Below are 115343 nucleotides of genomic sequence, written 5' to 3'. Positions count from 1 at the left end.
TCCAGTTAAAATATCGTGCGCAAGATCAACAAGAGTATATTTTTAATTTGATTGATACTCCCGGACATGTTGATTTTACTTATGAAGTGTCGCGTAGTTTAGCGGCTTGTGAGGGGGCTATTTTAGTTGTTGATGCGACACAAGGAATTGAAGCGCAAACATTAGCTAATGTTTATTTAGCAATTGATAATAATTTAACAATTATTCCGGTTATTAATAAAATTGATTTACCATCAGCTGATCCAGAACGAGTTAATAAAGAGATTGAAAATTTAATTGGGATTCCAACAACAAATGCTCCTTTAATTAGCGCCAAGACTGGTTTGAATATTGAACAAGTTTTAGAGACAATTGTGAAAGAAATTCCAGCGCCATTAGATGCTGATGATAATAATCCGTTACAAGCTTTAATTTTTGATTCACATTATGATAAATATCGCGGGGTAATGGTTTTAATTTGTGTTAAACAAGGAACTGTTCGCGTTGGTGAAAAAATTAAATTAATGAATACAAGGGCTATTTATGAAGTTATGGAATTAGGCATTAAAACACCGAAAGAAATAAAAAAAGACCAGTTAGTATCCGGCGAAGTTGGTTGATTATCAGCAAGAATTAAAATGGTTAGCGATGTTCGAGTGGGAGATACGATTACAAGTGTTGCAAAACCAGCACAGCATCCATTACCTGGTTATAAAAAAATGAATCCAATGGTTTTTTGTGGTTTATATCCAATTGATTCAGCTAGGTATAAGGACTTAAAAGAAGCGTTAGAAAAAATTCAATTATCCGATGCGTCCCTTGTTTATGAACTCGAAACATCACAAACCTTAGGTTTTGGTTTTCGTTGTGGTTTTTTAGGATTATTACACATGGATGTAATTCAAGAACGATTAGAACGGGAATATAACTTAGAATTAATTGCAACAGCTCCCTCTGTAATTTACCGTGTTTATTTAACAAATAAAGAAATGATTAGTATTGATAATCCAAGTAAATTACCCGCCGTGCAAAAAATTAGCCGGATTGAAGAACCTTTTGTTAAAACAACAATTATGACCCCTGAAAAATATATCGGTGCTTTAATGGAATTATGTCAAAATAAGCGGGGAACATATGTTAACTTAGAATATATTGATGATACCCGTCGAATTTTAACTTATGAAATGCCATTAAATGAAATTGTCTTTGATTTTTTTGATAGGTTAAAATCAATTAGTAAAGGTTATGCATCATTAGATTATGATTTTATTGGTTATCGTCCAAATAAATTAGTTAAAATGGATATTTTATTAAATAATGAAATTATTGATGCTTTATCAATTGTTGTTCACTGTGATTTTGCTTACGGGCGCGGAAAAGCACTATGTGCTAAATTAAAAGAAATTATTCCACACCAAAATTTTGAAGTTCCAATTCAAGCATCAATTAATCATAAGGTGATTGCTCGGGAAAATATTAAAGCAATGCGAAAAAATGTTTTAGCAAAATGTTATGGTGGAGATATTACACGGAAAAAGAAATTATTAGAAAAACAAAAAGAAGGAAAAAAACGAATGAAAGCAATTGGATCGGTTGAAGTGCCACAAGAAGCTTTTGTAGCGGTATTAAAGTTAGATGATTAATTGCTATATGGTTGGCAATTTTTTATTAACCTGAATTGTAAATATATTTGGGACACTTTATTAAATATTTTGTATTAAATTCAATGAATTTTTATAATTTAATGATTTTCTTGGCATTGAATTTGTTTTTAATGCTATTTTATTTATAAGTCATCTTGAAAAAATATTGATAAATCTATTCCTTTTAGTAAACTTCGTATCAAAATTCCATTATTATTTTCGTTTAATCCTCTTTGACCAAGACAACCGTTATCAGCAAAATAAACTTTTATTTTAAAAATATTTTTAAGTTTTTCACTTATTAAATTCTTTACCACGATCAAATGTAATTGTTTTTATTGTACCAAGTAGTTTGTTTAAAATAAATTTTATTATACTTTCTATGACATCTTTGCTTTTGATACTATTAGTTACTAGCTATATTGATTTTTTAGATCATATATCAGCTAAGGTTATAATTGTTGTTTTATGGTTTTTACCAACTATAGTATTTCTTTCTAGATGACCAAAGACATTTATGCATTAATATTTGGAAATTCAATATTACTTTCAATAATTGTTCGACAATTATTAACTTTTCCACGGTTTTCTGTTTTATTATGTGGTTTATGTTTACCTTTTCTTAATAAATTTTTTTATTAAAATTATAACGAGAAAAGGTAAACATAAATAAAGTCTTTGAACAGATAAAATTTTTGTCAATATTTCTTATTATATTTGTAATAATATCTGGTGCGTAGTGTTCATAATTAACTAAATAATTAATAATTTCGAGATAAATTTTATTTAATGTTTTTTGTTTGCAACCAGCTTTTTTGTTTTTATTATTATTTTCATAAATTTCAATTGAGTTTAAATCAGCATTCAACATTTTATAAATTTTATGGACAGTTATTTTACTTTGATTTATTTCATAAAATGTTTTTCTGATTGAATAATTAAAATTTTGATATTGTTGAATTGAAATTAATTTTTCTATTGTGATTTTTTGATACATTGTGTTATTTATCCTTTTTTAAATTTGGATTTTAACACAATATTTTTTATTTGTTTAACTGTCCCATTTAATTTTACAATTCAGGTAATTTAAAAAGCGGTTTAATCATTAAAAGATGATAAGTTGATAGTAAAAGTGCTAACGATACATTCAAAATTTAACAATTTTTATTATAAGTTTCTTAATTCATTTTTACTAGGTTTGTTGTTTTATATTTTCTTTTTTTGAGAAATTGGAATTATTTATCCAGTTAATAATTTTGTCTTTGACAATGTCCTTTTTAATTTAACTTATGTTATTTTAATTTCATTTGTTTGTATAGATTTCAATTAGTTGAAATCTATTTATGTTAATTTTCAAATAAAATATAATTATTAATGCCTAATTGTAAAGTTAAGTGCAACTAAATTATTTTTCTAACCAAATATTCGATTGGTGAAAGATAATTTAGTATTTTTCTTGGTCTATGGTTTAAAGACAATATAAATTTATGAACTGCATTTTTCGTGGTATTTGAAAAATTAAATTTTTTAGGAAATTTTTCTCTAATTAACCCATTAGTATTTTCATTAGTACCTCTTTGTCAGGGTGAATATGCATTAGCAAAATAAATTTTCACATTTAAATTTTTTTCAAGTTGTTGTCAATTAGCAAATTCTTTACCTCTATCAAATGTTATAGTTTTAACAAGATTATTTGGAATAATTGATAAATAATGGCTAATGTTTTCGTTAATAACTTTAGTAGTTCTATTTTCAACTAACATTGCTAAAGTAAATCTTGATGTTCTTTCAACTAAAGTTATTAAACATGATTTACTTTTACCTCGCGATGATACTATAGTATCACCCTCTCAATGGCCAACAGTTATGCGATTATTAACATTAACATTTCGTTCTTTAATTGATTTACCATTAAATTTACCGCGATTTTCTTGAGATTTTCGTTTCTTACCTTTTCTTCTTAAATTTTTATTAGTAACCTTTTCAAGTAATCCAGAATAAATTCAATTGTAAATTGTTTTAAAACTAATAATTCATTCTTTATGAAAATTTTTAATTCTTCCATAAATTTGTTCAGGCGATCAACCTAATAATAATTTTTGTTGTACATATTTTACTAATTCTCTATTTTTAAACTTATGAAAATAAACATGTGATTGTTTTCTATTTTCTGCTTTATTTTGTGCAATTAATGAAAAATAATGATTATTATCTTTATTTCTATTAACTTCTTGAATAATAGTACTAATACTTCGATTAAGATTTTTAGCTATTTCACTAATTTTTAATTTAAATTTCAATTGATTCTCAATATAAATTCTTTCATCTATGCCAAGATGTTTATATCCCATATAAAAAACTCCTTGCTTTAATTTTTCTAAAATAAACTTAGCATCATGAAATTTTTATATGAAATTTTTTGCAATTTTATTTACTTGCACTTACAAGTATAATTTAGCTTATAAAATAATAATATAAAAACGGTAAGAAATTAATATACCGATGAATTTAAAAAACAAATTGTTTTACTTTATCAAAATGGCAAAACTATTCTTGAAATTTTTAAATAATATAAGGTGTCAAAATCAACTATATATCAGTTAATTGAAAAATTTCATAATTCTGGATCTTTTAAAGCAAAAGATAATCGCACTTTTGAAGAAAATTAACTTTGATTGCCTTGCAAAAATAATTAATCTAATTACGAATGGAAAACAACCTTTTAAGGCAAGCGTCGCTGATAATTGGCAAAAAAATAGAAATTATTAACAATAATAAAGAAAAATGTTCCATGCGAAAAATTGGTCAAATAGGATCAAAATTAAAGATAGCAAAATTAACATATTACTATCAAATTAATAAATGTGGCTATAGTTGATATTAATAATTATGAACAAAAAGTTATCAGCGCATTTAAGCTAATCGCAAAATTTATGGATCTTGTAAAATTAAAGCTTTTTAAATCAGAAAGATATTATCTTATCGCGAAGAAAAATTCACCAACTTATGATTAAAGATTAGTTAGTATCTAAATACACCAAATTAAAATATTGTAATCATAAGTTGGTGTTTAATAACAACAAAATTAGCAACGTTTTAAACTGTTAATTTAAAAAATTAATAAACACACAACCCAATGAAGTTGTTGTTAATGATTTAACATATGTTCAATGTGGTACTAAATAACATTATCTTTGTTTGTTAATTGACTTGTTTAATCGTGAAATAATTGGCTATAATGTCGAGACAAATAAAATAGTACAACTAGTGCAAAGAAACTTTTTATTCAATTATAAAATCATTAAAACAAATTACGTTATTTCATACTGACTGAGGCAATGAATTTAAAAATAAAATCATTAACAATACCTTAAATATTTTTAACACCAAACAATCATTAAGCAATAAAGGATATCTTTATGATAATGTTGGGGCTGAAACAATTTACAAAAGTTTTAAAAAATAATTTGTTAAGAGGCAAAAATTTATAAATTTAACCCAATTAAAATACAAATTATTTGACTTTGTGCATTGATATAACAATATTCGAATTAACGGTAAGTTTAAATTATTTAATACCTGTTGTTGAATTTATAAAAAACAGACCATATAAAAAATGTCATAAAAATGGTTGTTAATTCAGATAATTTTTATATTTTATTATTGGTTTTGATAGAAATAAGGTATAATTACGATATATATTTAATAAAATATATGTATGGTTTGTTATGATTAAAAGATAGGTGAAAAAATGAAGAAATTACGAATAATTTCATTAACTTTCTTAACAATTGGAGGAATTTTTAGTACATTACTATTTTGATTATTAATTATTTTAAAAAATAAAATTAGTAGTAAAATGTTTATTTATGATGCCACATACATGTTATTAGAAGATGTTGGGCGTTTAATTTTGCAATTTTCAAATATAAGAGTATATGATAATATGATGAAAAAACCAGGGTTAGTCGGTAGTATTTTAATAACAATTTCTGCTTTTTTAGCGTCAATGTATTTAATTACAAATTATTTAAGAAAAAATAGTGATTATAAAAAATTTGGATCTAGTTTAGCTTTTTTTGTTGGTATAGTAAGTGTTATTTTATTATCAATGGTTGTTTTTCTTGCTGGACAACCAGAGAATTTAAATAAAGTTTTAAATATTTTTAAATTAGGTAGTAACTTTAATACGGGAATTATTTTATTATTTATTGGACCAGTTTTAACTTTCATTGGTGGTGTTTTAGCAATAGTTTGTTATGGCAAATTTCAAAAAACGAAATTATTAACCGAAGATCAACAAAATATTTTGTCAACAATTAATTTAAAAACTGATAAAATTGGAGCACGTAACGTAATACCGCAAAAAAAGAGGTTAAGTTCTGATGAACTTTCTGCCATTGGAAAACGAACACCAGTGGTTAATAAAATAGTTTCATCAACGAATGATTTAAAAGCGAAGATGGCTTTATTGAAAGCGAAGATTGTTCGTAATGTTCTTTTACATGAAGAAGGTGGGACCCATCTTACCTCTACCTCAGAGGAAGAAAATAATGGTAATATTCATAATTCAAATGAGGCAATGCGCGTTGAAGACAAAGAGGGCCAATATTTACGTACAATTAAAGATGGAGAAAAAATTATTGATGAATCACCAGCAGGTTTATTGCTTGAAAAAAAAGGTAATTTTGTACAAAAAGACGATATTATTAAACACCACGATTATTCATTGCTAATTTTTGGTGAAGGGAAATGATCATCAAAAGAAAATTCATCTTTGCATAGTTCAATTATTATTCCAAAATCAGAGCAAAATATGCTATTAAATACAACAGAATTAGCTGAACGAATTAGTTCAGCGCCACAACCAAGCGGAAAACAACGAATTAATCCAAATGCGCGTGTTGATAGTTCATATTATGGGAAAGTTTTTTTAGGTGATATTGATAAAATTTGAACTGCCGGAAAAAAATATCGCGAAGATATTATTAAAAAACCAACAACGAAGCATTCTTTTCAATCATCAAATTTAGATGATAATCTTGATGATTATAATGAAAATAATGACAAAATAGATTATAATCATTAATTAAGGTAAATTATGATAGAGAGAGGAACAGCATGGCATTGCAAAAAGTGCTACCGTATCAGGGCAATTTAGTTAAGTATGATTTAATTATTAAAAAACAAAAAAATATTGTGTTGAATATTAATAATGGCAAAATTAAAATATCAGCCCCTAGCTATGCGCATGATTGAGAAATTGAAGCTTTAATTTATAAAAATATTAAAAAAATTATTACAGTAATTAATGTTCACTATAATTATCGGAAAATTGTTATTAACAACCCTCCTGATGACACAGATTATGTTTATGTTTTTAATGAAAAATATCCATTGCAATTAACCCAAGAAAATGTTAATACAAAAATTATTAATCATCAAGTATTTTTATTAAAAGACGCTGGTAGTTATGATGAAAATGTTAAAAAGTTACATAGTTTTTTAAAACAAAAATTTAGTTGTAAATTTGAACAATTATTAAATAAATGAGCAAAAACGATGAATTTGTCTTATAAAAATTTAACAATTAAAACAATGATTCGCAAATGAGGTGTTTGTTATCCCCAAACTAAAAAAATTGTTTTAAATACCAAATTAATTCATTTTAACCAAACGGTATTAGAATATGTTATTATTCATGAGTTATCCCATTTAGTTCATCATAATCATTCAAAAACATTTTGATATCACGTTGAAAAATATATGCCAAATTATCGCGAAAAGGTTGAAATTTTAAAAAAACCAGGAATTTAAAATGGTTTTCTTTTTAATTTATATTTTAACTAAGTAATGAAATGAAAAATATAATTTATATATGCTTTATATTAGTAATCAACAAGATAGTAAAAATATTAAAGACCTTATATCCTTAATTAATTTGAAATTACGCCAATTAAATTTATTGCAAAAGCTGCCGAGGGGTTATTTCATCGTTGTAATTTACACTGTTAATAGTTTTTTAAATTTAAGCAATATTGGAAATAATGGTAGCATTGGTCTTTGTTTAGCAAAATTAATTAGTGAATATTATGGCACAATTATGGCACAAAAAAGATTTATGTTCATATTTTTATGGATAAAAGAACATTTTAAACAACCAAAACAATAGAAGTGGCATTTTTTAATTATTATTCCTTAATTAAAAAGGTCCATAATATCACAATTTCTTTTTTAGATGATGATATTAAGTAAGTAATTATGTGGACAGACGTTATTATTGATTGTATTTTTGGAATTATTTATCATATAAATGCCTCCCGCAATTGCGGAAATTATTGTAAAAGTTAACCAAAGTCAAAAATATGTTTTAACGTTTGATGTTCCTGATGTAATTGAAAATTATACTGTTTAAATTCCAACTATTGTAATTGAAGCAAATGAAACAATAACCTTTTTTACTTATAAATCATCTTTATTATTGCGATATTATTCCTTATTTAGGACGAATTATTATTTTACAATTAGGTTTTCATCACAATGATATTAATGCTCTTTGTGCGAAATTAATTGATAATAAATTATTTTATAGTGATAGTATTCATTTATATTAATGTTCGCTAATTTCACATAAGGGTATTTATGGTAATTTACTTATTTTTATTTCAAGTTTATAATATTTAAATTATGGAACATTAGTTACAAATATAGCTTTAAATGTCGGGGTTGGCTTAGTAATATTCAAACCCTTTCTCTCTAATTGCTCGGAAAGACAAATAATACTGCTCCAGAAATTACTTTTTATAATGCTTCTGATCAAGTTAGAATTATAGATTTATTAAATAATAAATTTAATGTTATTGCTTGTGAGATGAGAAAGGGAGAGACTGAAAGAACATATAATACTTTAAATTATATTTTATATAATTATAAAATGTTAAATCGTTATTGATACCAACGGAATTAATTTATTAGATCAACCGTTGTTAAGCAAGTTGCGCGGTCTTACTATTTTAACCATACATGTGTTATAATTATCGCCGTTTAATCAATAAAAGTGTTACAGAAAATTTAAGTAATTGGATTAATATTGCGAAATAATTTGCTAATAAATATAAAATTATTATTGTTTTAAAATGATACCGGTCATTTATTACCGATTGAAATATTATTTATGTTAATGGTACTGGTAACCATCTTATATTGCTGTAAGTATAATGAGGAATACTTTAATTTGTTTAATTGCTAGTTTAATCGACCAAGGTTATTGAATTATTTAAAGCAGCAATTGTTGGAACTTATTTATACTGTTTAAATAAGGATGAAATATTTCAGTATAAAAATCAGTTTTATCAATTAATATTATTAACCAAATTGGTTTTTTGTTATCTGAACTAATTGGCAATGATGATAATCTGCAGTTATAAAAAATAGATAATCCATCTATTTTTTATTTTTTTAGATTTGATATAATAGATTAACATAAGGGGTAGAAAAAACGGTGCGTCAAATTTTAAAGAGTTATTTAAAATCATATTTTAAAAATTGGATTGAAGCGGGAGGTTTAATTTTTTTTATTATCATTATTATTGCCACAATTGCCGGGATTTTATCAGGCGCATTACAATATAAAATAAAATATAATGATTTAATTTATACTTCGAAGAAATGAGATTATTATTTAATAGGCGAGGCAAAAGATTATAAAAATAATTTTTTGGAAGATTATTATTTAAATAATAAATTTGTTAACAAAAATCAACAAATAATTAATATTACAGGGACCAACCAAGCAATTTTAGCGAGAAATAGTGGCTGATGAAGATCAGTTCAAGCTGTTTGTACGACTCTCCCAAGTGTTGAAATGCAAATAATTTGTCGAACACGACAAATTATTATTAAATTAGACAAAATAAAAACGAGTCGAGGAATTAATCAACATATCGATGGTATTAATCCAATTATGTTGTGATATTTTAAAGAATATAATTATAATTGGAGTAAGGAACTTACAACGCGCTTATTAAGTCAGCGACCTGCGGCCACTTATAGTCCCGGCGTTTTTGAAACAATCTCGTTTAAACAAGAAACTGGTAAAAATTATACTTTAAATATTACCCCAGCTGTTGTTAAAAATTTAGAAAAGACCGGAAATGTTAATTTTAATCAATTGAAATTATACCAGGGAAGGTTACCACTTGCAGTAGATGAAACAGTTGTTAGTAGTTTATTTGCGGAACAAAATAATTTCAAAATTGGCGATATTTTACCAGTTATTCCCAAACAACCAAAATTTGATTTAAAAATAGTTGGTATTGGGAATAATTTAGATAATTTTGTTAAGCGTACAAATTTAAAAATAACTAACAATAATGATATTCGAAAATATGGTGTTTTATTTACAACTGCAGAGTTTCAAGCTATAATTCAAGATAATAATGTTATAGGGGAATTAGGAACAATTAAATTGAACAACACCCAAAAAAGTTTAATTAAATTAAATCATTCTAATGCAACTTTAATTTTAAAAGAAAACTTGGGGCAAGCATATATTAATCCGACTGCTATATTAGTTCCATATGAAGATAATTATATTGCTTTGCAAACGCAAAATATTAACATTCAAATTATTTTATATAGCGCAATTGGGGTTATTCTCTTATTTTTAGGATTTCTTTTTATTAATTATACGATGAAAAAAGAAATGAACAAAACGCGTCGTCAAATTGGTATTTTTAAAGCCTTTGGTTATCAATCGGTAGAATTATCGTGAATTTTTTCTACCAAGTTTTTTGTTACCATGATTTTTGGGATTGTTATCGGATATTGCTTTAGTATCCCAATTCAGTTATATGTTAGTACCTTATATATAACAGGTTTATTAATTACATTTAAATTAATTTATGTATCATGATGATTTATGTTTATTTTATTTTTCGTTATTCCAATCTTTTTTACAGCGTTATCCTTTTTATTAACCATTAGTTATTTGAAAAAACCAAGTTTAGTTTTAATTAATAGTGGTGGAAAATTTCGTTTTTATGGTTTAATGATTGGAATTAAAAAGATTTTTAGTAAAGCAACGTTCTTGTTTCGAATTCAATTAGCTTTTACCTTAAAAGGTTTTTGAAAATGAGTGATTGTAATGTTTATTTTCTTTGTTTCTTCCTTAATATTTATTATTCAATTTAATGCATCGGATATTTTTAGTGATATTGTGCAAGCATTTAGTAATACTTATCAAAAAGATGTTGACCATCTCTTTCAATTTCCTAATACATTAACAATGGCCACAAGTTATAAAAATCCTAGCGGGGAAGATAAATTACAATTAATCAATACAAATCATTTTCGTGTGTTACCAACTAGTGATATTGAACAAACGCAAGTTGTTTCATTAACTAAATTTAACAAATTAGCAACCGCGATTCATCAAGAACCAGCAAATATTAAATTATGAGAAGAACTTGCTATTTATAAACCAATTTATCAGTCAGTTTATTTAACTGATTTAATTCAAGTTTTCAAAGATTTAACAAATATAAATCATAATAAGATAAAAATCCCTAATTGGGCAAAAAATATTCTTAATTTAAGCAGTTTAATTGACCAAACGAAAGTTAAAGTTGTTGTTAGTTTTAATACCCTATATTATCATCCACAAACAGAATTACCAATTATTAATTTAGCGGTAACCCCTAGCAATCGGGAGACAGCAGTAATTAGTGATCTTAGTTTGCGGGGAATTGAAACACAAACTTGAAGTAAATTTTATCAAATTGAAGGTGTTGATCCTATAGTTATTAATAATTTATTTTCGGCGCCCCTAACAAGAACAAACATCCCGGCGATTATTTCAGAAAAAATAGCAAAGTTAAATAATTTAGGGATTGGTGATTCGTTTGAACTTACGGTTAAAAATACGGTAACGCCTTATAATTTAACAATTATTGTACAAGAAATTAATAAAAATGATACCATAAGAAGTAATATTTTTATTAATGCCGCTAACATTTGGTTCATATTTTGTGACATTGAAGGAAAGCCAGTGGAATATTTATATGATGGTGTAATTTCAAAAGAAAAAATGATTTATGATAAGATTAACCCTAAAGATTTATTAACCGGAAAACAAAATTATAAAATTACCTTACAAAATTTAACAATTAATATTTTTAATCATGATATTATGGATAATTTAGAAAAGATTTTTCTAACTTTAACTAGTACTGGTGGTGATATTGGTGTTTTTACTAGTCCAGATAATGCTGAATTAATTACCTTAAAAAAAATATTAGCAAAAGCCGGACTGGGAATGATAAATGATTCATTATTAATTTTACAAATGTTAAACGGGATTATTATTTTTATCATTTTAGCAGTTATTACTTCGTCAGTGATTTATGAAGCTAGCCAAATTATTTTAACAATGTGAGCATTAGGATATAAACCACACCAAGTAAACTTTATTGTTATTGGTAATTATGTGTTGGGGGTTTTATTTACTTTTGTTCTAGCTTATGTTATCTCCTTTTTAATTTGGCATTTTGCAATTAATATTATTTTACAGCATTTTAAGTTTGTAATTAATTTACCATTAAATTGACAAACACCAGTTAAAGTTGGTGTTATTATTAATCTTATTTTATCATTATCATGATTTTTATCAATGTACTTATTAAAAAAACAGAAAATAAATGAATTAACGGAGTAAAATAGATTATAATAAGGTTATAAAATTTTAAATTAAATCGTTGGTTTAGAAATAGCAATTAATTTGATAGGTTCCAATAAGTTGGACCATATTTATGTGGACTTTCAAATAAAATATAATTATGAAGAAAGTAAGAATATAAAAATAGGAAGAAATTCATCGTTATATTAATTTAAAAAAATTGTTTTACTTTATCAAAATGGCAAAACCATTCTTGAAATTTTTAAGGAATATAAGGTGTCAAAATCATCTGTATATCAGTGAATTGAAAAATTTCATAATTCTGGATCTTTTAAAGCAAAAGATAATCGAAATGTTGAAAAAATTAACTGATTGCCTTGCAAAAATAATTAATCTAATTACGAATGGAAAACAACCTTTTAAAGAGAACGGTGCTGATGGTTGATAAAAAAATAGAAATTATTAACAATAATAAAGAAAAATATTCCATGCGAAAAATTGGTCAAATAGGATCAAAATTAAAGATAGCAAAATCAACATATTACTATCAAATTAATAAATGTGGCTATTGTTGATGTTAATAATTATGAACAAAAAGTTATCAGCGCATTTAATGCCAATCGTCAAAATTTATGGATCTTGTAAAATTAAAGCTTTTTAATTTTTACAAGATATTATCTTATCGCGAAGAAAAATTCACCAAATTATGATTAAAAATTAGTTAGTATCTAAATACACCAAATTAAAATATTGTAATCATAAGTTGGTGGTTAATAACGACGAAATTAGCAACGTTTTAAACCGTGAATTTAATAATTAATAATAACACACAACCCAATGAAGTTGTTGTTAGTGATTGAACATATGTTCAAGGTGGTGGTAAATGACATTTGATATTATCCTTTGTTTGTTGATTGACTTGTTTAATCGTGAAATAATTGGCTATAGTGTGTCGAGACAAACAAAACAGTACAATTAGAGCAAGAAACCTTTTATTCAATTACAAGACCATTAAAACAAATTACGTTATTTCATACTGACTGGAGTAATGAATTTAAAAATAAAATCATTGATAATATCTTAAGTACTTTTAACACCAAACGATCATTAAGCAATAAAGGCTGTCTTTATGATAATGCTGGGGCTGAAACAATTTACAAAAGTTTTAAAAAATAATTTGTCAAGTAACAAAAATTTATAAATTTAACCCAATTAAAATACAAATTATTTAACTTTGTACATTGATATAACAATATTCGAATTAACGGTAAGTTTAAATTATTTAATACTTTGTTGAATTTAGAAAACAACAGTCCATATAAAAAGTGTCTTAAAAGGGTTACCAATCCAGTAATTAAAAATAAAAAAGGATGTTTTGAAATGATAAATAAAACTGCTAATAAAAATGACAAAAAATAATATTATTAATTTTATTGATAAAATTTCTAAATTAATTAATACTTATGATATTAATGAAGATACTAAAATATTAATATTAAGTGATGGTGAAAAACAAATTAAAAAAATTTACAAAGCAATAAAAGGAAAATATAAAAATAACACTACCTCCTATATTTTTGATAAATTTCATTTATTAAAAATATTTAAAGAATTATTCCTATATCGAAATATAAATTAAATTAATATATTAAAATATAAATTAGCAAAAATATATTTCTTTGTTGGAAATTATGAAATATTATTAAATTTATTAATATGTCATTTATTTTATGTTATTGAAAATAAAAAGAAATTTTTATTAGAAACTATTGAATTAATTAAAAACAATAAAGAAGGCGTTAAAAATCAAGCATTATAATATAATATCGGTTGTCACGTTAAAGGAGATATTTCACATTATATTAAATAAATTAAGGGGCGTGGGCAAAAATATATTGTAAAGAAACATTTAATAATATGATAATTTCTTCAATGTTAAGAATTAATGGTATAATTGATGAAAAAAGTTAATAAAACTAATGAAGAAAAAATTGAATTTAATATTTTTAATTTAAATCAATCACAAAATCAATTTTTATCTTTATAAATAAAAAAACCTTTTAAAATTGGTAATAACTTTAAAAAGTGTTTTTTAGTTTGTCAAAATTAATAATTTTAGAAAATATTTTTTAACTAAAAATTATATTTTTAAAAAAGTTGAATTTTTTATAAATTTTGTTATCATTTAAATATAAGCGAATACTAATTTGTTTCTAATTATTTAATTTTATTCAAAACCTAAGAATAATGAATACTACCATAATTTTTATAATTTAATTAAGATTAAACAAGAAAGGATAAACTGATGGAAAAAGAATTAAAATTATTATTTAAACAAGCAATTAAAAAAATTACTGCAGCAAAAACAGTTGCGAAACTTAATGAGCTTCAATTAGAATATTTAGGAAAAAAATCATTGTTAAATTATTTATTAAAAAAATTGAAGAATTTAAGTTATGAAGAACGGTTAATAGTTGGCCAAAAAGCAAATAAAATTAAGGCGGAATTAACTAATTTATGCCAAAATAAAAAATCTGAATTGGAAGATTCGTTATTAATGACATCCATTGAACAAGAGAAAATTGATTTATCATTGCCAGGGTATAATTTAACGTTAGCAACAAAGCATCCATTAAATCAAGTTATTGATGAGATTTCACAATTATTTCAAGAACTAGGATATGATATTTTATTTGGAAAAGAAGTTGATGATGATGAATATAATTTTCAACGTTTAAATTTACCATTAGGGCATCCAGCTCGTGATATGCAAGATACATTTTATTTAACAAAAAATACCTTATTACGAACACATTGTACCAATATGACAGCTCACGCAATTTCCCAAATGAAAAATAACAATGAAATCATTGCAATGATTTCATCAGGAAATACTTATCGTCGCGATGATGATGACTCTACACATTCACATCAATTTATGCAAATTGATGGTTTTTTAATTGCCCCCAACATTACCTTTGCTAATTTAAAATGAACAATTCAATATTTTTGTCAAAGAATGTTTGGTGAAAAAACACAAATTCGGTTACGACCAAGTTTTTTCCCGTTTACCAAACCATCAGTCGAAGTTGATGTAACATGTGTTAATTGTCAAGGCAAATGTTGTTCAATTTGTAAACAAACGGGATGAATTGAAATTATGGGGGCCGGAATGATTAACACACTTGTTTATAAAGCGTGTGGTCAAGATCCAACCTTAACGGGGTTTGCTTTTGGGATTGGGATTGAACGGATTGCAATGTTAAAATATGGAATTGATGATATTCGTCGTTTTTATACTAATGATGTTCGTTTTTTAGAACAATTTAAGAAATTTGATTAGAAGGTGTTAAAGATGATTATTACAAAAAAATGATTAGATAAATATATTGATTTTACCGATATTAGTAATGACGATATTGTGGTTGCTTTAAATAATTTGGGATTTGAAGTTAAGCGTACACATAATTTTGATCATAATCGCGATGTTGTTTTTGGATGGGTACAAATTGTCAATGAAATTCTCGATACGAATTTAAAGTTTTATTTAGTTGCTAAAGGGCAAGAATTAGTTGATTCGATTGTTTGCGAAGCTAGTAATCCTGTGAAAAATGAGTATGTTATTGTTGCTAGTCCAGAAACAATTTTAGCGGGTGACACTAAAATTACAAAACAACAAATTAAAGGATATGTGTCAGAAGAAATGATATGTTATTTAAACGAACTGGGAATTTCCAAGAAATGTTTAACAACAGTCAAAAAAGATAAAATTATTTTAACTTTTAATGATAAAGAAGTTTCTTATGATATGATTGATGCTGAAGATATTTTACCGAAAATTGAGTTAACCGATTATTTATTTGACATTGATTTAACATTGAATCGCAGTGATTGTTTAAGTGCTTATGAATTAGCCCGAGAATTAGCGCGTTATTTTAAACGAGAATTATTTCCATTAGAATTAGAATCAACGGAAAATTTAAAAGGATATCAAAACCCTTTGCAAGTTAGCATTGAGACTATGGTTGTTGAATCAGCAATTAGTGCTAATGCAAAGTTAACACCTGAAAAAAATCCATTAAAATTAGCCGATCGAATTTGATTAAAAATTAATGAATATCAATCAAACAGCGCTGATCCATTTGGCGATCTAGCAATTAAAACAGCGATCGAAACCGGACAACCATTATTATTATATGATTTTAATAAAATTAAGGGTCCTTTAAAAATTACGGATAATTATGAAAATAAGGATTTTAATATTAAAAAAGGGGATTTAGTTGTCATTAACAATAACAAATTTGTGGAATTAATTGGAATTAAGGTAAATCCGGCTTATGCTATTACTTCAACAACAACCGAAATAACTGTGTTAGCTTTACATTTAAATCATATTTTAATGCGTCATCGTCAGCAACAACGGAAAGTTGGAATTAGTAATATTAATTTACAACGTTATATTAATCCTCTTAGTTATGCAACGGTTGGGTTAGGATTATCGCGTTATTTATATTTATTAAAGATTAATGGTTTTTTAGCGGAATTGTCAGTTTTAAATTTTATTAAAAAATATAATAAAACTGTTGAACCAATTCGGATCACATTAAATGAAATTAACCAGACAATTGGGCATCCTTTTAGTTTATTAGAAGTTAAAGCTTTGTTAGAACCGTTAGCATTTCATTTTGAAGAGGCCGCGGAAATTTTACTTGTGACTCCACCAGTCGCGCGCACGGATATTTTTCAAAAGGATGATATAGTTGAAGAAATTGCGCGTTTATTTGGTTATAACAATATTGTTTCAGAACCACCAGTTTTACCTAATTTGGCTAAAGAAAACCGCCCAGCGGAGAAAACAATCAAGAATTTTGAAACTTTCTTGTTAAATAATGGCTTTTATCAAGCAAAAACATATGCTTTAGTTAAACAACAAGAAATTAAGGACTTTAACTTTTTTAATTATCAAAAACCACATCAATTATTATCACCATTATCCAAAAAACATGAAGTAATGCGACTAAGTTTAACAAATAGTTTACTAAATAGTGTGGTGTATAATAATGCACGAAATAATAAAAATATTAAATTATTTACAGTTGAAAAGATTTATGCTAACAAGGGAGAAAGTTATTATCATGGGGCTTTTGTCAGTCAAGCGGAAATTGTTGAAAATAAAGTAACAGGTGATAAACTAGCTAATTCATATTACTATGTCAAAAGTTTGTTGGAAGCTTATTTGCGAAGTGAACAAATTGATATTAATGAATTATCATATCAAGCTAATCCCAAAAATAAAGTTTATCATCCTTATCAAACAAGTCGTGTTCTATTGGGGAAGCAATTATTAGCCGTGATTGGGGTCATTAACCCCGCTTATCAAAATTCTGTTGATTTAAAAGGAGCTACTTATTTTGGTGAAATTAACTTCGAATTAATTTTTAATTATTCGAATAAAAAACAAACATTTTTTACGCCACTTTCAAAATTTAGTGCAAGTAACCGTGATATTTCAATTTGAGTGCCAACAACGGTGAGCTATGAGCAAATTAAAAAGAAAATTTTAGCTGGGGTAAAAAATGTTGTTAAGATGGAAGTTATTGATCAATATTTTGATCCGAAATTTAAAGATGGCTATAGTGCTTTAACAATTAGTTTTACTTTTAATGGTATGACAAAACAATTAACAGAAGCAGAAATTAATAAACAATTTGAACAAATTAAAAATAATTTAACAAAATTAGAATTATCAATTCGTTAAAAATAAAATTTATTGATAATTAAGTTAAACTAGAGCAAGGAGAACTTAATTCTTTTAATTTAACATAATTTATAAATATAGAATGTTTAAGTAAATGTTACTTTTATATTTTTTATGACTTAATAATTATTTTTTTAAGTTTCTTTAATTTTTATTAAATTATAATCTGTAATATGAAGTGAAAAAAATCAAATCAAAAAGAAGTTGAATAGGTTACAATAAGTTGGATCATATTTATGTTAATTTTCAAATAAAATATAATTATGAAGAAAGTAGGAATATAAAAATAGGGAAGAAATTCATCGGTATATTAATTTAAAAAACAAATTGTTTTACTTTATCAAAATGGCAAAACAATTCTTGAAATTTTTAAATAATATAAGGTGTCAAAATCAACTATATATTAGTTAATTGAAAAATTTCATAATTCTGGATTTTTTAAAGCGAAAAATAATCGCACTGTTGAAGAAAATTGACTTGATTGCCTTGCAAAAAGAATTAATCCAATTATAATGAAAAACAACCTTTTAAAGCAAGCGGTGCTGATGGTTGATAAAAAATAGAAATTATTAACAATAATAAAGAAAAATATTCCATGCGAAAAATTGGTCAAATAGGATCAAAATTAAAGATAGCAAAATCAACATATTACTATCAAATTAATAAATGTGGCTATTGTTGATGTTAATAATTATGAACAAAAAGTTATCAGCGCATTTAATGCCAATCGTAAAATTTATGGATCTTGTAAAATTAAAGCTTTTTAAATTAAAAAGATATTATCTTATCGCGAAGAAAAATTCACCAAATTATGATTAAAAATTAGTTAGTATCTAAATGCACCAAATTAAAATATCGTAATCATAAGTTGGTGGTTAATAACGACGAAATTAGCAACGTTTTAAACCGTTAATTTAAAAAATTAATAAACACACAACCCAATGAAGTTGTTGTTAATGATTTAACATATGTTCAATGTGGTGCTAAATAACATTATCTTTGTTTGTTAATTGACTTGTTTAATCGTGAAATAATTGGCTATAATGTCGAGACAAATAAAATAGTACAACTAGTGCAAAGAAACTTTTTATTCAATTATAAAATCATTAAAACAAATTACGTTATTTCATAATAACTGGAGTAATGAATTTAAAAATAAAATCATTGATAATACCTTAAATATTTTTAACACCAAACAATCATTAAGCAATAAAGGTTATCCTTATGATAATGCTGGGGCTGAAACAATTTACAAAAGTTTTAAAAAATAATTTGTCAAGTAACAAAAATTTATAAATTTAACCCAATTAAAATACAAATTATTTGACTTTATGCATTGATGTAACAATATTATAATTCACGGTAGTTTAAATTATTTAACACCTGTTGAATTTAGAAAACAACAATCCATATAAAAAGTGTCATAAAAATGGTTGCTAATCCATTTGCAATCTTATTGACAGTAATTGACAGTATTAATAATAATATCTTTACCATACTTTTTCACTAACGACCGCAAAAATTAAATATTGCTTTGTTTGCATAAATTCCAATCCCCTATTTAAAATATTAATAAAATTTATTTTGTAAAAATGTAAATACCAAAAATATAAAATGTTTGTGGTTTCTAAAAAAGTAATTTTAAAATTACTTAATTTATTATTTACTAAACAGTTAAAACCTTAACCTTATATGGTTCTTGAATTCCTTTGATTTAAACTAAATCACCACCTTTTCCAATAATTGTTTTTGCGATTGGTGATTAATTTGAAATTGTATTTTCAAAATGATTCGCTTAAACCACCCCAACAATTTTAAGTTAATATTGTTTCTGAATTATAAAATTAAATAAGACAGTTAAACAAATAAAAATATTGTGTTAAAATCCAAATTTAAAAAAGGATAAATAACACAATGTATCAAAAAATCACAATAGAAAAATTAATTTCAATTCAACAATATCAAAATTTTAATTATTCAATCAGAAAAACAGTTTATGAAATAAATCAAAGTAAAATAACTGTCCATAAAATTTATAAAATGTTGATTATTGGTTTAAACCCAATTGAAATTTATGAAAATAGTAATAAAGACAAAAAAATCTTGTTGCAAACAAAAACATTAAATAAAATTTACCTCGAAATTATTAATTATTTAGTTAATTATGAACAATATTCACTAGATATTATTACAAATATAATAAGAAATATTGACAAAAATTTTATCTGTTCAAATACCTTATATATAATATGTTTAACTTTTCTCGTTATAATTTTAATAAAGAAAATTTATTACGAAAAGGTAAACATAAACCACATAATAAAATAGAAAAACACAGAAAAGTTAATAATTGTTTGACAATTATTGAATATAATATTGAATTTTCAAATATTAAACTATGAATGTCTCTGGTCATCTAGAGGGAGATACTATGGTTGGTAAAAACCATAAAATAGCAATTATAACTTTGGTTGATATATGATTTAAAACATCAATCCTGTTAGTAACTAAATACTAGCAAAAGCAAAGATGTCATAGAAAGTATAATAAAATTTATTTTAAACAAAAACCACCTAGCACAATAAAAACAATTACATTTGATTGTTGTAAATAATTTAGCAAGTGAAAAAACTTGAAAATATTTATAAAATAAAAGTTTTAAAAAATCAGTTTCTCAATAAAAGATAATTTTTGAATTTTTGAATTTTTTATAAAATAGCTTTTGTTTTTTATCTTTTGTCTGATTTAATAAATCTTTGTGTTTATCAAAAGTTCATAAAACTTTATTTAATAAAAATTATTCAATAATGAAGGATATTGCTTTATGGCAATTATCAATATCGCATATTTTTTGTTGTTTATTAATTTCCATTATCTGCTCCTTTTCTTGATATTAAGTTTTTTATAGCAAATTAATTAACTAAAACAAAGAAAGAACAACACCTTAAATTAGGAGAAAAACAGGTACACTTTGTAAAGATTTTTAAGATATTTAATAAATGTATAATACAACTTAAATATGGTATCAAAAAGTTATTATAGTTTTTATGTAAATATTTAAGATACTGTCCTTTCTCTGAATCAATTAATAATTTTGGTTTTACAAATAAAAAAACAACTATTGTTAAATAAAAATAGTTGTTTTTTGGAGGTTAATAGTACACGATTCCATTGTTAAAATATATGATTCACCTTTTTGATTATAAATTTCAATTGGAATCTGTTGATCAACTAACTCTCATAAAAATTGTTGTCACATTCCACAAGGCGAACTCAATTGTTTACTATCTGTATATAAATAAAATTTTGCAATATCGGTTTTACGATAACATAAGGCATAAACTTGTGATAAAGCTGTTCGTTCAGCACAAATTGTAATAGTATATGTGGCATTTTCAACATTAACACCAGGAACTTTACTCCCATCTTTTAAAAGACAAATGGCACTAAAATGAAAGTTAGAATATGATGCATATGCTCTCTTACTTAGTGCTTTTAACTTTTCAAAATAAGTTATCATCTCACCACTCCTTTTTTAACTAATATGTAAATATAGTTTAATAACATCTACTAATGGTATTAAACTATATTAATAATTCCAATCATAATTGCTAGAATTGAATTAATTAATGTTGCTGCCGTACAGATATCTTTAATTTTTTAGCTCTAATATTATATATCAAACGATAATAAATCAACAAAATTTTCAACCATCGTATTAATTAACTCAATGCCAATTATAACCAAAGACACAATAAAATGAATAATTAAACTTGATTTTTCTTTAATTGCAGTATAAATTCCCTGAAAATCATTTGAAAAATTATTCTGTAATTTTAAAAATGATTTTTCTTGACTGATGATGTTTTTGTTGTTGTTCATCCCTTCTTCTTTCTCTTTTTATTCTATTTGAATTTACAATTTACATTTGTTATAATAAAAAAAGAAGGTTATGGCGAAGAAATGAATGATGATTTTGTAATTTACAATAAGACAAATTTTGATATTAAACCATATCAAGATGATTTTAATAAAATTTTTCATAAAATTAAAACAACATTAGAAATAACTGAACCATTAGAATTATCATTAATTATTGTTGATGATCAAAAGCAACTGAAACTTAATCGGCAATATCGACAAAAAAATTATGTTGCTGATGTTATTACCTTTGCCTTAGAAGAGGAAAGTAAGGTTGATTTATTTAAATTAATAGGATTACGTAGTTTAGGGGATATTTTCATTTGTTATGAAAAAGCACTTGCGCAAGCTGCGGAATATAACCATTCTCCTCAACGTGAATTTGCTTTTTTATTTACCCATGGAATGTTGCATATTTTAGGTTATGATCATCAAACATCACCTGATGAAAAAAAAATGTTTAATTTACAACGAAAAGTATTAAATGATTTACAAATTAAAAGAATTAAAATAGAATAAAAAGAGAAAGAAGAAGGGATGAACAACAACAAAAACATCATCAGTCAAGAAAAATCATTTTTAAAATTACAGAATAATTTTTCAAATGATTTTCAGGGAATTTATACTGCAATTAAAGAAAAATCAAGTTTAATTATTCATTTTATTGTGTCTTTGGTTATAATTGGCATTGAGTTAATTAATACGATGGTTGAAAATTTTGTTGATTTATTATCGTTTGATATATAATATTAGAGCTAAAAAATTAAAGATATCTATACGGCAGCAACATTAATTAATTCAATTCTAGCAATTATGATTGGAATTATTAATATAGTTTAATACCATTAGTAGATGTTATTAAACTATATTAACATATTAGTTAAAAAAGGAGTGGTGAGATGATAACTTATTTTGAAAAGTTAAAAGCACTAAGTAAGAGAGCATATGCATCATATTCTAACTTTCATTTTAGTGCCATTTGTCTTTTAAAAGATGGGAGTAAAGTTCCTGGTGTTAATGTTGAAAATGCCACATATACTATTACAATTTGTGCTGAACGAACAGCTTTATCACAAGTTTATGCCTTATGTTATCGTAAAACCGATATTGCAAAATTTTATTTATATACAGATAGTAAACAATTGAGTTCGCCTTGTGGAATGTGACAACAATTTTTATGAGAGTTAGTTGATCAACAGATTCCAATTGAAATTTATAATCAAAAAGGTGAATCATATATTTTAACAATCAAAAATTTATTGCCATATGCTTTTACAAAAGAGGATTTACAATAATATTGTGGCTAAAAAGTATCATAATGAAGAACATTTTGCATTAACATCAGAACAAGATTTAATTACTGACCGCAGTTATCGAATTGTTGATGATTATAAATTACCAGAGTATATGCGTAATAATGCAATTTATATTAAGATTTTTTATCACTTTCATGATAAGCGATTTTTATTAACGCATCATAGTTGATGGAAGAAAACTAATAATGATTTAGAAGCATATTGTAAAAAATATATTATGGATTTAACAAAACGATTATATATTAAAACAATGTCATTAACACCAGATGAATTAGACCAGAAATGAGATATTGAAGAATATGATATTCATGGTTATGAAAATGTTATGTTAAAAGGAGTTTCAATTCGCTCCTGAGTAAAAAATGATAACAATAAAAAATGAGTTGTTGTTGTCCATGGTTTAAATTCACATAAGTTCCGCGCAATATTTTTTGGTTTAATTTATTTGCGTTTAGGTTATAACATTTTTGTTTTTGACCAACGTAATCATGGCGAGTCAACGACTAAAATGACGACAATGGGTTATTATGAAAAATATGACTTAGCGACCGTTGTTGATTTTTTACAAGATAAAATTGACCCAAAAATAAAAGAACTTAATTTTCATGGTTGATCGATGGGGACTTTTATTATTATGGAATATTTAAAGTTTTCTTTTGAAAAAAATAAATTAATTAACAGTGTTGTGTTAGATTCAACAATTAGTAATTTGAATGTTTTATATCGTTATTATATGTTAAAAACAAAAGTTAATTATTATGAACATTATTATGCCATTCGACACTATGCGATTGAAACCCGGGGTTATGATCCGGAACAAATTAATCCAGGGGAAAATTTAGAACCATTAGCAAAATTACCGGTGTTATATATTTTAAATAAGCGCGACCATACCACGCCATATGTAATGGGCTACGAAGCTTATCAAAATAAACGAAAATATGAAAAACAGAAAATTATTCACCGAATTGTATTTGATTGTGATCATGTGCGGGGCATATATCATAAACCAACTGAATATTTAACGGCGATAATCAATTTTATAACAACCGCAAAACGAAAATAGCGATAAATAAATAACTTTATTTATCGCTATTTTATTGTTTTTTTATTTTTGCTTTGGTAGCCTTTTTCATATAATAGTGTTTTGTCTTGATAACGATTAAAAACTCTATACATTGCATTGTTAAAACTTTGTAAACCAGCGTTAAAAATAGTGAAAACAACAATGAAATAAAAGCAATAAATCACGTTTGCTTGTGCTCGCTATGCGCCTGGAATCATTGGATTATTATCAATATTTAATAATGGATAAGGATAATAAATCCTAATCGATATTTACATCTTGTGTTCAAGCGGCCGCTTGAACAATAACATACATTAAATAAAAAAATGGATAACTTAAAATAACTCATCAGTCTTTTTGCAAAAATTCTTTTGTTAAATTCAAACGATGATCATCAAATGACAAGAAAGTATAACCAAAAAAAGAGAATTGGCATGATAATTGACATAATAAAATGATTAACAATTGTACAACTAATTTTATCTTTACTATAATCAGCAATTGTTACTGCTCCGTTTTTGTAATCAATGATAATTCCAATTCAAAAAATAAAAAACATTAATAAGTTTCAATTTATAATACTCAATTTTGCATTGGTGGAGAAAAATCAACTTTTTTTGTTCACGATGATGATTAAAAACGGCTAATACTAATCAAACAATCGTTATAATATTAACTTTCATAGAATAAAAACTTAATAAGATATTTTAATTTTGTAAACTGGTAGGGTTTCTTCCTTTAAGATATCAAAATTATTTAAAAATATCCATATAAAAACCATAAGTTAAAAAATCAAAAGCTAAGATAGCAATTGTTGCTTTATAACATCAAAGATAATCTTTCTATTAAATTCGATAATTTAAACGTTTCGTAATTCCTTCGTAATATATTTTCATATTATCATAAAAAAATTTTTTAGTTATGTTATCTAACTAATCCGTTGGATCCTTTTTTTGTTTGCCTAATTGTAAAGTTAAGTGCAAGTATAATTTAGCGTTTTAAAATAATTTTATTTAGTAATAAAATTATTTATTTTTATGAAATGCTTTGCTATAATATTAATAAGTTAGAAAAAAGGTGAGACAATGGTAAATAAAATTAAAGTTGAAAGAATGCAATCTTTGATTGCTCGTGATTTAACAATTATTATGCAACGCGAAATTCGCGATGATATTTTAAATACTTTATCAGTGCATGCGGTAAAATTATCAAATGATTTAGGCCATGCCAAGGTTTATTATTCACCATTATTAAATAAACCAGAAGCAGAGCTTAATCCTATTGTACAAAATTACAAAAGTGAAATCCGTAGTAAATTAGCGCATAAATTAGAAATTTATCGTTGTCCTGATTTAGAATTTATTTTTGATCATTCATTAGATAATGCTAATAGTATTGAATCAATTTTACAAAATTTAAAATAACAATAACTCTAATAAAAAAGCGGGTTACCCGCTTTTTTATTTTAACTTTCAGTTTGATTTATATGGTAAAGATATAAGATATTTTCTAATAATGAAGAAATTGTCATTGGCCCAACCCCACCGGGGACGGAGGTAATCATTTTTACTTTTGGTAAACCGTTTTCAAAATCAACATCGCCACATAAATTATTATGTTCATACCGATTAATACCAACATCAATAACAATAGCATTTTCTTTAATCGTTAATGCTATTACAAATTTTGCTTTTCCAACTGCATAAATTAAAAAGACATTATATAAGATGAACCAGCAAAAAATAAATATTATAAATGGAACTAAAACTAATAAAATTAAAGGAGTAGACAAAAATAAAAAAATTATTAAGTCTTTTAGGAAAAATTACTCTAATTGGAACAAGTACAACAAGCACAACAAGTTTAAATGTTTGTGGTAAACCACAACAAGAAAAACATTAATATAAAGTAGAAGATATAAAAAATATAAATGATAATATGCTAAATTATACTTGTAAGTGCAAGTATAATTTAGCAACAAATACTTATTTTATTCCAACCATTAAATTCATTTCAATAATTTATATTGATTTCCTGATTAAAAACAGATAAAATAATTGATATACTATTAAGAAGGATTTGAAAATGAGCAATATAACAAACACAAATGCGATATTACAACAAAATAATAACAAAGATTGGATTTTGAAAAGTAATGTTAAACTTTTAATTAAAAGCTTACAATTTTGATTTAAATTAATTATTGGAATTTTACCAATTATTTCAATTATTATTTTTATTATTGTTAGTTTATCATTAACATTATGATGTAAACATCATGGTGTTTTTCCGAAGAGTTGGGTTTCAAAATATGACACAAGATTGGAAGAATTACAAAGTTGATCAGATGTCAGTATTATTTTCATGGTTATTTTTCGTAATTTAACATTATATACTTCATATTCAACCCTTATTTTTTCTACATTTTTTCTTAATTCTGCTTTTAATACCTTAAGGGAAGGACAAGGACGATATGATAATAGTAAAATAGGATTATTAACAATGGTTGTTATTTGTTTTACTTTATTCTTTTATAATATCTCTTTGCCGATTACTGGTGATTTTAAAAAGTGATTACCAATACAATGAATGAGTATGTTTTTACAACATTCTTTAATTCCGTTGTTAGGGGTTCTTTATTACTTTACTTGTTATAAGAAATATAATTTAACTTATAATAAAACAACAATGTTACGTTGGTGATGATATAGTTTATCAACGATTTTAGGATATTTCTTAGTATTTACCATTCTAGGTTATATTTTAAAAGCAACACATAGTTGAAAGCCAATGCCAGATATGTCATTCTCCGGTTATTTTCCTTATGATTTTATGGAATTTACTAACCCCAAAGCTAGTTATACAAATGGTAAAATTTCAATGATTGTTCAAACAATGGTTGTTTATATAACATTTGCATTAATTGTTTCTTGTTGTTATTTTGGGTTCTATTTTGTCCAAAATAAAAATTGTTGAAAACAAATGCGACAATTAAAACACTTATTAATCTAAAGATAAATTTAAAAAAATAAAAAATAGTTATAAAAAGTGCACACCAAAAATTAAGTAAAATAAAAAAGATTTTGTAAGGGATAGTTATGCCCAATATTTTACAACTAATTGTTTTTTAAAGTTTGTTTCCACTGGAAGAGGTACTAATAAAACATGAAATCATTTAGCAGAAAAGTTATTTTTTGCTTGTAATTTTACTGATGCTTCGTTGATCATTTTACGAAGATACACCAATACCCACGAAGATACGACATTTGGTGATAATTATCCCCCCACAGTCTGTAATTACTTATATGATAAATATGGGGTTGATATCGAACCTGATAATGGAAACGGGGTTAATATTTTTGACCGAAAAATGTTAAAGAGGGTGGTGAAATTGTTTTTCCTAGTGGTATTCGCATTACTTTTGCGGGATATGCGAATGGCAATAAAATTATGGGGAAAGTTGGTAAAGGCAGTGGTATTATCTCAGCTTGAACTGATGAAATGATCCATGCCGAAGAAAAAGAAGAAAGAAATACTTAAGAGTGCACCCAAAAAAGTAAGTAAAATAAAAAAGATTTTGCTAAATTTTTATAGGAGGTGCATTTTTATATAGCAAGAAAAGGACAAAAATTTAAAACATATACTGCATAATTTCGAAAAAATACAATAAAAGAAATTAAACAAAAAAATTGTTGAATAGCAGCAAAACAATATAATCTAAATGCAAATACATTATAATCTTGATGATCAAATCATAAAAAAGGAATTTTAAATACACAAAAGGGTCAAAAAAACCATTTGGAAAAAAAGATTTAAACTATTATAAAACAAGGTATTAATTATTAAAAAACTCCATGACTTTTACAATTAAACAAACTAATAATCGTCTCTTTTATTAAACAAAATTGTCGTGAGTATTCAATAAAATTATTGCTAGAAATAACAGGGTTAAAACTTAGTTATTGAGGTAAATATAAAAATTATGACAGTAGCAAAAAAAATAAAAAAGCAATAAATGATATTGTAAAAGTCTATGAAGAAAATTTAAAACAATTTGGATACCGAAGAATTACTAAATATTTAAATGAAGATTATGATATAAAATATAATTTAAAAAAATTTTTAAGGATTATGTGTAATAATCAAATACAACCTGAATATGTAAGAAAAATGAGAAGAAAAATGAAGTATGAACAGAATAAAGAAAAAAGTTTATTGCAATATCCTAATTTAATTAATTGTAAATTCAATGATATAAAAACAAGGTTTTTAATGTTATATACTGATGTAACATATTTAATTTGAAAAAGAGAAAGATATTATCAATCAACAATTATTGATTAATATACTAAAGAAATAGTTGATGTAAAGTGATCTAAATATAATGACAATAAATTAGTAACGGATAATTTAAATGATGCAATTAAAAAATAAAATTAATAAAAAAAGATCTGAATGACATAATAATTCACCTTAGATCACGGATATCAATACAAATTCGTTATTTATCACGATAAATATTTATCTAACGATATTATAATTTCAATGGGGAAAAATTATCACTATGCAGATAATATTGTTATAAAAAGTTTTTATTCATTACTTAAAAAAGCTACAATAAATAAGAAAATATATAATTCACATTAAGAATATATACAAGATGTTATTAAATTAAATAATTTATATTCAAACCGTAAAGAAAAAGATATACTAAAAAATAGTAAATACTTTTTATTATTATTTACTAAAATTGATGTAGTATTTTTTAAGTCTTTATTTTTAGTAATTTTTAAACAAGTTAGAAAAAAATGGAAAAATTAACATCTTGCTTACAATTACAACACCATCATACCATCAACTTAAAATATAAGTCAATTTTTTTTAAAATAATGTTATAAATAAAACGAGAAGAGTTAATAGCGTGGAAAATTATAGTCATCTAAAATATGATAAAAAAAACAATAGTTGATTTATTAAAATCTGATACTTGTAAAAAGAAAAATGAGAAAGTTAGTATTAGAAAAATTGTTAAGGAAATGGAAATAATTCCAAACACAATTTCAAGAGAACTTAAAAAATTTTAAAATATAGAAGATTGTAATGCCCGTGATACACATAATTATTATTATAAAAAACGAAAAAAGTATATTAAAAGCACCCGAATTTACAGAAAAACAACAATAATTTTTAAATTTACGATTTAATATTATTTACGATTCACCACCAAAAATTATTCAGCGATTTTTAATAAATTTTGATATCAAATTCCCTTCTTGCCTTAAAACATTTTATAAATGAATTTATTTAGGTCTTTTTGGTTTGTTAAAGTAAAATTTAATGAATAGCGGAAGAAGAAATAGAACAAAGAAAAAACCTAATAATCGTGGAAAATTAGATGAAATATTTAGATCAATATAATATATTGAAAATAAAGATAGTGATGTTAGATTTTTTGAAATGAATACGGTGGTTGGAAAAAACCATAAATCTAGTTGTTTATTTTTAGTAAAGAAATCAAGTAAAAAATACTTTGCTATGAAATTAGAAGAACATACTAATAATTAAGTTTAAAAAAACTTGAATAATTTAATTATAATCAATGGGTTAGTTGGAAAAATTAAAGGAGCAATAACAGATAGAGGAAAATAATTTAGTAAATTTTAACTAATAAATTTATTTAATATTTTCCTGAATTGTAAATATATTTGGGGCACTTTATTGAATATTTTGTATTAAATCCAATGAATTTTTACAATTCAGGAAAATAAAAGTAAATCCATTTGCTTTCATACTTTATTTAAAGTTTCGTGTCATAGATGAGTTATTCATCTTTCAGCATCAAAATATTAAGTTTAAGAGTTGAATTATTGATCGGATAATACCTTTATTTGAAGGGATTTATAAAAATAAACTTTATTTTATGTAGAAAAAACAAAACTTAATCTATTTTTGTGATAAAAGTTCTAAATTTAAAGATACCATCCGATCAATAATGCAAATAAATTTATGTTTTTTAATATAAAAATAAAAATAAAAAAACAATCTCACAATAAATTTTTTCAGGTTCATCGTACACGATGCCAATTTAAAAATTAAATTCTTCAAGAAATTCTCTAATATTGTGTAATGCATTATTATGCATCTTCTCTCTTGCGATTCTAATTTCATCCACTTTTTTAGTAATGCTTGTCTCTGCTTCTTTAATTCCCATAAAATTATCTTCAAACATTTTAATTAATTTTGGTAAATTTACTTCTTTTCAAGAAGTAAATGATTTTATTTTTTCATCATAATTCGTTATTTGTCTTTGAGAATCTAATTTATATTCAATTTTAATCATACTTCTAATAATTTGTCCTACAAAAATAAAACTATCTGCATCGCATAGATAAATATTTGGATTTTCATCAGATTTTTTAAATGGAATCCCTGGATATTTTTTATTGAATGATGTTGTAACAAGGATTCCGTATTTTGAACCTTGTTTAGCCATATCTTCTACTAATTTTTTTTCTCATGAATTACTTCATTCTGCATTTTTTACTTCATAAACTATTTTTCCTATTTTTTTATTATCAGTTATAATTTCTTGTAAATAATCTGCTTTTTTATCTTGTGAAGTAATTTTAGTAACTTTATCATCTTCAAATACTTTTAATAACTCACCGTATACTTCGTGTTCAAAGTTTTCTCCTTTTGTTTTATTCTGGATAATTTTATTAGTAGCGTTGGCAATCTTTAATTCTTCAACTTGATAATTAAGAACTCTTAATTCTTTTTCATAATTTAAAATTATTTCTTGTTGTTTGTTCATTAATTGGTTTTCTTTTTCAATCAATAATTTTTCTAAATTAACTTTATTATTACTTAATTCAATAATTTGATTAGTAATAATTTGATTAAGTTTATCAAGTTCTTCTTGCTTTATCTTATTAAATTGATTCTCTTTCTCAGCCAATGTTTTATCTAATTCAATTTTATTATTTTCTATAAGACTACCTAACTTAGCAATATGTTCTTTTAGATCATCAATTTCTTTTTGTTTTGCCAAATTAATTGAATTTTCTTTTTCAATCAATAATTTTTCTAAATTAACTTTATTATTACTTAATTCAATAATTTGATTAGTAATAATTTGATTAAGTTTATCAAGTTCTTCTTGCTTTATCTTATTAAATTGATTCTCTTTCTCAGCTATAATTCTTGATAATTCTTTTTTTTGCTGTTCTTGTAAATCAATAATTAATTTTTCTCTTAAATTTTGAATATAAATATCTTTATGTTTATCAAAAATATATTTTAAATTAGCTAAAATTTTTTCATTTTTACTAAAATCTTCTTCTGTAATAATATATCCACAATTAGGACATGTGAATTCTCATTTCATTTTTTTTTATCTCCTTTTTTCTTATTTATTATTTACTAATGACTTTTAACTAATTGATTATTATTTAATAAAACATTATATTTTTTCGATATTCCTAAGTTATATTTTAACTTTTTAACTATAATATTTAAATAGTAAATTTATAAAACACACTATTTACTATTTACAAAATATTTTTTCAATCATAGCGAACCAAAAAAATATATTTAATTTTTATAGTTATTGTCATTAGCAAGTAGTTCTTGAAATACGCGTAACTTGTTACCCTAATTATCTTTCTTCTAATTATTATAACGATAATTTAACTATACCATAATATTTATTTTTTTTATTAAAAATTATTTTTTTATTTATTTTTCTCTTTTGCTTTCTGGGTGGGTTTCAATAAATTGAAACATATTTATGTGGACTTTCAAATGTAAATTATACTATGAAGTGTAGCGCTTTATTTTATATCATTATAAAATGGATTGGCAACATTTTTTATGACACTTTTTATATGGACTGTTGTTTTTTTCTAAATTCAACAGGTATTAAATAATTTAAACTACTGTGAATTCGAATATTGTTACATCAATACACAAAGTTAAATAATTTGTATTTTAATTGGGTTAAATTTATAAATTTTTGCCTCTTGATAAATTATGTTTTAAAACTTTTGTAAGTTGTTTCAGCCCCAGCATTATCATAAAGACAGAAAACACATCATAAATTTCCATTTTATGTTAAAGTCCCAATTGAAACAAATGATGGATTATATTTTTTTGTATCATTTTTTCAAGGGAGAATTATATCATATAAAGATAAACGCGGAACACCCGCTAAAATTCAATCATTATATATTCAAAGAAAAAAAGTAATTTAGAAGGGAGATGATTTTATGTCAAAAGCAACTATTAAAGATGTAATTATGTTTTTGAAAATCTTTGGAGTTTCATCCTTGTTTTTTATTGCCGGAATTATTATTTGTTTTTTGGGCCCTACTAAATTAGGAGTTGCTTGACCTACATATGTAATTATTGATGCAATGATTAGTGGTTTTGGTAATTGTTTCAATAAATAATTGAAACAATTAGTTTTATCAAAACACATAAAAAATAACAAAATAAAGATAGCATTGAAGATGTTATTAAAAATAAGAAACAAAATAAAGAGGTGTTATAAATGGAATTATTACATGACAAAAAGAAATTAAAAAAGTACACAAGACTGCGCTCTTTTTTAAAATATATTTTTTCTATGAAATCTTGTATTCATTTGCATTAATTAATTGAATTATTTCAATTACAGCACCTAAATTTTTTTCGTATGTTTTCGCGCCATCAATTACACACATCAATGGATCATTTGCAGTCTTTACTTTTAATTGGAAAATTGATTCAAAATATTTCACAATACCACGAATTAAAGCACCCCCCCACAAATTGTAATTCCATTTCTAATAACATCTCCAGCTAATTCTGGTGGTGTTTGTTCTAATACTTCTACTAGTAGGTCTGTAATTCTTGAGAATGGAGTTAATAAAACGTTTTTAACTTCTTCTGGTTTAATTAATACTTCACGTGGTAGGCCGGTAATAATATCACGACCAAAAGCACGAACTGGTTTTTCATTAATTATTTTAACTAATGATCCAATTTCTTTTTTAATTTGTTCAGCAGTTCTAATACCAACCAAGACGTTATATTCAGCACGAATATATTTTTGAATTTCTTGATCTAAGTGTTTTCCAGCAACTTTAACTGATTTTGAAATTACAATATCACCTGCTGAAATAATTGCGATGTCAGTTGTTCCGCCACCAATATCAATTACTAAATTTCCTTGTACTAAACCAATATTAATTCCTGCTCCCAAGGCTGCTAGTTTAACTTCTTCTTCAACTAAAACATGACTTGCGCCCATATCTTTTGCAATAGTTTTTAAAGCACCACGTTCTAATTCGGTAACTCCACTTGGGCACGCTAATATTACTAGTGAATTTTTTCAAATTCCTGATAATTTTAATCTACTAAAAATATGTTTTAATAAATCTTGTGCAGCCTCCATATCTGAGATAACGCCATCAACTAATGGTGTTACCATTCTAATGTGGTCGTGGGTTTTTCCAACCATTTTGTATGCTTCATTTCCTAAAGCAATTAATGAGTTACTTAAAGTATCATACGCCATAATAGAAGGTTCATTGTAAACGATTCCTTGGCCTGTGATACATATGCCACTGTATTAGCTGTACCTAGGTCTAAGGCTAAAAATGAGTAGTCTTTTCCAAATTTATAATTAGTCATTTTTCTTTTGCCTCCTACTCCTATATTTAAAATTTATGATTATTTTAATATAACATTTCAATATAATTATACTATAAAATCATAATTAAGTAAAATCAAAAAAGTGTTTATAGGGGTAAAATGCCAAGGTGGCAGTATTTATTATTGTTGAAGGAAAAACTGATACAACAAAATTAAAAAGTATTTTTCCGGAAATTAAAACAATTGAAACTAGTGGTAATGGAATCACAACTGAAAAATTATCATTTATTAAACAAATTAGTTTAAATAATAAAGTAATTATTTTTACTGACCCGGATTATCCTGGCCAAAAATTACGCCAAACTATTGATGATTATTTTGATAACAATTATATGTATGCTTTTATTAATAAAAATGATGCTAATAAAAGCGATGCAATAAAGGGTAAAAACTTGGCGTTGCTGAAACGTTTCAAACAACAATTAAAAATAGTATTAATAATTTAATTAGTTTTTTTTACCAAGCAATAAAATTGCTACCTTATGCTGAAATGATTATATTAATTTGGTTTATTTAAAAAGAGTAAATGTGATAAAATCATAAATTTATTAAATATTATAACTTAATGCCAACTAAATAATAAAACAACTTTTAAATGATTAAACTATATGAATATTACAATACAATATTTAATTAATATTTTAGAGGAAAAATAATGGAAAAACAAAATTAAGAAATGCAAACAGATGGTATTGTTGTCAAGAAAAGTAAATAGCAAAATTTTTTAACAAATCATTATTTTATTAATTTAACTGTTGACAATGCCTTTAATTTATCAAAAACAAATATTTTAGAAATTGGTCCCAGGATGGGAGCCTTAACAAGTTATATTTTGGCAAAAGCAAATAAACTTGTCTATGTTTAAGTTGATTCGGATTTAATAAAATACTTAACAGTAAAATTTAAAGATTAAAACTTAAAAAGTTATTAAGACTGATATTTTTAATCTTGATTTAGAGACATTATTTATTTATATAAATTATTTTTAATAGAATTTCTTTACAATAATCCAATTAGTATTATTTCTAATATTACTTATTATTATGTATATTATTATATACATTGTAAATTCAAATGCAACACTTTTTATATCTTGAATTGTAAATATATTTGAGACACTTTATTGAATATTTTATATTAAATCCAATGAATTTTTATAATTTAATGATTTTCTTGGTATTAAATTTATTTTCAATGTTATTTTATTTAAATAATCTTGAAGAAAATATTGATAAATCTATTAATTTTGGTAAACTTTTTCTCAAAATTTCATTATTTTTCGTTCTAATTATTTTTGGATAGAAAAACCAACATTAGCAAAATAAACTTTTATTTTATAAATATTTTTAAGTTTTTTCACTTATTAAATTCTTTACCACGATCAAATGTAATTGTTTTTATTGTACCAGGTGGTTTGTTTAAAATAAATTTTATTATACTTTCTATGACATCTTTGCTTTTGCTATTATTTAGTTACTAACGGGATTGATGTTTTAAATCATATATTGGCTAAAGTTATAATTGCTGTTTTATGGTTTTTACCAACTATAGTATTTCTTTCCAGATGACCAAAGACATTTATGCTTTAATATTTGGAAATTCAATATTACTTTCAATAATTGTTCGACAATTATTAACTTTTCCACGGTTTTCTGTTTTATTATGTGGTTTATTTTTATCTTTTCGTAATAAATTTTCTTTATTAAAATTATAACGAGAAAAGTTAAACATATTATATATAAGGTATTTGAACAGATAAAATCTTTGTCAATATTTCTTATTATATTTGTAATAGTATCTAGTGAATAGTGTTCATAATTAACTAAATAATTAATAATTTCGAGGTAAATTTTATTTAATGTTTTTTTACGACCAGCTTTTTTTTGTTTTTATTACTATTTTCATAAATTTCAATTTGGTTTAAACCATCAGCCAACATTTTATAAATTTTATGGACAGTTATTTTACTTTGATTTATTTCATAAAATGTTTTTATGATTGAATAATTAAAATTTTGATATTGTTGAATTGAAATTAATTTTCTATTGTGATTTTTTGATACATTGTGTTATTTATCCTTTTTTAAATTTGGATTTAAACACAATATTTTTATTTATTTGCTAAATTATACTTGTAAGTGCAAGTAAATAAAATTGCAAAAAATTTCATATAAAAATTTCATGATGCTAAGTTTATTTTAGAAAAATTAAAGCAAGGAGTTTTTTATATGGGATATAAACATCTTGGCATAGATGAAAGAATTTATATTGAGAATCAATTGAAATTTAAATTAAAAATTAGTGAAATAGCTAAAAATCTTAATCGAAGTATTAGTACTATTATTCGAGAAGTTAATAGAAATAAAGATAATAATCATTATTTTTCATTAATTGCACAAAATAAAGCAGAAAATAGAAAACAATCACATGTTTATTTTCATAAGTTTAAAAATAGAGAATTAGTAAAATATGTACAACAAAAATTATTATTAGGTTGATCGCCTGAACAAATTTATGGAAGAATTAAAAATTTTCATAAAGAATGAATTATTAGTTTTAAAACAATTTACAATTGAATTTATTCTGGATTACTTGAAAAGGTTACTAATAAAAATTTAAGAAGAAAAGGTAAGAAACGAAAATCTCAAGAAAATCGCGGTAAATTTAATGGTAAATCAATTAAAGAACGAAATGTTAATGTTAATAATCGCATAACTGTTGGCCATTGAGAGGGTGATACTATAGTATCATCGCGAGGTAAAAGTAAATCATGTTTAATAACTTTAGTTGAAAGAACATCAAGATTTACTTTAGCAATGTTAGTTGAAAATAGAACTACTAAAGTTATTAACGAAAACATTAGCCATTATTTATCAATTCTTCCAAATAATCTTGTTAAAACTATAACATTTGATAGAGGTAAAGAATTTGCTAATTGACAACAACTTGAAAAAAATTTAAATGTGAAAATTTATTTTGCTAATGCATATTCACCCTGACAAAGAGGTACTAATGAAAATACTAATGGGTTAATTAGAGAAAAATTTCCTAAAAAATTTAATTTTTCAAATACCACGAAAAATGCAGTTCATAAATTTATATTGTCTTTAAACCATAGACCAAGAAAAATACTAAATTATCTTTCACCAATCGAATATTTGGTTAGAAAAATAATTTAGTTGCACTTAACTTTACAATTAGGCTTTAAATATCCCATTTAATTTTATAATTCAGAAACAATATTAACTTAAAATTGTTGGGGTGGTTTAAGCGAATCATTTTGAAAATACAATTTCAAATGAATCACCAATTGCAAAAACAATTATTGGAAAAAGGTGGTGATTTAGTTTAAATCAAAGGAATTCAAGAACAATATAAGGTTAAGGTTTTAACTGTTTAGTAAATAATAAATTAAGTAATTTTAAAATTACTTTTTTAGAAACTCCAAACATTTTATATTTTTGGTATTTACATTTTTACAAAATAAATTTTATTAATATTTTAAATAGGGGATTGGAATTTATGCAAACAAAGCAATATTTAATTTTTGCGGTCGTTAGTGAAAAAGTATGGTAAAGATATTATTATTAATACTGTCAATTACTGTCAATAAGATTGCAAATGGATTAGCAACCATTTTTATGACACTTTTTATATGGACTGTTGTTTTTCTAAATTCAACAGGTATTAAATAATTTAAACTACCATGAATTCGAATATTGTTATATCAATGCACAAAGTTAAATAATTTGTATTTTAATTGGGTTAAATTTATAAATTTTTGCCTCTTGATAAATTATGTTTTAAAACTTTTGTAAGTTGTTTCAGACATAACATTATCATAAGGACAGCCTTTATTGCTTAATGATCGTTTGATGTTAAAAGTATTTAAGGTATTATCAATGATTTTATTTTTAAATTAATTACCCCAGTTAGTATGAAATAACGTAATTTGTTTTAATGGTCTTGTAATTGAATAAAAGGTTTCTTTCACTAGTTGTATTGTTTTATTTGTTCGAGAACTATAGCCAATTATTTCACAATTAAACAAATCAATTAACAAACAAAGATAATGTTATTTAGCACCACATTGAACATATGTTAAATCACTAACAACAAATTCATTGGGTTGTTTGTTTATTATTTAAATTAACAGTTTAAAACGTTGCTAATTTCGTCGTTATTAACCACCAACTTATGATTACAATATTTTAATTTGGTATATTTAGATACTAACTAATTTTTAATCATAATTTGGTGAATTTTTCTTCGCGATAAGATAATATCTTTCTAATTTAAAAAGCTTTAATTTTATAAGACCCATAAATTTTACGATTGGCATTAAATGCGCTGATAACTTTTTGTTCATAATTATTAATATCAACTATAGCCACATTTATTAATTTGATAGTAATATGTTGATTTTGCTATCTTTAATTTTGATCCTATTTGACCAATTTTTCGCACAGAATATTTTTCTTTATTATTGTTAATAATTTCTATTTTTTGCTAATTATCAGCGCCGCTTGCTTTAAAAGGTTGTTTTTCATTTGTAATTAGATTAATTATTTTCGCAAGGCAATCAGTTAATTTTTTTCAACAGTGTGATTATCTTTTGCTTTAAAAAATCCAGAATTATGAAATTTTTCAATTAACTGATATATAGTTGATTTTGACACCTTATATTATTTAAAAATTTCAAGAATGGTTTTACCATTTTGATAAAGTAAAACAATTTGTTTTTTAAATTCATATACCGATGAATTTATTCCCCATTTTTATATTCCTACTTTCTTCATAATTATATTTTATTTGAAAGTCCACATAAATATGATTAAACTTATTGTAAAATATCCAAATATCGACTAGAAAAGATAAAAAATATCGTTTAGTTTTTAAATTTAACTGATTAAATACTGAGCCTTTAATTTTTATCTCATCATCTTTTTTTAATTTCAAAAACTTAGTTAAAATAAATGGGTTATAGATTGATAATGTTGAATAATTTAATCCGTCTCACTGACATTTCGCCGAACAAGCATCAACTTCAACACCACCGGCAACCAGCGCCTTAATTTTGGTTTTAATTGGATTTTCATGTAATCTAACAATTAGTTCTAATTTATTAATTCTTTTATTTTTTGTTTTTGTCTTTTTAAGAATGTCTGTTGTTTTAGATAAATTACTTTTTGTTTGTGCCATTTTTATCAACTCCTTTTGTTAAAAAATATTGTAAATGTTTTCAAGCATCGTATTCATGTTCTGTTATTTTAATATTTCCTTTATAAAGATAATTTTTCTTAACAACTGGTGATTGTAAAACATACTTTAAATTAAATTGATATTTGCATAAAACTTGTACACCACCAATGAATTTAGGAGTAGATAAGGGGTTTGTTATTTTTAAACCTTTGTGAAGTTGATAATCTTCAATTATTACAAGAACTTTATTTAAATAAAAACAGGTTTGCTTTTTAAATTCATTTAATATTAAATAGATATTATTTATTGCGTCTTCTTCATTTTTAGAAGAAAAAGTAATATTATTATTTATAAATTTTTACAAAAATTTATAAATAATAATACCAGTTTTTCCAATTCCGGCAGGATCAATTGCAATAATATATTTAGTCATTTTTATTAAAAATTGGATCTATATTTTTTGTTTTATTTTTTTATCAATTTGTAATATTTTTCAACCATCTAATGACAAATCTAAAATATCATTAATTTTGTAATGTCGCATATATGAATTAATAACATCTCATTTATTTTTAAATAAATTTAAGTACATTTTTGCAAAGTATAAACACTGTAAATCATAATGATTTTTATGATGTGAAATACAACAATTAACAGGTTGACAATTAATTCAATCAAATGATGTTGTTGTTTTATTTTAAATTTTATTAATATACAAACTTTTATATTCTGTCATTTTTTCCTCCTATTTTTAATTCGCTGGAACTTACTTTAAAGTGAAAGTTCTAAAGCGATAGTTAGTTATATAAGTATTTATCTATTTATTTACTACGCCATCCGTTTCACTGGTGGTAAGCGGTGGCTTTATATTATTTAATAATCAACAGTTATTTTTATAAGGTAAAACCAGATAATTATCTCTCTTATTCCACATCATTTCAGGTCAAAACGTTCAGTTTTTAAAATAAATTCACTTGCACTTTAAAGAGCCTGGTGCTGGCTTTGTGGTTTTTAAAACCGCTGCCACTTTTAAGAAGTAATATCTATTGCCAAATTTATTTATAAAGTTATCATCTCAATATTTATTGTGGTTTGATGTTGATCTTGCACTTATCACCACTATCGCTTATTTTAAATATAACCAGCGCCGATTTACATGTTTCCTCACGCCCTAATAATGCGCTTGCCTCGGCCCCCCCCGGCTGTAGGAATAAGATTAAACTCATGTTATGATAAAATCACTTAATTATTTAAAATAACTGCCCACAATGCATTAAATTGTTTTATAAAATCAAAGTTTTAAAAAACCAGTTTCTCAATCAAAGATAATTTTTGAATTTTCTAGTTTATGATAAAATAGCTTTTGTTTTTTATCTTTTGTCTGATTTAATAAATCTTTATGTTTTTCACAAGTTAATAAAACTTTATTTGATAAAAATTCTTCGGTAATGAATGATATTGCTTTATAGTAATTATCAATATCGCATATTTTTTGTTGTTTATTAATTTCCATTATCTGCTCATTTTCTTGATATTAAGTTTTTTTATTTAACAAGAGTTGTTTTTTGGAGCTTAATCGTAAACGATGCCAAATATTAAATAAATTTATTAGTTAATTTTAATAAATTATTTTTAGTGTGCTTAAATGTACTTAAAATGAAATAAAATAACAAAAAAATATTTTTTAAAAAAATGATTGTAATTTATTAAAAATATTTTATTATTAATTTAACAAAATATAAATTTGTTGTTTGTATCTACAAAGCGCCATTAAAATAACATTAAATGTAATTTAACACATATTTAAATGGAAAAATTAACAGAAAGGTCACAAATATTAAAAAAGGTCAAAAAAGAATTAAAATTATGACATAAAATTATAATTTTGATAATCTTAAATGCTTATACATTATCAATTATTAATTGCTGTTTTTGCATTATCACAAACACCATAGCATTGTCGTTTATTTGCGTTTATTAATATTTTTGTTATATTATTAGTACAAGGCATTTATTATACTCGTGTTTATTTTAAAAATAAAAAGAAATCAACTAAAAACAAACCAATAGAATTAAAATAATTTTAAAAGAAAATAAAAAGAACCGCTTACTAAAACAATATTATTATTTCGGAAAAACGATTACTTTTTTATTTTTTGTGATTAGCAAAAGAAATTAAATGATATTTACGTTTGCCACGACGAATAATTAAATATTTATCAAATAAAAACTTATCTTTTGTTACAGTTCAAGTCTCTGTTTTAATAACTTCACCATTAACAGTAATTGCCCCTTGTTCTAAAAATTCACAACCTTCTCGTTTCGAAGTAACAATTTCTGCTTTCACTAACAAATCAAGAATTGGTAAATCAAGGTCTAATAATTGAAGATTAGGTAAACTATTTTTCAATTGATCTAACTGTTGTTCTGAAAATTCATGTAAACTACCTTTAAATAAAGCCTCACTAATAATTTGGGCTGCTTTTAATCCTGTTGTTTGATGAACAAATAAGGTTACTTCTTTCGCTAATTTTTTTTGAGCAATTCGTTGCGTTGGTGCTTTTTTGTGATCTACTTCAAGCGCGATAATTTCTGTTTCTGATAGCATTGTTAAATAACGTAATAATTTACCTGTTTCTTGATCATCTTGATTAAAAAAGAACTGATAAAATTCATAAGGTGAAGTTTTTGCGGCGTCTAACCAAACTGCTCCTGATTCTGTTTTGCCAAATTTTGAACCATCTGCTTTTGTTAATAAATTCATTGTTAAACCACACGCTAAATTATCTTCGCCAACTTGTTTATAAATACAATTGGTCCCTGAAGTAATATTTCCTCATTGATCACTACCCCCAATTTGAACAGCGCAATCATAATTAAGATATAATTGATAAAAATCATAAGCTTGCAATAGCGTATAAGCAAACTCCATATATGATAAACCAACTTTAATTCTAGTTGCAATATTTTCTTTCGCTAACAAATAACTAATATTAAAATCTTTTCCAACATTTCGCAAAAAATCAATCAGTGTCATTTTTTGTAATCATTCGGCATTATTCACTATTTTAATCTTTGTTCCAATTAATTGCTTCATTTGTTGACTGATGGCTTCAACATTATGCTTAATAGTTTTATTATCTAATAATATTCGTTCTGCTTTTTTATCGCTAGGATCACCAATCATCCCGGTTCCACCACCAATAATTGCAATAGGTTGAAAGCCAAATATTTCAAAACGTTTCAATAACATAATTTGAATCAAATGACCAACATGCAATGAATCACCAGTTGGGTCAAAACCACAATAAACTCCTTTTTTTAATTCTTGTGCTTTAATTAATTTTGTTTCATTAGTTACTTGTTTTAATAAACCTCTTCATTTTAATTCTTCTAAAATATTTTTTGCCACAATTTATCTCCTTTGTTATTTAAATAATTCTAAATTATTATAGTTATTTCTTATCAACTTTTGCATCTTTTTAGTTGGGGTTGGTTTTTCTCTTATTCAATAATTTTTTAAGAAATTGAAGCTGGTGTTTTCAAATCCTCTGTTATCTTAATTCCATCATCCATTGCCGAAACCGTTATTTTTGCTAAGTCTTTTGCTACTGCACAAACATTTGATATTTTGCCGCTGCTTTTATTATTTTTAAAATTCCAGCATTAATTTTATTTAATGTTTTATAATCCATTTATTTTATTGAAACATAATCTAAAATTTCAACTACTCCCTTGCCATTTTTAATCCGTAGTTCAATATCAGCAGCAATTTCGTATGATTCAATCCCTGTAATTTCTTTCAAACAATTTCAATTTTATTAACCTTTTTAGTTGGTGATTATATTTTTTAACTAAATTAATGAAATCTTGTCGTAATCCTGATCCTTTTTCGGAGCAAGCAACACTCCTATGACAATCACTACCGGCTTTTTAACAAATTTAAATGCAATAATTATTACTTTTCATCCTAATTAGCAAAGTTTTTTAATTTATCAACAATTAGATAAGCAATGTCCTTATTACGGGCAATGATTTTTACTCACATTTTAACATTTATTTTAGCAAAATATTCAAAAACATCAATATAATTTTAAACTTTTATCACAGTATCAACAGTATAATTTAAAATTTCTGATTTATAAATTAAGTCCTCAACAAAATAATCAAATTTATTTCAAATTTCTTTGCAGAAATATCAACTTTTCGATCAGCAATAATAACATAATAGCAAAAAATAATTGCTAAACAAATTAAAATAATGATAAAAATTGTTTGTGAAATTAATAAATTATCATTTATTGCTAACATATATATCATTCTTTCCCACCCATTTTATAACCATATTAAATATTACTTTTACATTATAACTTATTTTATAATGTATTTTACATAATATTAGAATAATTATTTAACTCAATAAATAAAAAAAAGATTTAACAACCTAATGTTAAATCTTTAATTTGCACAAAAATCTTGAATTAGTTGCGATGGTTATTTTTAAAAGGCTCTAACGATAACACAAATAAGTTAATTTTTCACTTTCGTTATTGTAAATAAACTTCAAATAAAAGTTCACAGAATGCACAATTATTTTAAACTCCATTATAACTAAAATTATCACTTACTGATCAAAAAACTGATATTTCATTTTTATCATTATATCAAACATATATTTTAGTATGTGTTTTCGGTACAGTATTTCTAACTAATGCAAAATCTTTACTTTTTTTAGTTTTTGGATTTTCACGAATAATATTCAATCAATTAATATATTTTTCATCTTTTATTAAGTTTTCTTCAAGATCTAATTTAAACCCAACGTCAGTATTATGAATAAAAACATCTAAATTAATATTATCATCTTGCGTCTTATCTAAATAATTTTTAATAACTTCAGTTCCACTGTTGCCAGTTAAGATTAACAATCTTTCGCTGTTTTCATTTTATCATTGGTTTTATGTGCTTTAAAAAATTTCATAAAATTGTGCTGAATTCAATAGCAACGATAAAGCAACCCCATCAGTCAGGGAAATATACGCTTAAAGAAAAGCACAATTTTATTTGGTGCAATTTATTAATATGAGCAATATCGGTATGACCAATTACGGTAATTATATCACAAAAGATATTATGACCAAGACCTTTATAATTTGTAATATTGTATAATACTTCCTTATAAAATAGGATTTTAAATAACGCACTTTCTGAAAATGAATTGGTAACCCTTTTATGACACTTTTTATATGGACTATTGTTTTTCTAAATTCAACAGGTATTAAATAATTTAAACTACCATGAATTCGAATATTGTTATATCAATGCACAAAGTCAAATAATTTATATTTTAATTGGGTTAAATTTATAAATTTTTGTTCCTTGATAAATTATGTTTTAAAACTTTTGTAAGTTGTTTCAGAGCCCCAGCATTATCATAAAGACAGCCTTTATTGCTTAATGATTGTTTGATGTTAAAAATATTTAAGGTATTATCAATGATTTTATTTTTAAATTCATTGCCCCAGTCAGTATGAAATAACGTAATTTGTTTTAATGGTATTGTAATTGAATAAAAGATTTATTGCGCTAATTGTACTATTTTGTTTGTTCGAGAACTATAGCCAATTATTTCACGATTAAACAAATCAATTAACAAACAAAATAATGTCATTTATCGCCATCTTGAACATATGTTAAATCACTAACAACAACTTCATTGGGTTGTGTTTTTTTGTTTATTATTAAAATTAAATTCACGGTTTAAAACGTTGCTAATTTCGTCGTTATTAATCACCAACTTATGATTAAAGATTAGTTAGTATCTCTAAATGCACCAAATTAAAATATCGTAATCATAAGTTGGTGAATTTTTCTTCGCGATAAGATAATATCTTTCTGATTTAAAAAGCTTTAATTTTACAAGATCCATAAATTTTACGATTAACATTAAATGCGCTGATAACTTTTTGTTCATAATTATTAACATCAACCATAGCCACATTTATTAATTTGATAGTAATATGTTGATTTTGCTATCTTTAATTTGATCCTATTTGACCAATTTTTCGCATGGAATATTTTTCTTTATTATTGTTAATAATTTCTATTTTTTGCTAATTATCAGCACTGCTTGCTTTAAGGGGTTGTTTTTCATTATAATTGGATTAATTCTTTTCGCAAGGCAATCAAGTCAATTTTCTTCAACAGTGCGATTATTTTTCGCTTTAAAAAATCCAGAATTATGAAATTTTTCAATTAACTAATATATAGTTGATTTTGACACCTTATATTATTTAAAAATTTCAAGAATTGTTTTGCCATTTTGATAAAGTAAAACAATTTGTTTTTTAAATTCATATATCGATGAATTTCTTCCCTATTTTTATATTCTTACTTTCTTCATAATTATATTTTTTTTGAAAGTCCACATAAATATGATCCAACTTATTGTAACCTATCCATATAATTCACACTACCCATAAAAAAACGAATAATTTCTTTTTTATCATTAAATCAAAAATATGTTTTCATATGCGACGATTTGTAAGTTTTATTAATCATATTAGCTTTTTTATTTTAAAACCGATGATTATATTTGACAATTCGGTATTGCTCATCTTTGACACAACAAAATGCCGCATAACTACAAATAATATCAACTGAAAATTTACCTTTAACAATTTAATATAAATATTTGTTGACGATACTTTTTTCAACAAATAAATTAATAAAAACGACATGATCAGTATCTTATGGTGTATATTTTATCACTTCTCATATTTGACTTTTTTCAGTTTTTAAATCACCTTTAATACTTCTTACACCAAACACAGTACCGGCAACAGCCACTACTGATGCTAAAATAACAAGATATTTTCAGTAATTACTTTGGCTTTTATATTTATTTAATTTCTACCTTTTTTTAATATTTTCATTATTTATCAAAAAATTAGTTTTCATAATAATATTAACTTAGTTTTCATAGTTACATTATTAAATCAATTTAATCATTTTTTATTAAAATTTCAATTTATCAATAAAATTTTTTATCATAAATTGTAAAATTAAATGGGATATTTAAATAAATAAAAATATTTTTTTTAAATCCAAATTTAAAAAAGGATAAATAACACAGTGTATCAAAAAACACAATAGAAAAATTAATTTCAATCCAACAATATCAAAATTTTAATTATTAAATTAGAAAAACAGCTTATGAAATAAATCAAAGTAAAAAACTGTCCATATAATTTATAAAATGTTGGCTCCGGTTTAAACCAAATTGAAATTTATAAAAATAGTAATAAAGACAAAAAAAGCTGGTCACAAAAAAACATTAAATAAAATTTACCTTTAAATTATTAATTATTTAGTTAATTATTAACACTACTTCACCAGATATTATTACAAATATAATAAGAAATATTGACAAAGATTTTATCTGTTCAAAGAATTTATTTATGTTTAACTTTTATCGTTATAATTTTAATAAAGAAAATTTATTACGAAAAGATAAAAATAAACCACATAATAAAACAGAAAACCATAGAAAAGTTAATAATTGTCAAACAATTGTTGAACGTAATATTGAATTTCCAAATATTAAAGCAATAAATGTCTTTGGTCATCCAGAGGGAGATACTATAGTTGGTAAAAACCAAAAAATAGCAATTATAACTTTGGTTGATATATTATTTAAAACATCAATCCCACTAGTAACTAATAGTAGCAAAAGCAAAGATGTCATAGAAATTATAATAAAATTTATTTTAAACAAAAACCACCTAGCACAATAAAAACAATTACATTTGATCGTGGTAAAGAATTTATTAGGTGAAAAAATTTGAAAATATTTATAAAATAAAAGTTTATTTTGCTGATACTGGTTGTTCTATCCAAAAATAATTAAACGAAAATAATAATGGAATTTTGAGACGAATTTTACCAAAATGAATAGATTTATCAATATTTTCTCAAAATTATTTAAATAAAATAACATTGAAAATAAATTTAATACCAAGAAAATCATTAAATTATAAAAATTAATTGGATTTAATACAAAATATTTAATAAAGTGTCCCAAATATATTTACAATTCAGTAAAATATTAAATAAAATTATTTTTTTGGTGATATTAAATTAACTTTCAAGAAAAATGGCAAACAAAAAATTGTTTAACCACCTATTTATTATTTTAACTACCCTATTATTCTTTAAATTATAATTCCTGGTTTATTAACATTTTATAATCATTATTATTTTCATCGTCAGTTTGCATTTCATTAATTTGTGCTTTAATGCAATCACGACGTTTTTCTTCGGCTTCTTGTGTTGTTTGTTCTTCCAACCCCAGCATTTATGATAAATACGAATTACGATTATTATGATATTATTTAACATGTTCTATTTCTGGATCAGCATTTGTTTTTCACAAATAATGTAATTTTTTATGATATCCTGATGAATTTTGCGATAATGGTTTTGGTAGACGCAAAAACTGATTATTTAAATTATTTTTTTGTAAATTAAGAAAGGTTTTAAATATAACATCTCCGCCTTTGCTTAATTATGTTGAATTAAACGACGACGTTGTTATAATGGCATATATTATGAAAAATTATCATCAATATTATAAGCTTCAGTCATTGCTTTGTGAATTTGTTCATTAATCTATCTTTGTTTTTCAATTCCTTCAAACATAGTAGTTTGTTCATAAGCATAGATTATTATAATGTGGTATTGGATTACGGATTTTTTATTTCATTTGATCTAGTTCCACTTTTAATTAAGTAGTTCGATCACCAAAAATATTTGTGCTAATTTTCGTGGTTTTAATAAAAAAAAACTTTTTGAGCTGTTAACTATGATAACTTATTCTTGGTCTTTAAAGTTTATGGCATAATTTCTTTATTTGTAACTGGGTCATATTTTCGAAAGTATGGTTCAATCTTATCATCGTTCAAAAATAATTATTTTTCTTCAATAATACAGCTCTTCACCAATTCAGATTTCTTATCACTAACTTTATGGTTAATAATATCATTAATCGAAATTGCTAATTTATTTTCATTCTGTTGTTTATTTAAATAATTAATATTGGTTTTAAACTCATTAACACCATATAACTTTTTTCTCATATAAATGGGAAAATAACTTCACATATTGTTGTTAAAAGGGATTTATTCTTATTATTATGATTTTCAACCATTTGTTGTTTGGTTTATTTTTTATATTATTTGTTTTCATGTTTTAAACGATAATAAGCATCATCATGATTATAATAAGACTCTATTTTTTGTTTTTTATTTTCACACCCATTACGAAAACCTTTTATATACCTATATTTATTGAGTACCTATATTTATGTACCTATATTATAAAACATTTATTATAAAATATTTCTTATTTTTTAACTAGTCGATTTGAAACAATATTATGACGGCCAACTTTTGCTTGATCAACACCATTTAATTGCACCGAATCACCAGTAAAACTAATATTAATTTTTGCCAATGATTCACCAACACCATAAATATCAACGGGAACACCTTCTTTTTCAAAAGTAGCAATTTTCTGAGCATTAAAACCTGAGGAAACGATAATTTTAACATGTTGATATCCCTCATGATTTAAAACTTGTCGTAAAACTCGAATTAAATGCTTATTAACACCATTAATTTCATCTGCCGGATATTTACTCTCTTTTCCAACAAAATATTTATCAATTAATGCTTTTGAAGTATCAACACGAACTGCATATAAATTTGAAAAATGATGCGCTACTCGTAACGTATCAGTAATAACATCATTATTATAATCGACTAAAGCTACTAATTTATCAGTTGGATAAAAGTTTTGATACGCTTTTAATGCAACAATTAAATCACCATTAAAAGCTTGAATTAAAGCGTGCGGAACAGTTCCTGTTGGTTTATAATTATCTTCTAATTTTGTTACTTGCGAAGCAGTAACAAAATTAGTTATGCCACCAATTTTAGCGGCTGTTCCATCATTTTCTTGATTATAATAATAATCACTGCGGTCATTCATATATATGACTGGTTTATTGTTTGCTGCTTGCAAAACACGATGGCAGTTAGTTGCAATACTTGTTTGTCGTGCTAAAATTCCATCAATAATACCTTCTAAATGACCAAACTGATAATAGTGTCCTGTTATTTTTAAAACAGGCTCATTTGCTTGAATTAAATCACCATCTGTTAAGGCAACAATTCCTAAACTTTCTGAATTAAAAGATTCTGTTTTTAATAAATCAACACACGAATCAACTCCGGCTAAGATAACATTTTCTTCTCTTTGAAAAAATTGCATTGTTACGATATCATTCGGCTTTTCATGTTTTAAAATATTTGCTGTTTTTAAAAAATAGACTGCACTATAATATCCTGCTTTAATTTTGCTCATTATAATATTCCTTTCAAAAACTATTGCCAAGATTATATTGTTTTTCTGGCAATAACATAATTTTTCAATAGTAGTAACTTCTAAACATAACTATCGTTCATAACAAATCATCCCATTCAAAATAACTCATCTAACTCAATGGGAACAATTTGCAATGTTTACGGCATAATAATCCCCCGATACAAACAACAACTAATTGCCCAGAATTACAATTATCCGTACCACAAATAATTTATTATGTTGTTAAACAAATTTTTACTTGGCAAATAATTAGTTTATCATAATATGATGTTTTTATCACTCAATAATTTTTCAACAACAAATTACGGTTCTTCATCAATGGTTCTTCATTAATATTATTAAAAGAACAATCTTTTTGTTGAAAAAATAGTTCCTAATTCAGCTAATAAATCCATTATTATCACTATTAATATTTAACCATAAAGAGAAAAAAAGAGGGGGTTGTTGCTAAATACTTATTAATAAAGTGTTTAATTTGGTTTACAATATACAATTTTTTATAAAATAAAACATAATCATTATTAATAACATGACGGGTCGATGTTGCTGATGGTTGATAACAAATTAAAACATCAAAGTCCTGATTATAAAATAAACCAATTGTTTTTTTCAATTTTTACTCATTACTACTTCAATTAAATTTCTTAATTTTTGTTTCATCTAAATTCGCAATAATAGTTGTTACTAACTTAATTGTTTCAATAAAGTCATCTAAATCAACAATACTTCACTAATTGTGTGCAAATTACGCGTAATAAAACAGGTTTGAATTGTTGGCACACCCACACTCCTGATAAATAAACGGCCCCATCATCTGTTCCTCTTGGTGAAATATAAAATTGATATTTAATCCGATGATCTTGCATTAATTTAAGTTGATATTAAATTAAATTATACCTGGTAATATAACAATTATATATTTCACATAACATTATCCTTTATCATAATTGTCCAAAAGTTGTTGATGACTCATAATCTTGTCCTAACGAAACATCTGTGACAATGCCAAAATCAGGATTAATTAATGTTGTTGCTGTTTTATCTCCTCTTGTTCCAACTTCCTCTTTTACAATAAAACCAACATATAAATCATAATATAATTTTTTATTTTTAATTTGTTCTAGAACTTCTAAACTTAAAATAACTCCCATCATGTTATCAATTTCTTTAGATAATAATCTTTTATCATTTAAAAAGACTGTTGACCATTTTCACAAATAACAAAATTACCTTCCCAAATTCTTGCCCCATATGTTTATGCTTGCGTATAAAAAACAAAATCAACTAACATGTTATAACAATTGATGCTGATTTTGATCGCGCTTCTGGCGATAATAAATGCGGTGCAATTACTGAAATTGCTACATTAGAATGACCCATCATCTTTAACAAATTTACTCGTTTAGCTAATAATGTTTTTTCTCAAATTCCACCTAAAGGTTTAATCCGAACTAACCCTTTACTATTAATTTGACTAACCATAAAACCAACTTCATCACTGTGTGCCATTAACATTACTTTTTTATGATTTGTAATCCCTTTTTATTTTGGATGACAACAAAACAACTCCCTTAAGTTATCTTGAATTATTTATGACGTATATTTTTTATAGTATTATTTTAATAATGTAACAAATTTATATTAACATATAGATGGACTCAATGTTTGTAAAATACTTTCATACATTTTTTGTTTTTCCACACTAATTTTCATTATTATCTTCCTTTCATTCTTGAAATTATTATATCAAAGTTTATAATTAATATATTGTTAAAACTTTAACAATATATTAATTTAGATTCAATTATACTTAAAATTATAGAAAATATATGGAGGAAAAGTATGCGCAAAGTTGCATTAATAATCGACTCATCGTCAGGAATTAAAAAAGGCGAACTAAAAAAACACAAAGATACCTATTTGTTACCATTATTACTAAATTTCTCAGATGGTAGTGAAGTTGAAGATGATGAAGATGTCATTTCTTTTAATGAATTTTATGATATCTTAGAACATCAAGTAATTAAAACTAGTCAGATTCCAATGGGAAAAATGTTAAGTACTTGAAACGAATTGTTAAAAAAATATGATGGCATTGTTTTTATGGGATTATCAAAAGGATTATCTGGCCAACATGAAAATATCTCAACGTTAGCACAAGGTGATGAATATAAAGACAAGGTTTTTGTTATTAATACTGATGGTGTAAGTCAATTATTAGTATATATGATTGATCTAGTTTATCAATGAATTGGTGAAGGAGTTAAATTAACAGAAATTCAACCAAAACTTGATTTAATTAAAAAAAAGGTTAGCGCATTCATTATCCCAAAAAGTTTGGAAACTTTAAAACGTGGAGGACGAATTACAGCAACCGCCGCAGCCTTAGCGTCGCTTTTAAAAATAACACCTGTTTTGAAATATGATGGTCGCATTAATAAATTTGATAAAACTAGAACATTTAAAAAAGCTGTCGAAACAGCTTTCCAACAAATTAAAAAAGAACGGCAAAATTGAAAAAATATTATTTTATTACATTCAAAAACTGACGATGAAACTTTGCAAGAAGTTTATAATATTATTGACGATATGGGTGCTAAAATTAATTCGACATACATTTTGCCAAATGTTATCGCAGCTCATACAGGAGTAAATACGATCGTGCTAGTATGTTGAGATCAATAAAAGGAGGTACAACTAATGAGTAAAAAAATTGCAATCTTAACTGATTCATCCGCAGGTTTTACAACAGCAGAAATTAAACAATTCGGTATTCATGTCATTCCCTTACACATTATTTTAAATAATGAAACTGATATTTTAGATACTGAAAAAGAAACAACAAAATATAATTTTTATGAAATTGTTAAAACTGGAACAACAAAAACAAGCCAAGCTTCAACTGGTGAATTGATGGAAAAATATGATGAAATATTAAAAAAATATGATAAAATTATTCATTATCCAATCGATGAAAAACTTTCAAGTCAATATGCAACAGCTTATACTTTAAGTCAAAATGAAGCATATCTTTGTAGAGTTCATGTTGTTTGTAATCATACAGCAGCTTTTGCTTTAAAAGCATTAGTAATTTATGCTAATGAATTAACAAAACAAAATCTTAGCGTAAAAGGAATCATTGCTAAAACAAGCGCTCTTGAAAAAAAAACATACATGGCAATGATTCCTGGCAGTCTAGATCGTTTATCAAAGGGTGGTCGTGTTGGAAAAGTTTTATTATCATTAATTAATATATTCAAAATCAAAATTTTAATTCAATGGGGTGAACATCCAAAAAAAATTACCTCATCACGAACTTTAAATAATTTAATTGAAACATTAGTTGAAACTTGAGAAAAATTTAAGAAAACAGCGAAATTAAACTTTCAATTATTTATTTTAAAAACAAGTGCATGTAATAATAAAGTTTGGGACAATGTTACCCAAAAATTAGATGAATTAAAAGTTACATATCAAACCGAAAATTTAGCTAATATTTTTGTTGCCCATGCAGGATTAAATACAATTGCTTTTGTAGCAATTCCTCAAATTAAATAAAAATAAAAACCATTTCTATTTTAGAAATGGTTTTTATTTTTATTTAATTTGAATGGCGGAAGTAAAGAGATTCGAACTCTTGCATGGATAACTCCATATAACGGTTTTCGAAACCGCCCCCTTCAACCAGACTTGGGTATACTTCCACTTTTTTACTGGCAGGGGTGATAGGACTTGAACCCACAACGTACGGTGTTGGAGACCGCTGTTCTACCATTAAACTACACCCCTAAATCCTTTTTTTAATCATAACATAATACATAACATAATAATAGAAATATGGAAAAATAAAAAAGTATTTTCATACTTTCATCTTTTTATGATGTTATGGCAGGGGTAGCAGGACTTGAACCCACAACACTCGGATTTGAAGTCCGATGTTCTACCACTTGAACTATACCCCTAAATCCTTTTTTAATCATAACATAATACATAACATAATAATATAAATATGGAAAAATAAAAAAGTATTTTCATACTTTCATCTTTTTATGATGTTATGGCAGGGGTAGCAGGACTTGAACCCACAACACTCGGATTTGAAGTCCGATGTTCTACCACTTGAACTATACCCCGACAAAGTAAATTAAGCAACTAAATTGATATTTAATCATTTTAAAAAAAATAATTAAAAATAACAAATAATTTTATTTATTTTCATCATTAAAATTATCTTCAAAATGAAGTGGATCATGCTTTTTACTATGGCATTGTTCACAAATCCCATGTACTTCAATTTTAAAATGAACCGGCTCTCAATTAATATTTGTCATTACCTCTTTTAAATTAGATAATTTAATTTCTTGTAAAATATTGTTATCTTTAATATGGACAACATTTTTACAAATATCACAAACCATATGAAAGGATGGGTTATCTGCTAAATCATATCAAATTTGCTTGCCATCAAAAGAATTAGTAAAAACAATATGCTCATTAATTAATAAATCAATTGTATTATAAACTGACATTAAATTAACATTTTTAAATCCTTTATCTAATAATTCAACAATTTCGGTTAAAGTCAAATGTTGTTTTTCTGTTAGAATTTTAATAATTGCTAACCTAATTTCAGTGATTCGATAATTTTTACTTTTTAATAACTGTACAATACCGTCATGTGATAATGTCATTGGTGACATCTCCTTTATTTTTTAATTTCATTAATAATATCAACTAAATCTGCTAATGTTTTAATATCCATTAATTTATCATCAGGAATTTGAATACCACATTTTTTCTCCGCTTCAATTACTAAATCCATTAAGTCTAATGAATCTAATCCTAATGATTTAAACTCAGTATTTAATTCAATTGGTTTTGAAATTCCCTGTTCTTTTAAAACTTTTTTAATTTCACCTAACACATTCATTAAAAATCCCCCGTCTTCTCTTATTATAAATTAATATAATTATAACAAGTTTAAGGACAAAATAGTATCACCAAAAGGTTTCCAACCTTTATAAAGTAATTTTTCATGCCCAATATAATTGTTGATGGTTATAATGATGAATGATAATTACTTTTTAATAATCAATATGCTCATTACTGTAATAAAAACTAATATAACTTGTTGGATTATCAAAAAAAAATCATTTGTGGAATTCATCATTTTAAAAAAAATTAAAACGAATATTATCAAAATAATATTGATTATAAACATAATTAATTTTTGAGCACAGGGACTCTAACATCTAACATTTTTTGCTCTAGTTGTGGCCAATTTTTCATTGTCTTTGTTAAACAATTATAAATTATGATTAGGTTTATTAGTTTTAATTAAAATACTTGGATTGGCAATCCTTTTTAGGACACCGTATAAAAAAATAAAGAACTTATTTTTTAATTTATATTATTATTTAATTAATTAATTTACTGCAATTTATATTTATAATATATAGGAATCTTAAAAATTATATAAATAAGATTAATTAAAATTTGTTTATCATAATATATATAGGATAAAAACATGATAAAATAATCACATTAGATTCTAATTATAAAATAAGTGTTATTAAAAGAAAGTAGGAATTTCAACGATAGTAAAGATGATTGTTTGTGATGTTGATGGAACTTTAGTAACTGATAAAGAAAAAATGATTCCATCAACTAATATTGAAGTTTTAAAAAAAGACCAAGATAATGGTGCTTTGGTTACTATTTCTTCTGGGCGAGTTCCTAGTAGTTTATATGATTATGTGAAGATCTTGGGGATGCTTGATAATTGCCAATATGTGATTGGGACTAATGGAGGGACTATTTTAAATTTAAAAACAAAAAATATGTCTATAATGAAATTGTTTCTTATCCTGATACATTATGAGCAATGAAAATTGTAAAAGCATTTGGACATGATTTTTGTTTAGCACCTTTAAATTAACAAGAAGCTTATATTTCACAGTTAAGTGTTGTTGATAATGATCTTTTTTTATTTCGTAATACCGGCATTAAACCAAAGGTTTTGGACTGAAATAAGATTCCCAAAATGCGCAAGGTTGTTATTTCTTGTTATGATGAAAATAAAAAAATTGATTACGACAACAAATTGCAGTTAGTAAAACATTAATAACAGAAGTGACGGTTATAACTTTATTGAAATTATTCCGAAAAATGTTAATAAATGACAGGGGATTTTAAAATTAATTGAAGTATTGAAACATAAGGAAAATATTCATCTTGATGCTGACGAATAATGTGTTTTGGTGATCAAATGAATGATTATGAAATGATTAAGAATGCCCAATATAAGGGGGATTATTGCTTTGGTTAATTCAACTACGCAATTAAAAGAAGTTGCTTTCGCGGTTACAGCGAAAGATAATAATCGAGCTGGAATTGCCGATTATCTTTATAAAACAATTATAAAATAAGAAAGGAAACTGCAGTGTTGAAAATTAATGGGAATCAAATTAAATTAATTATTACTGATGTGGATGGTACCTTGGTTACAGATATCATCAAGAGTTACCAACAATTGTCCAGAATAAGTTAACTGCATTGCAAAAAAATGGGATTTATCTTTCAATTGCTTCGGGCGAATGCCCTTGGTTTTAATAATTATACCATAGCATTAAAAATTAAAGATTATTTACAATATGTGATTGGAGCTAACGGTTAGTTATTGTATGATGTTAAGAATAATCAAACAGTTTATTCTAATTTAATGCCGATTGTTGATCTTGTTGAGGTAATTGCAATTTTACGAAAATATTAGTGTGATTTTACAATTTCATATGAAAATGAAGATACATTATATTGCATGGGGAATAATTATTAAAAATTAAATCAGCCCCAGGGGCATTTTTAGATGGAATTAAACAAGTGAAAGAATTTCAAGAGGATGAAATTATACCGGCAAATAAAATTGTGGCAAAGCATTCATTAAAACTTATTTTTCAAGAAATGTATGCAAAATTAAAACAAATTCCCACTATTAATGTTGAACAATTATCGAATTGTGGGTGTGATATTGTTAATGTTAATTCTAGTAAAGGCCAGGCAATTTTACATTTAATTGCTATTTTAAATAAAACAACAAAAAGCGAAATTATCCTAGATAATGTTTTATATTTTGGTGATAATTATAATGATTATTCAGCCTTTGAAATTTTGTCTTATGCAATCGCCATGGAACATAGCCCGCCCGCTATTTTAAAATTAGATTATGATTTTGCTGGCAGTAATAATGCAGGGGAATTTATCATTATTTAAATAAACTTGAAAAAAACAATAAAAAAGATATTTAGATTATGGGGGTCAGAACTTATTAAAATTAAGATGTTTTCCCACAAAAATAATTAAAATTCATTTAAAAATTCACTAATTTTTATGATTTTTATAGTATTATTATTAGGAACATAAATTATTTTAGAGAGGAATGTTTTAATGAACCTATTAAGTATAATGTTTTTAACAGTTGAACCAAAAATAGTTAATACAATTATTTACGTTTTTGAAATGATCGTCTTAGTTGTTTCAATTATTATGATTATTATTGGTTTATTACAAAACAAAAAAGCACAGACAGGATTAAGTGCTTTAAATGGTGGTAATGATGAGCTATTTGCTAATAATAAAGAACGTGGTTTAGATTGAACATTATCAATTTTTATGTTAGGATTTGGTTCAACATTATTAATTGTTACATTATTAATAAGTTTATTAACGAAAATTTTATTGTAATAATTAAGTTTTTAAAAATATCATTAATTTAAAAGATATTTAAAAATGTCTCTTTTTTCATTTAGGGGGAAAAAGTATATGCACGATCGGATTGTAGCTATTTTAAAAAAACAAGCAAAACCAATTAACACAACTCAATTAGCACAATTATTAGCAATTAATAAAATTGATGACAATAAGATGATGTTAAAAGTTTTGATTGAATTAGAGAATGATAATATTATTGTTGTAACGCAACAACATTGTTTTTATTATTTTGATCCAAAAATTTATTTACGGGGCATTATTAGTGTTAATAAAAAAGGTTTTGGTTTTATTAAAATTAGTGAGGGTCAAGAGGAATATTATGTTAAACAAAAAGATTTAAATAATGCTTTAGATAAAGACCAAGTTTTATTTATTTTAAAGAAGCAGAAGCAACTAACTGGTCTTAAAAAAACAGAGGCTCAAGTAATTAAAGTTTTAAAACGAAATAATGAGTATGTAGTGGGGGTTATTAAAAAAAATCGTTATCAGCAAAAATATTTAGAAATCTTAAATAATAAATTAACCCAATATCGAGCTGAAATTATTAATTCACCCGATGCAATTGAAAATACCATTGTTAAAGGGATTATTAGCAGTATTAATAGTAAAACCAATTTAATGCAAGTTAAAATTATCGATATTATTGGTGATATTAATCAAGTTGGTGTTGATGTTTTAGCAATTTTGTATGAGTTTAATTTGCCTACTAAATTTGATGAAAAAACATTGGATGAAGCGAATCAAATTAAACAAAATATTGATATTCCAATGATATTAGCCAATCAATCACGCCGTGATTTACAAACAGAAATATTTGTTACAATTGATAGTAATGATTCAAAAGATTTTGATGATGCTATTTTAGTTAAAAAAAATAAAAATGGTAATTATATCTTAATGGTTTCCATCGCGGATGTATCGCATTATGTTCCAGCTAATAGTTATCTTGATAAAGAAGCGATTGAACGAGGATGCTCTGTTTATTTAATTGACAGAGTTGTGCCAATGTTACCAGAAAAATTAAGCAATGGGATTTGTTCCTTAAATCCAAATGAACCACGATTAACATTAACTTGTGAAATGGAAATTAATAACCAAGGGCATGTTGTTAATGCCAGCATTTATGAATCAGCTGTTATTTCTAAAGCTCGTTTAACTTATTATGAAGTTAACAAATTATTTCGTCGAGAAAATAATCAAATTTCATCAACAATTACCCCAATGCTTTTCCTAGCGCAACAATTATATCAAGTTCTAGCTCGAAAAAAAAATCAAGATGGTGTTGTTGATTTTGATTTAGATGAACCAAAGTTTATTGTTGATAAAAATGGGAAAATTAAAGATATTGTTACGTGTGAACGGGCAGACGCTGAAAAATTAATTGAGAGTTTTATGATTCAAGCTAATGAAACAGTCGCTAAGACAATTTATTGAATGGATTTACCATTTATTTATCGGATACATAATAAACCAAAACCAAATAAATTATTTGATTTGTATACTCAATTATCTTATTTAGGATTAAATATTAAAGGTAAATTAGAAAATATTCATTCAAAAGACTTACAACAAATTTTAAATAAATTAAAAGATAAGGAAAATTTTAAAGTTATTTCTGCGCTTGTTTTACGAAGTGTGGAAAAGGCTAAATATAGTGCAATTAATGATGGCCATTTTGGATTGGCATCATGGTGTTATACACATTTTACTTCGCCAATTCGTCGGTATACAGATTTAGTTGTACACCGGTTATTAAAAGCGTATTTATTTCAAGGCAAAGTTCAAGTTTCTGATTTAGAACAAACTCGTTTTTTTGTTAGTTATGCTAGTCATAAGTCATCGTTAGCAGAATTACGAGCAATGGAATGTGAACGCGAAGTTGATAAAATGAAAGAAGCCGAATATATGGAGGATAAAGTCGGTTGTGAATATGGTGGAATTATTGCGGGGGTTACTTCGTTTGGTATCTTTGTTGAATTACCAAATACCATTGAAGGATTAATCCATATTACTGATTTAAAAAATGACTATTATGTTTTTGATGAAAAAAATTTAAAATTAATTGGAGAACGAAAACGAAAAGAATTTTTCTTGGGGAAAAAAGTTCGAATTAGAGTTAAGAAAGCAAGCAAAAAATTACGCCAAATTGATTTTGAATTAGTTGAGTAAGGGAAGGGGTTAATATTAATGTTGACAATTACAGTTAATAAAAAAGCACGGTACAATTATGAAATTATTGAAAAATATGAAGCCGGAATTGTTTTAACGGGCAGTGAGATTAAATCAGTTCGTAATAAAGATGTCTCAATTAATAAAGCGTTTATTATTATCCGTAATAATGAAGCGTTTATTATTAATATGGTAATTGCTCAATATAAATTTTCTACGGCCTATGTCTCTCTCGCTGATCGGACTCGAAAATTGCTTTTACATAATAAACAAATTAAGAAAATTCTTCAACGAATTAAATTAGAACGTTTAACATTAATTCCTTTAAAATTGTACCTTAAAAATAACTATGCCAAATTAGAAATTACCTTAGGCCGCGGTAAAAATAATTATGATAAACGCGAAGCAATTAAACAACGCGACAATGAACGATTACGCAAAAAATATTAATAACTAAGTTGCATTATAAATTTTGTTTATTTGCTATTGAATGTCTTTATCACTTTTATTTTAAGGGTTTTTATGTTATTATTAACTAATATAGTAAATTTTAATAAGGGGTAAGTAAATATGAAATGGGGTCCACAACAAACGATTAAAATTTTAAAATAATATGTTTATAGTAAAAATCGACTTGATTAATATCACAATCATGTGGCGTTATCAAATTTACAATTACCATATTTTTATTAAAAAGAGGATAAAAATAAATCAGTTTCATCGATTGTTGTTCATTTTATTAATGAGAAAGAAATTTAAAAAACATATGATAAAAAAACTTATGAATGAATTGTTAATAGTTTAGAAGAAACCATTTTAAGTTCATTACAAATAGTGGAAGGTATTGTTGGTATTCATCGTCATGAAGATATTTATTTATTTTTATATGAAGATGATGGTAATTTAAATTATTTAATTGAAATTACAAATTATATTAATACCACTATTAAAATTATTAATTATATGTTATATGAAAAATATCAAACAATTCGAAAGTTATAATTGGAATTGGGATTGCCAATGATCCGTCAGATGATAAAAATAATGATTCAGATGATAGTTTCATTGTTCCTTTTGATAAAAAAGTGAAAGATAGTGTTAAGTTAACTGAGACATATGCGGCCAAAGTTATTATATTTAATAATTTGACGGTTTGTACTGATGCATGGATTTTTATTAATTTAACTAACGGGAATCAAGAATTAATTCGAAAAAATATTGACAATATTTTAATTTAAGAATTACCCATCAGCGATTATTTAAGGATTTAGTTGACCCCTAATGTGGATTTAGAAATTAAACAAGGGAACGTTACAAATTGAATAATAAAATAAAAATAAGCGTTTTAAGGGTTATTTTGTCTTGTTCTTTTTTCTTTAATATCATTATTATTTCGGTATAATAATAGGTAGAAAGTGAAATGGAAGAAAATACAAGCATTAATTTTTGAAAGAAAAAATAAAATTAAATGAACTGAAAATAACGAGCCAATGATTAAAGATACAACCGGTATTATCAATCGATATTATTGTTAAAATTGAATGATTTACTTTTTCACATGCTGATTATCGTTCTTATTTAAGGAAAGATGCTAACTAATGTCGATCTTAACACAATTATGATGAGGCATGAAAGAGTTGTGGTATTATTACCGCAATTGGTGAGGATGTTATCAAAAAACTTAAAATTGATGATCGGGTTGCTGCTATTGGTTGTGTTATCTATCCATTGTAATATTTGTGAATGATGTTAACAAAAAGCCTTTGTAATTTGTATTAAAAGTTGATTTACCCTGCCTGGTGGGGACTAAAATCAACGAACTCATGCATATATATATATCCCATAATATGTCTATGTTACTTGTGGTGAGAATAGCATTGTTAAAATTCCCAAAACAATTAATTTAAATGATGCATTAAAAATAGGTGATGTTTTATCAATGGGATATGAAAATATTAGGTAATGTATAAATACAAACGGCAAATTTATATCTTGTTGAATTATTCGCCAGATAATACTTTTATTAAAAGGATTTATGAAAATATCGTTTATTTTGTATAGGTAAAACAGTAAAAAATCTGTTTTTATGATAAAAGTTATAAATTTAAAGATACTATCCAATGAATAATGCAAATAAATTTATGTTTTTTAATATAAAAATAAAAAAATAATCTCACAATAATTTTTTTGTCTGTTTATCTTACAGGACAAATTATTAAAAAAATTAATTTAAAACAAATTAATAAATATTGCTATTAATATTGCTATTGTTGATGATGGGCTAATTGAGTTGGGAGGCTCTTGTTATTATTAAAAATATAATAAAAAATTGATATTTATGGTAGTCATAGTCAAAAATTAAATTATTTTAAAAAAATAAAGACACATAAAATTTATGATAGTACCTTAATTACATTAGATATTAAATATGATTTAGTTATTGAATATGTTGGCAATGACCATGGTACTTTTGAACAAGAACAACAAATGATTAAATTTAATGTTACAATTATTATAATTGGTGTTTTTTAAAAACCAGTCGTATTTAATTTGCAACAATTATGAAGTCAAAATATTACTGTTAATATGGGGATTTTAAATGCCTATATTTTAAAATAATTAGTAGCAAAAATTTAAAATAAAGAAATTGTTCAGCGACAGTTAGTATCAAATATTTTTAATAAAAATGAAATATTAAAAGCATATAAAACTTTTATGGATAAATATAGTTTAAAGGTTGTTGTTAAATTATAATCAGCAAAAGAAATGGGTGAAGAAAAGAAATGGGTTTTTTTCAAAAATTAAAAGCAAAGTGTGAAGAGAAAAAACAAATTAAATTAGAAAATACGTTACAAAAAACACGCTTAGTTTTTTCTCATAATATTAAAAAATTATCACATAAGTATAAAGAATATGATAATCATTACTTAGCAGAATTAGAAGAAATTTTAATTGCTAGTGATATGGGAATGAATATGGTCTTGCGAATTACAAACAAAATTCGCAAGAAAGTTCAAAAAGGGTGAAGTATTGAAGACACTAATGATTATTTAGTAAAAGTAATAATGGATTTATATAATGACCCAAAAAGTAAACAAAATGAGTTAAATATTAAGAATAATCGTGTTAATGTTATCTTAATGGTTGGTGTTAATGGATCTGGAAAAACAACAACAATTGCTAAATTAACAAAACAATTTATTGACCAAAAACAAAAGGTTTTATTGGTTGCTGGTGATACTTTCCGGGCAGGGGCTGTTGAACAATTAAACCAATGAGCAGAACGCTTACAAGTTGCCATTGTTAAACCATTAAAAGAGGGTCAGGATCCTGCTAGCGTTATTTATGATGGCCTAATTAAAGGAAAACAACACCGTGTTGATGTTATTATTATTGACACCGCTGGGCGTTTGCAAAATAAAGTTAATTTAATGAACGAATTAAATAAAATTAATCGTATTATTAAACGAGAAATTACGGATGCTCCGCATGAAACATTATTGGTAATTGACGGGGTTACTGGTCAAAATGGGATTTCCCAGGCAAAGAATTTTTCTGAAGTAACAGATGTCAGCGGAATTGTTTTAACAAAAATGGATGGAACAGCCAAAGGTGGTGTTGTATTGGCTATTAAAGAACAACTAAATATTCCGGTTAAATTAATTTGTTTAGGTGAACAACCAACTGATTTACAAGAATTTGATATTGAACAATATATTTATAATTTAACAAAGAATTTATTTAATCAGAATGAAACATAAACAGAATAATGAAAGATTTAGAAAAATCAAATGAGTTAATTATTTTATATGAGTTGTATAGTAAATTATTAACAACAAAGCAAAAATAATATTTTGAATTATATTTTTTTGATGATTACTCGTTAAGTTAAATTACGGTTTAAAAATTCTTTCTCGAAACGCCGTATATAATTCATTGGTAAAAATTACAAGTGCTTTTCAAAAATTTTAAAATAACTTACAATTAGGATTTAAACAGCATCAGCGGGGATATTATTTATCAATAATTTGAAAACATTAAAGAATGTGTTGGATTAATCAAAAAATTAAAAAAAATTGATGGTGATTAAGGGGAAACTAACATGAATATTTTAATAATTGGTGATATTTATGCGCAAGCTGGTCGTACAGCTGTCAAAAAATACTTACCAAAAATAATAAAAAAATATAATATTAATTTAATTATTGCCAATGGTGAAAATACAACACACGGTAAGTCAATAGCAAAGCATCATTATAATGAGTTAAAAGAAGCGGGGATTAATATTATTACCTCGGGTAATCATATTTTTCGGAATCCCGAAGTTTTAAAATATATTGAGGAAGTAAGTGATTTATTAAAACCAGCCAATATGAATTCGTTTACCCCTGGGCAAGGTACCGTTGTTATTAATGTTAATAATAAAAAAGTTCGCATTACTAATTTAATGGGCCGCAGTTTTATGGATCCTGTTGACAATCCTTATACCATTTTTGAAAAAATTATTGCAAATGATGATAGTGATTATCATTTTGTTGATTTTCATGCCGAAGCTAGTGCTGAAAAATTAGCTTTTGCTTGAAACTACGATGGTATTATTACTGGTTTTTTTGGAACCCATACCCATGTTCAAACTGCTGATAATCGAATCTTACCAAAAGGAACCGGATATATTACCGATGTTGGGATGTGTGGTAGTTATGATTCAATTATTGGGTCTAAACCAGATGAAATTATTATTAAAGAAAAGACGGGATTACCAGCGCGGTTTGAACCAGCAACTGAAAATGATCGATTGATTTTTTCAGCAGCATTATTACAAGTTGATGATAAAACAAATAAAGCAATTAAAATTGATCGGATTTTAATTCGTCCGGAAAATGAAACTAATTTTTTTGCATAATAAAGGAGACTATTAAATGGCTATTTTAATTAAAACGAATGTAATTATTATTGGTGTTTGTATTACCATAGGTATTTTTTTGTGTTGTTATCTTTTTTATCGTTTTTACCGTTTGTTAAAAACAAAAACAAAACATAGAGAAATTCAATTACCAGAGTATATTGAAAATAAATATTTTATTACTGCTGATCAATATCAATTAACAACATTAGGAACAATTGATAAAACTGGGGAATATATTATTTTAGCAGTTCATGATTTATACGGGCAAAAAGAAAACTTTCGGGGTTTAATTAATAATGCGATTTTAGTTAAAAATAAAGTTTCGGTAATTGCTTTTAATCAGCGTAATGTTGGGAACAATGAACCAACGGATATTAAGAATGTCGGAATGTTAGTTAATGACATTATTGATGTCATTGCCGCGTTAAAAAATAAATATGAACAACAGAAAGTTATTATATTGTTAGAAGGTTTTGCTGGGTGTTTAATTAATTTAATATTAAAGCAAAAACCAACAATTAACCAAGTTTTTTTTGTTAATCCAATCACTAATCAAAAGGGAATGCATTTTTCAATGATTAGCAAAATTGTAATTGTGTTTGGTTTTTTGTTTAATTTAAATAAAATTATGAATATTTCAATTGACTATCAATTTTTAAGCCAGAATAAAAAGTATTGTACTTTGATGATGCAAGATAAACAATCTTATTTTTTAAATCAAGTGTTACAATTTAACTATCTTAATAAAAAGATAGTTAAACAAATTAATAATGTCAAAATGAAAATTTTAATTGTGCAAGCAGAAGCGGATAAATTTTATAACGCAAAAACAGCGGCTTTAATTAAGGAAGAAAAAGGCAAAATAGTAAAAATCTCAACAGCCAAACATTATTTATTTACTGATGAAAATATTAACGCAATAATTTTTACAGAAATTATTAATTTAATTTAAAATTAATTAATTTTAAATTAAAATATAAATGTTGTGAAATAACAACATAAAACTTATTAAGAAAGTTGGTTAGTTAATCTAAACGATGATCCACCAGCAACCCTATATTTAACTATAAGGTGCTTTTATCAGAGAAAAATGATTTATACTACCAATAATGTTTATTAGTTATTGAAAAGAAGTTAACTATTAATTTATATGTAACAATATCGTTATTAACGCCACATTATTCTGATGTGGTTTTATTTATGATTAAGGAGAATAGAAAATGGAAAAAGATCGCATTTTATTTACATCAGAGTCAGTATCGGAAGGTCATTCGGATAAGGTTTGTGATCAAATTTCGGATGCTATTTTAGACGCATGTTTAAGGGAAGACCCATTAGCTCGTGTTGCTTGTGAGTGCTTTATCACAACGAACCGTGTTATTATTGGTGGTGAAATTACCACAAAAACCAAGGTTGATTATGTCGCGGTAGCTCGCAAAGTTTTAAAAGAAATAGGATATAATAATGCCGAATGAGGCATTGATTGAGAAACTTGTGAAATTGAAGTTTTAATTAAAACACAATCACCCGATATTTCAATAGGAGTTGATAAAGCAGGAGCAGGGGACCAAGGAATTATGTTTGGTTATGCGACAAACGAATCAAATAATTATATGCCATTGGCAATTTCAATTGCCCATGCTTTAGTAAAACGCGCAACGATGTTGCGGAAAAAAGCAGTCTTTATTGGGGCCCGACCAGATATGAAATCACAAGTAACATTAGATTTAACCAATATGAAACATCTTTATATTGATACAATTTTAATGTCAATTCAACATGATGAAGATATTGATGAAACAAAATTTAAACAGTTTGTCATTACCGAAATTATGAAACCAGTTGCCCATGAGTTTAAATTAAATTTAGATTTTAAAGTTTTAATTAATCCAACTGGTCGTTTTGTTGTTGGCGGACCAAAATGTGATGCTGGATTAACGGGACGAAAAATTATTGTTGATACTTATGGTGGTTATGCTAGACATGGTGGTGGAGCGTTCTCAGGAAAAGATGGGACAAAAGTTGATCGCTCAGCAGCTTATATGGCGCGATATGTTGCAAAAAATATTGTCGCAGCTGGCTTAACAGAACGATGTGAAATTCAATTATCTTATGCAATTGGCGTTGTGGAACCAATTTCCATTTTTGTTGAAACATTTGGTACTAATTTTGTTCCGAATGATGTTATTTTAAAAGCAATCAAAGAAAATTTTGATTTTCGGCCACAAGCAATGATTGAAACACTAGAATTACAAAAGCCAATTTATCAACAAACAGCAACTTATGGTCATTTTGGACGTTATCATACAGAGTTACCATGGGAGAAATTGGATAAAATTCAAAGTTTAATAAAATATTTACCAGTTGTTTAATTTTTAGATATAATTAATCTACAAGAAAAAAAGGAGAAAAACTGATGGAATATAAGTTAATCGCTCTTGATTTAGATGGAACAACAGCAAGGAGAAATCGAATTTCAAACCAAAATATAACGGCAATTAAGTGAGCAATGGCAAGAGGGATTAAAGTAATTATTGCTACTGGCCGTAGCATTGGTGCAGTTCGCAAAGTTGCCAAAAAATTAGGTATTATTGAAAAAAAGATGCCTGTAATTGCTTTCAATGGAGGCTTAATTTATGATTTTACAAAAGAGAAAATTCTGAAACAAACTGTTTTTTCAAATGCCGAATTAATTAATATTTTTAATATGGCTAATAAATATAAAGCACAATTATGGGCTTATTCGGTTGATAATGAACATTTATCTTATGTTAATACAAAACATAGTTTAATGGTTAAATGAATGAGTTTTCACACAAAACAAAAAATAAAATTAATTCACAATCCATCTACTTTGCAAGACCGGGCTTATAAATTTGTTGTTAGTGGTAAAAAAGAAAATGTTTTAAACTTTAAAACAAAAATTTTAGTAAAATATGAATTTAATATTTTTAATTGGTCGTACTTACCAAATCAAAGTTTAAACTTAGAAATTAGTCAAAAAGGAAGTGACAAAAAAGATGCTTTAGAGTATCTGACTAAAATTTATAATATTCAACCATCAGAAGTTATTGCAATGGGAGATGGTTCAAATGATTATGAAATGTTAAAATGAGCTGGTGTTGGTATTGCAATGGGAAATGTCAAAAACCGTCTTAAAAACATTTCAGATGATACAAACACATATTATCGTCGTTCGGGAGTAGCAAAAATAATTAATAAATATTTTAAAAAATAAAAAATATCATCAAAACTATTGATATTTTTTATTGTTTTTTTTATAATTAATGTGGTCATAAATTAAAAACAAAAAGTTTAGTATAACTAAACAAAATTACGGGGTGCCAATGTTACTGGGAGAAAAAATCAAATTATTACGTCAAAAAAACAATTTAACAATTGAAGAATTGGCAAACCGTTGTGAATTAACGAAAGGTTTTATTAGTCAGCTTGAACGCGATATTTCTTCTCCAAGTATTGAAACGCTAGAAAGTATTTTAGAAGTTTTAGGCACCAACTTAGCAGATTTTTTTAAACAAGAAAAAAATAAGAAATTTGTTTATGTCAAAGAAGAACACTATGAGGTTAAACAAGATAATTATAGGATTGAATGATTAATTCCTAATGCCCAAGTAAATAAACTAGAACCAATTTTAATTCAAATTAATCCTCGCGGCGAATCGGAACGGGTATTGCCTTTTGAAGGTCAGATTTTTGGTTATGTCTTAAAAGGACCAATCGTAGTTTATTCCGGGCAAAAAGGACAAGAAGCCCATACCTGGGATAGTTTTTATTTATATGGTAATAACCAACATTATTTAAAAAATGAAACAAATGAAATGGTTGAAATACTATGAATATCAACCCCACCAATATTTTAAAAATTTAGAAAAGGAGTGGGGGCATTGGAAACAAATATTTTAGAATTACGGAACATTTCAAAACAATATGAAGGAAAGGTTGTTTTGAAAGGAATTAACTTAAACATTAAAGAGGGAGAATTTGTCACATTACTGGGGCCATCAGGGTGTGGTAAAACAACAACATTAAGAATTGTTGCTGGATTTGAACAACCAAATAGTGGTGAATTATTATTTTTAGGAAAAGATTATTTAAAAACGCCGGTTCATAAACGCGAAGTTAATACTGTTTTTCAAAACTATGCCTTATTCCCTCATTTAACTGTTTTTAACAATATTGCCTATGGTTTAAAAATTAAACGAAATAAATATAACATTATTGAAACTGAAGTTAAAAAATTTCTACAGTTAGTGGGATTAGAAGGTTTTGAAGATAAATCAGTTGAGCAGTTGTCGGGAGGACAACGCCAACGGGTTGCGTTAGCCCGCGCTTTGATTAATAAACCAAAGGTTTTATTATTAGACGAGCCAATGGCAGCCTTAGATATTAAATTACGAAAAAAAATGCAAACAGAATTAAAAACTTTGCAGGGGGAAATTGGGATTACTTTTATTTTAGTAACCCATGATCAAGAAGAGGCATTGACAATGTCCGATCGTATTATTGTAATGAATGACGGGGCAATTCAACAAGTTGGAACACCAGCGGAAATTTACAATGAGCCAGAAAACTTATGAACAGCCCAATTTATCGGTGATTCAAATATTATTTCAAATGCAATTTTTATTAAAGACAATTTAGTTGAAATTGATGGGAAAAAATTTATTTGTGCTGACCGTGGTTTTAAAGAAAATGAAAATCACATTGATATTATTATTCGTCCCGAAGATATTGATATTGTTCCAGTGGGGAAAGGATTTTTTACAGGAACAGTTAAAAGAGTTAGCTTCAAAGGGGTTCATTGAGAAATTATTTTTAAATGTAAGGAACGAAAATATTTAATTCATTCAACAGATAAAGTTGAAGAAGGTGATCAAGTTGATATCTCGTGAAATGTTGAAGATATTCATGTGATGTGAAAAGAAATTGATGATTAAGGAGTAAGAATGATGGAAACCAAAAGCAAAACCACCAGGAAAAGTTAAAAAATTATTTAAAAAACACGGTAGTTGGATTAAATCAAATAGCCAGCAATTTTATGCTTGATGCCGCACAAAATATTTAAACATTTCTTATCACACAAAACAAAGTAAATGATTTAAAAGAGGTTTAAATCCAATTTTATGACCATACATTATTATTGTGATTTTATTAATTGTTGTACCATTATTAATTATTTTACTATATTCATTTATTCAACCAACAGGAAATAGTTTGGTATTTGAAATTAATTTTAAAAATTTTGTAAAATTTTTTTCAGAACGGAATTTTGTTATTTCCTTGTTTTTAGCATTGGAGTATTCATTAATTGCGGCTATAATTACGATTGTGATTGCTTATCCAGTTGCATATGTAATGGCATTTTGTAAATCAAAATTGTTATCAAAAAACATTTGAATTTTAGTAACACTACCAATTTGAATTAATATGTTATTAAAAATTATTGGGTTGCAAACATTGTTTAATATTATTGCTCCAGAGTTACTAGGAACGCCAATTTCAGTTGTTATTGGGATGGTTTATGCTTTTTTACCATTTGTCATTTTACCAATTTATAATAGTTTAGATAGAATTGATAATTCATTAATTGAAGCCTCAAAAGATTTGGGAGCAAATTGTTTTAAAACATTTTGAAAAGTTATTTTTCGTCAATCAATTCCAGGCATTATTGCGGGGGGAACATTACTATTAGTTCAAGCCACAACATCTTTAATCATTGTAAAATTTATGGGGAATGGTCGCATTAATCTAATTGTTGATGTAATTGAAGCATATTTCTTTAAAGGGGGTAATTTTGGAATTGGAGCAGCGATATCAGTTGTTTTAGCGCTTATTGTCTTTTTAATTATTGTGCTATCAAATTGATTATCGAAATATTTTGAAACAAGAAAAGGACGTCGAAATGAGAAAGTTTTTTAAGTCATCTTATATGGCGTTAATCATGCTATTCATTTATATTCCAATTATGATTTTAATTTTATTTTCCTTCAATAACGGAGATAGTATGAGCATTTTTAATGGTTTTTCTGATCGTTGATATAAACAACTTGCAAGTGAACAACCTTTTTTGCAAAGTATTATTGTATCAATTTTTACCGCGGTAATTTCGACTGTTGTTTCAGTTATCATTGGGACATTAGCGGCGATTGGTTTAAGTCGAGCACGCCGAATTACCCAAAAAATGACCTTATCAATTACAAACATTCCATTAATTAATGCTGATATTATTACAGCCGTATCATTAATGATGTTATTTATTGCCTTAGGATCAAATTTTGGAATGTTAACATTAGTTTTAGCGCATGTTTCACTTGATGTTCCGTATGTTATTTTAACGGTGTTACCACGATTACGAAAAGTGGATCCAAAATTAATTGAAGCGTCATTAGACTTGGGGGCAAAGCCATCACAAACATTACGAAAAATTATTTTACCAATTTTAAAACCAGCTATTATTGCCGCGGCGGCAATTGCCTTTGCGATGAGTTTTGATGATTTCATCATTTCTTATTTTACGGGTGGTGATGGTGTTAACGTTGCAACATTCATTTATACTGTTAAACGCATTAAACCATTTATTAATGCTTTTGGAACAATTTGTATTGCAATTATTGGAATTGTTATTATTGGTTGAAATGGTTGAAATATTTATAAAATTAATTATAATAAGTTTTATCAGGAAATGTTAAAAGGAACTTATAAAGACAAAGATGTTTTGCATTATGAAAAGAAATTATCCTTTCTTTATCATCAATTAAATAATCAATTAAATAGTAAGCAATTTGATAATGAAAAACAAAAAGAACGTTTACGTTGAAAAATTATTAGACTAGAAAAAAAATATGATAAAAGTATTTTATGAATCGAAAATAAGAAACAAAGTTTTGTTGAACGACAAGAAATAAAAGAAAATATGAATAAAATGTCTAGGAAAAAATTACGTTGATTGGCAAAAAGTTGAAAACCAGTTTCGTTGACAATTATTGTTGTTGGATCAACAACATTATTAACAGGGGTTTATATTACTAATAATATTTATGATTTAGCCGTAGCGAACTGGGGGGGCTATATTACTGCTGATTTAATTAGTAATTTTGAAAAGAAATATAATGCGAAAGTTAAGTATAGTGTTTATGATAGCAATGAAACATTATACAACAAACTATATACAACACATTATAACATTATGGTACCAAGTGATTATATGGTTAATAAGTTAGCACAAGAAGATCGTTTAGAAGAAATTGATTATCAAAAATTAAGTGAAGTTGATAAAAGATTTAACATTATTAAACCAAATTCAAATTATCATGGTGAACAGATGACAGAACGAAAAATTGGAAATGAATATTTTAATGATTTAAATGTTGATATTACAACAGTGAAAAAAATAAATCCAGAATTTTACCAAAATTGTATTGTGCCATCTAATTTAGACCAAAAAACATCAAAGTGTTTTGATAAAAGTTATGCAGCATCATTAGCAGATGATTTATTAAATGTTTTAAATAAAAATAAAGTAAATGGCGAAAAAACAATTGTAAATTATAGTTTACCTTATTTTTGAGGAGAAGTTTCGTTAGTAGTTAATCCAACAGCAAGTAATTTAGAATTCTTAAAAGATGTTTTTGCAAAGGCAAATAAAACTTTATCATTATCAGTAAAAGGGCAATTTGGTTATGAACGAGCAAAGTGAAATACTGATTCTGGCCGTGATCAAATTAAACTTATTAATGTGGTAAATAATAATAATAGTGTTAAATCAAATGGAATTTCATGAGATATTTTATGACGAGCAGCAGCGACAAATAAACGTGTTTTAATTAATAATGCTCCGCGAAATTTATTTATGTTAACTACTGAAAAAAAATATTTTAAACCAGTGCCAACAACAAAAAGCGAAATTGATTATGGTTATAAGGAATTATCAACATTATTAAAACATAATAATGTTGCCTTAATGAATGATGAATTAATAAACGCTGTTGGGGATGGGAACTTTGATTTTGCCTTTATGTATAATGGTGATGCAATTTATGCTGATACATTATTTGCTAACAGTCGCAAAGAAGCTAGTGCCACCAAATTAATTATTACCCGACCACGAGCAACAATTGAATGAACACCAACAACAATTGAGGGAACTAATATTTGAAGTGATAATATGGTTTTAGCAAAGAATGCGAAACATCCTGATTTAGCTTATAAGTTTATGAATTTTATTATTCAAAACGAAACCGCTTTAACTGAAGAAGCAAATTATACTTCTCCTTATAAACAAGTAATAGATTATGAAAATAACTATAATTATTATAGTAATGAACATGGCCCAATGACAAGAACTATGGTTAATTATAGTAGTGACTATGTGCCGGTGGCAAAACTTGGTGATAATGATATGTATATTACCCAACCAGAAATAACAGATGGACCATTTACAATTATAGATTTAGATACCTATCTGTTAAATAAATATAATATTTTAATTGCTGGAAAAAACTAATAAAAATATGTATATGGATAGTTTAAAAATAAAAAAAATCAACCATAAGAGAGTTGATTTTTTTTTATTATAGTTAGAGTATTAATTTCTAATTTTAGATTTATCCAAATAAATAGTAAAAACTAAATTTAATTTTTATTTCTTTTCAAGAAGAAATGTTTTCATCATTTGAAAATTATGTTGCTGGTCCTAATTTTAATAATATATTTTTATTAATATTTTTAATATTAATTTTTGAATAGTATAAACTATGATTTGTTTTTTCAAACCCTTTTTAATTTCGATTGCTTGCGCTTCATCATAATAACGATACTTAATTTTATTTATCGAAGTAGTCTTAATTACTTTATATAATTGTTGCTCAATAATTTTGACACCCACTTATTGACTTAATTGTTTGATTATCTAGTAGTTTTCCAGCGAAGTTATTGCCTTACATTGTGATGGTGAGGGTGATTGTTTTTTAAAAAAATATGTCAACTTCTTCTTCAATTATGGTTTATAAAACTTAAATATCCAACTAACTTGGCGTAAGCTCTTTAAATTTTTTATTTTATAATAAATTGAATAAGATTCGTTAATTTACTTTTTTCATTGTATATTAAACATAATAATCAGTTAATTATTTTTTATTAATTAAATTTAAACTTAATCAACCTCACTTAATAGTTTCTTGTGATATATCAGTTTTATTTTGATCTTTGTATTCATTGGGATTTTGACTTTTATTTAGGTCTTTATCTTTACTAGGATTTTTTCTTCATAATCTTTACCATGATCTTTGTCTTGATCAAAGCCATGATTTGGCTTTTGGCCTTTGCTTTGTTCTTCTTTTCTAGTTATTTTGATTATCTGATTATTTAGTTTTTTCGTTAAAATTGTTTCTTTGCATTATTGTGGTTGAAAATGTTATTATTTGTTATTATTATAAGTTACTTCCTCTTTAGATGACGGTTTTTCTAAGTATTGGATGTTGAGCTCATCGATAGTAATTGTTTTAAATTTTGTGGTATTTTTTAAATCAGTTCAAATATAATTTTTTTATTGTGGTTAACACCGTTTCAACATCTCTTATTGTTAATTTGTGTTAGATCTGACAAAATTACTGTAACATCAGTTCACTTAATGGTTGTGGTCGTATAAATTATTTTGATGTCTTAAACTAATACCTTATAAATTGTGGAATAATATATCACTTACTTAATTAGATTGTATTACTTTCAATTTTATTGTCAATATATTTTTTTGTTTTTTTAAATTTTTCAATAACAAAAATACATTTTTATTAAAAGACATTGTGTAGATACAAGATCCAAATTTGTATCTCTTGTTAAATTGATAACAACATTATTAAAAATAAATGCAACTATTTTAAAATTAATAAAAATTTACTTAATATTTTTACAAAATATTTCTTTTGAACTTAATCAGTTTAAACAGGGTCAAAGTTTATCGTTTATAATATTAACTACCCAATCTATTTCTTGTTGCATAACATTATTAAAATTTGTTCCTTTGGTAAACCAATGTATAAGTTCATAGTTCATATATCCAATTAATGGTTTTTGTTTGTGATTTACTAGGATCACAAAAATAAACTTGTGTTTCAGTAAATATTTCCATTTCTCTTCATTTACTAAATTCTTTGCCTTGATCTGTAATAATTCCTTTCATTTTACCTACTAAATTATTATTTATAACAATATCTTTAAATTTTGTTATAATTTCGATAGCACTATGATTTTTTAATTTCATTGCAAAGTAATTATTACTTGACTGTTCAAATAATACTAAACACCCAAACTATATCAATGATCTTTATCAATTGCTATATACATTTGAAATCAACTAACACAAGAAACTTTATTTTCAATATCTCAAATTGATTTAAAATTAATTAATTTTCCACTATTATCAGGTTTTTGTTTTGTTTTATATTTTTTACCACGATGAGGCAAATTTTGTTTTATTAATTATAATTTTCCTAAGCGGATTCATTTATATAATGTTTTAACACAAAGCAAGAAATTTGACACAAAATTTTATAAAATATCGATGAATAATTTGTGTTGGTTAATCATGAATAATTGGATAGGTTAATAAATATGCAATAATTTAGTAAAGTTAACAATAAAAAACGAGTTAATAGTTATAAACATTTAAATAAAAAATATAATTGCAATTTTAGTGACTATAATTTTGGTTTTGATTGAGAAGTATTTAAATATTTTGTGGGAGATAATTATGCTCGATATTTTACTTCACCCTGTTTTTTTAAATTTGCTTCAGCAGGGCGTGGTACTAATAAAACATGAAATCATTTAGCAGAAAAGTTATTTTTTGCTTGTAATTTTACTGATGCTTCGTTGATAATTTTACGAAGATAAACCAATACCACGAAGATACGACATTTGGTGATACCATATTAATGTCTGTAATTATCTATATGATAAATATGTGGGGTTGATATCGGACCTGATAATGAAAACGGGCATTGTTTTTTTTGACCGAAAAACGTTATTAAAGAAGGGTTTTGTGTGGTGTAAAATTGTTTTTCCTAGTGGTATTCGCATTACTTTTGCGGGATATGCGAATGGCAATAAAATTATGGAAAAGTTGGTAAAGGCAGTGGTATTATCTCAGCTTGAACTGATGAAATGATCCACGCCGAAGAAAAAGAAATCTTAACGGATAAAGAGTTAGATAAAAGATATAATAATTTAAGAGTTTCAATGTTTCGGAGTAAAAGTTTAAAAGTGTCTTATGAAAAATATACTGATGAAAATGGCAACGAACAATATAATTTAGATAATCCTATTGCAGTAAAAGAGTTACCCTGAGCATTTCAAGAATGAGATAATATGACAAAAAATATAGCACCGTAACAACATATTTTTATAAAACATATGCTAACCAATTTACTTTTAATCCTTTTGATAAATACCATGTCTTTTATGAAAAATTTGTCACGCCCTATTTACCGTTAAATGAACAAATAAAAACGCTTTAAAAAGAACACAACCAAGTATATTCAGAAAACAACCAAGCATTTAATGGTTTAGGAATCTTTAATTTACACTTAACAATGGGGTTTTGTTTGAAATAAAATTCCTGATATTCTCCAAAAACTTATTTTAGCAAATAAAGAAGAGCGACCTGATTTATTTGAACTTGAATATTACGGTTTTGAATATAACGATAATGACCAAGTATTTATGTTTTACGAAATTATCGTAAATATATCCAAGAATATAACTTGCAATATTTTTATAATACTAATACAAAACATTATCAATTTGATAGTTATGCAATTTGTGTTGATTATGCTAATGGTGGTGTTTTGATCATATGGTATTTTTATTTAGTGATTATAAAATTAATGAGATGAGCTGTGTAGATACATAAGTCAAATTATATCTTGTTGAATTATTCACCAAATAATACTTTTATTAAAATTATTTATAAAAAATATCGTTTATTTTGTGTAGGAAAAAAAGTAAAAAATATGTTTTTATGATAAAAGTTCTAAATTTAAAGATACCATCCGATCAATAATGCAAATAAATTTATGTTTTTTAATATAAAAATAAAAAAATAATTTTATAATAATTGTTTTTTGCTGGTTAATATTATAGGACGCCTCGTAGTAAATAATTTAGCAAGTGAAAAAAACTTGAAAATATTTATAAAATAAAAGTTTATTTTACTGATACTGGTTGTCTTGGCCAAAGAGGATTAAAGGAAAATAATAATGAAATTTTGAGACAAAGTTTACCAAAAGGAATAGATTTATTAATATTTTTCAAGATGACTTAAATAAAATAACATTGAAAATAAATTTAATACTAAGAAAATCATTAAATTATAAAAATTAATTGGATTTAATACAAAATATTTAATAAAGTGTCCCAAATATATTTACAATTCAGGTTTATAAAAACAGCAAACATATTAATAAAAATTTTAAATAAAACAATAGCTAGAAAATCTAGTTATTGTTAACATTACTTATTTTTTGTTATTATTTTTTTGATAAAGTTTTATTTCCTGTTGTTTTTAGCGGGTGCTTTCGCTTCACCAACCGTTACCTTTTCCATAGATTTTTTAATATTTTTTGTTTCAATTACTTTACGTTGATTAGTTTTTTTGCCTAATCGTTCTGCAATTAATCTTTCTGCTGTAATAGCAATAGTGATAGCCATTCCATCTTTTGCACGATAATCTGCTGCGGTTTTTGTATAAACATCTCCTACCGAGCGATTAATTGATCTTTTCGTTGCTATCGTTGAATCAATAACTGCTTGTGATTTAATGAATAATCATTTTTCTTCTGTCGCATTTTTTGATGTTGGTTTTTTAGCTGAAGGCATTTTTTTGCTTTTAGCTTTTGAGGTTACTGGCATATGTAATCTCCTTTCATAATGAAATCAAATCAATGTTGCTAATGTTAAATAATATTAATCATTAGCTTTTTATATTAAATAATTTTTATCCCAAATTGAATTTATTATTTAAGATAATTGTAATATTTTAAGAAAAAAATAAAACTTTACCTTAAAATAGACGGCATAATTATATCAAATTTATGATCATTAATGAACATTTTCTGTGATTATTTTAAAATGATAAAATAAGGAATTTTTAATTATAATATTATTAATAAAAAAATATTATTAATTAATAAAAAAGAATGGAATTGTAAAAAAATGAAAGTTACTAAAGTAAAACCACAAGGCTATTGTCTTGGTGTTTGTTGTCAAATTAGTTAAATGAATAAAAGAAACAGCCATTAATATGAGACGGGAGGTAATAAATTATTCGTTTGATGATATCTTATTCTAATAAATATTTATTTATAAAAGGTGTCCTGTAAGATTAACCAGCAAAAAACAATTATTGTGAGATTGTTTTTTTTTTTTATTTTTATATTAAAAAACATAAATTTATTTGCATTATTGATCGGATGGTATCTTTAAATTTAGAACTTTTATCATAAAAATAGATTAAGTTTTGTTTTTTCTACATAAAATAAAATTTATTTTTATAAATCCCTTAAATAAAGGTATTATCCGATCAATAATGCAACTCTTAAACTTAATATTTTGATGATGAAAGACGAAGAACTCATCTATGACACGAAGCCTTAAAAAGGTATGAAAGCGAAACTAATTTTACTACTATTTATTTCTTTAATTCTTCAGCAAGATTAATCGCTTGCGAAATGTCAGATCGCGTTTTTTTATCTTGTTTTCATAAAAAGAGTGTTGTTAAACCAAAAAAACAATACCGGACACTAAAAAACAAGATGATTGTAACTCAAAAAGGTTATTTTCTTTATATAAAGTTGTCTAGGGATGGATGAAGCGTAATTAATAACTGAGTAATTTTTTTTTACTTCCGCGGGGGATAATAAACTATGTCTAAATAACTTTATAGCCGCCGCCCCGCTTCACTATGGTGGTTAAGCAGGTGGCGAAATGAATAAATACTAAAATAAAATACATTATTTACTAAATATCAAAATATTAACCAACAAAGGAATTTTCTGTTTATTTAAAAAATAAAATTAAAGGATAAAAATATAATGACAGAATATAAAAGTTTGTATATTAATAAAATTTGAAATGAAATAACAACATCATTTGATTGAGTTATTTGTAAAGCTGTTGGTTGTCGTATTTATTATCATAAAAAGCATTATGATTTATAAATATTTATAATAAACAAAAATGTATTTAAATTTATTTAAAAATAAATGAGATTTTATTAATTAATATATGAGACATTACAAAATTAATGATATTTTAGACTTGGCTTCGCATGGTTAAATAATATTACAAATTGATAAAAAAATCAAATACACCAAATTAAAATATATTATTACAATTGACCATGCTGGAATTGGACAAACTGGTATTGTTATTTATAATGTTTTGCAAAATAAAATAATTAATAACATTACTTTTAATTATAAAGATGAAGAATAAGCAATAAATAATATCTATTTAATATTAAATGAATTTAAAAAGCAAACTTGTTCTTATTTTAATAAAGTTCTTGTAATAATTGAAGGTTATCAACTTCATAGGGGATTAAAAATAAAAAAAACCCATTATTTATCCCTAAATTCATTGGTGGTGTAAAAGTTTTATACAAATATCGATTTAATTTAAAATATGTTTTACAATCACCAATTGTTAAGAAAAATTATAGCTATAAAGGAAGTGTTAAAATGACAGAACACAAACACGACGCTTGAAAACATTTACAATATTTTTTAGCAAAGGGAGTTGAAAAAAATGGTACAAACAAAAAGTAATTTACCAAAAAAATCAATAATTAATAAACCTAAAACAAAAAATAAAAGAATTAATAAATTAGAACTAACTGTTAGATTACATGAAAATCCAATTAAAACCCAAAATTAAGGCGCTGGTTGCCGGTGGTGTTGAAGTTTGATGATTGTTCAGCAAAATGTCAGTAAAATGGATTAAATTATTCAACATTATCAATATATAGTGTTGTTGAAAATCATAATATTTATGAAGATATTTATGTTTTACAAGTTTCAAAATTTACATTAAATAAAAATAATATAAACAACATTATTGGTGATTATGCTTATATAATCAATAATTTTAATCAAAAAATATATTTAGGAACAATAACAAATATCGAAAATATTTAATAAAATAAATCTTATATAGTTAGTTATAAGATGATAATTGGAATATTTTTATTTTAAAATATTAATTAACAATTATATAAATGAAATTGTTTTAAATAATTTATATAGAAATTTTTATTTTTATTTTAAAAAGATAGTTCCTTAAAATAATTTAATGATAATAACTTAATATTAACTAATAAATCAGACAATAGTAATAAATATACATTTATACAAAATAATCAATCAGAAATAAGTTTATTTGATCTTTATAAAATTATTTTTAACCAAACAAGAAATTATTTAACTTTTGAATTAGATATCAAAAATAAAAAAATTAATATAACTTTTAATTCATCAAACAACAAAATTATTATTTAAAAGATAACATTAATGATATTTATATTTTAAAAATAGATGATTTTTACAAACAATCAATGGATAGATTCCAATAAGTTGGATCATATTTATGTGAATTTTCAAATAAAATATAATTATGAAGAAGTAAGAATATAAAAATAGGAAAAAATTCATCGTTATATTAATTTAAAAAACAAATTGTTTTACTTTATCAAAATGGCAAAACAATTCTTGAAATTTTTAAATAATATAAGGTGTCAAAATCAACTATATATCAGTTAATTGAAAAATTTCATAATTCTGGATTTTTTAAAGCAAAAGATAATCGCACTGTTGAAAAAATGAACTTTGATTGCCTTGCGAAAATAATTAATATAATTATAAATGAAAAACAACCTTTTAAAGCAAGCAGTGTTAATAATTGGCAAAAAATAGAAATTATTAACAATAATAAAGAAAAATATTCCATGCGAAAAATTGGTCAAATAGATCAAAAATTAAAGATAGCAAAATCAACATATTACTATCAAATTAATAAATGTGGCTATTGTTGATGTTAATAATTATGAACAAAAAGTCATCAGTGCATCCAATGATAATCGAAAAATTTATGGATCTTGTAAAATTAAAAAATCTTTAATTTTACAAGATATTATCTTATCACAAAGAAAAATTCACCAAATTATGATTAAATATTAGTTAGTATCTAAATACACCAAATTAAAATATCGTAATCATAATTTGGTGGTTAATAACGACGAAATTAGCAACGTTTTAAACTGTTAATTTAATAAATTTAATAATAAACAAACAACCTAATGAAGTTGTTGTTAGTGATTGAACATATGTTCAATGTGGTGCTAAATGACATTATCTTTGTTTGTTAATTGATTTGTTTAATCGTGAAATAATTGGCTATAGTGTGTCGATACAAACAAAATAGTACAATTAGAGCAAAGAAACCTTTTATTCAATTACAATACCATTAAAACAAATTACGTTATTTCATACTGACTGGAGTAATGAATTTAAAAATAAAATCATTGATAATATCTTAAGTACTTTTAACACCAAACAATCATTAAGCAATAAAGGCTATCTTTATGATAATGCTGGGGCTGAAACAATTTACAAAAGTTTTAAAAAATAATTTGTCAAGTAACAAAAATTTATAAATTTAACCCAATTAAAATACAAATTATTTAACTTTGTGCATTGATATAACAATATTTGAATTCATGGTAGTTTAAATTATTTAATACCTTTTGAATTTATAAAACAACAGTCCATATAAAAAATGTTATAAAAATGGTTGATAACCCAACGCTTACAAAAAATTTAAATGTATAGATTAAAGAGGTAGCATTAACAAATAAAATTAATTAAAAAAGATAATAAAAAAATTACTTTTTAAAAAAAAATAACCTACAAATATGGAAACTTTCAAGTTATAATATGAAGAATATCAGTTTATTTATTATTTATAATTAGTAAGGAGAATGATTACGATGATATTAGAAAATAATGAAATTGCCTTTATTTTAATTGGATTTTTTATTGCGATTAATGTTATCATATTGATTTTTTTAGTTATGTCTTATCGAAATATTTTAGTGCCAATTCCAAATTTAAATAATACTCATAGTCAAACAATGACATCATTAGAAGTTATTGATCGCTATTTAATTAAAAAGAAAATTACTGACTTAAAAGTTGTTCGTAAACCAGAACCAGTTTTAGTTACCAAGTCTTATAAAAAGAAAACATTTTATGTTAATGATTTACAATTATTTAATCAGTATTATTTTTTATCGGGAACAGGGTTAGATTATGTTTTAGGACGAACATTTTTTGCAACGCAATTACATTTAAAAAATAAACATGTCCGAACAATGCATTTATTATTATATCTTGCCCCGCCATTATTACTACTATCATTTATGATTGTCACTTTATTTACGATTATTTTTGTTACATTAGTCAAAACTAATCCTAGTTTATTAGGTATTAAATTATTTGCTTTTATTGATCGCTATTCAATAATCAATTTATTATTAATTTTTATTATTGCTTCATATTTAATTTTATTAGGTTTTAATGGTCATTTTAAACAAAATTTAGAAAATTTATATGAAACAGAAATGCGACCATTTGTTAAAAAACAATTTCCGGAATTATACGATGATTGAATTATTGCTCGTAATTATTCGCGTATTATTCAGTTTACATATTTATTTGGTTATAATTTTATTTTTAAAAAGATTTATAAATACACCGGACCATTTGGATTGTAACAGAACGGGGTAGTTATAATTAAAGTTATTTTTAATATTGATATGAATAGTTTTTTGTTAGTTGTCATTAAGTTGCTAACCCACAGTTACAAGATAAGTCACTGATTGTTACTAATTCATCACATCGTGTGCAATTGTTGCCACAACCAATTATGAATTAACAATCCAATGTCGCTATATCAAGCAAAATAAATTTGCCATAACTTAGATAAATTGTTAAACAGGATTTTGATTATATGTTGACTTTACCAAAAGCTTTTTGACTTTATTAGTGTGAATTATACTGATCAAATTAAAATTACATCAATTAATAAATGTTATACTGATATTACTGATATTTATTTAAAATATGGTTCAGCGAAACGGCGAAACAATTATAATTTGACATGCAACAAAATGTTTTTCAACAAATCGGTTTGCCAAATAGTATTATAATTTCTTATAATAAATCGTTATCTAAAATTGCTAGTGATATGCAAAAACCAATGGGTCTTAACACATCTTGTGTAATTAAATAACGATGTATATATTCGGATTTATCAATTAATTTATTATTTTTAAAAGCAACAATATCGGTAGTGCCTGTTCCTGACTGGTAAATACACCTATTTTTATCAAGTTACTCAATCCTCATCGTTGTTATTATTAACTACTGGTACTAAATTATAAATATCTTCTTCTTTAACTACATTATTGTTTGTGTCCGCTATTTCTTTTGTATAAGATTGTTGCGGAAGAAAAGGAGGGGGTTATTTAACAAGTGTTCATCACTCATCTGCCCCTTATTTTTGGCGACAGTAATATCATTAAAAGGTATATAATCAAAATTACCATCTTCTTTTATTTCTTTTTCATCTAAATCAATGTCAGTAATATATATAACTAATTCTTGGGCTAATTTACGATATAATTTTGCTTCAACCATTTCTTTTGGTCATTTATTTCAAGGTGAATATTCACTATTTCCACTTGGACTACTATTTTTTAAACGGTCAATATCGGCTTTTCTTAATAAAATTCCTTTTATTTCACCAGTTAAACGATTAACACCGAAAGCATAAGCACCAATAATTTCATTATAATCACTGGTATTTGCATTAAAATTAATCTCATGAATTTTTAAGCAATAATTTATAGTATCACATTCAAATTTTTCATTTTTAATTATTCAAGTGATAAAATATTTTCTTTTACATATTTATCATTAACTTTTAATTCATATTTAATAATTGCACCTTTAATATACCGTTGTAATTAATTTGTCATTTTATTTTTCTCCTTTATTTATTTTAAATTTAATTCCGTTAACTCCAATATTATTAATATCTTTATTACTATCTCATTATTTTTTAATTTCGTTTTTAACAATTTGTTCATCAATAATTAAATAGTTTTTAATAAGATTAATAAGTTATAATTTATCGGTTTCTTGTAAAAAATCATCATTAATATCTAATATATTAATATCTTTAACTAATAATTTTTCTTTCCGAAATTTACTAGTATTTTTTTCTAATTCTTACTCAATTTTTGTTACATCTTCCCATAGCACGAATTTGTTCATCTTAAATTTGATCCATGTCTAACCCTATATCAGATGTTAAATTATTAACATATTAAACTATATTTTCTTGTTTTTGTTTTTTAGTTTAAATAAACTGTTATTGTATTAAATATAGAACTTGTATTAGAATATTTTTAATTTTAATTTTATTATTTTGAAATACTTTTTCTAAATTAATAATGTTAACTCTAATTCGATTTAATTAATTTTTAAAATCTTTTATTAATTAAAATGGTTCTCTAAAAACAAAATCAATTTTACTAATAGCACTGAGTATATCTTTTAAATGTATATCTTTATAACTATTTAATGCATAGTGATTAAGATGACGATAGATAAACTCTGTTAATTATTAACCATGATTATCAAATTAAATTTTTAATCGGTAATGCTTTTAAGCATTATTCTTAAAAATCATTACCTTTTAAATAAAATGAATAAGTAATATTTTTAATTTGATTATTTAAATTTAAATTTGCCATAATTAAATTTCATCTAATTCCATATTCATAATTAAATTATCAATATATTAATATGCACTTTCTTCTGAAGGACATTTTTCAAGTGCTTATATTAAATAAATCATCTTCTGTATAAACAGAACAATTTTCATTTTTTCACATATTATTCAGTTACTTGTTATTTAATGTTGTTGTTTTATAAATAAATAATTGTAGTTAATCATTCTTGCTCATTTTCAAAATTAGTGATATATTTTGTTTTTTCTAATGTATAAAGGAATTTCGTTTTTAAACCACCATACTTACTTTTCATTACTAATAATTATCTTTTATTTATAATTTATCACCCCATAATCTGTTTTTTCATATTATAAATAGTTAATTATTAAACATTTAACCCCATCAATTTCATATCATTTTAAATTTAAGTTAAAATATGTTGGAAACGAAACATTATCTACATGTTGTTCTTAATTACCAAATTTAAGATATAAATTTAATTATCAACCTAAATCATATTCACTATCAATTTCCGCATAAATAATATCTTTATTTGTAATTTTTAATGCGTTATTATTAATTCATTTTTCATTTAAGTAATCACTAATACAATATGACATTTTCTTATTCCTCCTAATTATTTTTAGTATTTAATGTTCAATGTTCATCAGTAATATCTTATTGTGATACTGGATAACTTCTAATAATTAGTTTTTGTAATTTGTTTTATTTATTGCATTTAAAAAAATAATCTCAATATCTTTGTTTAAGACAAATTTTCTTTTTCATATAAATCTCCTAAATTGTTTGATTTATTTTTTATCAATTTGTAATATTTTTCAACCATCTAATGACAAATCTAAAATATCATTAATTTTGTAATGTCGCATATATGAATTAATAACATCTCATTTATTTTTAAATAAATTTAAGTACATTTTTGCAAAGTATAAACACTGTAAATCATAATTATTTTTATGATGAGAAATACGACAATTAAAATGTTGACAATTAACTCAATCAAATGATATTGTTATTTCATTTCAAGTTTTATTAATATACAAACTTTTATATTCTGTCATTTTTTCCTCCTATTTTTAATTCGCTGGAACTTACTCCCCAAGTGAAAGTTCTAAAGCGAGAGAATTAGTTATATAAGTATTTATCTATTTATTTACTACGCCATCCGTTTCACTGGTGGTAAGCGGTGGCTGTATATTATTTAATAATCAACAGTTATTTTTATAAGGTAAAACCAGATAATTATCTCTCTTATTCCACACCATTTCAGGTCAAAACGTTCAGTTTTTAAAATAAATTTACTTGCACCTTAAAGAGATTGGTGCTATTTTTGTGGTTTTTAAAACAGCCGCCACTTCTAAGAAGTAATATCTATCGCCAAATTTATTTATAAAGTGATCATCTCAATATTTATTGTGGTTTGATGTTGATCTTGCACTTATCGCCACTATCGCAAGTTATTTTTAATAATATAACTTGCGTCGATTTACATATTTCCTAATATACTATTTCAGTACTTGCCTCGGCTGGCTGTGGTAATGAGTTTAAACTCATGTTCTTATGGAAGTACTTAATTATTTAAAATAACCGTTCCACACTTGCATTAAGTTGTTTTATAAAATCAAAGTTTTAAAAAACCAGTTTCTCAATCAAAGATAATTTTTGAATTTTCTAAACGTTTATAAAATCTCTTTTGTTTTTTATCTTTTGTCTGATTTAATAAATCTTTATGTTTTTCACAAGTTCATAAAACTTTATTTGATAAAAATTCTTCGATAATGAATGATATTGCTTTATAGTAATTATCAACACCACATACTGTTTGTTGCTTATTAATTTTCATTACTCATCCCTTTCTTTGATATTGAGTTTTTTTATTTATTAGCCAAATTAATTAATTTAAACAGAGAAAGGACAACACCTTAAAATTGGAGAAAAACAGGTACACTTTGTAAAAGTTTTTAATATATTTAATAAATGTGTAAATAACTTAAAGGTGGTATCAAAAAGTTATTATAGTTTTTATGTAAATATTTAAGATACTGTCCTTTCTCTAAATCAATTAATAATTTTTATTTTACAAATAAACTAAACCATTTTAGTAAATGGTTTAGTTTATTATTCTTATTCAATTTCCAAGTTTTTTCAAAAACCCAATCTTTTTTATACAACCTTGCTACTATCTTTCTTTTCTTTTATTTTTCACTAGTTATTTGTTAAATAACTTTATTGTCCATCCTCTTTTAGGTATATTTTCCCTTAGGCATTGGTTTGATTAATCACTTGCAACTACTATTATGCCTTGTGCAGTACTAATTTAATTATAATTGATTAATCTTATCATATATTCCTCCCTCTTCGTTTATTTTTTAGTGTTCCAGCTTGATCACTTTGTGAAATTTCTTAAATCTATATATAATATATATCTATTTTTCCTAATTTTTGATATTAATAATTTTTCATTTATTTTTTAAAAAAACTAATTTTTTAAGAATTTGATGATTATTTTGGCATTGCAAAGTTAAAAATCAAAAGTTAGCATTTATTTTTTGTTTATTAATAAATTATAAAATCGCTAAACAATTACAAACATATTTTTTATAACATCAAACACCTTTTCTGTTTTTGATTAATTTTGTAAAGTATTCATTAATATAACACTGACATTTATTAATCAATATTGTTTTATTTTATAATTTAATTTTTAACTCTTTTCAACAAAGTTCTTTTAGGGACACTTTCAAAACCTACTTATAAATAGTAATATTTATAAAATTTTTTTATTGTGGAACACTAACTAACATTTTAACCATTGCGGGTTAAATATTTATTTCAAAACCATGATAACTCTTTTATATTGCCTAAAATAATTGCTTTTATTGGTCATAGTAGTTACGCCCCCCTCTATATTATTTATCCTCACTTGTTGTTGCTTGGTTTTTGCAACATTACAAGTAGGGAAGTTTTATTAGGTTTATTCTGCTGTTATTTTATTAAACTAAACAAAGTTAACAATAATTTTAACATAATTAAAAAAGACATAATTTTATTTCTGTCTTTTTATTATTTTTTGGAAAATTCCCACAAACCAATTATTTTATGCGATCAAATAATTTAGCAAGTGAAAAAACTTGAAAATATTTGTAAAATAAAAGTTTATTTTGCTAATGCTGGAAAGCCCACATAAAAACCATTAGTTGAAAAAATAATATAGATATTAGACATTAGTTTCCTAAATGAACAGATTTTAATAATGTTACGCAACAAGAAATAGATTTAATTATTGATATTATTAATAATAAACCAAGGCTTTATTTACAGCGATTAAATTCACAACAATTATTTTTAAATTTATTATCATATATTTAATAATTTTTTATTGAATTAATCAAATAATTTATTAAATTATTTTTAGTATGCCAAAATTCATAAATTTAAGATAAAAATATAATAATTTTAAAAATAAAATTATATTTAATAATTATTTTTTGTGTTATAATAAAATTAAATAAAATGTGACATTTAAATTTACAACAATATAAAACTCTTAGTTTTATTCACTTTTTAAGTTATAATTATATAAACGTTGTGAAATAAGAGGGAATTAATAATGAGAATACCAATATTTTGTCCAATTCATTTAAAAATTCATGAATGTCCGGAAAATAGTAATAAAGCAATTTTAAGTGCAACAGAAAATAAAATTAAAGCTAAAATTAATCGAATGTTAAATCTAACTAATAATAACGAACCTGATAAAACAGCAAAAGATGAAAAAGGAACAATTAAATATATTTTAGCAAACGCTAAAAAAAATAACGATGATATTAAAAATAAACTATGGTTAGAATATGAAGGTAGCAAAAGCATTGGTGTCGATGAAAATGATATTAAAGCTAAAGTTGCCTGTCTACGAGCTGCTGTCATTGGTAATAAATAATAAGATTAAGTAGGGGATCATAATAATATTCCTTCACCCTAACCCTATACTTACTCTTACTAGTAAAAAATTACGGATGGATTAAAGATTAAACAGTGTAAGAACAAACAACAAAAGCAATTAATTTTAATGATGATTACTTAGATCAATTAAACATTAAAATCCATCATAAGCAAACAAAGGACGATTTAAACCGCATCGAAGCAAAAAACTCAGCCTTAATATAAAACCAGATGCAATTATTAATATTGAAGATTGTTTATATACATCTGCCAATGCGAGCAAAGATAGATATGATTTATTAAAAATAATTAAAACAGTTAAATACAATACAAAAAAGTGCGCAACATTAATTGAGTATCACCAAAACATACCAAATCAATTGTTAAAAATATGAAAAAGATGTTAATTTAACTTATTAATATGATAAGGGTTGAAAATATAATAATAATAAAATAAGTAATCATTTATGAGATACCATTATTATAACTAATTATGAGAGATAATATTATGAAACATTCATATAATCAAAAAACATAAAAATATTATTCTTGCAAAATTCGAAATGTTAATGTTTACTTAAATTAAAATGAAGAAAAAGTTTGAAATCAATTATCTAACTTTGATACTTATTCGCAACGAATATAATATATTATTAATTTTTATATAAAACACAATAAATAAAAATAAAAAATAACCTTAATTGGTTATTTTTTAAATACTATTTGTTATTTTTCTAATAGCATCTTTTTTGTTTGTTTTTTATCGTTTATTTTTACTTGTTTTTTTAACATTTTTAATTTGACCTGTTTTAAGGGAGAATTCTGTTGCATAATCAGGTATCCATAAATGTTTTTCATGGGCAATAACAGCAGTTATTAATTATATAATTTCTGCTTTATATTTTTTAACTTTTTTAGCAGATAATCCTAGAATATTAAGCCTATCCACTTCTCCTGCGCCTACTAAAATAAGTAAAGTAATTAATTAGTAATTACTTTTAATTCCAATTTTTTTATATTTTCTTTCTTATCCTTACTAAAACAGTGGCCATTCATTCTTTCAGAACAAAATTATAGTTATTTTTTATATTTGGTTAACCTTACTATAATTATATATTATTTTAAGAGTTATTGTTTATATTTATTTCTTGGTTATTTTCTTGCTTTTGTTTTTTAATATTTTAATTTTGTATATTTTTAAATATTTCTTCTGTTATACAATCTAAATTATTTCATTGTTTTACTATTCTTGATTGAATAACACACTGATTAATCCAACAATCTAAACAATGTCTTAAATGGTCTTTTTCATTTTGATTTATCAATTCAAATAATAATTAAAAAAATTATTAAAGTAATGAAAGATAAAATTGTAAATACTAATCCTATTTTAGAAACTTTTAATCGTGGAATATCAATTTTCATATCTACTTTTGGCTTACTACTAACAACAAATACACCATGAATTCCATGGGTAAATAAGGGTGTTAATAAAATAGCGATGCCATTACCTCAATATTGACCATAATTATATCAATCAATTTTATTTTTAATACCATCAATCATTCTATATTTTAATTAACAATTTAATGCTAAAAATATTAATGTATAAAAACTAACTACCCAACTACGAATTTTATATTTTATTTCCCATTCTCTAATATCTTTATGAGTTAAATTAATTATAAGTTAAAATAGGGTCTTTTTTAAATCAATTTCAAAGTAAAAAGAACCCCTTATAATAAAGTTGTTTTATCTTGTTTAATTAATTAAAATCTTTTCTGATTTACTTTTTTTCTTTCAATGTGTAAACCAGTAATCGTTCCATCTGTCCCACCAGTACGTATAGAAATAATTCTATCATCTTCTAATTATACACGATGAGAAAATTTATTTTCTAAATCAAATGATCCAAAAGTTATTTTTCCCTTAAAATTTTTGTACGTTGATAAATAATAATTATTTTGCATACTTGTTCTAATTCAAATATTGTATTTATAATTTTCTTTATCTCAATTTTGTATTTCATAATCAAACCTTGTATTATCTAAATCACTAGTGTCAACAATTTCTTAATCATTTATATTAATTTAATATACTCATTATAATTAATTTTAGAAAAATCATTAATAATAGGATAATTTATATTTATTGAATTATCTGTTTGTAATAATTCTTTTAATCAAAATAATAATTTTGGATAAAAAGTTTTTTTACTAATATGTTTATATTATTCTTATCATGGATGAGTTTAATTATCTAAACTATAATTATAAGGTCTAGATACTGTTTTTACTAGATATAATATCAATTATTCACCAGCTAATTTTAAATAATTTTTAACATCACAAGTAATATTTTTATTTTCTTCGGTTATTAGTTTGTAAATAAGCAACCCCACCTTGTGAAAATAATGCACTATCAGTTAAATCATTAACTCCTTTTGGTAAATATCAATTCATAACTGCTAATAAACAGGCAGATTGAATATAACTTAATCATTTATCATATTCAATTATTACAGTATTATCTTTTTTTACTCATGGGAATAAATCTTTTTTATTTATTTTATCTTAAATTGTGCCACCTGATAATCTATCCATTCATAAACTAGTTTTTAAAATAGCATTTTAAATTAAATTATCATTATAAGCAGATTGCTTATGATCATTAATGGGTTGTCAAATTTTACTTTCTTTTATATCTTCAACTGTTATAAATAATAAATTATTTAAATTATTTCCTATACAAAACACCCCTTAATTGATTACGATATTTATTTCTTAAATTAGATGGTTTATAAACATTAACTTTTCTTTGTACTTTTTTTATTTATTTTAATAGCCTGATTAGTTTTATAAAACATACTTTAAATGGTATTTTATATAAATTATTAATGTTTTTAACATCACTTTTTTGCTATCGATATCATTTTTTATTATTAATTTCACCAGCAAAATCAAAATTAAAATGCTTAATATTTAAATTATTAATAAATTTTTTAATTTGTTGTAATTTTTGAACTGTTGGTAATGTTAATTTAATATTTCCTTTTGAGTATTTTTCTTTTAATTATTGTGGTAATCGTTTTTTTAATTTAATTTATTAAATGACTAGGCAATCATTTTCTTAATCAATAACACCAAAATAAAGTCCCTGCATTATATACAGCATTACTTAATGATTTTCAAATTTCAACTGGAATACCAGGATAAACATATGGACCATAAAATTTTGGGTGTTTTACTGTTTTTGTATATATTAAAATAGTTAAATTACCTGTTAAAGTTAATTTATTTGTTATATTAAACATACCACTATCAAATCAACTACTATTTAAAGGTTGCCAATTAGTATTTAGATAATTTTCATTTTTAAATTATTCTCTATTTTTAATATTATTATCTTTTTATAATTGATTTAATATTTGTTGTATTTCTTTTTATGAAATTTTTTAATTAAATCTAAATAAGTATAAGGATTTAATCGTTGATAAATATCTTCAATTTTATTTGTAATTTTATTACATTTATCAGTAACATAATTAATTTACTTTAATACTTTATTTTTAACTTTATTAACTATATTAATTAAATTTACAAATTTACTTATTAAAGGTTTATTTTCTAAATTAGATACTAATAAAGTTAAAAATCGTAATATTAATAAATTCATAATTAATTATTTTTAATAACTTAATTTAACTGTTCCACTATATTTATTTGGATTAGCAATTACCAACACAATAGGAGATTTTATATTTTCTAATATAAAATCTCCATTTTGATAACTATGATTTTTTGATTTAACTGCTGTTTCTAATTCGGAAACATCAGAAGTATCTCCTGACATTGTAATTTTTCATAAATTAGGTTATGTAATTATTGTTCTAATATAATCCAATAGATACATGATAATTTTTATTTAAGTTATTAATTGCTTGATTAATTTCATCTTGTGTTGTTTTTTTTTTCTAAAACAGTTTTACATATTTTTGGATATAAAATAGTTGGTGTTGCAAATTGCACACTTCACCAATTAATTTAGGGTTAACAATATCATTATTTAAAACTTGTTGAATAGCATCCATATTAATTGAATATGTTCATACTTGTTTATTAATAAGTAAACCATTTATATTATTAAAATTATAACCTTTATCTCGGTTAACTTGTCCTTTTGTATATGTTTTTTCTAAATTAAAACTTTTTGATACAGGAATACCCATTGCGATATTTTCATATAATTCACAATTAACCTTTGCTTTTAATCAGGATTGTTAACAAATTACTTTTAAATAAGCAGGTGTTAACCCTAAATAGGCTCTTCGATCTAAAAACATAAACATTTTATCGATTGGCAAACCAAAATATAAATTACTAATTTGATTTGTTAACTCAATTAAAGTTACATTTAATGTAAAGAGTGCTTTATTTGCATCATCGGCATTATCGGCTGTATAACTATACGAAATAGAATTACTTCATATTGACCATCTGCTAAATAATAATCATAAATAGTTTGAATTAATTCACATTATAAATTAACAAATTTATTCTGCACAACACCAGAAATATCGTCAACAATAACACCATTTTTAATATTTTGTTCTATCATTGCTAAATAAAAAGCCTCATTCATTAATTTTAAATTAAATTTTTTATCAATCAGAACCGAAATTCTTGTTAATCCTATAGTTTGTGAGTTGTCCCACCGTTTTGTAATGCATAATCTCATCTTGTCATACCACAACGATGAGTTAAATTTTTTTATATATTGCTTGTCCTGCGTTAGGTAATCAAACAACTCGTTTAACAGTTGCTATTGCATATTTTTGCATAATACTTGCATATTCGTTATATAAAAGTCCACTCAAAATAAAGCATTAACCATATCGACATACGCTTTTTGATCTGTTGTATTACCCCCTAACGCAAAAGGTATTTGTGGCAAATTAATTGTTGCCATAATATTTCACTCCCTTCCTTATTATCCAAGGTTTTTAAGTGTATAATCAGTTAATTTTTTAATATCTTCCGAAGTATATGCTCCTTTTTCTTTAATAATTTCAATTTAATCATTCTTATTTTAAACCGATTTTTCAATCATATCTTTAATTAAATTAGTTAGTGAAAATGATGGTTATTCTTGCATAAACAAATCATGTTTTAATTATTTTAAAGTTTGCATTTTTACAGTTAAAGAACTACCACTAACTTTATTTAAATTAGTTTTAATATCTTCAATTTTAGTAGCGAAACATCTTTAAAGGCTTTTAATTAATCTAATTCATTAGATAATTTAACAAAATCTTCTTTTGATATAACATCTTTGCGTTTTTGCACACTTTCTCTAATTTGCTTTTCTTCATTATTAAACTAATTTAAGATATTTTCTGCAATTTCTTCACTTAAACCTTATTCGATTAATTGTTCTTTTGTAAGTGCCATTTTATAAACTCCTCTTTTTTATTATGGATACTTTACAATAAGTTGGACCATATTTATGTGGACTTTCAAATAAAATATAATTATGAAAAAAGTAGAAATATAAAAATAGGAAGAAATTCATATACCGATGAATTTAAAAAAAACAAATTGTTTTACTTTATCAAAATAGCAAAACATTCTTGAAATTTTTAAATAATATAAGGTGTCAAAATCAACTATATATCAGTTAATTGAAAAAATTCATAATTCTGGATTTTTTAAAGCGAAAAATAATCGCACTGTTGAAAAAATTAACTGATTGCCTTGCGGAAAGAATTAATCTAATTACGAATGGAAAAACAACCTTTTAAAGCAAGCGGTGCTAATGGTTGATAAAAAATAGAAATTATTAACAATAATAAAGAAAAATATTCTGTGCGAAAAATTGGTCAAATAGGATCAAAATTAAAGATAGCAAAATCAACATATTACTATCAAATTAATAAATGTGGCTATTGTTGATGTTAATAATTATGAACAAAAAGTCATCAGTGCATCCAATGATAATCGAAAAATTTATGGATCTTGTAAAATTAAAGCTTTTTAAATTAAAAAAGATATTATCTTATCGCGAAGAAAAATTCACCAAATTATGATTAAAAATCAGTTAGTATCTAAATGCACCAAATTAAAACAATTGTAATCATAAGTTGGTTTTTAATAACAACAAAATTAGCAACGTTTTAAACCATGAATTTAATAATAAACAACCCAATGAAGTTGTTGTTAATGATTTAACATATGTTCAAGTTGGTACTAAATGACATTATTTTGTTTGTTAATTGATTTGTTTAATCGTGAAATAATTGGCTATAGTGTGTCGAGACAAACAAAATAGTACAATTAGAGCAATAAACCTTTTATTCAATTACAATACCATTAAAACAAATTACGTTATTTCATACTGACTGGGGCAATGAATTTAAAAATAAAATAATTGATAATATCTTAAGTACTTTTAACACCAAACAATCATTAAGCAATAAAGAAGAGGGGGCTATCCTTATGATAATGCTGGGGCTGAAACAATTTACAAAAGTTTTAAAAAAATAAATTATTTTTTAAATTAATTGAAAATTATTCATTTTTTAAAAATTTAATTTAATTTGTATTTTATTTACTCTTTTTTCTATAATTGCAAAGTAATTATTATTTATTTCACAACCTAGTCATTTTCGGTTTAATTGTTCACAATAATATGCGGTTGTACCACTGCCCATAAAAAGATCTAAAATTAAATCATTTTCTTTGCTATGTTTTTAATAAAATTACCAAATATATTTAATGGTTTTTCTGTTTGGTGTTATGTTTTTTATATTATTAACCTATTGGTTTTTTAAATATTGTTTTTTTATTTTCATATGTTTTTATATAGTTTGGTATTGGATCTTTTTTAGAATAAATAATCATACAATATTCTTTATCTTGCAAAATAAAATTATTAATTGGCATCGAATTTGTTTTTTTTCAAAAATAAAAATCAAAATTCATATTATTTTTATAAACTCATTATAAGTAATCTTTAATTTGTCTTATATTAATTCAAATTAACATAAATTTATTTTTTGAAATTAGATAAAATTCATCTAAATAAGTATTTATATCAAATTAATTATGTAATTTATTATCATAAATAACATTAATATATTTATTTATACTTTTTGATGCTAAATTATACTTGTAAGTGCAAGTAAATAAAATTGCAAAAAATTTCATATAAAAATTTCATGATGCTAAGTTTATTTTAGAAAAATTAAAGCAAGGAGTTTTTTATATGGGATATAAACATCTTGGCATAGATGAAAGAATTTATATTGAGAATCAATTGAAATTTAAATTAAAAATTAGTGAAATAGCTAAAAATCTTAATCGAAGTATTAGTACTATTATTCGAGAAGTTAATAGAAATAAAGATAATAATCATTATTTTTCATTAATTGCACAAAATAAAGCAGAAAATAGAAAACAATCACATGTTTATTTTCATAAGTTTAAAAATAGAGAATTAGTAAAATATGTACAACAAAAATTATTATTATGTTAATCGCCTGAACAAATTTATGAAAGAATTAAAAATTTTCATAAAGAATGAATTATTAGTTTTAAAACAATTTACAATTGAATTTATTCTGGATTACTTGAAAAGGTTACTAATAAAAATTTAAGAAGAAAAGGTAAGAAACGAAAATCTCAAGAAAATCGCGGTAAATTTAATGGTAAATCAATTAAAGAACGAAATGTTAATGTTAATAATCGCATAACTGTTGGCCATTGAGAGGATGATACTATAGTATCATCGCGAGGTAAAAGTAAATCATGTTTAATAACTTTAGTTGAAAGAACATCAAGATTTACTTTAGCAATGTTAGTTGAAAATAGAACTACTAAAGTTATTAACGAAAACATTAGCCATTATTTATCAATTCTTCCAAATAATCTTGTTAAAACTATAACATTTGATAGAGGTAAAGAATTTGCTAATTGACAACAACTTGAAAAAAATTTAAATGTGAAAATTTATTTTGCTAATGCATATTCACCCTGACAAAGAGGTATTAATGAAAATACTAATGGGTTAATTAGAGAAAAATTTCCTAAAAAATTTAATTTTTCAAATACCACGAAAAATGCAGTTCATAAATTTATATTGTCTTTAAACCATAGACCAAGAAAAATACTAAATTATCTTTCACCAATCGAATATTTGGTTAGAAAAATAATTTAGTTGCACTTAACTTTACAATTAGGCGATATTTCATTGGAATTTATTTGTTCTTTTTTTCTTGCTGGTAAATCATATAAATAAGGTGGATTAGTTAATATTAAATTAACGCTATCATTTTATGATATTTTGACAAAAGATAAAACATCATCATTTATTAACTTACTTAAATTAGTCTTAAATTATTTCATTAAATTATCATCCTATTTTTTGTATTTTATTAAAATAAAATTATTAAATATTTTTTTAACATTATTTTTTATATATAATTTTAAGATATGTTTATCAAAAATATTTAATTTAATATATTTATATTGTTTGTTTATGATAGAAATTGAAATAAATATATTATTAATACTTTTTTACTTACTTTTACTCTAATTTATTTATTAACAAATATATTAATTTTGTTATTAACTAATTATTTATGAGAGATAGTGAGAAAAATATTAATATTTTCTTTTTTATCTATTTACCTCTCTGTCTTTTAAATAAATATATTAAATATATAGTAAAAATAAATTTTGGAATATTAAAAATATGCAAAATAATAAAAAAATAGCACACTTAAAAATACTATTAAGTTTTTAAAGAACAGTTAATTATTAAACAAAATATTAAATTAACTAAAATAATATAAAACTAGTGTAATGTTAAATTTTTAAAAGTGTTTTGAAATAGCGGAAATGCTTAAAGCTAATCAAAAAGATATTGCCCCCTCCACTATTTCAAATATTTATTGTTAAAAACAAAAAACACCACTTACATAAAAGTGGTGTTGCTTTTGCATTAATTAATTTATAACTTTTATATTTTTACCCTACTTTTATTATACGACCAATTATTCTTTCTAACAAATTATCAATATTGAATAAACTTATTTTTTAATTTTTAACCCCTCATTTAAAAACAAATTTGTTTGAAACAATAATTATAATTGTTCAAATACAAGATTTAATAATGGTACTATATAATTAATATAGTTTTGGAAAACCTAATATTTTAATTAAAGGAAATAGTGTAGAAACCACATAAAATACCTCCAACTAACACTTGGTAAAAAAGTAAAAGGATTAATTGAGTTAAGAATAGTTGTTCATAACAATAATCACAATGTTGCACCCAAAAAAATAATAAAATAAAAACATATTGAAATTAACAAAAACAATTGTTTTTAATTGCCATAACGTATAATTGTTTTAAAAAAATTGAAGTTTTTCATTCAGCAAGATTAGTTGATAAACTGGTAATCCCCGTCATCATTTGAGCTAATAAAATATATTCAATCTTAATTAAATTGGTTTGATCACTATAAACTTTGCACAAAACAAAAAAAGAAAACTATCATAAAGAAAACTGGCAAAATAAAATCTAAAAAATATTGCGAAAATTATAAATAAAATTTTTAAAAAAAGACAACTTAAATTTCAATAAATCTTAACATTTAATCCAGGGTTTTTAAAATTAATTTTGTTATTTTGAGTAGTATTTTTTTACTAAAAGTTTTTTTAATTAAACAAAATATTATATTACTTCTCCTTCAAAATATCAATTTATTTTAATATTTGATATTAGATATTAACGAACTAAAAACAGATGGCGGTGCTTTTGGTAAATGGCGTTTGTGTTCAGATCTTTGATGTAGTTGTTTAATTATTTGGCTAATAGACCCGGGAACAGCTTTTTCTTGTAAAAAATGGTCTAATTGTTGATATGTAACTTTCATTTCTTTTTCATCGGTTTGATTATCTCACAATCCGGCCGTTGGTGGACGGGTAATAATTTGAGATGGTACTCCTAATAATTGCGCTGCTTGTTGCACTTCTGATTTTAACAAATGAATAATTGGAACTAAGTCAGCCGCACCGTCCCCATATTTCGTAAAATATCCTACAAATCATTCATCAGCATTATCGGTTCCCAATACCATATAATTATGACTTTGCGCTAATGCATATAATGTTGTCATTCGCAATCGTGGTTTAATATTGCTTAATGCCAACTGATGGCTTTCAAAACCTAAAGATGCCACTAAATTATCATAAGTCGATGTTAAATCAACAATATGACTATTTAATTGGTGATGATTAATTAATAGTTGGGCACATTCTTGATCAAATTGGTCAGAATGACAAGGCATCATAACTGTTAAATGATGATCAGGAAAAGCTTGCTGCGCTAATAAACTAACAACAGCAGAATCAACCCCCCCCGATAAACCAACAACAAACCCATCACATCGGGCTTTTGTTATCTCTGTTTTAATTCATTTTACTAAATAACTTAAATATTGCTTTAAATCTTGCATCATTATCCATCCCACTTTAATTCGTAATCAAAAATCCGAACAGTATCTCCTGCTTTGGCCCCTTTTGCCCGTAATATTTCAAAAACTTTTAAATCTTGTAATTTTTTATTAAATAATAATAAGTTATCATAAGTTGTAATTGGTGTTTTATGATAGGCCTTATAAACAGCATCCCCTGACACTTTTAAAACCCCATTCCCAAGATTAACAACTTCAACTTCTGTTTCAAGTGGATTGTTATAAGTATATACTTTATAATCCCCTGCTTCAACTAATGGTTCATCTAATTGCCATAATGCTTTATTGTCTTTAATTTTTGTCAGTATTGTGCCAATTTCGTTTACTAACAACGATAAATTTTGTTGCATTAAACCACTAACTTCAATAATTTTGACAGCTGGCATTTGTGATTTAAACTTAACTAAATTTTCGGTTGCCATTTCAATATCCATTTTATTTGCAACAATAATCTCTGATCGTAATTCTAATTTATAATTATAATTTTTTAATTCGGTTTTAACACTTAAATAATTTTGATAAACATCTTCGGTTCCATAATTTCCAGACATATCTAACACATGGGCAATTAATTTACAACGTTCAATATTGCGTAAAAAATCATGCCCTAACCCTTTCCCAGCAGCGGCCCCAGCAATTAAACCTGGTAAATCAGCCACAACAAAAATATATTGGTTTTGGTCCCGAACAACTCCTAAATGTGGGGTTAATGTTGTAAATGGATAATCAGCAATTTGTGGTTTTGCTTTGGAAATTTTTGCTAATAAAGTTGATTTTCCTGCATTTGGTAAACCAACTAAACCAACATCAGCTAAAACTTTTAATTCACAACGAATCTCCACTGTTTCACCTAAATCGCCTGCTTCAAAGATTGTTGGCGCTTTATTTTTTGCATTTGCAAAGCGAGCGTTTCCTCGCCCTCCTTGACCACCTTTTACTAAAACGTGTTTTTGTTGATTATTTGTAATATCAATAATAATTTCATTTGTTTGATTATTATATATTAAAGTACCCAATGGGACTCTAATATATTTATTAGAAGCATTTTTACCATGCATATTTTTAATTATTCCATTTTTACCATCGGCAGCTTTAATTTCACGTTGATATTTTAAATCTAATAAGGTATTAATTCCTTCATCACCAACAAAAATAATGCTACCGCCATTACCTCCGTCGCCACCAGAAGGACCACCTTTTGGGACATACAATTCACGATGAAAAGCGACGGCCCCGTCACCACCTTTTCCTGCAAATAATTTAATTGTTGCAACATCAATAAATTTCATAATATATCCTTTTCTAACCATGTTATCATTATTATTCTTTATAATTAAAAATACTATTCAATAATTAATTTTAAGCAAATATTGCTTTTTCATCACCATCAAATTTATAATAAACAACATTAATAATAGTTTTTTTATTAATTTTCAAATAATTCTTATATTTGGATATACTATATTATATCAAAATTTAAGGAATTTAATATTACAGTTTATATTTTTATGTTTATATAAAAATATAAATTTTTTCTCATTGCATTTACAATTTACAAAATACCAATTATTTAATAAATAAAAAGTAAATAAAATTTATAAATATAAAAAGGTTTAAAAACCTTTTTATATTCCCATTTTAAAACAATATGGATAGGAACTATAAAATAGAGCATCACATGGATCATGTTACATTTTACTATCAAGTGTGTTTGTTTTTGTGTAACTAAATCTTAGTTCACTAATGCACTTATCTAAAAACAGGAAATTATCTAATGTGCCATAAATTTTACCTTGCACAAACATTTTTCTTATTCATGTTACCCGATTAATTATCCCTGCTTCTTTATTAAGTGATGTTTGCTGTTTTTTGGCTTTAAACATTTTAATTTTATAACCTAAATAAGGGGCAATATCTTCTTGTAATTTTTGCATAAAGTCATGGGCATTGATATCATAATGAAATGTGGCAGCTTCAAAACCATCAAATTTATCAAAGGTATTAATTATTCATTGGCCGTAATATTCGACTATTTCATTTAAATTAATGATGTTTTTGGGGTAATAACGTTTTCAACAATTAAATACTGATCATATTAATTATCTGCATTAATTTTATAACCACTAAATAAAAACACCATATGGTCCAACACCACCATTAGCATAATCAACACCAATTGCATAGCTATCAAATTGATACTGCTTTGTATTTGAATTATAAAAATCTTGTAAATTATACGCTTGGATATATTTACGATAATTTCGTAAAACATAAATGCTCGGGTCATTATCGTTATATTCAAAACCGTAGTATTCAAGTTCAAATAAATCTGGTCGTTCTTCTTTATTTGTTAAAACAAGTTTTTGAAGAATATCCGGAATTTTGTTTCAAACAGCCCCCCATTGTTAAAAGCAAATTAAAAATTCCCAAACCATTAAATGCTTGTTTGTTTTCGCAATATACTTGGTTGTGTTCTTTTAAAATATTTTGCATTCTTTCATTTAACGGTAAATAGGGCGTGACAAATTTTTCATAAAAGACATGGTATTTATCAAAAGGATTAAAAGTAAATTGGTTGGCATATGTTTTATGAAAATATGTTGCTACGGTGCTATATTTTTTTGTCATATTATCTCATTATTGAAATGTTCAAAATAATTCTTTGATAGGAATAGGATTATCTAAATTATATTGTTCGTTGCCATTTTCATCAGTATATTTTTCATAAGACACTTTTAAACTTTTTGAACGAAACATTGAAACTCTTAAATTATTATATCTTTTATCTAGTTCTTTATCCGTTAAGATTTCTTTTTCTTCGGCATGGATCATTTCATCAGTTCAAGCTGAGATAATACCACTGCCTTTACCAACTTTCCCCATAATTTTATTGCCATTCGCATATCCCGCAAAAGTAATGCGAATACCACTAGGAAAAACAATTTTACACCACACAAACCCTTCTTTAATAACGTTTTTCGGTCACAAATAACGCCGTTGTTTAAACCCTGTTATTTCTAACAATAATTTTATTGAATACTCACGACAATTTTGTTTAATAAAAGAGATGATTATTGGTATGCTTAATTATAAAAGTCATGGAACTTTTTAATAATTAATGCCTTGTTTTATAATATTAAAAATTTCTTTTGCCAAAATAAATTTTATGTTCTTTAAGATTGTTTAATTTCCTTTTTTTATGATTTGCTCATCAAGATCTTGCTGTATTTTAATTTAGATTACATTGTTTTGCTGCTATTCAACAACTTTTTTGTTTAATTTCATTAATTATTTTTTTTCTAAATTATGATGTATATTTGTTATATTTTTGTTATTTTATTGTCATATAAATGCCCCCATATAAAAATTTAGTAAAATCTTTTTTATTTTACTTACTTTTTGGGGCGCGCTTTTAAATAATTCCGTTTTTTAATTTGATTTAATTGTAATTTTTACTTGATTTTTACTTTTATAGGTAAAGTTTAAATAATAAGAACTATTTGAAAAAGTTAAATTAGCATTATGTCCTCGATTAAGATAACCAGCGACTCCTACAAACCTTGATAATATAATATTTGTAAATCTAATTTTTAGTTTTACATCATTAGTATAGTATGCTTGTAAATATACATTTTGAATATTATTAATGGGTTTTAGGTTAGTATCTAAAATTTGCATTAAAAATAAATATTATTTGGTCTTGATATTTAGTTTTATATTTTGAAAAAGAAACCGGTACTAATTTATCTACTTTACTTATAACAAATTGTTTTAATTTATGTTGAAATTTCATCTGTTTTAATAATTTTATTTTGATAAAAATTAGCATTTGTTTTTTGTTTGATTCCATCTTCTTCAAAATTAAAATCAAATATTTCACCAACACTAAAATTACGTTGTCCTCTTTCTATAAATAATTCTATATTATATAGTAACCATAATTTGCTATTTTAGTTGCACTATTGGTAATAGAAAAATTATTAAGATTACTTATTTCAATCGTTTTATAAGCATCTTGAAATTTACTAACACTTTGAATTGTTTGGTCAAGTTCTTTTAAATCAATTTCAGTTTTATAATACCCTGTATATTCTTATATATAATAAGATAAATCAATTCAACTACTTAATCCGACTTTACATTGTTGTTGAACTGTAAAATTAAAGTTAATGGGTAATTTTGCATTAGCCTGAATAATATCTTTGGTATAAGTTTTATAGTTATATGGTACTGGTAGTAATACATATTCAAGGTAATTAAATGTTGGTATTTCATAATCGTGTGTGTAGTAACAAAAAACTAGTTTTATAATTAATTGTAATATCGCGTAAATAATTATTTATTGTAATTTTTATTTTTCCACGAAAATTTTATAATGATAATCATAAATAATATTATTTATTATTTGTATATGAATTATCAGCATAAAAGATAATTTTAAAATTATCTTTATATAATGCTTGTATTTAAAACATATCAATAATATAACTACAATTTGTTCCATTGGGTGTTTGTAATAATTCACAATCATTATCTTTTTCACTACGACCAACTGGTATTTGAGCATTTACTGCTCTTGTACATTCATTAATTGCCTAATTGTAAAGTTAAGTGCAACTAAATTATTTTTCTAACCAAATATTCGATTGGTGAAAGATAATTTAGTATTTTTCTTGGTCTATTGTTTAAAGACAATATAAATTTATGAACTGCATTTTTCGTGGTATTTGAAAAATTAAATTTTTTAGGAAATTTTTCTCTAATTAACCCATTAGTATTTTCATTAGTACCTCTTTGTCAGGGTGAATATGCATTAGCAAAATAAATTTTCACATTTAAATTTTTTTCAAGTTGTTGTCAATTAGCAAATTCTTTACCTCTATCAAATGTTATAGTTTTAACAAGATTATTTGGAAGAATTGATAAATAATGGCTAATGTTTTCGTTAATAACTTTAGTAGTTCTATTTTCAACTAACATTGCTAAAGTAAATCTTGATGTTCTTTCAACTAAAGTTATTAAACATGATTTACTTTTACCTCGCGATGATACTATAGTATCATCCTCTCAATGGCCAACAGTTATGCGATTATTAACATTAACATTTCGTTCTTTAATTGATTTACCATTAAATTTACCGCGATTTTCTTGAGATTTTCGTTTCTTACCTTTTCTTCTTAAATTTTTATTAGTAACCTTTTCAAGTAATCCAGAATAAATTCAATTGTAAATTGTTTTAAAACTAATAATTCATTCTTTATGAAAATTTTTAATTCTTCCATAAATTTGTTCAGGCGATCAACCTAATAATAATTTTTGTTGTACATATTTTACTAATTCTCTATTTTTAAACTTATGAAAATAAACATGTGATTGTTTTCTATTTTCTGCTTTATTTTGTGCAATTAATGAAAAAATAATGATTATTATCTTTATTTCTATTAACTTCTCGAATAATAGTACTAATACTTCGATTAAGATTTTTAGCTATTTCACTAATTTTTAATTTAAATTTCAATTGATTCTCAATATAAATTCTTTCATCTATGCCAAGATGTTTATATCCCATATAAAAAACTCCTTGCTTTAATTTTTCTAAAATAAACTTAGCATCATGAAATTTTTATATGAAATTTTTTGCAATTTTATTTACTTGCACTTACAAGTATAATTTAGCATTAAATAAACTCGGTTAGTTTTTTTGATTTAATTGTTTTAGATTATATGTTTAATAAACTATATTGTTTGTTGTTTTACCATCCTTAGTTAAAACAGTACTTACTAATTTATCAGTTAATAAAGTAGTAAACCCTAGGCTAGTAGCATTTGCTCCAAAAATAACACCAACTTTATCATATTACCTTGTTCTCTAAATATTTCAAATGGTAAATAACCTTTATTTTTCACATTATCACCTCAAAATGCATCAGTATAAAAACTATAAATATTAGCACTCATAAAAAACCCATTTAATCATTGAAAATTAGGTCAAGTTTTTAAATCTTGATTAATAAATTAATAATTCAACCTCATGGAATACCAAACGAAATAAAGTTTAATAATTTACCAACTTAACCCGGTATCGTAAAAGGATTAAATACTAACTTTTGCGTATAGTTTAAAGGTAAAACAGTAACTTAGCGATTAATAAAATTATTCATATTTAAAATATCTCAAACATTACATGCACCCATTTTATTATATTCAATTTGAACTTGATCAACTGTATTATCAAATTCATCTCTTCTTCTAAAATACAATGATGCTTGAGTACTAATAATATTGTCAACTATACCACCGTTTGTTTTTATTTTGTTTGGTGGTGTTATTTTTCAATATTTTGATCAATAAAATTTATAATCATTATCTTCTGTATGAATAGTTGTGCCAACAGTGGGATTTGTTGCTGTTGAATTTGTTTTATCAGTTATAACAATAATTTAACTATTTTTTTGATTTAAAAAGTCATATTTACTCTCCATATCTGTTTTTCAATCTTTATAACCAGTTATCATAATTGGTTGAATCCCTTGAATGTTATATAAACTTACTTTGGGTGAAGCATAAGTATTTACTTTGTTGGGTGGACAAGGATACATATTATACATTAATAAATCACGTGAATTCATTACTTTTTTATTAAATTTACCTTTAATAATTGGTCTCCCAATTACAGGCATATCAAAAAAGATAGGATTGCCATAAAATTTAACTGCCATTGCTCTAACACCCGGGTCTTTTAATAAAATCTCATCTAATTCAATAGTCGATGTATTTGTTTTTTCATCATAAGTTATTTTAGGAAAACAATAACCTTCACCGGGTGCTGATGTTTGAATAAATTGTCGCACTGATAAACCACTATTACTAATTTTGTCATTAATACTTGAAAAAGTAATTTCTTGTCATAAAAAACTACCATCATATGGTGAATAATAATTAATAACATTAGATGGATATAATCATTGTCTATCTTGTGGGGCTATATTTATATTACCACCACCAACATTTAAACCATGGTCATTAAATACAAGTATAAAAATTATAATAATCATTAATATTTAATTTACTTGCATCTTCATCTAAACTTAATAAAGTGTATTATCTTTCGGTTGATTGCTTGGTAAATACTTGTTAAAATTTAGCTTTCACAAATTGAATTGAACTTCTATCATCAACCATATAATCATCTCAATATTTACCAACCTTAACCTCTTTCGTATAAAAATTATCAGCTTTATTATCATTATTCATAAAATAACTTAATTTATATTGATTTAAGTATTTTAACATTAGATTAATATCATAAATGTTTTCACCATCAATTAATTTTCAATAAACATTGCTATTTTTATCTTTTAATTTTATAACAAAAAGTATTTCATTATTGACTAATATAGTTGAGTTAATTGGTTGTTTACTAAAATCATCAATTGTTAAGATGTTAATTTCTTCGCCTTTATATTTTTGTACTATTTTTAAACTATTTTGTCATTTAACAATCGTATTTTCCATATTATCAAATATTCGTGAATAAATATCGTAATTACTTGGTTTAGCATTATTAGGTTTTCAACTTGTTTTAGTATCGGGATATACAAAATATAAACATTAAAAGAAAATACCATTTCAATGTCCATTATCTTTTATGTTTTCTCTTATATCTATTAAAGTATTGTGGGTCTGCCTTCTTAATTATTCGATAACCCCTGTGGGTTAATTATACTCATTTTTTAAATCTCCTTAATTTCTGTTCTACCTTGTAAGGAATTTTGATTATTACCAATTTCATCATATTACATTAATTTATTATTATGTTCGATCTCTTTGGTTTGCATTTTCTCTTGTCATGCCTCTATTTTTTCAAAATATTTTGTTGCTTCTAATTCATCGATATTGTCATATTCAGTTATGACTCTTACTGATTCCATTGTGCCATTATCTAATCTAGCAATAATTAATTCATTTTGTCACACATTTGGTCAACTAAATTAGCACTAATAAATCAAAACCATAAGGATGTTAGTTTGTGCCATCTCATAAACCATAATATTTTAAAACAGTATCAAACATTTTAGTATAATATTGCTTACGATATGATTGTAAATATGTTTTTTTTATTTTTGTAAATTGTTAAAAAATTGAAAAAATTGCTAAGCCTACACTATAATCACGTTCATGGCTAAGTGAAACATGCACAATTTCATTTTGAGCTAAAGATAATCCTTCAACCAATAAATTATTATCATCCTTTAAATAAATCGTCACCTCGTTTAAAATTACCCTAATATCAAGGGCTTTAACTAATGCCTCTTTTACCACTCAACGTCCAGCTAAAAATTGGCATCGGGCATTTTTATCAAAAAAAGTTGTATATTGCTTTAATTCAACTGGACTTAATAATTTTTTAACGAATGCGGTTGATAACTTGATTCGTTTATTTTGAACAATATCAATCCCAACATTTTTAATCATAATTTTTTCCTCCATTTTATATATTATTAATATTTTAACAAAAAAAGTAGGAAAAAAGATATAATAATTTTATAAAAGAAAATAATGAGGGCCTTTATATGAATAATATTAGTTTCAAAAAAGTTAATTCCAAAATTATTAAAACAATTAATACTGCTTATCAAGCATATACCATCAACAATACCGATATTAATAAAGTTAATGTTTTTAACAAAAACGGGATTACAATTACAATTTATAAAACCAATAGTGTTTTATTCCAGGGTTATCATGCTGAAAAAGAAGCCCAGCGGTTTTTTTCAACATTAACAAGTTATTTGCCAAAAAAAAAGGAAGAAAATATTATTGAAATAAATTATTTTCAAAAAGATGTTATTGGTAATGATGAAGTTGGTGTTGGCGACATTTTTGGTCCGCTTGTTGTCACCGCTACTTATCTACCCAAGGCCACCTTTGATCAATTAGCATCCTTGCCAATTAAGGATAGTAAAAAAATGACAAATCAACAAATTTTAACCTTAGCACCAACAATTAAAAAATTAGTTAAAAACGCTACGATTATTATTAATAATGAAATTTATAATAAATGGTATGATAAATACCAAAATGCCCATGTTATTAAAGCTTTGAGTCATAATCAAGCTTTGATACAATTATTAACAAAGTATAATCTAACTAATAAAACAATCTTTATTGATCAATTTGTTAATCAAACAAAATACTTTGAATATTTGCAACACACAAAGCCGGTGATTAAAGATAATCTTGTTTTTATTACCAAAGGAGAGGAAAAATCATTAGTAATTGCATGTAGTGCTATTTTAAGTCGTGCAAACTTTCTAATAAAAATACAAGAACTAGAAACGAAACACCACCTTTCCTTTCCATTAGGAGCTAGTGAAACAGTTAAGACGGTTGCCAGAAAATACAAAGCAACAATGCTCGCCACTACTTATAATCAATTTTTAAAAGAGCATTTTAATTTAACAAAAAAATAATCCTTAGAAAGTATTATTTTCATCTTAATCAAAAGTAATACTTGTGGTTATAGGTTATTTTAACTTTGTATTTAAATAGCTGTTTATGTTTGTTTCTCACTAAACAAGCGTATAAGTCGGCTTTGGAATATTTATGATTATTTAAGTATAAAATGTTGCAATAGCAATATCAAACAACGGTCCAATAATTCAAATTAAATTAAAATACACTAAGGCAATTGAACGAAAACCAACAATAATTCGTACTTAATAAAAATCTTTTAATCTTAAAATTGCAAAAACTAAGGTAATGATACTAAAGATAGTAATAATAATGTTAAAATACAAAACAAGTTATTTTTGATAAGGATAATTTAAGATTTTTGATCAAACATCGCGATAAAGATAATATAACGCTGAAAAAATAATATTAAAAATCGCGATTACAATTGCTAAAATCATTACGGTCTTCTTTTTGTGATTTAACTGACGATGTTGTTTAAGATTTAACATAATTTTAATTTGGTCAACTTGGTAATATTATTTTCTTTAATTTTTTACGAAAATAAAATAAGTTATTCATTAAAATATAAAAATATTGAAATGAGGTACATAAGATAAAAATTAACACCGCTCCTACCACTAACATTACAACCCATTTATTGCATAGAAATTTAAGAAAAAATACGGAAAAAAGTATCATCTATTCGATGATCGCTATGGCGAATATAACCACCGAATTAAAATACAAATTAAATAAAGCATTAATCATAAAACAAATTAACCAATAATTAGTTTTATGATTAGTTTCAAATTATTGAATTGTAAAATTAAATGAAACAGTTAAACAAATAAAAATATTGTGTTAAAATCCAAATTTAAAAAAGGATAAATAACACAATGTATCAAAAAAATCACAATAGAAAAATTAATTCAATTCAACAATATCAAAATTTTAATTATTAAATTAAAAAAACAGTTTATGAAATAAATCAAAATAAAACAACTGTTCATAAAATTTATAAAATGTTGATTGTTGTTTTAAACCCAATTGAAATTTATGAAAATAGTAATAAAAACAAAAAAAAGCCGGTTGTAAACAAAAAACATTAAATAAAATTTATAAAATTGATACACTAAAAATAGTTTAAATAAAACTTTATAATTTTTAAATTATTTATTTAAATTATTTAAAAATTCAAATGGTGTATGAAAATTTAAAGATTTATGTACTTTTTCAAAATTATAAAAATAATAGTAATCATTAAGTTTGTTTTGTAAACCAACTGCATCCAATATTTTTTCATCAGATACAAATAACTTATTATAATTTTGATGAAATCTTTCAATTTTACCGTTTGACTGTAGATAACTAACTGGTTTTGTTTGATGTAAAATATTTTTATCTATTAAAAATTAAATAAAAGCAGTTTCTTTAACAGTACTTTTTAGATTATTTCGATTAATATTAATAAATTAAGAACCATTATCAGTTCTAATTAATGTTATTTTAATGCAAAATATTTTTTTAAAACAATTTATTGCTCTTTTAACAGCATCAATAGCACTTCTCCTGGTGCTTAATTTATCATAAATATAACCAAATGTTCCTATTATTATTTCATCAATAAAATAATAAACATAACATTTTTATCAACCGGAAATTTACTTGGCATAAAATATTTATCATCCATTTGTAATAATCCTAATTCTTTAACTTAATATCTTGGGCGTTGTCTTTTAATTTCTTTAATTTTATTTTTTATTTTTAATCAACGCTCATCTTTTTTAAGCCAACGAAAAATGTTTTTAAATTTTTAGGTACTTTATTTTTTAATTATTCTCCGTGAATTCCTTTTTTAAAATTATAATACAAAAATAAAACACCACCGGCATGTTTATTACAATATTAAAAATATAATATTCAAAATATAAATCACAAATATTTTTATGAATATAATCACTATATTGATAATTAATATTATTTAGGAACTGTTGATTTTAATCAACTCTTTAAATAAAGACTTAGTTTTAAGTAAAAACTCCTTACATAAATTAATATATGAAAATATTTTTTTTATTAGCCTAATTGTAAAGTTAAGTGCAACTAAATTATTTTTCTAACCAAATATTCGATTGGTGAAAGATAATTTAGTATTTTTCTTGGTCTATGGTTTAAAGACAATATAAATTTATGAACTGCATTTTTCGTGGTATTTGAAAAATTAAATTTTTTAGGAAATTTTTCTCTAATTAACCCATTAGTATTTTCATTAGTACCTCTTTGTCAGGGTGAATATGCATTAGCAAAATAAATTTTCACATTTAAATTTTTTTCAAGTTGTTGTCAATTAGCAAATTCTTTACCTCTATCAAATGTTATAGTTTTAACAAGATTATTTGGAAGAATTGATAAATAATGGCTAATGTTTTCGTTAATAACTTTAGTAGTTCTATTTTCAACTAACATTGCTAAAGTAAATCTTGATGTTCTTTCAACTAAAGTTATTAAACATGATTTACTTTTACCTCGCGGTGATACTATAGTATCACCCTCTCAATGGCCAACAGTTATGCGATTATTAACATTAACATTTCGTTCTTTAAATGATTTACCATTAAATTTACCGCGATTTTCTTGAGATTTTCGTTTCTTACCTTTTCTTCTTAAATTTTTATTAGTAACCTTTTCAAGTAATCCAGAATAAATTCAATTGTAAATTGTTTTAAAACTAATAATTCATTCTTTATGAAAATTTTTAATTCTTCCATAAATTTGTTCAGGCGATCAACCTAATAATAATTTTTGTTGTACATATTTTACTAATTCTCTATTTTTAAACTTATGAAAATAAACATGTGATTGTTTTCTATTTTCTGCTTTATTTTGTGCAATTAATGAAAAATAATGATTATTATCTTTATTTCTATTAACTTCTCGAATAATAGTACTAATACTTCGATTAAGATTTTTAGCTATTTCACTAATTTTTAATTTAAATTTCAATTGATTCTCAATATAAATTCTTTCATCTATGCCAAGATGTTTATATCCCATATAAAAAACTCCTTGCTTTAATTTTTCTAAAATAAACTTAGCATCATGAAATTTTTATATGAAATTTTTTGCAATTTTATTTACTTGCACTTACAAGTATAATTTAGCATTTTGATGATGAACTTTTAAAAAAATAAAACAAAATAATCAAAATGAAATTACTAAACTATAAAAAATAAAAACCAATTTAGAAAAACTTAATAAATTAATCAAAAAAACAAAAATCAAATCAAAAAAACTTATAATGATAAGTTCAATAAAAACTTAATAAATTAAAAGAATTAGATAAATTTAAATAACAAGTAAAAATTTAAAAAAAAATCCAGAAGAAATAAAAAAAATTGAAAACAATATCAAAAATATTAACAAATTAATTAAAGAAGAAATTAATATGGAAAAAGATTTAAATAAATTAAATAAAGAATTAATTGAAGCAAGAAAAACAAAAAAATAAACAACAAATTAATGAAAAAAATAAAAAAAATAAAAAAATTAAAAGAAGAAATATTAATATCTATTTCTTATGTAAATTATAATAATAATAAAAAAATATTTAGATAATAAAATTAAAAATTTACAAGGTGAAGATTTAAAAACCAAGGAAATAAAAATTAAAAACACTAAATACAAAAGTAGCAGAAAAATATAATTTTCAAAAGATTAATTTAAATTATACAGGAGCATATTCAGAAGGTTAATTAGATGTTGTGATAAAAGAAAAAAACAAACTAACTAAAGAAAAAGATATTATTATTTCAAAAGATACTTTAAATAATGCAATTACAAATTTAGCAACTTATAATAATAAACAAAATTAAAACATTTAAAATGATTTAGTAAGATTGATTTTTGTTACAAGTAAAGCAATGAGATTTTAATGTGATGAAAAAATATTAGAAATTTTATATAAATTAAAAAATTTAAAAATATTCAATAATTAAAAAAAGTTATAACTGAAAGTCAAAACATATTAAAAAATATTCAAAAAAAATATTTATTGAAAATCAAACAATAAATTAAAAAGATTATACATAATAATTAAGAGGTGATTTAAAAAAAATATTCAGAACAATTTAATAAATTTAGAATAGAAATTTTATAAAAATTAATAAAAAAATAATAAAAATCAAAAAATGTATGATATTATTTATAATAATCAAGATATAATTAATGAAATTTTTATAAAATAAAATGAAAATTATAATATAATTTAATAAGTAGTAAATATTTTTTATAAATCACAAAACAAAAAAATTTTCTGATAAAAAAATTAAGGTTGAAATTTTAAATTACATACAAAAACAAATAGAAATAAGAAAATTTTTTTTAGTTATAAGTATTTATCAAAAAAACTTAGATATTATTAAATTATTGATTAATTTAATTCCGAAATCAAAAATGATAAATGACAATTAAAATAATTTTTTACCCTTAAATATAAGCACTTTATCTTCATTATACAGAAATTGTATAAGAATTACCAAAACATAAAAATATTAATTTAAATAAAACAGAACCTTTTTGCAATACAAGTCCTTTGCACAATGCAGTGCGTTTGGATGAAATAGAAATTATAAAATAATTATTAAAAAATCCTGACATTAATATTAATCTTATAGCTATTAATGCTATAACACCCTTTGCATTTATCAGTAGTATTTGGTAGTAATGGAAATTGTTCGAAAATTGTTAAAATATCCTAAAATAAATGTTAATGCTATAGCTAAAAAAGATAATTTAATAAATCTATTTTCGGTAGAAATTTTTGATAAATTAAAAAAATATGATACTGATATAAATCTTTAATAAAAAATAAAATTAACACCTTTAGTTTTTGCAGAAATTTTTGGTAAAACACAAATTACTGAATAATTGTTAAAACATCATAAAATTAACACTGACAGTAATTTTAAAAAATTATTTATAATTTCCTTGAAGAAGAAATGGAAAAACATTTTAATTCAAAATAATTTTAACAAAAATTTGAAACACAATTTGAAAAATAAATAGATAACATATTGAAAAATAAAATAAAATTATGTAATGAATTATTAGAAAAAGCTATAGATAAAAAACAAAAAAAAATTATAAAAAGTTTATAAAAAACTAAAAAAGCATTAGAATAATTAAAAAAAACCAAAAATAAATTAAAAATTATATAAAAAAACAAGAAACAGAAGAAAACAAAAAAATTATTGAAGAAATTATTAAAAAAACTGAATAATATATTAATTAAAAAGAGTTTCAATAACAATTTAAAAATAACTTTATTAATTAATTAAAAAAATATTTTAAATAAAGTAAATAATTAAAGGAATTATTAAAAATAAACCAAAATTGAAGAAATTTAACAAAAGAAAAACAAAATGAATTAGTAAAATAATTATTAGAAATTAAATTATGAGATTTTATTATTACAAATCGTAATTTAGGATAAATAGCCGATAACTCTTAACAAACAATTTTAAAATATGTTAAAGAATTAAATCCTAAGTTATATTTTTTAAAAAAATTAAAGTTACAAATATTAATATAACAACTGCACTTATTACTTATAATAATAAAAATTGTTCTGGTGGTATAATAGTAATTCAAATATTTATGTTAGTGATCATCTAAGAACTAGTAAAACACAAAATCAAGACTCCAATAAAAAACGAGAAAATAATATGTATAATGCACCATTATATAATAGTTATTTGTTTTGAACTACGGTAACAACATATTTATTGCTAGTAAGAAATAATAATCAATAATTTAAAAATCAAATCAAATCAGAAATTACTAATTTTTATAAATAAAATTATAGTGGTTGAGGTTGATCAATTTTTGATAATGGTATTGATACTTTAATTAAACTTATTTACAATCATTTTAAAAAAATAAATAATCATTTTTCTTCTAGTAATAATCATGGTTGAAAAATTATAAAAAATACTATAGGCAGTTATTTTATAATTGAGGAGAAATAAAAAAATGACTTAGCATTTTAGGTGCTATTGTGTTAGTGGGAACAAGCATAACAACTATAATTGTTTGTAATAAATCAGATTAATAGCTAAAACAGAGAGAATAATAAAACAGAACCGTTAAATTAACAAGAACTATCATAAAATAGTAATTTAAAGTTAATTCAATTAGACAAATTGAATCGTAATAAAGATAATAAATGATATATTGTAATTGTAAAAAAAATGATAATTTTTCTATTATAAAATTTAATTTTTCAAATAAATCAATTTGAGATAATAGTGGGGTTCCTTATCATATTGTTAATGGGATATGGATAGCTTTTTAAATCATATTTATTGTTAAAATGGAGTAAATGAACCTGAAACGCCAAAAATGAATAAAAATACAGGTAAAATTACAAATTGAAAAGAATAAAAGTAACTTTATAAGACTACACCCCTATAAAAATTTAGTAAAATCTTTTTTTTATTTTACTTACTTTTTTGGGGTGTAGTCTTTAGCATTCTTTTGTTCATAACATATCCTCCTTTCAAAGATGTTATAATTATATTTATACAATGCTTATAATAATATTATTCAATAAATTGAAAATTTTCTTTGTTTTAATTTATGATATAATTATCATACTCAGTTTTGTGAAAGATATAGCAATTAACGTAAAAAAATATAAGAAAATAATAAAAAACTTGTTAAACAGCATTATAATTATTGAATAAAATTTAAAGATGAGTTATTTAAATATTTATTAGAAATAATTAAAATTGGAAAAATAAAAATATTTTATTACAACAATTGTCAAGCAGAGAAAGATGTTGATGATTTAAATATTTATGATCTTTTCTTTGGTTTTAATTTTGATAAAATTAATGTTGAAATGGAAAAAATTGATCATTTTATTGTTTAATTATGTAATTAATGTAATGAAATTAATGGTATTACCAATTAAT

General features: G+C 24.3%; 116 protein-coding genes, 4 tRNA genes and 4 pseudogenes (1 of these 124 only partly in view). 60 read left to right on the top strand and 64 right to left on the bottom strand.

Annotation, left to right across the window (positions count from 1 at the left end):
• Positions 1 to 1622: the 3' portion of a translation elongation factor 4 gene (lepA, locus tag ACE38S_RS00925; RefSeq protein ID WP_374695959.1), read on the top strand. Its footprint begins 181 nt before the window's first position; only the last 1622 of its 1803 coding nucleotides appear in the window; its start codon lies off the left edge, out of view; its stop codon occupies positions 1620 to 1622.
• 143 nt (positions 1623 to 1765) lie between these two features.
• Here the strand turns inward: lepA and ACE38S_RS00920 are convergent, their stop codons facing one another.
• From ACE38S_RS00920 to ACE38S_RS00910, 3 genes are all read right to left on the bottom strand, one after another.
• Complete coding sequence (locus ACE38S_RS00920; RefSeq protein WP_374695958.1) at positions 1766 to 1939, bottom strand: hypothetical protein; 174 nt, start codon at positions 1937 to 1939, stop codon at positions 1766 to 1768.
• 305 nt (positions 1940 to 2244) lie between these two features.
• Positions 2245 to 2619, bottom strand: coding sequence for a hypothetical protein (locus ACE38S_RS00915; protein ID WP_374695957.1), 375 nt, complete (start codon positions 2617 to 2619; stop codon positions 2245 to 2247).
• A gap of 403 nt (positions 2620 to 3022) precedes the next feature.
• Positions 3023 to 3973, bottom strand: coding sequence for an IS30 family transposase (locus ACE38S_RS00910; RefSeq protein WP_374695956.1), 951 nt, complete (start codon positions 3971 to 3973; stop codon positions 3023 to 3025).
• Between the two features lie 356 nt (positions 3974 to 4329).
• Here ACE38S_RS00910 and ACE38S_RS00905 point away from each other — a divergent pair, with 356 nt between their 5' ends.
• From ACE38S_RS00905 to ACE38S_RS00840, 14 genes are all read left to right on the top strand, one after another.
• Positions 4330 to 4506, top strand: a complete 177-nt coding sequence (locus ACE38S_RS00905; protein ID WP_374695955.1) for a hypothetical protein — start codon at positions 4330 to 4332, stop codon at positions 4504 to 4506.
• Entirely contained in the window at positions 4487 to 4636 is a 150-nt protein-coding gene (locus tag ACE38S_RS00900; RefSeq protein WP_374695954.1) for a hypothetical protein, read from the top strand. Before ACE38S_RS00905 ends, ACE38S_RS00900 begins: the two co-directional genes overlap by 20 nt.
• A 184-nt stretch (positions 4637 to 4820) precedes the next feature.
• The gene (locus tag ACE38S_RS00895) at positions 4821 to 4970 is read left to right on the top strand and encodes a hypothetical protein (protein WP_374695953.1); all 150 of its coding nucleotides are present in this window, start codon (positions 4821 to 4823) and stop codon (positions 4968 to 4970) included.
• A 403-nt stretch (positions 4971 to 5373) separates the two neighbouring features.
• Positions 5374 to 6711, top strand: coding sequence for an MFS transporter (locus ACE38S_RS00890; protein WP_374695952.1), 1338 nt, complete (start codon positions 5374 to 5376; stop codon positions 6709 to 6711).
• A gap of 32 nt (positions 6712 to 6743) precedes the next feature.
• Positions 6744 to 7439 (top strand): M48 family metallopeptidase, encoded by a 696-nt coding sequence (locus tag ACE38S_RS00885; RefSeq protein ID WP_374695951.1) that lies wholly within the window; start codon positions 6744 to 6746, stop codon positions 7437 to 7439.
• 61 nt (positions 7440 to 7500) lie between these two features.
• Entirely contained in the window at positions 7501 to 7794 is a 294-nt protein-coding gene (locus ACE38S_RS00880; RefSeq protein ID WP_374695950.1) for a hypothetical protein, read from the top strand.
• Between the two features lie 588 nt (positions 7795 to 8382).
• Entirely contained in the window at positions 8383 to 8589 is a 207-nt protein-coding gene (locus tag ACE38S_RS00875) for a hypothetical protein (protein ID WP_374695949.1), read from the top strand.
• Between the two features lie 534 nt (positions 8590 to 9123).
• Positions 9124 to 12336, top strand: coding sequence for an ABC transporter permease (locus tag ACE38S_RS00870; protein ID WP_374695948.1), 3213 nt, complete (start codon positions 9124 to 9126; stop codon positions 12334 to 12336).
• Positions 12337 to 12701: 365 nt separating this feature from the next.
• Positions 12702 to 12878, top strand: coding sequence for a hypothetical protein (locus ACE38S_RS00865; RefSeq protein ID WP_374695947.1), 177 nt, complete (start codon positions 12702 to 12704; stop codon positions 12876 to 12878).
• A gap of 824 nt (positions 12879 to 13702) precedes the next feature.
• Positions 13703 to 13936 (top strand): hypothetical protein, encoded by a 234-nt coding sequence (locus ACE38S_RS00860; protein WP_374695946.1) that lies wholly within the window; start codon positions 13703 to 13705, stop codon positions 13934 to 13936.
• A gap of 666 nt (positions 13937 to 14602) precedes the next feature.
• The gene (gene pheS, locus ACE38S_RS00855) at positions 14603 to 15640 is read left to right on the top strand and encodes a phenylalanine--tRNA ligase subunit alpha (protein ID WP_374695945.1); all 1038 of its coding nucleotides are present in this window, start codon (positions 14603 to 14605) and stop codon (positions 15638 to 15640) included.
• Positions 15641 to 15652: 12 nt separating this feature from the next.
• On the top strand, positions 15653 to 18055 hold the full coding sequence (pheT, locus tag ACE38S_RS00850) for a phenylalanine--tRNA ligase subunit beta (RefSeq protein WP_374695944.1): 2403 nt from the start codon (positions 15653 to 15655) through the stop codon (positions 18053 to 18055).
• 1003 nt (positions 18056 to 19058) lie between these two features.
• Positions 19059 to 19187 (top strand): hypothetical protein, encoded by a 129-nt coding sequence (locus tag ACE38S_RS00845; RefSeq protein WP_374695943.1) that lies wholly within the window; start codon positions 19059 to 19061, stop codon positions 19185 to 19187.
• A 782-nt stretch (positions 19188 to 19969) separates the two neighbouring features.
• A complete protein-coding gene (locus tag ACE38S_RS00840) occupies positions 19970 to 20383 on the top strand; it encodes a hypothetical protein (RefSeq protein WP_374695942.1) in 414 nt (137 codons plus the stop codon).
• Between the two features lie 796 nt (positions 20384 to 21179).
• Here ACE38S_RS00840 and ACE38S_RS00835 read toward each other — a convergent pair.
• Positions 21180 to 21575 carry a cytidine deaminase gene (locus ACE38S_RS00835; protein ID WP_374695941.1) on the bottom strand — a complete coding sequence of 132 codons (396 nt, stop codon included), beginning with the start codon at positions 21573 to 21575 and terminating at the stop codon, positions 21180 to 21182.
• Positions 21576 to 21727: 152 nt separating this feature from the next.
• Positions 21728 to 21937, bottom strand: a complete 210-nt coding sequence (locus ACE38S_RS00830; RefSeq protein WP_374695939.1) for a diacylglycerol kinase — start codon at positions 21935 to 21937, stop codon at positions 21728 to 21730.
• A gap of 81 nt (positions 21938 to 22018) precedes the next feature.
• On the opposite strand from ACE38S_RS00830, the gene ybeY reads away from it, so the two are divergent.
• From ybeY to ACE38S_RS00810, 4 genes are all read left to right on the top strand, one after another.
• A complete protein-coding gene (gene ybeY / locus ACE38S_RS00825; protein ID WP_374695940.1) occupies positions 22019 to 22495 on the top strand; it encodes an rRNA maturation RNase YbeY in 477 nt (158 codons plus the stop codon).
• 18 nt (positions 22496 to 22513) lie between these two features.
• The gene (locus ACE38S_RS00820; protein ID WP_374695939.1) at positions 22514 to 22723 is read left to right on the top strand and encodes a diacylglycerol kinase; all 210 of its coding nucleotides are present in this window, start codon (positions 22514 to 22516) and stop codon (positions 22721 to 22723) included.
• 152 nt (positions 22724 to 22875) lie between these two features.
• Positions 22876 to 23271, top strand: coding sequence for a cytidine deaminase (gene cdd / locus ACE38S_RS00815; protein ID WP_374695938.1), 396 nt, complete (start codon positions 22876 to 22878; stop codon positions 23269 to 23271).
• Between the two features lie 4 nt (positions 23272 to 23275).
• Positions 23276 to 24358 (top strand): alpha/beta hydrolase, encoded by a 1083-nt coding sequence (locus ACE38S_RS00810; protein ID WP_374695937.1) that lies wholly within the window; start codon positions 23276 to 23278, stop codon positions 24356 to 24358.
• 261 nt (positions 24359 to 24619) lie between these two features.
• Here ACE38S_RS00810 and ACE38S_RS00805 read toward each other — a convergent pair whose 3' ends face one another.
• Entirely contained in the window at positions 24620 to 24859 is a 240-nt protein-coding gene (locus ACE38S_RS00805; protein WP_374695936.1) for a hypothetical protein, read from the bottom strand.
• Between the two features lie 584 nt (positions 24860 to 25443).
• Here ACE38S_RS00805 and rbfA point away from each other — a divergent pair.
• A complete protein-coding gene (rbfA, locus tag ACE38S_RS00800; RefSeq protein ID WP_374695935.1) occupies positions 25444 to 25782 on the top strand; it encodes a 30S ribosome-binding factor RbfA in 339 nt (112 codons plus the stop codon).
• Positions 25783 to 25823: 41 nt separating this feature from the next.
• Here rbfA and ACE38S_RS00795 read toward each other — a convergent pair.
• Positions 25824 to 26069, bottom strand: a pseudogene (locus tag ACE38S_RS00795) (bifunctional methylenetetrahydrofolate dehydrogenase/methenyltetrahydrofolate cyclohydrolase); the annotation flags it as partial.
• Positions 26070 to 26443: 374 nt separating this feature from the next.
• Between ACE38S_RS00795 and ACE38S_RS00790 the strand changes: the two are divergent.
• A complete protein-coding gene (locus ACE38S_RS00790; protein ID WP_374695934.1) occupies positions 26444 to 27370 on the top strand; it encodes a hypothetical protein in 927 nt (308 codons plus the stop codon).
• 84 nt (positions 27371 to 27454) lie between these two features.
• Here ACE38S_RS00790 and ACE38S_RS00785 read toward each other — a convergent pair whose 3' ends face one another.
• Positions 27455 to 27601 (bottom strand): hypothetical protein, encoded by a 147-nt coding sequence (locus ACE38S_RS00785; protein ID WP_374695933.1) that lies wholly within the window; start codon positions 27599 to 27601, stop codon positions 27455 to 27457.
• Positions 27602 to 28288: 687 nt separating this feature from the next.
• On the opposite strand from ACE38S_RS00785, the gene ACE38S_RS00780 reads away from it, so the two are divergent.
• A complete protein-coding gene (locus ACE38S_RS00780) occupies positions 28289 to 28702 on the top strand; it encodes an IS3 family transposase (protein WP_374695932.1) in 414 nt (137 codons plus the stop codon).
• Between the two features lie 602 nt (positions 28703 to 29304).
• On the top strand, positions 29305 to 29442 hold the full coding sequence (locus ACE38S_RS00775) for a hypothetical protein (protein ID WP_374695931.1): 138 nt from the start codon (positions 29305 to 29307) through the stop codon (positions 29440 to 29442).
• Between the two features lie 1001 nt (positions 29443 to 30443).
• On the opposite strand, the gene ACE38S_RS00770 is transcribed toward ACE38S_RS00775, so the two are convergent.
• Together ACE38S_RS00770 and ACE38S_RS00765 are read right to left on the bottom strand one after the other, a co-directional pair.
• Positions 30444 to 31745: a DUF2130 domain-containing protein gene (locus ACE38S_RS00770; RefSeq protein ID WP_374695930.1), complete on the bottom strand. Its 1302-nt coding sequence runs from the start codon at positions 31743 to 31745 to the stop codon at positions 30444 to 30446.
• Between the two features lie 495 nt (positions 31746 to 32240).
• Complete coding sequence (locus tag ACE38S_RS00765) at positions 32241 to 32384, bottom strand: IS3 family transposase (RefSeq protein ID WP_374697104.1); 144 nt, start codon at positions 32382 to 32384, stop codon at positions 32241 to 32243.
• A 241-nt stretch (positions 32385 to 32625) separates the two neighbouring features.
• On the opposite strand from ACE38S_RS00765, the gene ACE38S_RS00760 reads away from it, so the two are divergent.
• A complete protein-coding gene (locus tag ACE38S_RS00760; protein WP_374695929.1) occupies positions 32626 to 32808 on the top strand; it encodes a hypothetical protein in 183 nt (60 codons plus the stop codon).
• Positions 32809 to 32982: 174 nt separating this feature from the next.
• Here the strand turns inward: ACE38S_RS00760 and ACE38S_RS00755 are convergent.
• Positions 32983 to 34033, bottom strand: a pseudogene (locus ACE38S_RS00755) (rod shape-determining protein).
• 128 nt (positions 34034 to 34161) lie between these two features.
• On the opposite strand from ACE38S_RS00755, the gene ACE38S_RS00750 reads away from it, so the two are divergent.
• A complete protein-coding gene (locus ACE38S_RS00750; RefSeq protein WP_374695928.1) occupies positions 34162 to 34500 on the top strand; it encodes a toprim domain-containing protein in 339 nt (112 codons plus the stop codon).
• Positions 34501 to 34778: 278 nt separating this feature from the next.
• Positions 34779 to 34919 (top strand): hypothetical protein, encoded by a 141-nt coding sequence (locus tag ACE38S_RS00745; RefSeq protein ID WP_374697103.1) that lies wholly within the window; start codon positions 34779 to 34781, stop codon positions 34917 to 34919.
• Between the two features lie 713 nt (positions 34920 to 35632).
• On the opposite strand, the gene ACE38S_RS00740 is transcribed toward ACE38S_RS00745, so the two are convergent.
• Entirely contained in the window at positions 35633 to 35785 is a 153-nt protein-coding gene (locus ACE38S_RS00740; protein ID WP_374695927.1) for a hypothetical protein, read from the bottom strand.
• A gap of 496 nt (positions 35786 to 36281) precedes the next feature.
• Here ACE38S_RS00740 and ACE38S_RS00735 point away from each other — a divergent pair, with 496 nt between their 5' ends.
• Positions 36282 to 37232, top strand: coding sequence for an IS30 family transposase (locus tag ACE38S_RS00735; RefSeq protein WP_374695926.1), 951 nt, complete (start codon positions 36282 to 36284; stop codon positions 37230 to 37232).
• A gap of 377 nt (positions 37233 to 37609) precedes the next feature.
• Here ACE38S_RS00735 and ACE38S_RS00730 read toward each other — a convergent pair whose 3' ends face one another.
• From ACE38S_RS00730 to ACE38S_RS00680, 11 genes are all read right to left on the bottom strand, one after another.
• Entirely contained in the window at positions 37610 to 37846 is a 237-nt protein-coding gene (locus ACE38S_RS00730) for an IS3 family transposase (protein ID WP_374697102.1), read from the bottom strand.
• 126 nt (positions 37847 to 37972) lie between these two features.
• Complete coding sequence (locus ACE38S_RS00725; RefSeq protein WP_374695925.1) at positions 37973 to 38116, bottom strand: hypothetical protein; 144 nt, start codon at positions 38114 to 38116, stop codon at positions 37973 to 37975.
• Between the two features lie 680 nt (positions 38117 to 38796).
• On the bottom strand, positions 38797 to 39255 hold the full coding sequence (locus ACE38S_RS00720; protein ID WP_374695924.1) for a hypothetical protein: 459 nt from the start codon (positions 39253 to 39255) through the stop codon (positions 38797 to 38799).
• A gap of 451 nt (positions 39256 to 39706) precedes the next feature.
• Entirely contained in the window at positions 39707 to 39847 is a 141-nt protein-coding gene (locus ACE38S_RS00715) for a hypothetical protein (protein ID WP_374695923.1), read from the bottom strand.
• Positions 39848 to 40072: 225 nt separating this feature from the next.
• On the bottom strand, positions 40073 to 40372 hold the full coding sequence (locus ACE38S_RS00710; protein WP_374695922.1) for a hypothetical protein: 300 nt from the start codon (positions 40370 to 40372) through the stop codon (positions 40073 to 40075).
• Entirely contained in the window at positions 40338 to 40481 is a 144-nt protein-coding gene (locus tag ACE38S_RS00705; RefSeq protein WP_374695921.1) for a hypothetical protein, read from the bottom strand. The genes ACE38S_RS00710 and ACE38S_RS00705 overlap by 35 nt, the downstream gene beginning before the upstream one ends.
• A gap of 47 nt (positions 40482 to 40528) precedes the next feature.
• Entirely contained in the window at positions 40529 to 40768 is a 240-nt protein-coding gene (locus tag ACE38S_RS00700) for a hypothetical protein (protein WP_374695920.1), read from the bottom strand.
• Between the two features lie 636 nt (positions 40769 to 41404).
• A complete protein-coding gene (tyrS, locus tag ACE38S_RS00695; RefSeq protein ID WP_374695919.1) occupies positions 41405 to 42667 on the bottom strand; it encodes a tyrosine--tRNA ligase in 1263 nt (420 codons plus the stop codon).
• Between the two features lie 734 nt (positions 42668 to 43401).
• Positions 43402 to 43566: a hypothetical protein gene (locus tag ACE38S_RS00690; RefSeq protein WP_374695918.1), complete on the bottom strand. Its 165-nt coding sequence runs from the start codon at positions 43564 to 43566 to the stop codon at positions 43402 to 43404.
• 284 nt (positions 43567 to 43850) lie between these two features.
• A complete protein-coding gene (locus ACE38S_RS00685; RefSeq protein ID WP_374695917.1) occupies positions 43851 to 44183 on the bottom strand; it encodes a hypothetical protein in 333 nt (110 codons plus the stop codon).
• A gap of 186 nt (positions 44184 to 44369) precedes the next feature.
• Complete coding sequence (locus tag ACE38S_RS00680; protein ID WP_374697101.1) at positions 44370 to 44639, bottom strand: IS3 family transposase; 270 nt, start codon at positions 44637 to 44639, stop codon at positions 44370 to 44372.
• 2076 nt (positions 44640 to 46715) lie between these two features.
• Here ACE38S_RS00680 and ACE38S_RS00675 point away from each other — a divergent pair.
• Positions 46716 to 47051: a hypothetical protein gene (locus ACE38S_RS00675; RefSeq protein ID WP_374695916.1), complete on the top strand. Its 336-nt coding sequence runs from the start codon at positions 46716 to 46718 to the stop codon at positions 47049 to 47051.
• Positions 47052 to 47473: 422 nt separating this feature from the next.
• Here ACE38S_RS00675 and ACE38S_RS00670 read toward each other — a convergent pair whose 3' ends face one another.
• The 6 genes from ACE38S_RS00670 to ACE38S_RS00645 form a co-directional block, all read right to left on the bottom strand.
• Positions 47474 to 47602, bottom strand: a complete 129-nt coding sequence (locus tag ACE38S_RS00670; protein ID WP_374695915.1) for a hypothetical protein — start codon at positions 47600 to 47602, stop codon at positions 47474 to 47476.
• 622 nt (positions 47603 to 48224) lie between these two features.
• Positions 48225 to 48392 carry a hypothetical protein gene (locus ACE38S_RS00665; protein WP_374695914.1) on the bottom strand — a complete coding sequence of 56 codons (168 nt, stop codon included), beginning with the start codon at positions 48390 to 48392 and terminating at the stop codon, positions 48225 to 48227.
• 265 nt (positions 48393 to 48657) lie between these two features.
• Positions 48658 to 49680, bottom strand: a complete 1023-nt coding sequence (locus tag ACE38S_RS00660; RefSeq protein WP_374695913.1) for a nicotinate phosphoribosyltransferase — start codon at positions 49678 to 49680, stop codon at positions 48658 to 48660.
• A 427-nt stretch (positions 49681 to 50107) separates the two neighbouring features.
• Positions 50108 to 50314, bottom strand: a complete 207-nt coding sequence (locus tag ACE38S_RS00655; protein ID WP_374695912.1) for a hypothetical protein — start codon at positions 50312 to 50314, stop codon at positions 50108 to 50110.
• Between the two features lie 325 nt (positions 50315 to 50639).
• The gene (locus ACE38S_RS00650; RefSeq protein WP_374695911.1) at positions 50640 to 50918 is read right to left on the bottom strand and encodes a hypothetical protein; all 279 of its coding nucleotides are present in this window, start codon (positions 50916 to 50918) and stop codon (positions 50640 to 50642) included.
• A gap of 67 nt (positions 50919 to 50985) precedes the next feature.
• Entirely contained in the window at positions 50986 to 51210 is a 225-nt protein-coding gene (locus ACE38S_RS00645; RefSeq protein ID WP_374695910.1) for a hypothetical protein, read from the bottom strand.
• 333 nt (positions 51211 to 51543) lie between these two features.
• Between ACE38S_RS00645 and ACE38S_RS00640 the strand changes: the two genes are divergently transcribed.
• Together ACE38S_RS00640 and ACE38S_RS00635 are read left to right on the top strand one after the other, a co-directional pair.
• A complete protein-coding gene (locus tag ACE38S_RS00640; RefSeq protein ID WP_374695909.1) occupies positions 51544 to 52386 on the top strand; it encodes a DegV family protein in 843 nt (280 codons plus the stop codon).
• 15 nt (positions 52387 to 52401) lie between these two features.
• A complete protein-coding gene (locus tag ACE38S_RS00635; protein ID WP_374695908.1) occupies positions 52402 to 53259 on the top strand; it encodes a DegV family protein in 858 nt (285 codons plus the stop codon).
• A 53-nt stretch (positions 53260 to 53312) separates the two neighbouring features.
• On the opposite strand, the gene ACE38S_RS00630 is transcribed toward ACE38S_RS00635, so the two are convergent.
• The 6 genes from ACE38S_RS00630 to ACE38S_RS00605 all read right to left on the bottom strand — a co-directional run bounded on the left by ACE38S_RS00630 (position 53313) and on the right by ACE38S_RS00605 (position 54631).
• Positions 53313 to 53405, bottom strand: a tRNA-Ser gene (locus ACE38S_RS00630).
• Positions 53406 to 53415: 10 nt separating this feature from the next.
• Positions 53416 to 53490: transfer RNA gene (locus ACE38S_RS00625), tRNA-Trp, on the bottom strand.
• A gap of 97 nt (positions 53491 to 53587) precedes the next feature.
• A tRNA-Trp gene (locus ACE38S_RS00620) sits at positions 53588 to 53663 on the bottom strand.
• Between the two features lie 96 nt (positions 53664 to 53759).
• A tRNA-Trp gene (locus ACE38S_RS00615) sits at positions 53760 to 53835 on the bottom strand.
• Between the two features lie 71 nt (positions 53836 to 53906).
• On the bottom strand, positions 53907 to 54401 hold the full coding sequence (locus tag ACE38S_RS00610) for a Fur family transcriptional regulator (protein WP_374695907.1): 495 nt from the start codon (positions 54399 to 54401) through the stop codon (positions 53907 to 53909).
• A 5-nt stretch (positions 54402 to 54406) separates the two neighbouring features.
• Positions 54407 to 54631, bottom strand: coding sequence for an acyl carrier protein (locus ACE38S_RS00605; protein WP_374695906.1), 225 nt, complete (start codon positions 54629 to 54631; stop codon positions 54407 to 54409).
• A gap of 676 nt (positions 54632 to 55307) precedes the next feature.
• On the opposite strand from ACE38S_RS00605, the gene ACE38S_RS00600 reads away from it, so the two are divergent.
• The 17 genes from ACE38S_RS00600 to ACE38S_RS00520 all read left to right on the top strand — a co-directional run bounded on the left by ACE38S_RS00600 (position 55308) and on the right by ACE38S_RS00520 (position 73067).
• A complete protein-coding gene (locus ACE38S_RS00600; protein ID WP_374695905.1) occupies positions 55308 to 55598 on the top strand; it encodes an HAD family hydrolase in 291 nt (96 codons plus the stop codon).
• A gap of 982 nt (positions 55599 to 56580) precedes the next feature.
• Positions 56581 to 56970, top strand: coding sequence for an HAD family hydrolase (locus ACE38S_RS00595; RefSeq protein ID WP_374695904.1), 390 nt, complete (start codon positions 56581 to 56583; stop codon positions 56968 to 56970).
• 174 nt (positions 56971 to 57144) lie between these two features.
• The gene (gene secG, locus ACE38S_RS00590) at positions 57145 to 57441 is read left to right on the top strand and encodes a preprotein translocase subunit SecG (protein ID WP_374695903.1); all 297 of its coding nucleotides are present in this window, start codon (positions 57145 to 57147) and stop codon (positions 57439 to 57441) included.
• A gap of 78 nt (positions 57442 to 57519) precedes the next feature.
• Positions 57520 to 59637 carry a ribonuclease R gene (rnr, locus tag ACE38S_RS00585; RefSeq protein WP_374695902.1) on the top strand — a complete coding sequence of 706 codons (2118 nt, stop codon included), beginning with the start codon at positions 57520 to 57522 and terminating at the stop codon, positions 59635 to 59637.
• An 18-nt stretch (positions 59638 to 59655) separates the two neighbouring features.
• Positions 59656 to 60087, top strand: coding sequence for an SsrA-binding protein SmpB (gene smpB, locus ACE38S_RS00580; RefSeq protein ID WP_374695901.1), 432 nt, complete (start codon positions 59656 to 59658; stop codon positions 60085 to 60087).
• Positions 60088 to 60471: 384 nt separating this feature from the next.
• Positions 60472 to 60639 (top strand): hypothetical protein, encoded by a 168-nt coding sequence (locus ACE38S_RS00575; protein ID WP_374695900.1) that lies wholly within the window; start codon positions 60472 to 60474, stop codon positions 60637 to 60639.
• Positions 60640 to 60722: 83 nt separating this feature from the next.
• Complete coding sequence (locus ACE38S_RS00570) at positions 60723 to 60875, top strand: hypothetical protein (RefSeq protein ID WP_374695899.1); 153 nt, start codon at positions 60723 to 60725, stop codon at positions 60873 to 60875.
• Positions 60876 to 61083: 208 nt separating this feature from the next.
• Complete coding sequence (locus ACE38S_RS00565; RefSeq protein WP_374695898.1) at positions 61084 to 61236, top strand: hypothetical protein; 153 nt, start codon at positions 61084 to 61086, stop codon at positions 61234 to 61236.
• Positions 61237 to 62420: 1184 nt separating this feature from the next.
• On the top strand, positions 62421 to 63398 hold the full coding sequence (gene ftsY / locus ACE38S_RS00560) for a signal recognition particle-docking protein FtsY (protein ID WP_374695897.1): 978 nt from the start codon (positions 62421 to 62423) through the stop codon (positions 63396 to 63398).
• Between the two features lie 341 nt (positions 63399 to 63739).
• On the top strand, positions 63740 to 64540 hold the full coding sequence (locus tag ACE38S_RS00555; protein WP_374695896.1) for a TIGR00282 family metallophosphoesterase: 801 nt from the start codon (positions 63740 to 63742) through the stop codon (positions 64538 to 64540).
• A 16-nt stretch (positions 64541 to 64556) separates the two neighbouring features.
• Positions 64557 to 65495, top strand: a complete 939-nt coding sequence (locus ACE38S_RS00550) for a serine aminopeptidase domain-containing protein (RefSeq protein WP_374695895.1) — start codon at positions 64557 to 64559, stop codon at positions 65493 to 65495.
• Between the two features lie 268 nt (positions 65496 to 65763).
• On the top strand, positions 65764 to 66915 hold the full coding sequence (metK, locus tag ACE38S_RS00545) for a methionine adenosyltransferase (RefSeq protein WP_374695894.1): 1152 nt from the start codon (positions 65764 to 65766) through the stop codon (positions 66913 to 66915).
• A gap of 44 nt (positions 66916 to 66959) precedes the next feature.
• Positions 66960 to 67781 (top strand): HAD family hydrolase, encoded by an 822-nt coding sequence (locus ACE38S_RS00540; protein ID WP_374695893.1) that lies wholly within the window; start codon positions 66960 to 66962, stop codon positions 67779 to 67781.
• Between the two features lie 109 nt (positions 67782 to 67890).
• Positions 67891 to 68424, top strand: a complete 534-nt coding sequence (locus ACE38S_RS00535; protein ID WP_374695892.1) for a helix-turn-helix domain-containing protein — start codon at positions 67891 to 67893, stop codon at positions 68422 to 68424.
• A gap of 24 nt (positions 68425 to 68448) precedes the next feature.
• A complete protein-coding gene (gene potA / locus ACE38S_RS00530) occupies positions 68449 to 69501 on the top strand; it encodes a spermidine/putrescine ABC transporter ATP-binding protein (protein WP_374695891.1) in 1053 nt (350 codons plus the stop codon).
• Between the two features lie 205 nt (positions 69502 to 69706).
• On the top strand, positions 69707 to 70483 hold the full coding sequence (gene potB / locus ACE38S_RS00525) for a spermidine/putrescine ABC transporter permease (protein ID WP_374695890.1): 777 nt from the start codon (positions 69707 to 69709) through the stop codon (positions 70481 to 70483).
• A gap of 85 nt (positions 70484 to 70568) precedes the next feature.
• Positions 70569 to 73067 (top strand): extracellular solute-binding protein, encoded by a 2499-nt coding sequence (locus ACE38S_RS00520; protein WP_374695889.1) that lies wholly within the window; start codon positions 70569 to 70571, stop codon positions 73065 to 73067.
• Between the two features lie 1388 nt (positions 73068 to 74455).
• Here the strand turns inward: ACE38S_RS00520 and ACE38S_RS00515 are convergent.
• Positions 74456 to 75140, bottom strand: a pseudogene (locus ACE38S_RS00515) (IS30 family transposase); the annotation flags it as partial.
• A gap of 158 nt (positions 75141 to 75298) precedes the next feature.
• Between ACE38S_RS00515 and ACE38S_RS00510 the strand changes: the two are divergent.
• From ACE38S_RS00510 to ACE38S_RS00500, 3 genes are all read left to right on the top strand, one after another.
• Positions 75299 to 75454, top strand: a complete 156-nt coding sequence (locus tag ACE38S_RS00510) for a hypothetical protein (protein WP_374695888.1) — start codon at positions 75299 to 75301, stop codon at positions 75452 to 75454.
• 94 nt (positions 75455 to 75548) lie between these two features.
• Positions 75549 to 75755, top strand: coding sequence for a hypothetical protein (locus ACE38S_RS00505; RefSeq protein ID WP_374695887.1), 207 nt, complete (start codon positions 75549 to 75551; stop codon positions 75753 to 75755).
• Positions 75725 to 75952: a hypothetical protein gene (locus ACE38S_RS00500; RefSeq protein WP_374695886.1), complete on the top strand. Its 228-nt coding sequence runs from the start codon at positions 75725 to 75727 to the stop codon at positions 75950 to 75952. Before ACE38S_RS00505 ends, ACE38S_RS00500 begins: the two co-directional genes overlap by 31 nt.
• A 1155-nt stretch (positions 75953 to 77107) precedes the next feature.
• On the opposite strand, the gene ACE38S_RS00495 is transcribed toward ACE38S_RS00500, so the two are convergent.
• The gene (locus ACE38S_RS00495) at positions 77108 to 77470 is read right to left on the bottom strand and encodes a hypothetical protein (RefSeq protein WP_374695885.1); all 363 of its coding nucleotides are present in this window, start codon (positions 77468 to 77470) and stop codon (positions 77108 to 77110) included.
• Positions 77471 to 78651: 1181 nt separating this feature from the next.
• Here ACE38S_RS00495 and ACE38S_RS00490 point away from each other — a divergent pair.
• From ACE38S_RS00490 to ACE38S_RS00470, 5 genes are all read left to right on the top strand, one after another.
• Positions 78652 to 78777 carry a hypothetical protein gene (locus ACE38S_RS00490; protein WP_374695884.1) on the top strand — a complete coding sequence of 42 codons (126 nt, stop codon included), beginning with the start codon at positions 78652 to 78654 and terminating at the stop codon, positions 78775 to 78777.
• 580 nt (positions 78778 to 79357) lie between these two features.
• Positions 79358 to 79495, top strand: coding sequence for a hypothetical protein (locus tag ACE38S_RS00485; protein WP_374695883.1), 138 nt, complete (start codon positions 79358 to 79360; stop codon positions 79493 to 79495).
• An 853-nt stretch (positions 79496 to 80348) separates the two neighbouring features.
• On the top strand, positions 80349 to 80654 hold the full coding sequence (locus tag ACE38S_RS00480) for a hypothetical protein (RefSeq protein WP_374695882.1): 306 nt from the start codon (positions 80349 to 80351) through the stop codon (positions 80652 to 80654).
• The gene (locus ACE38S_RS00475) at positions 80635 to 80793 is read left to right on the top strand and encodes a hypothetical protein (protein ID WP_374695881.1); all 159 of its coding nucleotides are present in this window, start codon (positions 80635 to 80637) and stop codon (positions 80791 to 80793) included. Before ACE38S_RS00480 ends, ACE38S_RS00475 begins: the two co-directional genes overlap by 20 nt.
• A gap of 809 nt (positions 80794 to 81602) precedes the next feature.
• Positions 81603 to 82388: a hypothetical protein gene (locus tag ACE38S_RS00470; RefSeq protein WP_374695880.1), complete on the top strand. Its 786-nt coding sequence runs from the start codon at positions 81603 to 81605 to the stop codon at positions 82386 to 82388.
• A gap of 706 nt (positions 82389 to 83094) precedes the next feature.
• Here the strand turns inward: ACE38S_RS00470 and ACE38S_RS00465 are convergent.
• From ACE38S_RS00465 to ACE38S_RS00455, 3 genes are all read right to left on the bottom strand, one after another.
• Positions 83095 to 83313, bottom strand: a complete 219-nt coding sequence (locus ACE38S_RS00465) for a hypothetical protein (protein ID WP_374695879.1) — start codon at positions 83311 to 83313, stop codon at positions 83095 to 83097.
• A gap of 1912 nt (positions 83314 to 85225) precedes the next feature.
• Positions 85226 to 85495: a hypothetical protein gene (locus ACE38S_RS00460; protein ID WP_374695878.1), complete on the bottom strand. Its 270-nt coding sequence runs from the start codon at positions 85493 to 85495 to the stop codon at positions 85226 to 85228.
• Between the two features lie 542 nt (positions 85496 to 86037).
• Positions 86038 to 86277, bottom strand: coding sequence for a hypothetical protein (locus ACE38S_RS00455; RefSeq protein ID WP_374695877.1), 240 nt, complete (start codon positions 86275 to 86277; stop codon positions 86038 to 86040).
• Between the two features lie 1767 nt (positions 86278 to 88044).
• On the opposite strand from ACE38S_RS00455, the gene ACE38S_RS00450 reads away from it, so the two are divergent.
• A complete protein-coding gene (locus ACE38S_RS00450) occupies positions 88045 to 88374 on the top strand; it encodes a hypothetical protein (protein WP_374695876.1) in 330 nt (109 codons plus the stop codon).
• A 1271-nt stretch (positions 88375 to 89645) separates the two neighbouring features.
• Here the strand turns inward: ACE38S_RS00450 and ACE38S_RS00445 are convergent.
• The 7 genes from ACE38S_RS00445 to ACE38S_RS00415 all read right to left on the bottom strand — a co-directional run bounded on the left by ACE38S_RS00445 (position 89646) and on the right by ACE38S_RS00415 (position 93344).
• Positions 89646 to 89942, bottom strand: coding sequence for a hypothetical protein (locus tag ACE38S_RS00445; protein ID WP_374695875.1), 297 nt, complete (start codon positions 89940 to 89942; stop codon positions 89646 to 89648).
• A 1531-nt stretch (positions 89943 to 91473) separates the two neighbouring features.
• On the bottom strand, positions 91474 to 91689 hold the full coding sequence (locus ACE38S_RS00440) for a hypothetical protein (RefSeq protein WP_374695874.1): 216 nt from the start codon (positions 91687 to 91689) through the stop codon (positions 91474 to 91476).
• 374 nt (positions 91690 to 92063) lie between these two features.
• Positions 92064 to 92228: a hypothetical protein gene (locus ACE38S_RS00435; RefSeq protein ID WP_374695873.1), complete on the bottom strand. Its 165-nt coding sequence runs from the start codon at positions 92226 to 92228 to the stop codon at positions 92064 to 92066.
• Positions 92229 to 92349: 121 nt separating this feature from the next.
• Positions 92350 to 92604: a hypothetical protein gene (locus ACE38S_RS00430; protein ID WP_374695872.1), complete on the bottom strand. Its 255-nt coding sequence runs from the start codon at positions 92602 to 92604 to the stop codon at positions 92350 to 92352.
• A gap of 51 nt (positions 92605 to 92655) precedes the next feature.
• A complete protein-coding gene (locus tag ACE38S_RS00425) occupies positions 92656 to 92913 on the bottom strand; it encodes a hypothetical protein (protein WP_374695871.1) in 258 nt (85 codons plus the stop codon).
• On the bottom strand, positions 92913 to 93113 hold the full coding sequence (locus ACE38S_RS00420; protein WP_374695870.1) for a hypothetical protein: 201 nt from the start codon (positions 93111 to 93113) through the stop codon (positions 92913 to 92915). The genes ACE38S_RS00425 and ACE38S_RS00420 overlap by 1 nt, the downstream gene beginning before the upstream one ends.
• 84 nt (positions 93114 to 93197) lie before the next feature.
• Entirely contained in the window at positions 93198 to 93344 is a 147-nt protein-coding gene (locus ACE38S_RS00415; protein WP_374695869.1) for a hypothetical protein, read from the bottom strand.
• Positions 93345 to 94515: 1171 nt separating this feature from the next.
• On the opposite strand from ACE38S_RS00415, the gene ACE38S_RS00410 reads away from it, so the two are divergent.
• Entirely contained in the window at positions 94516 to 94647 is a 132-nt protein-coding gene (locus ACE38S_RS00410) for a hypothetical protein (protein ID WP_374695868.1), read from the top strand.
• Positions 94648 to 94953: 306 nt separating this feature from the next.
• Here the strand turns inward: ACE38S_RS00410 and ACE38S_RS00405 are convergent.
• Positions 94954 to 95109 (bottom strand): annotated as a pseudogene (locus ACE38S_RS00405) (DNA methyltransferase); the annotation flags it as partial.
• Between the two features lie 530 nt (positions 95110 to 95639).
• On the opposite strand from ACE38S_RS00405, the gene ACE38S_RS00400 reads away from it, so the two are divergent.
• Both ACE38S_RS00400 and ACE38S_RS00395 read left to right on the top strand, forming a co-directional pair.
• Positions 95640 to 95909 (top strand): helix-turn-helix domain-containing protein, encoded by a 270-nt coding sequence (locus tag ACE38S_RS00400; RefSeq protein WP_374695867.1) that lies wholly within the window; start codon positions 95640 to 95642, stop codon positions 95907 to 95909.
• Between the two features lie 12 nt (positions 95910 to 95921).
• Positions 95922 to 96590: an IS30 family transposase gene (locus ACE38S_RS00395; protein WP_374697100.1), complete on the top strand. Its 669-nt coding sequence runs from the start codon at positions 95922 to 95924 to the stop codon at positions 96588 to 96590.
• Positions 96591 to 98145: 1555 nt separating this feature from the next.
• Here ACE38S_RS00395 and nadE read toward each other — a convergent pair.
• From nadE to ACE38S_RS00325, 14 genes are all read right to left on the bottom strand, one after another.
• Entirely contained in the window at positions 98146 to 98898 is a 753-nt protein-coding gene (gene nadE, locus ACE38S_RS00390) for an NAD(+) synthase (RefSeq protein WP_374695866.1), read from the bottom strand.
• Positions 98898 to 100202, bottom strand: a complete 1305-nt coding sequence (gene obgE / locus ACE38S_RS00385) for a GTPase ObgE (RefSeq protein ID WP_374697099.1) — start codon at positions 100200 to 100202, stop codon at positions 98898 to 98900. Before obgE ends, nadE begins: the two co-directional genes overlap by 1 nt.
• A gap of 399 nt (positions 100203 to 100601) precedes the next feature.
• Positions 100602 to 100847 (bottom strand): hypothetical protein, encoded by a 246-nt coding sequence (locus ACE38S_RS00380; protein ID WP_374695865.1) that lies wholly within the window; start codon positions 100845 to 100847, stop codon positions 100602 to 100604.
• Between the two features lie 409 nt (positions 100848 to 101256).
• Positions 101257 to 101541 carry a hypothetical protein gene (locus ACE38S_RS00375; protein WP_374695864.1) on the bottom strand — a complete coding sequence of 95 codons (285 nt, stop codon included), beginning with the start codon at positions 101539 to 101541 and terminating at the stop codon, positions 101257 to 101259.
• Positions 101542 to 101550: 9 nt separating this feature from the next.
• A complete protein-coding gene (locus ACE38S_RS00370) occupies positions 101551 to 101937 on the bottom strand; it encodes a hypothetical protein (protein ID WP_374695863.1) in 387 nt (128 codons plus the stop codon).
• Between the two features lie 405 nt (positions 101938 to 102342).
• The gene (locus ACE38S_RS00365; RefSeq protein WP_374695862.1) at positions 102343 to 102591 is read right to left on the bottom strand and encodes a hypothetical protein; all 249 of its coding nucleotides are present in this window, start codon (positions 102589 to 102591) and stop codon (positions 102343 to 102345) included.
• Positions 102592 to 103530: 939 nt separating this feature from the next.
• The gene (locus tag ACE38S_RS00360; protein WP_374697098.1) at positions 103531 to 104319 is read right to left on the bottom strand and encodes an IS30 family transposase; all 789 of its coding nucleotides are present in this window, start codon (positions 104317 to 104319) and stop codon (positions 103531 to 103533) included.
• Positions 104306 to 104482, bottom strand: coding sequence for a helix-turn-helix domain-containing protein (locus ACE38S_RS00355; protein ID WP_374695861.1), 177 nt, complete (start codon positions 104480 to 104482; stop codon positions 104306 to 104308). The genes ACE38S_RS00360 and ACE38S_RS00355 overlap by 14 nt, the downstream gene beginning before the upstream one ends.
• A gap of 242 nt (positions 104483 to 104724) precedes the next feature.
• The gene (locus tag ACE38S_RS00350) at positions 104725 to 104871 is read right to left on the bottom strand and encodes a hypothetical protein (RefSeq protein ID WP_374695860.1); all 147 of its coding nucleotides are present in this window, start codon (positions 104869 to 104871) and stop codon (positions 104725 to 104727) included.
• A 179-nt stretch (positions 104872 to 105050) separates the two neighbouring features.
• Positions 105051 to 105173: a hypothetical protein gene (locus tag ACE38S_RS00345; protein WP_374695859.1), complete on the bottom strand. Its 123-nt coding sequence runs from the start codon at positions 105171 to 105173 to the stop codon at positions 105051 to 105053.
• A gap of 180 nt (positions 105174 to 105353) precedes the next feature.
• A complete protein-coding gene (locus tag ACE38S_RS00340) occupies positions 105354 to 105968 on the bottom strand; it encodes a hypothetical protein (protein WP_374695858.1) in 615 nt (204 codons plus the stop codon).
• Between the two features lie 79 nt (positions 105969 to 106047).
• Entirely contained in the window at positions 106048 to 106428 is a 381-nt protein-coding gene (locus ACE38S_RS00335; RefSeq protein ID WP_374695857.1) for a hypothetical protein, read from the bottom strand.
• A 281-nt stretch (positions 106429 to 106709) separates the two neighbouring features.
• Positions 106710 to 106889, bottom strand: coding sequence for a hypothetical protein (locus tag ACE38S_RS00330; RefSeq protein WP_374695856.1), 180 nt, complete (start codon positions 106887 to 106889; stop codon positions 106710 to 106712).
• Between the two features lie 157 nt (positions 106890 to 107046).
• Complete coding sequence (locus tag ACE38S_RS00325) at positions 107047 to 107388, bottom strand: holo-ACP synthase (protein WP_374695855.1); 342 nt, start codon at positions 107386 to 107388, stop codon at positions 107047 to 107049.
• 98 nt (positions 107389 to 107486) lie between these two features.
• On the opposite strand from ACE38S_RS00325, the gene rnhC reads away from it, so the two are divergent.
• On the top strand, positions 107487 to 108386 hold the full coding sequence (gene rnhC / locus ACE38S_RS00320; protein WP_374695854.1) for a ribonuclease HIII: 900 nt from the start codon (positions 107487 to 107489) through the stop codon (positions 108384 to 108386).
• Positions 108387 to 108719: 333 nt separating this feature from the next.
• On the opposite strand, the gene ACE38S_RS00315 is transcribed toward rnhC, so the two are convergent.
• Together ACE38S_RS00315 and ACE38S_RS00310 are read right to left on the bottom strand one after the other, a co-directional pair.
• Positions 108720 to 108878, bottom strand: a complete 159-nt coding sequence (locus ACE38S_RS00315) for a hypothetical protein (RefSeq protein WP_374695853.1) — start codon at positions 108876 to 108878, stop codon at positions 108720 to 108722.
• A 1594-nt stretch (positions 108879 to 110472) separates the two neighbouring features.
• A complete protein-coding gene (locus ACE38S_RS00310; RefSeq protein ID WP_374695852.1) occupies positions 110473 to 111423 on the bottom strand; it encodes an IS30 family transposase in 951 nt (316 codons plus the stop codon).
• Positions 111424 to 115343 lie beyond the last annotated feature (3920 nt).

It is taken from the genome of Spiroplasma endosymbiont of Polydrusus formosus, from assembly GCF_964263245.1.
Lineage (GTDB): Bacteria > Bacillota_I > Bacilli_A > Mycoplasmatales > Mycoplasmataceae > Spiroplasma.
This window is presented reverse-complemented; position numbering and strand designations above follow the sequence as displayed.